Below are 115,343 nucleotides of genomic sequence, written 5' to 3'. Positions count from 1 at the left end.
TTCATCGATTTTGCCATAGCTAGGGCTGACATCGTTTTCCCCGTTCCAGCAGGTCCATAAAAAATAATCTTTGCTTCTATATTTTTATTGCTCTTTATCCCCCAAGAATTTAGCCTTTCAAGTACTTTTTTATCTTGTTGTTTTAAGATATTTTCCAAAAGCTCTTTAGTATTTTGAGGCATGATAATATCATTTATATCTATACTTGGCTCTATAAGCTCAAAAATATCTTGATCTTTTAAAACACTTTCAATTTTAATTTTTTTATTTTGTTTTGGCTCGAAATTTATAATTCTTTGTAAAATTTCATCTGTAATAAAAAAACTCTTAGAAATATCACCAAAGGCATTTAAGTATTCATCATATTCTATTAAATTAAGAAGAGGAGCATTTTCTTGCAATAAACTTTTATTTTTATGCTTTTCTAAATCATTTTCACTGACTAAAGAAAGTAAAGAATTCATCTCTCTAGATACTGAGTTTTCATTACTTAGTGTATATTCTTCTTTAAGAAGAGCTAGAAAAATAATCTGCTCTTTATACTCAAGACTATACTCTTTAAAAATATCTGCTAAAATATTATAAAATTTACTTTTCTTAAGTCTTTCTTTAATATGTTTTTCATAAAGCTTGATTTGTGCTTTAAGTTCATCACTATATGTGCTTGAACGTATAAAACTCAATCTCTCATACAGTTCAACTCGCATAAATTCATCTTTTAAATATTCTAAATACTCTCCATAAGCTTCTTTTTTATCCAAATTTAAACGAGGCTTGGCTTCTAAAAATTCTAAAAAATACTCACTTAAACTCAACTCGCTTTGCAATAAACTAAGAATTAAATTTTGGCTTTTATTGCTTTCTATATTTTTAAAAAAGCCAGAATTTTGATTTATAAAACCTCTTTCAATAAGCCTTTTTAAATCCTCTAAAGTATCTAAATACGAATATTTTTCACTACCAAAAATTCCTGTCAATAAAGTAAAAGCATTGATAGAAGATATGGAAATGACATAATTTTTACAAAGTTCTCTCAAAATCAAAGCTTCATTCTTTGAACACTTTAATTCTTTATAAATTTGACTTTCTTCTATATTTTTAAGACTTAAAAATTCCTTTAGCCTGACCATTTTATTTTCTAAATTCCTTTATCTCATTCTCGTTAAAATCAACACAAATATTTTCATTCAAATAATGATTTTCATAAGGAAGATAGCACAATCTTAAACCCAAATTTGTAATTAAAAAGCTATTATTAAAAAAAACTTGCTCCATATCATCAAAACATTCATCGCAAACAAGATTCAGTTTTTGATGCAAGAGTTCTTTAAATTTCAAATTATCCACATCATAAAGCTCATTTAAACTTAAAAAAACTTTTTTATCCATATCGAAAACAAAATTATTAAGCTCTAAAATTGCGCGATTATCCTTTTCATAAAAATAATACCATTCTTCAAAACTAAGCTTTCCATCTTTTAGTACGATAGGCTTTTGGCGAATTTGTTCAAAACTAACAATGTCGTTATGCATTCTGATCTCATCTTGATGGGCTAAAAAATCAAGACTGCGTTTGATTCTTATATTGTTTTGCTCTTTGATAAGTTCAAGAGTTGTTGTTCCTAGTTTATTTCCTTGAATTTTTTTATTATCAAATACCAGTTCTTTAGAAGAAGAAATTTTATATTTTTTTTCTCCATCCTCCCATGAATTTGCTGTTTGAAACAAAGCTATCTCGATATTTGTATCAAGATCGCTCAGTATTAAAAAACTAGAACTAGTTTGATTAACATCCCTATCAAAAATGGGTACAAAAGGAGCATTATCATAAACTATAGCAAAAACCTGCTTATCTTTTAAGTCATAAAAATAAATTTCACCCTTATAAATTTGCGCACAAACCAAACTCACAAAAAAGCATAACAACAGCCCTATTTTCAAATTTTATCCTTAAAATTCATTAAAACAATTTTTATACGCGAAATTCTATCAACAAAACTGATTTTATTATCACAAACTTCATAGAAAATTTCATAATTTGCACTGTTTAAATTCTGATTGAATCCGCATTGAGTTTTTTGCATATTCTTACCATTCCACAAAGGCTTTGCTTCCAAAATATCTTTTAATATATCTTCATAATAGGCATTTTTAAAAAATTTTTGATTAAATACCATTTTGCTATAGCACACCGAATTTAAACAAATATCCTCTCTGATTTTAAGTTTAAAAAAAGCTTGTCCAAGTTTATAAACTTCTAAATTTAAAGCCTTATTTTCTTTTTTTAAAAAGCCAAAATCGTTGATTTTAATAGTTGGTGTACTAAATACAACCTTCATTTTTTGGCTAGAATAATCTTGATTTTTTAAAGCACAAGCACTAAAAAACAAAATTAAAAAAAAGATAAAAATTTTTCTCAACACTCTTAACCTATTTTAAATTTTTAAAACTAAGATTTAATTCTAAATTAAGCTCTTTAACCATTTTCATCACAGCTTGCAAATCATCAATTTGCTTTGCAACTACACGAATTTCATCTCCTCGTATAGAAGAGCTTACTTTTAGCTTACTATCTTTAATAGCCTTATTGATTTTCTTAGCATTTTCACTATCAATGCTATCATTGGCTTTTAAATTTAAACGAAACATCGCTCCACTTTCGCGCGAAAGCTCTTTAATAGCACTTGAATTAATACCTCTTTTGATAAGTTTTGAAATCACAATATCTTTTAGAACATCAAGCTTTGCCTCACTTGAAGAATGAAGTTTAAAAACACCATCTTTCTCACTGAATTCAATTTCACACTTAATACCTTTTAAATCATAGCGAGAATCAAGCTCTTTTTTTGCCTGCTCAAAAGCATTTTTAAGCTCTTGCTTATCTAAAGCTGCTGAAATATCGAAACTATGTTCACTTGCCATTTTCTATCCATTCTTTTAAATTATCATAAACCATAGACATCAATTTTTCCACCGCTTCTTTGCTTGCCCAAGCCACATGCGGAGTAATGATGAGATTTTCTTTATTTTTGATATTTAAGAGAGGATGATTTTTTATCATAGGTTCACTCTCTAAAACATCAAGTCCTACGCGTATATTTTTTTCATCCATTATTTTTGCCAAATCATTCTCATTAATGATTCCGCCCCTGCCTACATTGACCAAAATCGCATTATCTTTTAAAAGTTTTAACTTCTCATAAGTAAGCAAATTTTTTGTTTTTTCATTTAAAGGAGCGTGAATGCTAACAATATCGCAAGTTCTTAAAAGCTCTTCCAAATTTAAGCATTCAAATTCGGCATTTTGATTGAGCCCGCTTGTTGAATAATAACAAATTTTAGCCCCAAAAGCACTAGAAATTTTAGCCACTTCTTTGCCTATACTGCCCAGTCCTATAATACCGTGCTTTTTTCCTTCCATTGAATTTAAAATTCTACCAAAATCTGTAAAGATAGGGCTATCACACCATTTGCCCTCTTTGCTCCATTTATCATAGTAAGGAATATGATTTAAAAAAGCAAAAATAAATGCAAAAGTATGCTGAACTACGCTCATAGTAGAATATCCAGCAGCATTTTTAACGATAATGCCCTTTTCTTTAGCATATTCAACATCGATATTATTTACACCCGTAGCTGTTTCTAAAATAAGCTTTAAATTAGGGCAAGCATCCATAACTTCTTTATCAATAACAACTTTATTTGTCATAACCACATCCGCATCTTTTAAACGCTCTATGGTTTCTTTTCTATCTGTTAAAGCATAACTTTGAAATTCTCCAAAATGCTTAAAAATACTTAAATCATAATCCCCTAAAGTTGCCGCATCCAAGCATACAATTTTCATTTTTTACCCTTCAATAACATGTCCTACAAATTTAGAATAATTATCAAGTACAAGCCCACCTTTTCTAAAGCCCAAGCCACAACCCTCATAAGCAAAGAAAACACCTGCTTGATAGTATTCATTATCATGTGAGTTAAATTCTACATATTCTTGATAAATGTTTTTATTGTTTCCATAAGGACCCACATTCTCATGTAAAATTTTACCTTCTTTGATTATACTAATATTTGCCCCTTCTCTACCAAAAACAGGTTTTTTCACATAATCTTTTCCCTCTAAAGGAACATCTCGTGTTTCTAAAAGTAATGGATGATTTGGGAAAAGTTCCCATAAAATTTTTAAAATTCCCTTAGATTGAAATAAAAGCGTATAAGCAGGATTTAAAATAATAGCTTTTTGATTTCTCATGATTTGCGTTAAAAGCATGGCTAGTTCGCCCTCTTCTATGGCTATATCTTCCCAAGGAACGAGCTTAAACCAATATTCGTAATTTACACCCTCTTTAAAAATTCCCTCTTCGCTAAATTCTACCTCATCTACAAAAGAAAAATCTGTTTCAAATCCTGCTTCATTTGCAATATGAGCAAGTAATTTTGTAGTGATTTCTTCCTCTTTGCTTCCTGCCACACTTGAAAAAAGAATTTTCCATCCTTGATAATACTCTTCAAAACCTTGAGTATCCTCTTCAAGGGTAATCAATCTTTTAAAATTATCCATCAAGCTTTCATAAATGCTATTAAATTGCTTACTTTCATCCATGCCATTTTGCTTTAAAATCGCCCATTGCAAGATCGCACTTTCAAAAAGAGCAGTGGGGGTATCTGCATTAAATTCTATAAGCTTTATAGGCTTGCCATCAAGTCCACCCGCTAAATCAAAACGGCCATATAAATGCCAATGCACTTCATTTTCCCAACTCATTTTAATAGCATCAACAAGATTAAAAGGAATTCCAAGCTCATCAAAACGATTATTATCTATAACATTTTGTGCTGCAGCTACAAACATATCATAAAGCTCATTGACTGCCTCATAATAAGCATTGGCTTCATTTTCACTTACACATACTAATTTATCACTTATATAATCACTTCCATCTTCATCACTATGCCATGAAAATCCTATGCTTTCTAGATAATCTTTTTGAAGTTTTTCAACCTGCACTACTCTCATTTTTACCCCTTAAGATCCAAAAGAACTTGAACTCGAAGATGCTTTAGATCCACCCCCAAAAAATCCTGATTTTGAAGCACTTGAGGCAGAGCCTGCTGTGCCTGCCTTGTTAAAACTATTAACACTTCTTTGATAAGCACTTTGATTTGAAAAAGCGCCTCGTTGTTGATTGGCAAAATTTTGATTATTAAAGAGCTTAGAGCCTATCCAGCTACCCAAAATTGCACCCGCAGCACTTGCAAGCAAGGTCTCTCCTAAGCTTAATCCTCCACTGCTGATTTGACCGCCCTCTTTAGTCAAATTTGAAGTTCCATTATCAATCTTAGCTGCTTCTTCTTTGATGAGCGCATCCATTTCCTCTTTGCTTAGCACTCTTTCTGTGCCATTGATATCTTTTAAAACAACTCTAGTTTCATCACTTGGAAATTGATCTTTGATTTTATATTGACCTGGGGCGATTTCTTCAATGATAACAAAGGCTCCTTGAGTGTTTGCTGCTTGATTTAAAGTATCACTATTATCATTGCTACTTCCACATCCTACCAAAGCTCCACCTGCAACAGCTGCAAGGCCGCTTATCATACCGATTTGAATAATTTTTTTAATTTTTTTCATAGTCTTGATCCTCAAATGAGATTTAGAATTTATTTTTTGATAAAATTCTAACAAAAAATAATCAATTAAATCTTACAAAAATGAAAATATTTTAAAGAAATAAAATGCAATCTTAATATATATAAAATAAAACTAGGATTTTAAAAAAGGTAATTTTGCAAAGAAATCTTAAATTAAGAAAAAAGCCCTTTCGGGCTTTGGGTTAAAGTCTTGACTCGTAGCGTCTAAGCATATAAAGTCTTTTAAGCATTTTTTTGCGAGCTGAAATTTTTTGTTTTTTACGAATTTCAGTCATAGGCTCAAAAAATCTTCTCGCTCTTACTTCAGTAACAACTAGATTTCTATCTACTTGTTTTTTGAACTTACGATACGCTTCGTCAAAAGACTCGTTAGGATGTACCTTAATTCCTGGCACTATCCTCACCACCTTTCTGTGTAAATTTTTTGTTGTGAATTATGATTATAGAATATTTCTTATTAATCCAAACTTAGAAAGCATTTAAAAATTGTTTTAGTTTTTTGGGCTATAATCGTAATTACTAATTTTTTACGAGGTTTTTCATGGAAAATCACATCACCAACTATACTAAAAAGCGTTATTTTGTATATCTAATTGCAACAATTGTAATATTTTGTTTACCTTTTATTACAATTAATGGCAACCATTTCTTTTTATTGAGCTTTGATCATTCTAAGTTGAATCTATTTTTTATTTCATTTTCAACTCAAGAATTATATCTTATGCCTTTTTTGCTTATTTTTCTTTTTTTATTTATATTTTTTATAACCACTTTAGGAGGAAGAGTTTGGTGTGCTTGGAGCTGTCCTCAAACTATTTTTAGAGTGATTTATAGAGATATTATCCAGACTAAACTTTTAAAAATTCGTAAAAATATTAACAATAAACAAAAAGAATATGAAGGATATTATTTTAAAAAAATCATAGGGGTGATTTTATTTTATTTCATATCTTTAGTCGCTGTAAGTAATTTGCTTTGGTATTTTGTTCCGCCTGAAGATTTTTTTGCTTATATACAAAATCCAGGAGAACACTTACTTTTATTGGGTGTTTTATTTTGCGCAAGTTTGTTTTTAACTTTAGATATTACCTATTTAGCAGAAAAATTTTGTATTTATGTATGTCCTTACGCAAGAGTTCAATCTGTAATGTTTGACCGCGATACCATGCAAGTTATTTATGATGAAAAACGTGGGGGAGTGATTTATGATGGACATACCAAACTTTACAAAAAACCGCCTGAGGGTGAATGTATAGGTTGTGAAGCCTGTGTAAGCATTTGTCCTACTCATATAGATATACGCAAGGGTATGCAACTTGAATGTATCAATTGTTTAGAATGTGCTGATGCCTGTTCTAAAGTGCAAAGCAAATTTAATAGACCAAGTTTGATTAATTGGACCAGTGTAAAGGCCATAGAAACACGCAAAAAAGTAAATTATTTCCGCTTTAGAACCATTGCTTATTTTATTGTTCTTGTGATTGCTTTAATTGCTTTAATGATTATGGGTAGTAAAAAAGAAAATATGCTTTTAAATATCAATCGTAGCAGTGAGCTTTATCAAATTTCGCATACTAATAATGGTTTAGAAATTTCAAATGCTTATACTTTTTTGTTTCAAAATACTGATTCTAAAGCTCATGAATATTATTTTGAAGCTAGCCTAGAAGGCATTGATAATGGCATAGAAATCATTCGTCCAAGTAAAGCTTTTACATTAAAAGCAGGAGAGCAAGCTAAGAAAATTGTTGTAATAAAAGCTACTAAAAAGCTAGCAGATAATGATCAAAAAGATGTGATTTTTCCACTTCACATCAAGGCCTATGCCAAAGATAATGATGAGATTGTCATTTTTAGAGAAAGTATTTTTGTTTATCCTAAAAGCACAATTTTAAAGGGGTATAATGAATCCAAATAAAACACCTTCTAAAAAAGTTTTAGCAAGAAGAGAAAAGATTAAAAATGTTGCTTTTGATCTATTTTTAACCAAGGGTTTTCAAGAAACCAGTTTAAGCGATATTATCAAACTATCGGGCGGTTCGTATTCTAATATTTATGATAGTTTTAATAGCAAAGAAGGTTTATTTTTTGAAATTTTAGATGATGTTTGCAAAAAACATTTTGACCTAATAGCCTCTCAAACTCAAACTATTAAAGATAAAAATTTAAAAGAATTTTTAACCTCTTTTGGACTTACTTTTGTTGATATTTTCAATCAAGTCCAAACCGTCGCCTTTGGCAAAATTATTTTCTCTCAAGTTTATGATAAACATAAGCATGTTAAAAATTGGATTGAAAACAATCAGAAAATTTTCTCCTATAGCGTACTTATAGAACTTTTTAAAAAGCAAGATAGCAGCTATATTTCAAACAATGCCCAAAAACTTGCCATGCTTTTTTGCGCCATGTTAAGAGAACCTTATCATAGTTTAAATGTTTTAGCCGATACTCCTTTAATGAACAAACAAGAACAAAAAGAACATGTGGAATTTATTGTCAATATATTTTTAAAAGGAATTGAAAATAAAACCTCAATTTAATTAAGTAAATATAAAAATTATTAACCAAATTTGAGCTATAATATGTCTTAAATATATTGTAATAAATATTACAATATATTTAAATTAAAAATCTTAAGGCAAAAATCATGAATTTGTTTCAAAAAAATACCCTTTTACTCTTAAGTGCTTTATTTTTATTTTCTGCTTGTAACAAAGAAGAAGCACCTCAAAAACAAACACTCCCTCAATCCGTTAGTACAATGAGTGCTAAAGCTGAAAATTTACCGCTTAACTTTACTTATCCTGCAAAACTTGTTAGTGATTATGATGTTATCATCAAACCTCAAGTAAGCGGTGTTATCGTGGAGAAACTTTTCAAAGCGGGTGATTTAATTAAAAAAGGACAAACACTTTTCATTATCGAACAAGATAAATTTAAAGCAAGTGTAAATTCAGCTTATGGAAAAGCTTTAATGGCTAGAGCAAATTTTGACAATGCCAGCAAAGATTATAACCGTTCAAAAACTCTTTATAATAAAGGAGCAATCTCTCAAAAAGAATATGATAGCGCCTTAGCAAATTTTAACAACACAAAAGCAAATCTCACCAGTGCTAGAGCAGACTTAGAAAATGCACGCATTGATTTAGCTTATACTGAAATTAAAGCTCCTTTTGATGGTATTGTAGGAGATGCTTTGATTAATATAGGAGATTATGTTAGCTCCTCTTCAACTGAACTCGTAAGAATTACAAACCTCAATCCAATCTATGCTGATTTTTACATTTCAGATACGGATAAACTCAATATCGTTCGCAATACTCAAGATGGAAAATGGGATTTAAGCAATATCTATGCAAATTTAAATCTTAATGGAGAAACCGTTCAAGGCAAACTTTATTTTATTGATTCTGTTATAGATGCTAATAGTGGAACAGTAAAAGCCAAAGCTATATTTGACAACAACAACTCAACACTTTTACCAGGTGCTTTTGCAACAATTACTTCAGAAGGTTTTATACAAAAAAATGGCTTTAAAGTGCCTCAAATAGCTGTTAAACAAAATCAAAATGATGTTTATGTTCTTCTTGTTAAAAATGGAAAAGTAGAAAAATCTTCTGTACATATAAGCTACCAAAACAATGAATATGCCATTATTGACAAAGGATTACAAAATGGCGATAAAATCATTTTAGATAACTTTAAAAAAATTCAAGTTGGTAGCGAAGTTAAAGAAATTGGAGCACAATAATGTTTTCTAAATTTTTTATCGAAAGACCTGTTTTTGCTTCAGTTGTTGCAATTATCATTTCTTTAGCTGGAGCTATAGGTCTTACAAATTTACCTATAGAACAATATCCTTCTTTAACCCCTCCTACAGTTAAAGTAAGTGCAACTTACACAGGAGCTGATGCACAAACCATTGCTTCAACAGTTGCAAGTCCTATCGAAGATGCAATCAATGGCGCAGATAATATGATTTACATGGATTCAACTTCAAGTTCTTCAGGAACTATGAGTTTGACTGTTTATTTTGATATCGGTACAGATCCTGATCAAGCCACCATAGATGTTAATAATAGAATTTCAGCCGCAACTGCAAAAATGCCAGATGCAGTTAAAAAACTTGGAGTAACAGTTAGAAAAACTTCCTCAGCAACACTTGCTGCAATTTCTATGTATTCAAGTGATGGCTCAATGAGTGCAGTAGATGTATATAACTATATCACTTTAAATGTTTTAGATGAGTTAAAAAGGGTTCCAGGAGTTGGAGATGCAAACGCTATAGGAAATCGTAATTATTCTTTAAGAATTTGGCTCAAGCCTGATTTATTAAATAAATTTGGAATCACAGCTACTGATGTAATTTCTGCGATTAATGACCAAAATGCCCAATACGCAACTGGTAAAATTGGCGAAGAACCTGTAACCCAAAAATCACCCTATGTTTATTCTATCACCATGCAAGGAAGATTGCAAAGCCCGAGTGAATTTGAAAACATTATTTTAAGAACAAATAATGATGGATCATTTTTAAGACTTAAAGATGTAGCTGATGTGGAAATAGGATCACAACAATACAGCTCACAAGGACGATTAAATGGCAATGATGCAGTTCCAATTATGATCAATCTTCAATCAGGAGCAAATGCACTCAATACAGCAAAACTTGTAGAAGCTAAAATGCAAGAACTTTCAAAAAATTTTCCAAAAGGTTTAACATATAAAATTCCTTACGATACAACAAAATTTGTAATAGAATCAATCAAAGAAGTTGTTAAAACTTTTGTTGAAGCTCTAATTTTAGTTATCATTGTTATGTATATGTTCTTAAAGAATTTCCGTGCAACACTTATTCCTATGATAGCTGTACCTGTTTCATTGTTAGGAACTTTTGCTGGACTTTATGTTTTAGGTTTTAGTATTAACTTGCTCACGCTTTTTGCTTTAATTTTAGCCATAGGGATTGTTGTAGATGATGCGATTATAGTTGTAGAAAATATTGATAGGATTTTACATGAAAATGAGCAAATAAGCGTAAAAGATGCTGCTATCCAAGCGATGCAAGAAGTTAGCTCACCTGTAATTTCAATTGTTCTTGTGCTTTGTGCTGTTTTTATACCTGTGTCTTTTATTTCAGGCTTTGTGGGAGAAATTCAAAAACAATTTGCGCTCACTTTGGCTATATCTGTAACCATATCAGGTTTTGTAGCTCTTACCTTAACACCTTCTTTATGTGCACTCTTTTTGCGACGTAATGAAGGAGAGCCATTTAAATTTGTAAAGAAATTTAATGATTTCTTTGACTGGAGCACTTCTATATTTAGTGCAGGCGTTGCTTATATGCTTAAAAGAACCATTCGTTTTGTTTTGATTTTCTGTATCATGCTCGGAGCAATTTTTTATCTTTATAAACAAGTTCCTGGCTCTTTGGTTCCTGAAGAAGATCAAGGTTTAATGATAGGTATTATCAACCTTCCTTCGGCTTCAGCTCTACATAGAACGATCTCGGAAGTTGACTCTATGAGTCAAGAAATTCTAAAAACCAATGGCGTAAAAGATGCTATGGCTATGATAGGTTTTGATTTATTTACAAGCTCACTTAAAGAAAATGCCGCTGCAATGTTTATAGGGCTTGAAGATTGGAAAGATAGAAATGTAAGCGCTGATGAAATCATCATGGAGCTTAATAAAAAATTTGCCCCTGATCGCAATGCTGCAAGTGTATTTAGAGGATTGCCTCCTATACCTGGGCTAAGTATCACGGGTGGTTTTGAAATGTATGTGCAAAATAAAAGCGGAAAAAGCTACGATCAAATTCAAGAAGATGTAAATAAACTTGTAGCAGCAGCCAATCAAAGAGAGGAATTATATGGGGTTCGAACTACTCTTGATACGAGCTTTCCTCAATATAAACTCATCATTGATAGAGATAAACTAAAGCATTTTAATTTAAATATGCAAGATGTTTTCAGTACAATGAATGCAACCATTGGAACATATTATGTTAATGATTTTACTATGCTAGGTAAAAATTTCCAAGTAAATATCCGCGCAAAAGGTGATTTTAGAAATACACAAGATGCGTTAAAAAATATTTTTGTAAGATCAAATGATGGAAAAATGATACCACTTGATTCTTTCTTAACTTTACAAAGAAGTTCAGGGCCTGATGATGTAAAACGATTCAACCTTTTCCCAGCAGCACAAGTTCAAGGTCAACCCACACCAGGTTATACTTCAGGCCAAGCTATAGAAGCGATTGCTCAAGTAGCAAAAGAAACTTTAGGGGATGATTATTCGATAGCTTGGAGTGGATCAGCTTATCAAGAAGTTTCTAGTAAAGGAACAGCAAGCTATGCTTTTGCTTTAGGCATGGTATTTGTCTTTTTAATCCTAGCTGCCCAATATGAAAGATGGCTTATACCTTTAGCAGTTGTAACAGCTGTGCCTTTTGCGGTATTTGGATCATTTTTATTGGTATATTTAAGAGGATTTAGCAATGATATATATTTTCAAACAGGACTTTTGCTCTTGATTGGACTTTCAGCTAAAAATGCTATCTTAATCGTAGAATTTGCAATGGAAGAGCGCTTTAAAAAAGGTAAAGGAGTTTTTGAAGCAGCTGTTGCAGCAGCAAAACTTCGTTTTCGTCCTATCATAATGACTTCTTTGGCATTTACTTTTGGGGTCTTGCCAATGATTTTCGCAACAGGAGCAGGAAGTGCTTCAAGACACTCTTTAGGAACAGGGCTTATCGGTGGAATGATCGCAGCATCAACTTTAGCGATATTCTTTGTGCCTTTATTTTTCTATCTTTTAGAAAATTTTAATGAATGGCTAGATAAAAAAAGAGGTAAGGTTCATGAATAAAATAATTTCAATTAGCGCTATAGCAAGTTTTACTCTTTTGATTTCAGCTTGCTCTTTAAGTCCAAATTTAAATATTCCCGAAGCAAACTATAGCATTGATAATAAGCTTGGAGCCTTATCCTGGGAAAAAGAAAACAATAGCTCTATCACAAAAAATTGGTGGAAAGAATTTGATGATGAGAAATTAAATCACGTAGTTGATTTAGCTCTTCAGAACAATAATGATTTAAAACTTGCTTTTATTCATATGGAACAAGCTGCTGCTCAATTAGGTATAGATTTTAGCAGTTTGTTGCCAAAATTTGATGGTAGCGCAAGCGGAAGTCGTGCAAAAACACCTACAAATGCTCCAAGCAACCGCACTGGGGGAGTAAGCTATGGCAATGATTTTAAAATGGGACTGGATTTAAGCTATGAAATCGATCTTTGGGGAAGATACCGCGATACTTATCGCGCTTCAAGATCAGGCTTTAAAGCCAGTCAGTATGATTATGAAGCTGCGAGACTTTCTATAGTTTCAAGCGTGGTTCAGACTTATTTTAATTTTGTAAATGCAAATGAAAATGAAAAAGCTTTAAAAGATGCTTATGAATCTGCACAAGAAATTTATCAAATTAATTATGAAAAATTTCAAGTAGGAGCAGTAGGAGAATACGAAATCGCGCAATCAAGAGCAAATTTAGAAAGTACTGCTTTACAATACAATGAAGCAAAATTAAATAAAGAAAACTATCTTAAAGCTTTAAAAATTCTAACTTCAAATGATTTAAACGATATTCTTTATCAAGATCAAGCTTATCAGGTTTTTAAACTCAAAGATTTTGATATACCGAGCGGAATTTCAAGCACTATACTCTTGCAGCGTCCTGATATTGGATCTTCTTTAGAAAAACTTACTCAACAAAATTATCTAGTAGGAGTAGCTCGCACAGCTTTCTTGCCTAATCTTTCTTTAACAGGCTTATTAGGATTTGAAAGCGGGGATTTAAATACACTTGTGGAAGCGGGCTCTAGGACTTGGAGTATAGGTGGGAATTTCGTAATGCCAATTTTCCACTGGGGAGAAATTTATCAAAATGTGAATTTAGCAAAACTCAACAAAGATGAAGCTTTTGTAAATTATCAAAATACCTTAGTTGCAGCTTTTGGAGAAATTCGCTATGCTTTAATTGCAAGAAAGACTATTCGCTTGCAATACAATAACGCACAAGCAAGCGAATTATCCTACAAAAGAATTTACGAAATAAGCAAAGAGCGTTATGATGTGGGCGAAATGTCTTTGCAAGACTATCTACAAGCGCGTCAAGACTGGTTAAATGCTACAGTTGCTTTTAATAATACCAAATATTCTTATGCTAATTCTATAGTCAATGTTATCAAAGCCTTTGGTGGCGGATTTGAACAAGGTGAAAATATCAGCAAAAATATAGAAGAAGAATCAAAAACTTTAGATATGTCCTTTAGAGAGTAAAACTTACTCTCTAAATTAGAGCTTATTTTTAAAAATCTCTATTTAAATCAGAATCACTAACCTCATATGCTTTATAAATAGCTGGTAATAATTTTCTCATCGCATAATCTAAATGATAAAATTGCTTATAAACTTCCTCTGCATTTAAGTCCTTAGCATTGCTAAAGTCAAATACTTCAGTATTGCCAACTTTTGAAATATTCTTATCAAAATAAGAATAAAATTCCGCCCTTTGTTTAAACAATGCGTTTAAATTTTCTACTACTTTTGTTTTATCCATAAGCCATCCTTTCTAATTATTTTGAAAGTTATAGCATTTTTTTGCTAAAAATAAAAAAAATTTACACTTGATTTAATAAAAAATTGATAAAGTTATATTATATTTTCTACTTTAAGGTGGGTTAATGAATTTATTTCAAAATTTGGCTTTAAAATATTCTCATGCTATGATGGAAAAATCTTTGCATAAAAGTTTCAATGTCGAACTTTTGAAAAATCCTCAAGAAAAACAAGCCAAAAAAGATAAAACTTATATGCTTTATGCTCACATACCCTTTTGTCATACCTTTTGTCCTTATTGTAGTTTTCATAAATACTATTATGATGAGGAATTGGCTAAAATTTATTTTGAAAATTTAAGAAAAGAGCTTATGCTTATAAAAGATAAAGGTTTTGATTTTAGCTCAATGTATGTAGGGGGCGGAACAACATTGATTAATGAAAATGAATTACTAAAAACTCTAGAACTTTGTAAAAAACTTTTCAATATCAAAGAAATTTCTTGCGAAAGCGATCCTAATCATATAATTCCTGAAAAACTCTCTATGTTTAAAGGTATAATCGATCGTTTAAGCTGTGGAATTCAAAGTTTTAATGATGAAATTTTAAAAAAAATAGCAAGATATAATAAATTTGGTTCTTCTAAACAATTACAAGAAAAAATTTCAAAAGCTTTGGGAATTTTGCCAATTTTTAGCCTTGATTTAATTTTTAATTTCCCCTCACAAACAGAAGAACAGCTTTTAAATGATTTAAAAATCGCTAAAAATTTAGCTCCTCAACAAATCACAACCTATCCTTTAATGAAATCCAATCTAACCAAAGACAATATAGCCAAAAGTCTTGGTGTTGAAACTAAAGATAATGAATTTAAATACTATCAAATGATACGAAATTTTTTCAAGGATTATCAGCAAAATAATGGCTGGAGTTTTTCTTTAGAAAAAAATCAACTCAACGATGAATATGTAAGCTCTCATCATGAATATCTAGGCATTGGAAGTGGGGCTTTTAGCTTTTTAGATGGGGAGTTACTTATCAATGCTTTTGATTTAAATGATTATGCAAAAATGATACAAGAAAAACAAAATGCCAATATAGCAAAAGCGAGTTTTACACGAAAAGAGATTATCAAATACATATTTTTAACTGAAATGTTTGCAGGGAAAATACAAATTGATAAATTCAATCAAACCCTTAATTGTGATCTTGAAAAAGAACTCTTCAAAGAACTTTTAGGACTTAAAATAAGCAATGCTATCAAAAAAGAAAATGGCGCCTTAATCACAAGTGAATTTGGACAGTATCTCTTTGTGGTCTTAATGAAGGATTTTTACACAGGAATGGATCTTGTGCGCGCGGTATTTAGAGATAGTAAGCGCTTAAAAAATAAAGATTTTATCAATATAATGAAAGAAAATATAAGTTCTATTTAATTTCTTTTTTTGAAATTAAATAGAAATGAAAATTAAAACGGACGAATCACCATCATTAAAACAATGATAATAAACATTAAAGTAGGAAATTCATTATAAATTCTAAAATATCTTCCGCTTTTTTTAGAAGTATCATTCGCCAAAGCTTTTAAGCAAAAATAATTATGTATATGAAAAATGATTAAAAGCGTAGCACAGGTAAGTTTTGCATGCATAAAGCCAGAACCCACCATCAAAACTTCTTTATGAGCATGTAACATTAAACTCCCACTAATAACCGTTGCTATCATCGCTGGATTTTGTATACCAAAATAAAGTCTTCTTTCTTGTATCTTTACAACATCAACAAAACCTTTATTGTTTTTATTTTCTGCATGATATACAAACAAACGAGGCAAATAAAAAAGTCCTGCCATCCAAGAAACAAATGCTAAATAATGCACCCATTTAATCCAAAAATAATACTCATTAATCCATTCTGTCATTTTTTTCCTTTTTTATAAAAATTTCTTTTATTAAGATTAAGGCAACGCTTATGTTTATCATCACATCTGCTACATTAAAAATAGCAAAATGAAACCATTTATGCCAAAAAAACATATCCACTACTCCCCCATGTATAAAACGATCAAGTAAATTCGAACACCCCGCCCCTAGCATCATACCAAAAGCCACTAAATGTTCTCTTAAGAATTGTTTTTGCCACAAAAGGTATATAACAAGCGCCAATATCAAGGCTAAATGTAAGTATTTTAAATAATGCTCTAAAAAACTAAACATAGAAAAAGCAACTCCTGTGTTTAGAGCATAAGTTAAATCCAAATACTCACTTTGCCAACGCAAACCCGATAAAGTTAAAGATTTTACCCACTGATCAAAAGCAAAAACTGCAATAAAAACTAAAATGAAGATCAAGATAGTTTTATATCTTTTAACCATTTAATGCTTTCTTGAAAAATTCAACTACATTTTTCATTTCTTTTTCTAAAATTTTAGCATCTTTAGCTTCTAGTAAAAGTCTGATCAAATTTTCTGTTCCAGAATAGCGAAATAACACATTAATATTTTTATTTTCCAAATCTTGTTTTAATTCCTTCAAACCTTTAATTTTATCCAAATCTTTTTTTTCTGAAATTTTAAGATTGGTTAAAAGTTGTGGATAGGGTTTGATTTGTCCTAAAATAGTACTTGCAGATTTTTTCTTACAAAGCATCAAAGCGCTAAATTGTAAAGCTGCTATAAGACCATCGCCTGTTTTTGCATAATCGCTAAAAATAATATGCCCACTTTGCTCTCCGCCAAAGTTTCCACTCCTAGCTTTTAATTTCTCAAGTACATATTTATCGCCTACATTACAAGTATCGAGCTCTATGCCATGTCCATTTAAAAATTCTTTCAAAGCCCCATTGCTCATGATAGTAGCTACCACACTGGATTTTAATTTGCCCTGTTCTTTTAAGAAAAGAGCTAAAACTCCAAGCAGGCTATCTCCATTTGCTACTTCACCCTTTTCATCTACCACTACCAAACGATCCGCATCTCCATCAAAAGCAAAACCAACATCTGCACGCAAACGCTTTACTTCAGCGGCTAAATTTGAAGGATACAAGGCTCCGCAATTTTCATTGATATTGAGCCCATTAGGTTTATCACTCATTACTATAACTTCAGCTCCCAGTTCTTTAAAAACAGTCGGAGCTACCTTATAAGCCGCTCCATGAGCTACATCTAAAACTACACGCAATGATTTTAGAGTTAAATCCTTAGGGAAGGAATTCTTAATAGAAACAATATATCTTCCTATAACATCATCAATTCTTTTAGCTTGGCCAATTTTCTCCATATCAACTTTAGAGCTTTGGATAAGCTTATCATCATAATAAATTTCTTCAATCTTTTTTTCTATATCTTCGCTAAGCTTATTCCCGTGTGCATCAAAAAATTTAATCCCGTTATCATAATAAGGATTGTGTGAGGCTGAAATCATAATACCCGCATCACAACGCATATCTTCAGTTAAAAATGCAATTGCAGGCGTTGGCATAGGGCCTATTTGTATCACATTATATCCTATAGAAGTAAGACCTGAAACAATAGCATTTTCTATCATATAACCACTTCTTCTTGTATCTTTACCTACTAAAATATTATTTGTAACACTCTTATCTTTAAAATAAATTCCAGCGGCCATAGCAAGACGCATGGCTAAAAAACTATCTAAAAATTCACCCGCTTTTCCACGAACGCCATCTGTCCCAAAAAGTTTCATCATTAAACCTTTCTCAATGAAATTCTAGAAATTATAGCAAAGCTAGGATAAAGAAATTTAAACAAACCCTAAAAAGATTTAGGGTTTGATAAGCCTTATAGTTCAGGCTTTGGAGTTTTTTCTGTAGAAACAGGGAGTTGAGGATAAACCACTGCTGGTTTAGTTCCAGTTAAAGATTTTAAGAAAGTTTCTATACTTTTTGCCTCTTTATCAGAAATTTGAATGCCAAGTTGCACACTACCCATTTCTTTAATTGCATCGGTTAATTTCCATATCGCACCATTGTGGAAATATGGAGCTGTCTCAACTACATTTCTTAAAGTTGGAGTTTTAACCATACCATTTTCATCTCCTTTAAAATCACCCAAATTTGCAAATTTATACTTACCTGCAACCTCAAATGCTTGCATATTTCCACCTAAATTCACACCATTATGACAAGCTACACAACCTTTGTCAATGAAAAGTTTTAAACCTTTTTGCTCCTCTTTAGTTAAAGCTTTTTCATCTCCATTTAAGAAATTATCAAAGCGAGATGGAGTGATTAAAGTTCTTTCAAAATTTGCTATCGCATCAGCAATATTGTCAAAATTTACACCACTTTTGCCATAAATTTTCTTAAATTCTTTAACATATTCAGGTAAAGAAGCGATTTTTTCTACAGCTAATTTTGCTGGAGTTGCCATTTCAGCTTCAGATTCAATAGGTCCTTTGGCCTGATCCGCTAAAGTTCCTGCACGCCCATCCCAAAATTGAGTCGTGTTTAAAACAGCATTATATACAGTTGGGGAATTTAAATGATGAGGGTTTGCAGTCCATTTATGTCCCACTGCTGCACTGATACCATCGGCTCCACCAAGTCCTAGATTGTGACAGGTATTACATGAAATAATTCCACTTTTTGAAAGACGAGGCTCAAAATAAAGTTTTTTACCAAGCTCAACTTTATCAAGAGTAAATTCAGTAGCCTTTACTCCATTTGCTTTCAAAATCTCATCCACGCCTTTTTGATCTTTTGGTAAGGCAACTAAACCTGAATTTTTAGCCTCTTCTATAAGACTTTGAGCATTTAAACTTGAAAAAGCAACTAATGATGCAATCAATAACGATTTGACTTTCATTTACAAACTCCTTTACTTTTAGATATAAACTTAAACTAATATAATATAGTTTTATTGCTTAAATATTTATAAAAATTATTAAATAATATTAATAATTAATTAATACAAAATATATCCTATTTTTTTGATTTATTTATTTTTTTTGCATATAATGCTTCAATTATTTCTTAAGGTTAATAATGGAAAATTTAATCATTTATGCAATTGCTTATCTTTTAGGCTCTATTCCTTTTGGTTTAATTTTAGCCAAGCAATTTGCTCAAATCAATATACAAAATCAAGGCTCAAAAAGTATAGGCGCAACCAATGTATTAAGGGTTGTTAAAGAAAAAGATCCAGCTTTAGCTAAAAAACTTGCAATCGCTACTATTGTTTTAGACTTTGCAAAAGCAACTATACCCTTACTCGTACTTAAATTTTTAAATTATGATTTAAATTTACTTTGGACTGTCGCAGTTTTAACGGTATTTGGACATTGCTTTTCCATCTATCTTTTATTTGAAGGCGGCAAAGGGGTTGCAACTGGAGCGGGTGCTATGATAGTACTTTTACCTTTGGAACTCATAACAGCATTTATAGTTTGGTTTATCGTGGGTAAAATTTTTAAAATTTCATCCTTAGCGTCTTTATTGGCTTTATTAGTTTTTATAGGAAGTTCTTTTATCTTTAATTATGATATGCAAACTATAAAAACGCATGCACCTGTATTTATTATAGCTTTTATAATCATTTATAAACACTTACCCAATATCAAAAGATTGGTTTTTAAAGAAGAATGCAAAGTCATATAAATATCAAAATGCAGTTTAAATGCATTATAGGAATATTAAAATTTGAACGCAAGAAAAAACAAAAGGTTTGTATTTATCTTACAGCTAAAGCAAATGATTTTTTAGATTATGCCAAGGTATCAAAAAGAATCAAAAAATACTATAAAAAAGAACAATTTCTTACCCTAGAAGAATCTTTAGAATTTATTTGTGCGAAATTACATAGAAAATTTCCGCAAATTTACTATATTAAAATCAAAACTTATAAACCTGAAATAATCAAAAATGCAAGAGTTGGTGTAAAATTAAAAAAATTTTATTAAATTTTGTTTAAAGATATCTAAACATTTACTTAAACTATGTTATACTTTTTTAAAAATTTCTTAATGAAGGATATAATGATGAGGATTTTAGTTATAGAGGATGAGATTAGCCTTAATAAAACTATTATAGATAATCTTAATGAATTTGGTTATCAAACTGACTCTTCAGAAAATTTCAAAGACGGTGAATATTTTATCGGTATAAGACACTACGACTTAGTACTTGCAAGCTGGAATTTGCCTGATGGCGATGGTGCAGAACTTGTCAATACAATTAAGCATAAGTCTCCAAGAACTTCTGTGATGATCATGTCTGCAAAAACAGATAAAGATACAGAAATTAAAGCACTCAAAGCTGGAGCAGATGATTTTGTAAAAAAACCTTTAGATTTTGATATTTTATTGGCCAGAATAGAAGCAAGACTTAGACTTGGTGGTACAAATGTAATCAAAATAGAAGATTTAGTTATTGACCCTGATGAAGAGAAAATAACCTATAAAGGCCAAGATATAGAACTTAAAGGAAAGCCTTTTGAAGTTTTAACTCATTTAGCAAGACATTCAGATCAAATTGTATCTAAAGAACAACTTTTAGATGCTATTTGGGAAGAACCTGAACTTGTTACGCCTAATGTAATTGAAGTAGCGATCAATCAAATACGCCAAAAAATGGACAAGCCTTTAAATATCTCTACTATAGAAACTGTTAGACGCAGAGGATATCGCTTCTGTTTTCCTAAAAAATCCTAAGCATTTTGCACCCTTTGGTGCAAAATTTTTATCTTTATATTTATTTTTTATATTTTATTTAAGTTTTGTTATTGTATAAACTAAAAATTATTTTTAAAATTTGAAAGGTGATAATGGCTCTTTTGATTACTAAAGATTGCGTATGTTGTGATGCTTGTAGAGAAGAGTGTCCAGATGAGGCTATTTATGAACATAGTCCTATCTATGTGATTGATGCTGATCTTTGTTCAGAGTGTGTTAATGATTTTTCAGAACCTGCTTGTATAGTGGCATGTCCTTATGAATGTATCATACCTGATCCTGATAATGTTGAAAGCATAGAAGAGTTAAAATTAAAAAATCGTAATAGAGAATTTTAATGGCAAAAAAAACCGCTGTTGTAGACTTAGGATCAAATTCCATTAGAATGGTGGTTTTTGAAAAAACTTCGAGATATAGTTTTTATACTACTTGTGAATACAAACGCAAAGTTAGACTTGGAGAAAATGCTTATAACAATGGCAAAATTCTTCAAGAAGACTCTATGCAAAGGGCTGAAAATGCTCTAGCTTTTTTTAAACAATGTGCACTCAAACACAAATGTAAAAAAATATTCATTATAGGTACTTCAGCTTTAAGAGATGCTCCAAATTCTAAAGATTTTATTAAAAGAATTAAAGATAAGCTAAACTTAAATATTCGATGTATTGATGGAAAAAACGAAAGTTATCTTGGCGGTCTTGCAACCTTAAATTTATTAAGTCCTTTTAAAGATGGCACCACACTTGACATAGGTGGAGGTTCAAGCGAACTTTGTCTTATAAAAAACAATAAAATCATCTCTTGTATTTCATTAGACTTAGGAACGGTTAGATTAAAAGAATTGTTCTATGATAAAGGTAAAGCAGATGCTTTAGATGATTTTATCAAACCCATTTTAGAACAAATCCCTTCTGAATTTTGCAATCAAAATCTCATTGCAATAGGTGGAAGTTTAAGAGCCATTTCAAATTCCATTATGCAAAAAAACTCTTATCCCTTAAAAAATATACATGATTTTAGATATATGCTCGAAGATGAAAAAGAGCATATCTTGAAGATTTTTAACTCTAAAGCAGATGCATTGATTAATTTTGGTATCAAAAAAGATCGTTTTGATACTATTAAAGAGGGTATTTTTATCTTTCTAAAAATAGCAGAAAAACTCAAAGCCAAACAAATCATTACTAGCGGGGTAGGCATTCGCGAGGGTGTGTACTTGCAAGATTTGCTACGCCCTAAACACACTTTTCCTGTAAATTTTAACCCTAGTTTAAAATCTCTACAAGATAGATTTCTTCAAGGAAATATAAACAACAAAACACCTTATTTTTCTATACAAATTTTTAAAGTCTTACAGGGTCTTCATAAAATCCATGAAAAATATCAACAAAGCCTATTAAATGCCGCAAAACTTTGTCATTTGGGTGAATATTTGAATTTTTACTTTGCTAATGAACACTCTGCATATTTTATTTTAAATGGATTAAATTATGGCTTTTCACACCAAGAAAAAGTGTTGATTGCAACTCTTATTAAATTAAATGGCAAGAAGGTAAATCCTTATAATCTTGAGCCCTATAGACAGCTTTTGCCAAACACGCATATCATTTCTTGGTTGAATTTTATTCTTAGCTTAGCTAAAATACTAAGCACAAATGAAAATAAAATCGAAATTGCTTTTGCCAACAATACACTTTATATTTATAGTGAGTCAAAAATTCTTGATCTACCTAAAGATGAACTGAAAAAAATTACCAAACCAGCCACGATAGCCTTAGCTATCAATCAAAAGCCTTAAGATTTTTTATTCTTTTGGCGTTGCTCTATAAGACTTTGGATACGCTTTTTATTCTCTTCAAAGAAAGAATCAAAATTTTTTTCAGATTTTTCTGTAACCTTTGGCTCATAATCTGGAATTTCAATCTCTTCTAATACAATATTAGAATTGCCCACTATCATAGTATAACGCTTGCTTGCGTATTCAAAAACTATCAATTGATTATTTTTATCTAAAAATCTTTGAAATATCATACGAAAATCTCTAGAAACACCCGTATTTTTAAAAGCTAAAGTTCTCTTAAGCCACCAAAGCACTATAAGCAAGACAAATAAAACCAGCATTACTAAAATGTAATTTGTATAATCATAGCCTTCTAAGCTTGTCTTTTTAGAATTTAAAATCGGCTCTTCATTTGTACTTAAATTGCTTTGTTCAGGATTTATACTTTCTTTACCTTGCTGAACCGCTCTTATCCTAACTCCAAATTTATCATTAATAGAGCTTAATTCTAAGGAGATTGGCTCTTTGTTCTGTAGCATGATATATGTATTATTATCTTTAGAACTGATACTGATCTTATCCACAAGTCCTGAATTTAAACTTTTGAGTTCTTCTTTGCTGTATTTTAAATCACTCAAGGTTAAAAGAGTAAGATTTTTTTCTTTTTTCTGAGAAATTTTACCCCCATAAGCACTATCAAAAGATAGCATTAAATCTACTCTATCATTTCTATCGTAAATATTATAACTGATTAATTCTACAGCAAAAAGGGGCAGTGCGAGTATGCTTAATAATAAAACTTTCATTAAATTTCTTTTTTGAAATATTGAAGTACGGTTTTAGAATCTAGAATTTCATTAATTCTAATTGCTAAATTTTTCTCATAAACCATAACCTCGCCTTTGCCAAAAATTCTTTTATTGATATAAAGCTCAACGCTTTCTCCAGCAGGCTTTTCAAGATCAATAACCGAACCTACTTCAAGTTTTAAAAGCTCCGCTACACTCATATTTGTAGTTCCAAGTTCGCTTACAAAATCTACTGTAATATCTAAGATATCTTCATAAGATTGTAAAAGCCCATGATGAATGTTAAACTCTATATCATCGCTCATTATTTGCAATATCCTATTCTAAAATAATGATTTTCAAAGCTATAAGTTAAAGATTCATCTAATATAATAGATGAAAAATCAACCCTACCTAAATACTCTGGTATGCCAAGTTTATACTCATCATCTCCCTTAGCATCATTGAGTAAATTTTTTGCATAGCCTATGATTTGATTGGCGCATTCTTTACTTAAATCACACCAATCATCTTCTTTAAATTTTTCATCACAAACTAAAACATTAGCAATTGTTTGTAGAAATTCTTTTGGAAAAAATAAATAAAAATGATATTCTCTACCACTTTTTTCCATTACAGGAATACTGGCTCCATAAAGTTCACCTACTATATCTTCAGCCTTTTCGATATGAAGTCTTAGGATATGTTCAAAAAAATGTGTTATTGAATATTCAAGAACTTTCAACATAATATCACCTTTATAAAAAACTTAGTTAAAAATTATAGTAAATATAAAATAAAAATATGTTTTAAAAAATTATTTTTCAAAAATTTCTTCTACACCTTTTAAAATTTGATTTACATCATTGCTTGCAAAAAGCTTTACTATATTCGTTCCTACTATCACTCCATCGGCTAGTTTACGCATATTTCTTACATCTGTGTTATTTTTTACCCCAAAACCAACATAAATAGGCAGTTGTGTGAAAGATCGGATTTCTTGTATTTTTTCTTGCAAAAGTTTATTATCCGCACTTTGTCCTCCTGTTATGCCTACACTAGCAAGTAAATAAATAAAACCCTTAGCATTTTTTACAAGTTCTTTAACACGCTCTTTAGGAGTTGTAATGCTTACAAGAGTAATCAAAGCTATGTCATACTTTTGACATTCTTTATACAAAGGCTTACTTTCTTCATAACTTAGCTCAGGAACTATCAAAGCAGAAATTCCCAAAGCCTTGGCTTTTTTAACAAAATTTTCTAAGCCGTAGGAAAAAATTAAATTATAATACACCATAAAAACAAGGGCTTTTTTTGTTTTTATTTTGGCTAAAAGCTCAAATATTTTATGAATGTCTGCGCCTTGTTCTAGGGCAATTTTTGCAGCATTGGCGATGATCTCACCATCAGCAATAGGATCACTATATGCGATTCCTAATTCCAAAACATCGATCGAACTTTCATCCAAACGCTTTAAAAACTCTTCACTAATTTTTAAATTTGGATAGCCTAAAACCATATAAGCTACATTTGCCTTATCCTTGTAAAATTTTGTAAAATCAACCATAAATTGTTCCTTTTTTATATTCTCTAATCGTTTGCATATCTTTATCGCCTCTACCTGATAAATTAACCACTATCACGCTCTTTTTGTTTAATTTAGGACAAAGTTTTTCCAAAAATGCCAAAGCATGAGAACTCTCAATAGCAGGGATAATCCCCTCTTCCTTACAAAGCATTTTTAAAGCCGTCATGCATTCTTCATCGGTAATGGCATAATATTTTGCCCTACCACTTTGAGATAAAAAAGCATGCAAAGGACCAATTCCTGGATAATCAAGTCCCGCAGAAACACTATGCACAGGTAAGATGTTTCCTAATTCATCTTGCAAAACCTTCGTTTTCATACCATGGATAATACCTGTTTTTCCCTTGGTTAAAGTCGCTGCATGATAAGGCGTATCAATGCCAAGCCCCCCTGCTTCAATACCTATAAGTTTAACATTTTCATCTTTGATAAAATCATAAAATATTCCTGCTGCATTGCTTCCACCTCCTACTGCAGCGATGATATAATCTACTTTTTTACCTAATTTTTTAAGTTGACTTTTGCATTCTTTTCCTATAACGCTTTGAAAATGTGTAACCATCTTAGGATAAGGATAAGGTCCTACGGCACTTCCAACCACATAAAAAAGATTTTTAATATCCCCCACCCAAGCTTGGATAGCAGCAGTTGTAGCTTCTTTTAAGGTTTTAAGTCCACTTTGTATAGCATTAACCTTAGCTCCCAAAAGCTCCATTTTATAAACATTTAAAGCTTGTCGTTGTACATCAGTCGCTCCCATGTAAATTTCACACTCAAGTCCTAAAAGTGCTGCAGCAGTAGCAGTTGCTAATCCATGCTGCCCTGCCCCTGTTTCGGCAATGATTTTTTTCTTACCCATTTTTTTTGCTAAAAGTGCTTGCGCTATAGCATTGTTGATTTTATGTGCTCCTGTATGGTTTAAATCTTCACGCTTAAGATAAATTTCATGTCCGTATTTTTTACTTAAATTTCGAGCAAAATAAAGCGGAGTGGGGCGTCCTACATAAGTAGTTAAAAGCTCTTGAAGCTCTTTTTTAAAGGCTTTATCCTGTGCAAATTTTAAAAAAGCATCTTCAAGCTCATTTAAAGCAAACATCGCACTCTCAGGCAAAAACTGCCCACCAAATTCACCATAATACGCCTTTTTCATTTTCTCATCTCCTTTAAAATATACTTGATTTTTTCCACATCTTTTAAATGATTTTCCTTTTCTATCTTTGAATTTAAGTCTATGATTTTTGGTTTTAAACTTAAAGCTTCATTGATATTATGAGTTCCTATGCCTCCTGCTAAGGCAAAATCTTTTTTAAAGTCTTTCAAAAGATCCCAGTTAAAACTTTCCCCATTGCCTCCATGAAATTTTCCCTTAGTATCAAATAAAATTAAATCCGCATAAGTATTTTCTTCCAATTCCAAACAATCCCCTACACTTAAAACCTGCCAAACAAAAACTCCACTTTCTTTTAAGGTTTTAAACTCAAATTCACTGATTTTTCTATGAATTTGTACTCCATCAAGCTTTGCTTGTTTGATTGCTTTTAAAATAAATTCCAAATTTTCATCGACAAAAACCCCCACACTCTTTTTAAATCCCGCATGGATGATATCGCTTAAATTCATTGCTTGCTCTAAACTAAGCTGTCTAGGACTTTTTGCGAAAATAAGCCCCATGAAATCAACATTTAATTCAGTGATTTCCTTGGCATTATTTTCATCCTTAATGCCACAAATTTTAAGCTTTGTCATTTAGACTCCTAAAATACTCCATCACCTTGCCAGAATATATAGCCTCTAAAATAATATCTTTTGCTTTTAAAGGTGTTGAAACTTTGTTGGCTGTATAAAGTGCGAACATAGAATTTAAAACCACGATATCAAATTTAGCCCCTTGTATTTTTCCACTTAAGATATCTTTTAAATCCTTAGCATTTTCATAAGCATTGCCACCCATAATCTCACTATGAAAAGCTCGCTTAAAACCAAATTGTTCGGGTGTAACGCCGTATTCATAAATTTCACCCTCTCTTACTTCAAAAATCTTTGTTTCATCGCAAATACTGATCTCATCCATGCCATCATTGCCACGCACCACCAAAGCTCTTTTTCGTCCTAGTGATCTTAAAACTTCAGCCAAAAGCTTATGCACAGGTGCATGATAATTTCCCATCATTTGATATTTAAGCTTTAAATTAGGATGAAGTAAGGGCCCTAAAACATTAAATACAGTTCTTATGCCAAGCTTTGCCCTAAGCTCTCTTAGCTCACCTACTAAAGGATGAAAATACGGGGCATGAAAAAAGGCTAAATTTTTATTTTGCAAATCATTTAAAGCACATTCTAAATTATCAGGAATTTTTACATCCAAAGCATCTAAAACATCGGTGCTTCCACTTGAACTAGAAATCGCTCTATTCCCATGTTTTGCTACTTTTACTCCTAAAGCTGCTAAAATAAAAGCACTTGCTGTTGAAACATTGATACTTTTAAAATTATCTCCTCCAGTACCACATATATCTATCATATCGCTTTCATCACTAAAGGTTTTAGAATAACGCAAAATTTCACGCACAAGACTGCTTAATGATTTTTGATTGAGGGATTTTTCACTGATTAAAACAAGTAAAGCAGCCGCTTGTAAAGGCTCATAATCCCTACTCATAATAATCTTGCAAATTTCTGAAAAGTCTTCACTTTCTAAATAATGATTTTCACTCATTTTTTGCAAATAAAATCCAAGAGTATGTTTTTTATCCTGAACTGCTTTTTCTTGATTTAAAAAATTAGCAAAAATTTTGATTCCGTATTCGCTAAAATAACTTTCAGGATGAAACTGCACGCCAAAATAAGGTAAAGTTTTATGTTTCATAGCCATGATAACATTATCATCACTCAAAGCTAAAATTTCAAAATCATCGGGCAAATTTTTAACTTCTAAAGAGTGATAACGCATCACACTCACCTCATCTTCAAAATCTTTAAAAATTGTATCTTTATTATAAATTTTAATTAAGGAATTTTTTGCATGCATAGGGTTTTGCAATTTAGCAATTTCGGCCTTAAAACTAAAACCCAAAGCTTGATGTCCTAAGCAAATTCCAAGCGTAGGGATGTTGGGTCGTGATTTAAAAATTTCAAGACACACTCCACTATCTTTTGGGTGTTTTGGACCAGGACTTAAAATGATATAGTTTGGATTTAAAGCTTTGATTTCATCAAGAGTGATTTTATCGTTTCGAACAACTAAAATTTCACCCTTGTATACATTTTCGAGCATGGATTTGATATTGAAAACAAAAGAATCATAATTATCAATCAAAAGTATCATTTTAACTCCTTTTAGCCATTTTTTCAAAACTTACTAATAAAGCTTTACGCTTAGCGCAAATTTCTTCATATTCTTTTTGTGGATCACTTTGTAAAACTATACCCGCTCCACTTGCTATAAAAGCTTTATTTTCTTTAAAAAAAGCCGATCTTATGATAATAGCTAAAACCACATCTTCATTAAAATTTAAAAACCCAACAGCGCCTCCATAAACTCCTCTATCTAAATTTTCAAGCTCATTGATAATTTCTAAAGCTCTAATCTTTGGGGCACCACTTAAAGTTCCTGCTGGAAAAACCGCTCCTATAATATCAAAAATATTGGCTTGCTTATCCATCGTCGCATAAACTTCACTGACTATATGCATGACAAATTTATTTCTTGTTATACTGAAAAGATTTTCAACTCGCGTATTTGTACCGAATTTAGATGCATCATTTCTAGCTAAATCAACAAGCATTTTATGCTCACTCAATTCTTTTTCATCGCTTAAAAGATCTTTTTCTAATTTTAAAATATCTGAATTTTCATCCAAATTTCGAGTACCTGCTATAGGAGCTAAAAAAATTTCTTTGTTTTTTATTTTCAGTAAAAACTCTGGAGAAGAACCCAACACAACCCCATATTGAGTCGGAAAATAAAACATATAAGCACTAGGATTTAACTCACTTAAAGTTTCATAAAATTCAAAACTATCAAAATTATGCTCTATGCAAAGCTGCTTGCTTAAAACCACTTGAAAAATGTCTCCGCTTAAAAGATATTCCTTGGCTTTTTCCACACTTTGGATAAAATCTCTTTTTTCTTCTTGAAAATCCTGCAAGATTTTATATTCGCAAACTTTTTTATCGAAAACAAAATCTTCTTTTAAAAAATCAAAATACTTATTTTCTCCGTATTTAAAAAACATTTTGCTAGTTTTTTCATAAACCAAATAAGCTTTAGCATTGGCAAATAAAAAATTTGGAAAATCATAATTTTTATTTTCATTTGAGGGTAAATTCTCAAACAAAGAAATAAAATTTGCACTAAAAACACCAAAAAATCCAGAATATTTGCAAATTTGCTCTCTTGAAGCATTTTCATAAAATTTCGCCTTTAATTCGCTAAGAGTGATATCCTTAGCATCATAAAAATCACAATCAATACCTATAATAACCCTAGTAGAATCTTCAGCAAAGTAAGAAGAAGGAAATTCTTTTAAAATTTGCCTATAATATAAATTTGCTTTCATTTCAAGCATAATACAACCTTTATAAAAAATAAAATAAAAAAAATATTGAGAAGTTAAAAAAAGAAGCTTAGAAGCGCCAAGAACGAAGAGTGTGTGTTGATACTAAAATTAAAGAATTATTTAAAAAATCGTTTTTATTCATCTTCTACCTTTCAAAAAATTAAGCCTCATTTTTTAAACTATGATGACTTTTATTAATTTTAGAGAAAAAAACATAAAATTATCCTTTAATATTTATTTCATTTTCAAAAAAATAAATCCATGTAACTCTGTGGAAAATATTTTGTCAAAATAAGCCTTGTAAAACATTATAAAAAATTTTAAAACTAAGATAAGCTTGATAAGATAAAATTACTCCTTATTTAATCAACAAACGATATAAATTTAGGAAAAAGTATGAATTTTGCAGATTTGCCTTATATCTTTATAGGTATATTTTCAGGTATTACTTCAGGACTTTTTGGCATAGGTGGGGGAATGATTATCGTGCCCTCAATGTTTGCTTTAGGAGCAAGTGCTCATCATGCTATTGGAATTTCTGTATTACAGATGATCTTTGCGGCCATTTTTGGTTCTTATATTAATTATAAAAAAAAGAATTTAAATCTCAAAGATGGTATTGTTATAGGACTAGGCGGTCTTTTAGGGGCAAGCTTTAGTGGAATTTTATTACAAGCCTTAAGCGATGTAGCTCTTACTGCTATATTTTTAGGAGTAAGTTGTGTATTTTTTATCAAATATGCCTTTGGCATCAAAGAAAGTGTTGTAAAAAGCCATAAAAGCGTATGGGTTAAAAATGGAATTTTATTTATAGCGGGAGCTTTTACGGGAATTTTTGCTATTTCTTTAGGTATAGGCGGAGGGCTTTTAATCGCTCCAATTTTAGCTTATTTCTTAGGCTATGATAGCAAAAAAGTGGTTTCGCTTTCTTTATTTTTTGTTATTTTTGCTTCAATCTCTGGTATCATCTCTTTTGCAAATTCAGGTGTAATTGACGCTGAAGTTATCCACAAAGGTGTTTTAGTAGGTTTTGCTTCTATGATAGGTGTTTTTATAGGTATAAAAATCATAGAAAAAATGCATATTTCAGCTCATAGAAAAATTTTACTTTGCGTATATGCTTTATCCATACTTGCAACCACTCTTTCTCTGCTTAGAAAACTTGGAATTTTAGCATTTTAATCCATTAAAATGCTAAAAAATTTAAAAACATAATTTTTATATTTTTATGTTAAAATATTAAATTTATTTAATGCTTAGGAAAAACTTATGAATGATACGATAAAAATCATTGGCGCAAAGGAAAATAATCTTAAAAATATTCATCTTGAAATTCCAAAAAATAAACTCATTGTTTTTACAGGATTAAGCGGTAGTGGAAAATCAACCCTTGCTTTTGGCACACTCTATGCCGAAGGTCAACGCCGTTATATAGAAAGTTTGAGTGCTTATGCAAGACAATTTTTAGACAAGGTAGGCAAACCCGATGTGGATAAAATCGAAGGTTTAACCCCTGCTATTGCGATTGATCAAAAAACCACTTCTAAAAATCCGCGTTCTACAGTCGGAACCATCACTGAAATTTATGATTATTTAAGACTTTTATATGCAAGAGTGGGGATTCAGCATTGCCATCAATGCGGACAAAAAATCTCATCCATGAGTGCAAGCGATATAGTAGGAGAAATTTTAAAATTTCCAAAAGGAGCTAAAATCATCATCTACGCTCCTTTGGTACGTGAAAAAAAAGGAACTTATGCGGATTTACTTGAAAATTTGCGCAATAAAGGCTATGTAAGAGCGCAAATTGATGGGGTTTTAGTAAGACTTGATGAAGATATAGAACTTTCAAAAACTAAAAAACATACGATAAAACTCGTCATTGATAGACTCGAAATACAAGAAGATCTACTTTCTCGCCTTGCAAGCGATATAGAAAAAGGTTTGGAAGAAAGCTTTGGAGAAATCGAGATAGAAGTCTTAAATCCCGATGAAGTAGGACTTAATAAGCACTATCACTTTAGCGAACACTCCGCTTGCTTTGCTTGTAAAATTTCCTTTGTTCCTCTTGAGCCTTTAAGTTTTTCTTTTAACTCTCCAAAAGGGGCTTGTGAAGCCTGTGATGGACTTGGAATTCGCTATACCCTAGATATGAAAAAAATCATCGATGAAAACCTAAGTCTTGAAAATGGCGCGGTAAAAATAATGTATGGATTTAACAAAAGCTATTATTATAAATTTTTAATTGCTTTTTGCGAGCAAAATGAAATTCCTATTAAACTCCCTTTTGCTGAACTTAGCGAAGAACAAAAACGCCTTGTGCTATACGGAAATGCAAAAACCATTGACTTTTTTTGGAAAAGAAATCGCCTCAAACGCACCTTTGAAGGTGTGGTAAAAATGGCTTATGAAATGCTAAAAGATGAAAAAGACTTAGCAGAATACATGAGTGAAAAAATTTGCAAAGATTGTGCAGGTCATCGTTTAAGACCCGAAAGTTTAGCCGTAAAAGTAGCCTCTAAAGGACTAGGCGAAATTTTAGATATGAGTATAGAAGATAGCACTAGCTTTTTTGCAAATAAGAAAAATTTCTCTTATTTAAGCGAGCAAGAAAGACTTATCTCTGAACCCATATTAAAAGAAATCAACGAAAGACTTTTCTTTTTATATGATGTAGGACTAGGCTATTTATCTTTAGGACGCGATGCAAGGACGATTAGCGGAGGTGAGGCACAAAGAATTCGCATCGCTTCACAAATTGGCAGTGGTTTAAGTGGGGTGATGTATGTTTTAGATGAACCTAGTATCGGACTTCATGAAAGAGATACTGCAAAACTGATTAAAACTTTAAGAAATTTACAACAAAAAGGCAATACTCTAATTGTTGTAGAGCACGATAAAATGACTATAGAAGAAGCTGATTTTATCGTAGATATTGGCCCAAAAGCAGGAAAATTTGGAGGCGAAGTGGTATTTGCTGGAACTTATAAAGAACTTTTAAAAAGCAAAAGTGAAACCGCACTTTATATGAACGGCAAGAAGCAAATTTCACAGCTTCAAAACAGAGAGCAAAAAGAATGGCTAGAACTTAAAAATGTAAATATCAATAATATCAAAGATCTAAGCGTTTCTTTTCCTTTGCAAAATTTAGTCGCGATCACAGGTGTTTCAGGATCTGGAAAAAGCTCTCTCATACTTCAAACCTTACTGCCTTTTGCACAAGAAGAATTAAACCGCGCCAAAAAAGTAAAGAAATTAGGTGGGGTGCAGATTGAAGGGCTTGAAAAACTAGATAAGGTTATTTATCTTGATCAAAGTCCTATAGGACGAACCCCGCGATCAAATCCTGCTACTTATACAGGTGCCATGGATGAAATTCGCAATCTTTTTGCTGCTACCAAAGAAGCTAAAATGCGAGGCTATAAAGCGGGGCGTTTTTCTTTTAATGTTAAGGGTGGAAGATGTGAGAAATGCAGTGGCGATGGAGAGATTAAAATAGAAATGCACTTCTTGCCCGATGTAATGGTGGTTTGCGATACTTGCCATGGCAAACGCTATAATGATGCCACGCTAGAGATTAAATACAAAGGCAAAAATATCAGTGAAATTTTAAATATGAGCGTTTTAGAAGCAAGTGAATTTTTTGCAGCTGTGCCAAAAATCAAACAAAAACTTGATACCTTAGTAAAAGTCGGACTTGATTATCTTACCCTAGGACAAAATGCAACGACTTTAAGTGGGGGTGAAGCGCAAAGGATAAAACTTGCAAAAGAATTAAGCCGCAGTGACACAGGAAAAACGCTTTACATACTTGATGAACCAACCACGGGGCTACATTTTGAAGATGTCAATAAACTCGTTTTAGTTTTACAACACTTAGTCGATCTTAAAAATTCTGTTTTTGTGATAGAACATAATTTAGATGTGATTAAAAATGCTGATTATATCATCGATATGGGTCCAGAAGGCGGAGTAAAGGGTGGAAAAATCATTAGTACAGGAAGCGTGGAAAAAGTCGCAAAAGATCATAAGAAAACAAAATCTTATACAGGATATTATTTGGATTTAGAGCTTAAAAACGCAAAGAGTTAAAATGACACAGGAACAAAAAATATCATTTTTTAAGATTAAAAGATTAAGTATTTATATATTTTTTTGTGCTTTATATAATTTTTTTTACTTTTTTTCTTATGAAAATGTGGGAAGTTTACATTGTGAATTTCTTTGTATCAGCGGTAGATTTTTATGCTTTTTTTCTTGGATTTATATAGTTCTTGCTTTTATTTTTATGGTGGTAAGAATTTATTTTTTATTTTCTTCTAATAAAATTTTAATTTATTTTTTGCTTGCCATTACAAGCCTTGGCTTATCTTTTTTTCTTTTGGAAAATAAAATTTTATTTTTAGGGCTTTTAGCTTTATTTTTCGTTTTTTATTTTTTATTTTCACTCACTCTTGCTTTGCTTTTTAAAGAAGTGAAAATGTCCTTTTATTTTGTGTTTTTATGTATGCTTTTGGCATTTTTATTTTTTGAGAAATTAAGCTTTTTATTTTTCTTTCTTACTTTACATTTTTTAACTTTTGCTTATGCTTTTGATAGGTATGAAACTTTAAAAAAGCTGTATCGAGTTTAATTTTAAAGGAAAAAAATGTCAAATTTAAACTTTCATCAAATGTTTGAAATTCAAAGACAAAATGATTTTAAAAGTATCAAAAAGCTTGCGTGGGTAGTTTTTATAAGTTTTTTACTTTGTGTTTGTTTTCAGTTTTTACCCATTATTCTTGATTTTGCCTATGATTTAAAATTGTTGAAATTTAATTCTAACACTAATATTTTAGCTATGGTTTTTAATGCAATTTTTTTAATTTCTTATTTGATTATGATTTTAAAACTTTATTTTGTAAGTCAAAGTAAGGTTTTATTGATCAGTTTTTTTATAGCTGCATTTACTCAATTTATCGCTTTATTAAGCTTGAATTATCTTATTGCTAGTCCTGTTGTTGATAAGATATTACGTATTTTTCTATATGGCTTTTCTTTTTTATGTCTTGCAATAGCCATTTTTTATACTTTTATATTTTTTAAGACTTTAAAAACTTTATGTGAAAATAAGATTTATTTTAAACTTTGTTTTATTTTCAAAAGTGCGATTTTGATAATTATCTATATACTTATGTTTGTTCTAATTTATAGTGAGCATTCTCTTGCTTTAATTATCGCTTATTTTATGATTTTTTTCTTTGCAGGCTTATTATTTACCATTTATTACGCACTATTTGCTTTCGCGCTTAGTAAAAACCAAAATATCAAATTATCCCAAACTTAAAGCTTATATCCAATGAAAAAGAAAATATTTGAATTTAGTATTTTATTTACCATTTTTATAAGTCTAAGCCAGAGTGCTTTGGTTTTTATTTTTAATCATTATTTAATTATTGATTATAGTGCTTATGAAACACCGCCACAAAGCTTTGAAATGCTAAATTTAGCCGATCAAAAACTTTATCATTTAACGCAAAATTTACGCTTTTTACATTCTATTTTAGCTTTTTTATTAATAATATCATTTTTCTTTGTGCATTTATTTTTCTTTTATATTTCCAGAAAAGAAAAATTTATACCTTATTCCTTTTTTTGTTTTGTGCTTATGGTAATAAGTACTATTGCTAATTTACTTGAAGGTATAGAGCAAAAAGAAAGTATTTTTTGGTATTACAAGGCATTTCTTGATGTTGGTGTTTGTTTAATTTATCTTTTGTTTTTAGATAAATTTTTTCAAAGTCACCTTTTTAAAATCTTTTTTGTATATGCTTGTTTGTGTACAATTTTAACAGAATTTAAATTTATGGATTTTACCACGCCTTTTGTTTTGCCTATTTATCTTTTTATTTTATTGATTTTAATGCGTAAAAAGAGTTTTAATGTTTGATTTTTTATACAATGATATCAATTATTTAGGGTTTTTTATCGTATGTTTTCTTTCAAGCACGCTTTTACCTCTTGCAAGTGAAGCCTTTGTTGTAGCTTTTATAAAACTTGATTTTAATGCTCATTTGGTTTTATTTATAGCTACTTTAGGCAATACCCTAGGAAGCTTAAGCACCTATGCTCTAGCCTATCTTGGCAAAGAAAAAATTTTAGAAAAATATTTTTCCAAATCTTTAAAAAAGCTTGATAAATTCAATGCAAATTTTACTAAATTTGGAAGTCTTTATGCTTTTTTAACCTTTTTACCCTTAATAGGCGATATCTTTGCTTTAGGCCTTGGTTTTGCAAAATACCCTTTCATCAAAGCTTGTTTTTTCATAAGTCTTGGCAAATTAAGCCGCTATATTTTTATAATTTTTATCGCTAATTCTTTATAAAAATCATCAATCTTTAAAGTGAATTTTGGGATAATAATTTAAAACCCACTAAGAAAGACAACCATGAAAACTTTAACTATTATCGATACTTTTGGCTTCTTTTTTCGTCTTTATTATGCACTCAAAGGATTTAAAAATTCTCAAGGGCAAGCCAGTGGAATGATTAGCGGTTTTGCTAATTTTATCTATAGTCTTAAAAACGAATACAAAAGCGATTATATTATTTTTGCACTAGATTCTAAGGGTAAGACATTTCGTAGCGATATTGATCCAAATTATAAAAAAAATCGCACCCCACCCCCACCCGAACTTTTAGAACAAATTCCAATCTGTATAGAAATGATAGAAAAAATGGGCTTTATGAGTGCCTCTTACGAGGGTTATGAGGCAGATGATATCATCGCTTCAGTGGTTAAAACTTGTAAAGATAAAGATATTTTTGTACGCATTATAACACAAGATAAAGATCTTTATCAGCTTATAAAAGATGGTAAAACAAGTATTTATAGCCCTATTTCAAAAAATGACTATGATGAAGAAGCTTGCTTTGAGAAATACGGTGTCAAACCTTATCAAATTAAAGATTTTTTAGCCTTATGTGGAGATAGCTCGGATAATATCCCAGGAGTTAAAGGCATAGGAGCAAAAGGTGCTAAAACATTGCTTGATGAATTTGGGAGTATTGAAGGCATTTATGAAAATTTGACTTTGGTGCGCAATGAAAGAAGTCGTAAATTGCTTCTAGAAGGCAAAGAAAATGCTTTTCTTAGTAAAAAACTTGCTTCTTTGTATGAGGATTTAGAAGTAAGCAACTTGCTAGAAAAAGCTGATTTTCCTCAAGATGAGCCTCTTTTAAAAGTTCTTGAAATTTTAGAGCATTATGAACTCAATGTCTTGCTTAAAAAACTTCGCCAAAACCCTGACAATAGAGATAAAAATTTAGGCTTTAAAGCCACTCTTATCCAAGATGAAGACAAACTCTTTGAAATTTTAAATTCTCTTGAACAAGAAAGTATCATAGCTTTTGATACTGAAACCACAAGCATTGATACCAAAGAAGCAAAAATTGTAGGATTTAGTTTTTGTATGAGTGAAAATGAAGCCTTTTATGTACCTCTTACTCATAATTATTTAGGTGTAAGCAAACAAGTATCATTACAAAGCGCTAAAAAAGCTATAGAGCTTATTTTTAAGCATTTTATCATAGGGCATAATCTTAAATATGATTTTAAAATCATAGAAAATAATTTTAAACTCTCTTTGCCGCAAAAATATGCCGATACTATGATTTTAGCATGGCTTAAAAATCCTTCCTTAAGAGTCAATATGGATGATTTGGCTCTAAGACTTTTTAATTATGAAACCTTACATTTTGAAAGTCTTGTAAAAAAAGGAGAAAATTTTGCAAGCGTAGAACTTGAAAAAGCTTGCAAGTATGCAGCTGAAGATGCTTATATCACTTTAAGATTTTATCTTTATTTTTTAAAAAATCTTGAACCTCATTTGCTTGATCTTGCTAAAAATTATGAATTTGATTTTATTAAAATTATTATAATGATGGAAGAAAATGGCATAAAACTCGATACGCATGCTCTTGAAATTCTCATGAAAAAATTTGAATCTGAAATTAAAATTTTAAGCGAAGAAATCTATGCTTTATGTGAAGATAGATTCAATCTTAATTCCCCAAAACAAGTAGGCGATATACTTTTTGAAAAACTCAAGCTTCCAAGTGGAAAAAAAGGTAAGACAGGGTATTCTACCGATGAAAAAGTCTTAAATGAACTTCTCGATAAACATCCTGCTATTTCTAAAATTTTAGATTATAGAGAACTGGCCAAGCTTTATTCGACTTATTGCGAGCCTTTGTTAAAACTTGCCTTAAAAGATGAAAATTCAAGAATTTATTCGAGCTTTTTACAAACAGGTACTGCTACAGGCCGTCTTTCATCTAAGGATCCCAATTTACAAAATATCCCCGCGCATGGACAATATGCAAAAGATTACAAATCTTGCTTTGTAGCCAAAGAGGGATTTAGTTTTATCAGCCTTGATTATTCTCAAATCGAACTTAGAATGCTAGCGCACTTTAGCGAAGATGAAAAACTTTTAAATGCTTTTAAAAACGATGAGGATATACATGCAAGAACCGCTATAATGATATTTGGCGAGAGTAATTATGAAACAAGAAGTATAGCAAAAAGTATTAATTTTGGCTTGATTTATGGTATGGGTTATAAAACCTTAAGCAAAAATCTAAAAATTGAAGCCAACTTAGCTAAAACCTATATAGAAAAATATTTTGAAAATTTTACTAGCATTAAAAGTTATTTCGAAAAAGTAAAAAATGAAGCCAAGGCTAATGGTTTTATTAGCACCTTAAGCGGACGCAAACGCTATTTTGACTTTGAAAATGCTAAGCCCATGCAAGTGGCTATGTATGAAAGAGAAAGTATAAATTCGATTTTACAAGGATCAGCTGCAGATATTATAAAATTTGCCATGCTAGAAATTGCTAAAATTTTAGATCAAGATAAAAGGCTTATCTTGCAAATTCACGATGAACTTATCTTTGAAGTTAAAGATGAATTATGTGAAAATTTTGTGAAAAAAACTAGTGATATTATGGAAAATATAGTAAAATTAAAGGTAAAATTAAAAACAAGCTCAAGTATCGCCAAAAAATGGGGCGATTTAAAATAATCAAGGAGTGATTTAATGGATCTTTCAACCATATTAGGAATGGTTCTTGCAGTAACTAGTATCTCAGTAGGAGATATACTCGAGGGAGGAAATCCTCTGCATGTTATCCACCTTTCTTCTTTTCTAATCGTTATGCCAACGGCAGCTTTTTGTGCCATGACTTCAACTCATAAAAAAATTGTAAAAGCAGCCTATAAAGAACTTAAAATCGTTTTTAAAGGTTCAGGTGTAAATCTACCTGAAAGAATAGCTCAGCTTATCGAATTCGCAATTATTGCACGCCGAGATGGTCTTTTGGCTTTAGAATCAAGAACAAATGAAATTGAAAATGAATTTTTAAGAAATGCTATGATGATGCTAGTAGATGGAAAAAGTTTTGAAGAAATTCATGAAAGTATGGAAATTCAAACCGAACAACTTGAAGAACACTATAAAGAATGTGCAGAATACTGGATAATCTTTGGTGAAACTTGTCCTACTATGGGACTTGTTGGAGCGGTTTTTGGGTTGATTTTAGCACTGAAACTTCTAGATAATCCTCAAGCAATGGCAGCAGGTATTTCAGGTGCTTTTACGGCTACGGTTACAGGTATTTTCGGTGCATATGCACTTTTTGCTCCTTGGGGAAGAAAGATGAAGGCTAATGGTATGGATCTTGTAAAAGAACAAATTGTTATAACAGAAGCAATTAAGGGTATAGCAGAAGGAGCTAATCCTAGAGACTTAGAAGCAAAACTTTTTAACTTTTTAAGTCATGACGATCCAAGAATTTCACAATTTGATAAAGGTTAATCATGGCTAAAAAACACAAATGTCCAGAATGTCCTGCCGGTGAAAAATGGGCTGTGCCTTATGCAGACTTTCTTAGTTTGCTTTTGGCGCTTTTTATTGCTCTTTGGGCGATATCTAAAACTAATCCTGCTAAAGCAGAAGCACTGAAAACCGAATTTGTAAAAATCTTTGATTATACTGCAACCCAAACCGTGCAACAAGAAACACAAGATACTTATAAATATAAGGGTTCTCAAGAAGAAAAAGAAGATGAATTGAGCAAACTTAAACAAATGGCCGTAAATCAACAAGAAGTTATTAAAAAACTTCAAGCCGCTCTTGATCAATCCGAAAATCAAGAAATACTTAACCTACCTTCCAAGGTTGAATTTGAAAGAGGAAGTGCACAAATAGTATCTGCAGATATTCAAGATTATCTTAAACGCATTGCTCAGCTTATTTCATACTTACCTCCTCAAATAGAAATTGAAATCAGAGGTTATACTGACAATAGTGACTCAGCCTTAAGAAGCTATGATCTAGGCTATACAAGAGCAGAAAATGTTTTAAAATATCTTATAGAAGGCGGAGTTAGCACCAAAAATATAAACCTTAAAAGCTATGGATTAAATAGTCCCATCAATGGAAATCCACAAGCTTTAGAAAACAATAGAGTGCAAATTTATTTTAAAGTAGATATTAAGGATAGTGACGCAAAACAATCAGTGCTTGATCTTATAGAAAAAAGCAAATAATAAAATTTATTTGCTTAGTTATTTTTCTTGACCTGTCCTGCTAAACGACTTTTATTGTTAGTATTGTAAACAAATCCAAGTACCTCTGCTACAGCTTTAAACATTTCTCTAGGAATAAGATCATTAATATCACAAGCCTTATAAAGCTCTCTCGCTAAAGGCGGATTTTCATAAACAACTACATTATTATCATAAGCAACCTGTTTTATACGAAGTGCCAAAAAATCTACTCCTTTAGCCACAACTCTAGGAGCTTGTTCTTTTGTTGTATCATAACGAATCGCTACAGCATAATGCGTCGGGTTTGTAATAACCACATCCGCCCCTGCAACATCTTGAACCATACGGCGGCGTGCTGCTTCCATTTGTAAGCGACGAATCCTCCCTTTTACCTGAGGATCTCCCTCCATTTGCTTGTATTCATCTTTAATTTCTTGCTTGCTCATTCGCAAACCTTTAAAATACTGAAAACGCACCAAAAAAATATCCAAAACAGCAATCACTAAAAATGCTATGATTACAATAGCTGCCAAAATAATAGCCCTATCCCTAAGCCAAATGAGTTGTCCAATGATATTATAACGCTCAACCAAAGGTAATTCTTGCATAAATTTTAAAAGCACTATAAAAGCTACAGTAAATACTACGCCTACCTTAAGCACGATCTTAACACTCTCGACAAGCTTTTTTAAAGAAAATAAATTTTTTAAGCCTTTTAATGGATTGATTTTTCCTAAATTAGGCATTATAGGTTTGGTCGTAAAAATAAAACCAAACTGCATAACATTACCTAAAATACCTGCGATCATAATACTCAAAACTATAGGTGCTAGCAAAATCAAAACTTCAAAAATGCTTTTAATCATAATGGCTTGGATAATACGCAAATCAAATTCAACACCAATAAAACTTTGATAATATCTATATAGATTAGTAATTCTTTCGCCAATAAAACCCATCATAAAAAGTGTAATCACAAAACCAACTATTAAAGTAACAATAGCTGCTGCGTCTTGGGATTTAGGGACATTGCCTTCTTTTCTTGCGTCTTCTATTTTCTTGGACGTGGGTTCTTCAGTTTTTTCTTGATCTTCACCTGCCATAACTAGCCTAAATTTAAGTCTGTAAAATTAGATAAAATTATATAGAAAAATAATGAATTTTAATTAAAACTAAGAGAAGAAATTTTATCAAGAAGAAAAGCCCTTTTTTAAGGGCTTGTTATTATAGTTTATCTTCGTTTTTATCAAGATACTCAGCAACACCTTTAGGGTTAGCTTTCATACCAGCATCACCTTTGTTCCAACCTGCAGGGCAAACTTCACCGTGTTCATTAGTGAAAAGCATAGTATCTACCATTCTAATCATTTCATCAATATTTCTTCCAAGTGGTAAGTCATTAACTACAGCGTGGCGAACTGTTCCATCTGCATCAAGCAAGAAAGAACCACGAAGAGCAACTGCTTCTGCATAAAGTACATCAAAATTTCTAGCAATTTGTTTAGTTAAATCTGCAACAAGTGGGAATTTAACTTGACCAATACCCCCTTGATTTACTGGAGTGTTTTTCCATGCAAAATGTGAAAATTCATTGTCGCCTGAAATTCCGATTACTTCAATACCACGATTTTTAAATTCTTGATATCTTTTATCAAAAGCAATTATTTCTGAAGGACAAACAAAAGTAAAATCTTTTGGATAGAAAAATACTACCGCACCTTTTGGGCCTATATTTTTATAAAGATTAAAATCTTCAACGATTTCGTTATTTCCTAATACTGCTGGAGCAGTAAAGTCTAAAGCTTTTTTTGTAACTATCATGTTTTTCTCCTAATTAATAAATTTTATTGATAGCGAAATTATATCGTTTAAATCCTTTAAAGATTTTTAAATGATAATAAATTTTTGAAAATATTTTTTATAATATTCTATATTATATTATAAATGATAATCAAAATCTAAAAATTATCAAATATATATATTTTTTGATTATCAAAATTATAGTTTTTTAAGAATACTTTGATAAAATGCTTAGTTGAAAAAAGTAAATTTCATATTAATCAAAAAGGAGACAAAATGGCTGTAAAAATTACAGATAGTTGTATTGCTTGTGGTTCTTGTATCGATGAATGCCCAGTTAGTGCTATCGTTGATGATGCTAATAACCCAGAGGGTGAAGATAGATATTATGTCTATGCGGATAAATGTGTTGAATGTGTAGGACACAATGATCAACCAGCTTGTGCAAGCGCATGCCCAACTGATGGCTGTATAGTATGGAGTGAAATTGCTTCAGGGCAACCAAGTCGTGATAATATCGGTAGCGATATGAGAGATGGAACTACCCCAGTTTTTGCATAATTCTACAAAGGCTAGTTAAAAAGCTAGCCTCTTTTTAACTTTTTTTAAACAAATTCAAGTATAATTTTAAGCTTTATAAAAACCAAGGAGTATAATCAAAATGGAAAAAACCCTATCGATTATCAAACCTGATGCCGTAAAAAAAGGTGTTATAGGTAAAATTTTAGATCGTTTCGAAAGTAATGGATTAAGAATTGCTGCTATGAAAAAAGTTCAACTTAGCAAAGAACAAGCTGAAGCTTTTTATGCTGTTCACAAAGAAAGACCTTTTTTTAAAGATTTGGTTGAATTTATGATCAGCGGCCCTGTTGTGGTTTCTGTTTTAGAAGGCGAAGGTGCTGTTCTTAAAAATAGAGATTTAATGGGAGCAACAAACCCAAAAGAAGCACAACCTGGCACCATTAGAGCAGATTTTGCTGAAAGCATTGACGCAAACGCTGTTCATGGAAGCGATAGCTTACAAAATGCAAAAATTGAAATTGAATTTTTCTTTAAATCTAACGAAATTTGCTAATGAAAATAGCCTTTTCTAGGATTAACAATACTAACTATCCTTTTAAACTCAATCTTGAAAATGTTGTTTTTGAAGGAAATTTAGTAAAAGTAAATCCTAAACTTGTTAAAATAAATGCCACAATGCAAGGTTTTGTTTATAGACCTTGTGATAGCTGTGGTGAAGAACTTGAGCTTGAAATAAAAGAAAATTTGGATCTTTTTGCAAGTGATGGTATTTTTAAAGATAATACGAATGAATTAAGCAATACCATTGAATTTTTTGATGGTCATATTGATTTAATAGAAGTTGCAGTTAGTGAGCTTGAAGCTTATTTGAGTGATTATTTTTATTGTAATAATTGCAAAAATAAAAGCTAACAAATTTTAAAAAAGGAGATAAAATGGCAGTACCTAAGAGAAGAGTGAGTAAAACTCGTGCAGCAAAACGCAGAACTCACTATAAAGTAAGTCTTCCTATGCCTATAAAAGACAAAGATGGAAGCTACAAAATGCCTCATCGTGCAAATCCAAATACTAAGGAATACTAAAATCAATGATTGACATTGCTATAGATGCAATGGGCGGAGATTTTGGAGAAAAGCCCATTATAGAAGGCGTTATCGAGGCTTTAAAAGAAAGGCCTTTTAATGCTATCTTAGTGGGAAATCCCAATATTTTAAGACCTCTAATACCTAAAAATTTAGAACAATACATTCAATATGAGAATGCCAATGAAGTTTTCTCTATGAATGAAAATGCAACAGATGCCCTAAAAAGAAAAGAAACTACGATTTATAAAACCATCGAACTTGTCAAAAATGGAAAAGCAAAAGCCGCTGTTTCAGCAGGACATAGTGGTGCAAGTATGTCTTTAGCAACTTTAAGATTAGGCAGACTCAAAGGAGTATTACGGCCCGCAATTGCAACCTTAATGCCAAATACTACAAGTAAAACTTTGTTTTTAGATGTGGGTGCAAATACCGACTGTAAAGCCGAAAATTTATTTCAATTTGCTATAATGGGCGATGCTTATGCAAAAGAAATTATGAAAATTTCAAAACCTCGCCTGGCTTTATTGTCTAATGGCGAAGAAGAGTGTAAAGGCAATGAACTTACTAAAGAGGCTCATCAGCTTATGAAACAAATTCCTAGTTTTGTTGGAAATGCTGAAGGTAGAGATATTTTTAATGGTGAAGTTGATGTCTTAGTTTGTGATGGATTTGATGGCAACGTAATCCTAAAAGCCTGTGAAGGCGTAGCTACAGCAATTATCCACATTTTAAAAAATGAAATCAAGCAATCTTTGATATCAAAAATAGGCGCATTGCTAATGAAACCTTCATTTAAAAGACTTAAAAAACATATTGATTGGCAAGAATATGGTGGCGCCCCACTGCTTGGTGTCAACGGCTGCGTTATTATAAGTCATGGAAAAAGCGATGCTAGAGCAATCAAAAATGCTATTTTTCAGGCTATTAACTTTAGTGAATCAAATATCAATCAAATAATAGAAAAGGAGCTTGAGAAATACAATGCCTAAAGCGAGTTTAAAAAGTATAGCTTCTTATATACCTGAACAAATTTTAAGTAATCACGATCTTGAAAAGATTATTGATACAACAGATGAGTGGATCACAAGACGCACAGGTATAAAAGAAAGACGCATTGCAAGCAAAGATGAAAGCACAAGTGATTTAGGCACCAAAGCAGCTATAAAAGCTATAGAAAGAGCGAATTTAAAACCACAAGATATTGATGCGATACTAGTAGCTACCTTAAGCCCTGATTATTTTACCATGCCTTCAACTGCTTGTAAAATCGCAGCAAATTTAGGACTTAATGGAATCAGTGCCTTTGATATTTCAGCAGCCTGCTCAGGTTTTATCTATCTTTTAGAGCAAGCTAAGGCTCTTGTAGAAAGTGGTTTGAAAAAAAATGTTTTAATCATAGGAGCCGAAAAGGCAAGCTCTATCATGGATTATACCGATAGGAGTATTTGTATACTTTTTGGCGATGGTGCAGGTGCTGGAGTAGTAAGTCTTGATGAGAATAATCCTATAATCGATGTACATACAGCAAGCAATGGAAATTATGGTGATTTACTAATGACAGAACGCTCTCAAGAATCAAAAGAAGCTTCAAGCCTAGCAATGAAAATGAAAGGTAATGAAGTCTTTAAAATAGCGGTGCAAACTTTAAGCAATGATGTCGTTGAAATTTTATCTAAAAATCAAATTTTGCCTGAACAAATTGATCTTTTTATCCCACACCAAGCAAATTTACGCATTATTAAAGCTGTGCAAGAAAGACTGAATTTAAGCGATGAAAAATGCGTTGTAACTGTGCACAAATATGGCAATACCTCAGCTGCTTCTATCCCTATGGCGATGAATGATGCCTATGAAGAGGGTCGTCTTAAAAAAGGGAATTTGATCCTGCTTGATGCTTTTGGCGGTGGTTTTACTTGGGGTTCTGCCTTGCTTAAATTTGGTGGTGAGAATTTCTCCTAAAACCTTAAATTTACATTTTAACACTGTGTAAAATTTACCTTAAAAAAGATTTGAACCAAATCTAATTAAACTTTCTATATCTTAATACTAGATATTTTATTGGATTAAATTTATTTTGAAAATTTACATATTTCTATTTTTACTTTTTTGGGATTTTTTATTTAAAACTTGAGTAAATTTTCTGCCACCTTTGAGTGAATTTTATGCAAAGTGGCAGAAGGATTAGTTTAGTTATATTTTTTAGCAAATTCTTTCATAAATTCACACAGGGTTTTAACCTGATCTAAAGTAACAGCATTATAAATACTTGCGCGAATTCCTCCTAAAATTCTATGACCTTTAAGTCCTAGCATACCCACTTCTTCAGCTTCTTTTACAAATATTGGTTCAAGTTCTGAATTTTTAGCGATATTAAAGCTTACATTCATCAAGGATCTATCTTTTTTATCAGCATGTCCCTTGTAAAATCCTTCACTTGAATCAATACACTCATAAAGCATCGCAGCTTTTTGAGAATTTTTAGCATCGATAGCATCTAGTCCACCTTGATCTAAAAGCCATTTCATTTCAAGATTAAACATATAAATTGCAAAAGTCGGAGGAGTATTAAACAAAGATTGATTTTGTGCATGTATGGAGTATTTTAACATACTTGGCAAGTTTTTATTTTGAGATCTTTCTAGCATATCTTTGCGTATAAAAAGACAGCTGATGCCCGAAATTCCTGCATTTTTTTGTACTCCGCCATAAAAAAGCGCAATATTTGAAAAATCAACTTTTCTTGAGAAAAAATCACTCGAAGCATCCACGATTAAAGGGGCTTTGGTTTTAGGATAGTTTTTAAATTGTGTGCCATAAATAGTATTATTTGAGCAAATATAGGCATAATTGGCATTATCACTAAACTCAACTTGAGGTATATGATCAAACTTACTTTCTTCACTACTAGCAACAACCTTGACATTTACCCCTAAAATTTGAGCTTCTTTTATAGCTTTTTGAGTCCAAACTCCTGTATTTGCATACTCACAAACCCCGCCTAAAGATAAATTCATAGGTATCATAGCAAATTGCAAACTCGCACCACCTTGCAAAAATAAAACCTCATAGTCATCATTTAAACCATAAAGTTCTTTTGCTTTTTGCATTGCTCCAAAATGCACTTCTTCAAATACCTTTGAACGGTGAGAAATTTCCATGATAGAATAGCCCTTGCCCTGATAATCACAAAGCTCATTTTTGGCATATTCTAAAAGCTCCAAAGGTAAAGTAGATGGACCTGCGCTAAAATTAATTTTTCTCATTATTTTTCCTTATAGAATTTTTGCTTCTTTTTGTAAAGTTTGAGAACTCAAAGTGATGATATCTTCACTTTTTAGCTCTTCTAAATTTGCTATTTTACCATTTTTTTTAATGGAAATTAGGTTTTTGCTTTTTTTAAAAAAATTTTCATGCTGAAAAAAAGCATTTTGGAGTTTTTGCAGTTCTAATTCAGCTTTTTGAATTTTGCTTTCTATTATGATTTTTGCTTGCTTAAGCAAAAATGCAAGCTGTTTTTCTTTTACCTCTATCATAGTTTCTAAAGATTTTGCTTTAAAAAATTTGTGTAGATTGCTGAGTAAATTTTCACAATATTCTAATTTACTTTCCCAAAGCTTTGTCAATTTTTCTTCCAAAAGATCAAGTCCTTGTTCTAAATCAAGTCTAGAATAAAGCAAAGTATCAATAGCAGCCGATGGAGTGGGTGCTCTAAAATCAGCTACAAAATCACTGATCACATAATCAATCTCATGACCAATTGCCGAAATAATGGGTGTTTTAGCTTTAAAAATTTCCCTTGCTAAGCCCTCGTCATTAAAACAAAAAAGATCCTCTCTGCTACCACCCCCTCTAGCGATAATGATAACATCTAATCCTATCTCATCAGCTTTTTTTAAAGCTTGAATCAAAGAATAAGCTGCGCCACTTCCTTGCGTAAGTGCGTTAAAAACATAAATTTTAGCTAGAAAATATTCTTTTTGATTGATAAGTTTTAACATATCTTGCAAGGCCGCTGAAGTCTTTGAAGTGATGATTCCGATTTTTTTAGGGAATTGAGGCAAGGTTTTTTTATACTCACTATTAAACAATCCTTCTTTTTGCAAGCGCTCTTTTAATGCTAGAAATTGAGCCTCTAAATCTCCCATTCCCGCTTTTTTCATGCTACTTGCAATAAATTGATAACGCCCACTTTCAGCATACAAACTCACACTTCCAACAAGCTCTAAAAAATCCCCCACCGCTGGTTTAAACCCGACTTTTAAATTAGCTCCTTTAAACATAGCACAAGCTATACTTGATTTTTCATCTTTTAGATCAAAATACCAATGTCCTGATCCGTGCATGGTGATTTTTGAAAGCTCTCCGCTTAAAACAATATCATTAAGATGTGTTTCCAATAAAGCCTTGGCTTTTAAATTTAATTCGCTTACTTTCATGATTTTCCATATATAAAGTATTGCAAAAAGTATCAATTTAACTATATTTTGTATAATAAAGTTACATTTTTTTAAGAATTTTAATCTTTATCTTATAAAAATAGTAAATTTTATAAAAAAGATTATATATAATACTTATATATTTCAAACTTAAAAATTAAAGGATTTTATCATGAAATTAAAAATTTTTTGTTCTGTTTTGATTTTTGGTTTTTCGTTAACTTTTGCTAAAGAACCTAACCGTCCCGAGTGTATTGCCCCAGCTCAACCTGGAGGCGGTTTTGATCTAACATGTAAGCTAATTCAAGTAGGTATGCTTAAAGCTAACATTATTTCAACTCCTATGAGAGTTACCTATATGCCCGGAGGAGTAGGTGTTGTAGCTTATAACACTATGGTTAATAATAGATCTAAAGATGGTAATGTTGTTGTAGCTTTTTCAAGTGGGACATTACTGAATATAGCCACAGGAAAACATGGAAAATATAATGAAAATAATGTCAAATGGCTTGCTTCAGCGGGTGTAGATTACGGAATGATAGCCGTCAAATCAGACTCTCCTTATAAAAATTTAGAAGATCTAATAAATGCCTTGCATAAAGACCCAAATTCTATTAGTATAGGTGCGGGAGGTTCAATAGGAGGACAAGACTGGATGCAAACAGCATTACTTGCAAAAACTATTAATATCGATGTAAAAAAGATACGCTATGTGGCTTTTGAAGGAGGAGGAGATGCTTTAACTTCTCTTTTAGGAAATCATATTGATGTGATTAGCGCAGGCATAGCTGAACTTGTACCTCAAATCGAAACAGGAACTATTAGAGTATTGGCTATCTTTTCCCCAAAGAGACTTCCGGGCACTTTAGCAAATATTCCAACCGCTAAAGAATTGGGTTATGAGGTAGAATGGCCAGTAATTAGAGCTTACTATATGGGGGCAAAAGTTTCAGACGAAGCTTATAATTGGTGGCTTGATGCATTTGATAAATTTCAACAAACCCAAGAATATAAAGATCAATTAAAACAAAGATCTCTATTTGAATTCGATAAAAAAGGTAAAGAGTTAGAAGATTTTGTCAAAAAACAAACTGATCAATACAGAATTTTAGCCAAAGAATTCGATCTTATAAAGTAAAATCATGTCAAGTATAAGAATTGTCGCTGGAATTTTATTGGTTATAAGTTTAATTGGAATTTACATAGGGTGGAATATACATTCAGATTTTAATTATGAGCCCTTAGGACCGCGTCCTTTTCCAGTAGGTACTTTAATTTTAATCGCCCTTTGTTCTATATTTCTTGTTTTTTTCTCTGAAGATACTAAGGTTAAATGGGGTGATTTTATCCTTTGGAAAAAGCTCATCGTTTTAACTTTAGCTTTTTTAATTTATGCGCTTTTTTTTGAGTTTTTAGGCTTTATAATTTGCACAATCTTTTTAATTTTTACAATAACTTTACTTTTTGGGGCAACTTTAATTAAAGCTATTGTTTTTTCTATCTCAAGTAGTATTATTTTATACTATCTCTTTAATACTTTATTGCAAATTACTTTGCCATTTGGTTTTATATTTGATAATTTTTAATTAAAGGAAATTTATGGATACTTGGATGTATTTAATGCAAGGATTTAGCATAGCCTTAGATCCTTATAATATTCTTATAGCCTTAATCGGTTGTTTTATAGGTACTATTGTAGGTATGCTTCCAGGACTTGGACCCATTAATGGAGTAGCCATTTTACTTCCTCTAGCTTTTGCAATGAATTTACCTGCAGAATCCGCAATTATTTTACTTGCAACGGTTTATATGGGTTGTGAATATGGAGGTAGAATTTCTTCCATACTACTTGGAATACCTGGAGATGCAGCAGCTATTATGACAACCTTAGATGGACATCCTTTGGCTAAAAAAGGTCAAGCAGGAAAAGCTCTTAGCATCTCAGCTCTTAGTTCTTTTATTGGTTCATTTATAGCAATTTGCGGTATTATACTTTTTGCTCCACTTATTGCACAATGGTCGTTAAAATTTGGTCCTGCTGAATATTTTGCTCTTATTGTCTTCGGTTTAGCAACTTTAGGAAGTATGTTAGCCCAAAAACCTATAAGATCTTTTCTATCAGCTTTGATAGGACTTTTTTTAACCACTATAGGTATAGATGGAAATACAGGTGTTTATCGCTTTACTTTTGATAGTCCACATTTATATGATGGAATTTCTTTTGTTGTTTTAGTAATGGGACTTTTTTCTGTTAGTGAAATTTTTCTAATGTTAGAGCATACTCAAACAAGTCAAAACATCATCAATAAAACAGGTAAGATTTTGGTAAATATCAAAGAATTCTTCTTTTGCTTTTGGACTATTATAAGATCCTCTATTATAGGATTTTTTGTAGGAGTTTTACCAGGTGCTGGAGCAACTATAGCTAGTGCCATTACTTATATGAGTGAGAAAAAAATAGCCGGTGAAAAGGGTAAATTCGGCCAAGGAGATTTAAAAGGTGTGGCAGCCCCTGAAGCAGCTAATAATGCTTCAGCCTGTGGTTCTTTTATCCCAATGTTAACACTTGGTCTTCCAGGTTCAGGAACAACTGCGGTTATGATGGGCGCATTAACACTTTATAATATTACTCCAGGTCCTACAATGTTTACTGATCAAGTAAATATAGTGTGGGGACTTATAGCTTCCTTGTTATTTGCAAATGTAATTTTACTTTTAATGAATTTGCCCTTGGTAGGAATTTTCGTAAAAATTTTAAGCATACCTATGTGGAGCTTGGCTCCAATTATAGCAATTGTTTCAATTATAGGTGTTTATTCTATCAATAGTACTGATTTTGATATCATTTTAATCTTAATTATTGGTATTTTAGGCTATTTTTTAAGAAAACTTGAATTTCCAATGGCTCCACTTATACTCGGTTTTGTATTAGGAGAACAATTAGAAACCAATCTAAGAAGAGCTTTATCTATCAGCAATGGAGATTTTTCAATACTTTGGAGTGGGATCATAGCTCAAAGTTTACTGATAGGAGCTGTGCTAATTATACTAATACCCCTTTTAATAAAAAAGATAAGAAAGTCTAAATTTTAGACTTTCTTAGCTATAAACATAGAACTTACGCCGAAACTAAAACTTTTAAATTCAAGCATTTCAAAACCTACCTGTTTAAGTTCGGCGATAAATTCCTCTTTACTTAAAAAACCTTCTATAGAATTAGGCAAGTATTCGTATGCACTTTTATTTTTGCTTATCATTCCTCCCAAGCTTGGTAAAATATTTTTAAGATAAAAATCCCTACAAGAGGCTACAAAACCTCCTTTTTCTCTTTTAGTAAATTCTAAAACTACAAAAATTCCATCTTGTTTAAGCACTCTTGAAAATTCTCTCAAGGCTTTTTCTCTCTCCACTACATTGCGTATCCCATAGCTTATACTTACGATATCAACACTTTCACTTTGCAAAGGCAATTCTTGCGCTCCAGCTTCTATAAATTCGATATTTGGGAATTTTTGTTTTGCTATATTTAACATACCCTCACTTGGATCAATACCTTTGATGTGGGCTATATTTTTATTTAATTTTTTCGCACTTTCTTGCCAAATTTCTATCATATCTCCTGTGCCACAAGCCACGTCAACTATGTTTAAATTATCCTTTTGGTAAAGCTTTAAAACTCTTTTACAAGCAAATTTACGCCAACTTACATCAACACCAAAACTCAAAATTCTATTAGCCTTATCATAGGTCGGAGCTATTTCATTAAACATTTTTATGATTTTATCTTGCTTTTGCATTAATATCCTTTATAAATTTTCAATTTCTTACTTGCTTTATGGATTAATTTTCCAAGTTTTTCTTTTTTCTTGGTTAATTTTAAAAGCGTCTTTTTTTCAAGATCGCAAATAAAATATTTATTATATAGTTTGCTCAAAATTTTCAAATTATATAAATTATGAAAATATTCTAAAAAAACTGAGAGTCCTAAAAAATTTTCTTCAAAAGTTTCGATTTCAAAATTTTTCAATAAATTTTTCTTAAACAATACAAGTCTTTTTCTTAACTGCATGGCAATCATTTGCTTAAAAAAATATTTTTCTTGCTCGCTCTTATAGAATGAATCTTCTTTGATAAAAAAATCAAAATCACTCAATAAATTTTGCAATTCTTCGCCACTTAAAAATAAAAGTAGATTTTCACCTAGTTCATTATTTGCCAAAATACAATGAGATTTTTTCACTAAGTCTTTGAATCTAAGAGCTAAATTTTTATTTAACTCCTCATCAAAAATTTCTTCTGTACTCATTAAGATAATGCAAATCTTTCTCGCATAAGAAAAAAATTCACAAAAAACCTCTCTTTGTCGGTTTTCTAAAGCTAAATTCCAATATAATTTTAATTTTCTAAATAGATAAAATAAGGAAATTCTATATCCATCAAAAGCTAAAATAGAACTTGGAAAATCTAGGGTAAAGTTTTGATTTTTTTCTATAATTTTAAAACATTTTTCTATGTCTATCTCTAAATTATTAAAACCATAAAGTATTATATTTTTAGAATCCAAAACTCCACAAAGCTCTCTTTGAATTCTAAATTCTTTAGGCAGTATAAAAAGATTTGCTATCTCTAAAGTCGGAAAAAAAACCTTTAAAACATATAGATTAAGATCTTCATATACATCAATAAAGCTTTTAAAAGAACAAAGTTTAAATTCATAGCGTTTTTTCTTGATGCTTTTTTCTATGAGTTTTTTACGGGCTTTTTCATAATCCTTTTTAGAAATCTTTTCTTCTTGATTTTGCTCTAAAATCGGGTTATTGAGTCGAGTTATTTTATAAAAATTTCCATTTAAATTTTGAAATTTTACATCATAAAAATATGTTATCTTAGTATAGAATGTTTCAATTTCATAAATTTCAAAAACAATTCCATCTTTTTGTAATTTTTCTAAAAGAGTAGCATCAGGAAGTAAAAAAGTCTTCTGAATTTCATAAACCATTAAAATAACCCTTAAATTCTTTGGGTTATTTTAGCTTTATTTTGCTTAATGGCACTTTTTACAAGTGCTAACATGAGCACAAACTGCTAAATGATCGATGATATTTCCCATTTTTTTCTCTAATTTTTCTTGATATTCATCAAGTTCAGCATCTTGAAAACTCATATCTTCGATATTGCCACATTTGTTGCAAATTATATGTATATGTCTTTCTTCATAGATATCATAACAAGTTTTTTGATTTGCTACATTGATTTCTACAACTAAGCCTTGTTCTTGTAAAGTGTTAAGATTTTTATAAACTGTAGCAAGAGAAATGGAAGGGTATTCTTTTTTGATTTCCTCATAAAGCTCTTCGATATTTGGATGTTCATGTCTTTTTAAAATTTTTAAAACACACAATCTTTGTGGGGTTGCCTTCAATTCATGTTTTTTAAGTATTTGTAACAATTCCATTCTTTTATCCTAGTTCTTTTTAACTAGGAATAATAATAAATTTTTTATTAAAAAAAGTTTATATCAAATGATATTTTTTATTAGATAATAAGAAGCTATGAAATTTTAAACATTTTTTTGTTGTTTTGGTTCAAATTTAAAGGATGTTATCGACCCAATTTATTTTTACCCTTTGCACCAAACTATCAATGTCAAGTCTTAAAGCTTTTTCTACTTCATTGGTTTTGCCGTGCTCAATAAAACTATCTTCATATTCAAAAGAAACAATTTTAATTTTTAAATCATTCTCCTGTACAAAGCTCTCTAATAAACTCGCCACACCACCTATCCTTGCATTTTCGCTAAAAACAAACCAAATTTGACTCTGTTTTGCTAACTCTTTTAAAAGTAGTTTATCTAAGGGTTTAGCAAAAATCAAATCAATCAAATTAGCATTTTGCCCCTCATCTTGCAATTTTCTTAAAACCTTCCAAGCCTTACCCACCCCTTGTCCATAACCTAAAAAAGCGATATTGCTTTGATTTTTTACAAGCCATTGCGCCTTTCCAAGTTCTATCTTGGTAGGGTTAAATTCCTCATCTAAAATAAAAGATCCTCTAGGATAACGAAAAGCCAAACATCCCTCATGGGTATAAGCATACTCCATTATATTTTGCATCATTTGTTCATCTCTTGGGGCTAAAAGAGTGAAATTTGGCAAAGGAGCTAAAAAACTAAGATCAAAAACACCTTGATGCGTCTCCCCATCTTCGCCTACTATCCCTGCCCTATCCATAGCAAAAACCACATTTAAATTCATAATCGCACAATCATGGATCACTTGATCATAAGCACGCTGCAAAAAAGTGCTATATATTGCAATAAAAGGTTTAAATCCTTCTTTTGCCATAGCGGCCATAGAAGTTACTGCATGCTGCTCAGCAATAGCCACATCCCAAAAACGATTTGGATATTTTTCTATAAGCTTATCAAGACCTGTTCCACTTGGCATAGCTGCCGTAACCCCAACAATATTTTCATATTTTGAGGCTAAATCAAGCAAATTCTTAGAAAAAATTTCAGTAGCAGATTTTTTAGTATCACTTTTTTTAACACTCTCTCCACTATCTATATCAAAAGCTCCCACCCCGTGCCATTTAGCATGTTTTCCTTCGGCTAAAGCATAGCCTTTACCCTTTATGGTTTGAGCATGTATCACACAAGGCTTTTGCATAGCTTTTGCTTGTTTTAATGCAGAAATAACCTCACTTAAATTATGTCCATCAATAGGTCCTATATATTCAAGACCCAATTCTTCAAATAAGAGTCCTGGGGTTATTAATTTAAAGCTTTCTTCAAAACGCTTAGCCATATAAGTAGCAGAATCAGGTAATGCATCTAACATTTTAGCCACGCGTTTTTTGAAATTTTGATAAAACTGCGTTGCCATGGCTTGAGAGAGGTATTTTGAAATTGCACCTATGGGTTTTGAAATACTCATTTCATTATCATTTAAGATAACTACACAAGGAAATTTAGAATCTCCTAATTCATTCAAGGCCTCATAAGCCATACCTGCACTTAGAGCTCCATCGCCTATCAAAGCTACAGGAGTGCGTTTTTCGCCTTTTAGTGCTATGGCCTTACAGGCTCCTACAGCTAAAGAAATAGAAGTACTTGAGTGTCCTGCTACAAAATAATCGCCATCATTAGGCTTGGTATACCCATTAAGCCCACCAAATTGACGCAAAGACTCAAAAACATTTTCTTTTCCACTTAAAAGCTTATGTGTGTAAGATTGATGGGATACATCAAATATAAGAGGATCTATCCCATTATCAAATACCGTGTGCATAGCTATAGTAAGCTCAACTGCTCCCAAATTGGAGCTTAAATGCCCTCCATTTTTACTTACTACATCAATAATTTTTTCTCTAATGCGAGCCGCTAAATCTTCAAGCTGGGTTAAATTTAGCTTTTCTAACTCTTCTTTAGTATAAGCAAATTGATAATCTTTTTTAATTATTTCATTCATTATTAACCATTTTTTTGATTTTAATAAGACGCGCATTCAAATTGGATTCTATATTGCCACTATCGCTTAAAATGATAACACTACCCTTGCTAATAGCATCATCAAGAGTGATTTTAATATGAGAATTCTCACTAAAATGCTCTTTTAGATAATTATAATCTATAGAATTTACTTTTATTTCAATAGAACCTGCTCCTTTAAGCTCATTGATGAGATCTTTAGCTAAAGCATAAGCAATTTTGCTTGAGTTATTTTCAAGCTCTTTTAAAATAACCTCTTTGGCAATATCTATAGCTGTATCAGCAAGTTCTTTTTCATTTTTTTCAATAAAAGCATTAAGATTTACACAAGCTTCTTCTAACTTTGAAACACTTTTTAAATACTTATCGCGCAAGTCATTTAATTCTTTTTCAAATTCAGCTCTAGCCTGTTCATAACCCTCTTTAGAAAATTTTTCCTTAGCGCTTTCAAGCTCTAAATTTAAGCGGTTATTAAACTCATTTTCTTGACTTTCAATTTGCATTTGAAGCTTAATGATATTGCTTGACATTTCATCTGTTTTTTTAAGCAAATCCTCAACAAAACTAGGTTGAAATGCAGGAGTTTGCACCTCTTGTACTACTTGAGAGGGTGCGGGGGTTTGACTTTCTTCGACAGGACTTTCATCTTTTGAAGATGTAGTTATATTTTCTTCATTTGAAATCTGTGAATGCTGCTTCTCTTCTGCATGGTTATCAAATTCTGAAATTACCTTAAAACGATATCCTTCAACAACATGTTGATCAGAAGTTCCTCCTGAAATAACATTACTACGATTAACCATCACTCACCTACTCTATCATTTCATCAGCATCGCCTGTTTGTACAAGTCCTTGCTCTGCAAGTTTTTGCACCACTTCAACCACTTTTCTTTGAGCATCTTCAACATCTTTAACACGCACCGCACCTAAAAAGCCCATTTCTTCAAGGAAGGCTTCGCTTGCACGCGTAGACATATTGGCTAAGAATTTTTGCTTCAATTCTTCGCTTGCACCCTTTAAACCTATCATTAAATCGCGCTTATCTGCAACTTTTAAAATTTCTCTTATAGCTTGGGTGCTAAGTTTTTGTATATCATCAAAAGTAAACATCAATTCTTTAATCGTTTCAGCCAAACGTTCATCGCTTTGTTCAATGTAAGTAATGGTAGATTTGCTTGCTTTTTGCCCTAAGCGATTAAGTACTTCTGCAACTGCTCTTGGGCCTCCCACTTCAACCTTATAAGAAGTAAGACTTTCGAGTTTGCTTTCAAGTACTGCAGACACTCTTTTAATGATACTTGGAGAAATATCACCTAGATTTGCCATTCTTATAACAACCTCAGCTCTTAACTCATCACTAAAATACTCTAAGGTTTCAGCTGCATGAATTGAATCCATATGAGCTAAAATAAGTGCAATGGTTTGTGGGTGTTCTTTGGTGATGAAGTCAGCAAGTTGTTGAGGTTTAATCTGAGCCAAATAAGCAAAGTTTTGGTTATTCTCCATACTTTTGGTAAGTTTTTCAAGAATTTTATTGGCAATTTCTGGACCAAAAGTACGAAAAAGTATTTCTTTAGCATATTCCAAACCACCGCTTTTAATGTATTGATTAGATTGAAGCAGGGTATAAAATTCTTCCAAAACCGCAGTAGCTACAGCGCGGTCAACATTTTTTGCCGTAGCAATATAGCGTGAAATTTCGGTAATAACATCAATTTCCATATGTGAAAAAACTGAAGTCGTTGCATCCTCGCCAAGTTGTATGAGAAATATCGCTACCTTTTCAGGCATCGATAAATCATCATAAAGCATTTTTTGTTCTTCGCTAAGTTTTATCATCACATATCCTTTTCGCCGAATTCGGTATCATTTTGGATTAAGTTTTGCAAAAGTGCTGCAATTTCTTCGCTTTTATCACTTACTAAGCCTCTTAATTTTTCAAGTAAAACTTCATATTGGATAGAATCCTCATTGAAATTCTCCCCAAAACCAAGCTGCTCTTCAACCTTTTTCCTAGCTGCATTAAATTTCTCTAACGCATCCTCAGCATCATCTAAAACAGCATTTGGACCTTGCTGCACTTCCTCTTGTGCTGCAACATCTTCAAGCATTTTTTGCGTAAATGGAGCAATAACTTTTTTGTAAAAAATAAAAAGCAAAATAGCCGCAATAATATATTTAACCGGTGGGATAAATGGCTCGATAAAACGGCCATAGAAAGTTTTAACCTTGCTTTCCACTCTAATAGACTCACGATGGAAAGGTAAATTCTGCACGACTACACTATCCCCTCTATTAGCACTATAATTAATAGTATTTTTAACTATGCTTTCTACACTTGCAAGCTCTTCTTTACTTAAAGGAACATATTCACTTTTTACATCTCCATTTTCATCCACAACATCTTGATATTTTCCATCTATTGTTACTGCTGCTGAAGTACGCACAACGGTTGCAAATTGTTTTTTTGTATTTGTTATAGTTTTTGAAAGCTCATTGTTTGTAGTAACTTGATTTTTCTTATAGGTATCAATTTGTCCTTTATTATCAAGTCCTTCTACTGGACCTATATTTGAAACCGCACCTGGCACACCTTGAATTTCAGGCTCTTTTCTGCCTGTTCTTTCCTCATTAAGAGTTTGCTCACTTCGAGCTATAGGGTTTGGATCATAAATTTCACTTTGGGATTCTTGCTTAGAAAAGTCAAAATCTATATTGACACTTACCCTTACTTTATCTGTGCCTCCTGCATAAGGAGCTAGGGTTTCTATGATTTTATCTTCTAAAGCTCTTTCTTGATCGCTTTTATATTTAATTTGAGCACGAACCAAATCATCTTCATAAGCCTCTTGCTCATCTAAAGGCACACCACTTTGATCACTAATTCTTACATTTTCTTTAGTTAATTTCGGAATAGCAGCTGAAACTATATTTTTAATCCCATCGATTTGTTTTCTGGTAAGTTTTAATCCCTCGCGTACATTTACAACGACTGAAGCCGTAGGAGGAATTTGTCTTTCGGTAAAAACACTATCTTTTGGAAAAGCTATATGCACTACCGCACTGCGTATAGGCTCTAGGGTTTCAATCGTTCTTGCAAGCTCTCCTTCTATAGCTCTTTGATACTTTACTCTTTGTTCTTCATTTGTAGCTCCAAAAGTTTGCGTATCAAAAGCTTCAAAACCCACGCGACTATCTTTTATCAATCCTTCGCTAGCGATAAACATTCTTTGGCGATATACCTGATCTTGTGGAACTAAAATTTTACTTTCGCTTTCTAGTATATAAGGTACATTATTTTGTTCAAGTTTAGCTACAATAGCTGCAGAAGAACTTGGATCAACATTATCAACTAAAACAGCATAGCCATTATTAGCACTGCCACTTCCACGAAATAGTGCCAAAAATACCAAAAATCCAACAACCACAACGATAGAAGCTGCGATAACTATACGTTGCTTTCGAGTCAAATTTTGATAAAGCTGTCCAATTTGGTGAAGCATATTTTTAAAATCCATTAATTCTCATCCCTTAGTTTAGTGAATTTTACCCATTTTATTCTAAATACCATAAAAATTATCCTTGATTTGAAAAATCAAGACTATTTTAAAATTCCTTCAAATTCTGTAAAAAATCTTTCATTTTCATAAGGCGTTCCTATGGTAATTCTCATAGCATTTAAACCATAACTTTTTAAATTTCTTACTATTATACCCTTTTTAAGCAATTTTTCAGACAAATCTGTGCTATTTTTTTCCTCAAAAAAATAAGTGATAAAATTTGTATAGCTTTCGATAAATTTAATATGATGCTTTTTGGCAAATTCCTTATAAAGCTCCATTTGAGAAAAATTATTTTCCAAAGTTTTTTTAGCAAATTCTTCATCATGTAAAGCCGCAACCGCTGCTTTTAATGCTAAATTGCTTACATTAAAAGGGGCGCGAAGTTTATAAAATGCACTGATAATTTCTGCATTTGCTATACCATAACCTATACGCAACCCACCCAATCCATAAAGTTTAGAAAAAGTTCCTAAATAAAGCACATTTTTAAATTCTTGCACAAGATCACAAGGCTTTAGATACTTATTTTGATCCTTAAAACTTGCAAATTCATTATAAGCTGCATCAATTATCACTAAACAATTCTCATCAATACCGCGTATAAACTCAAACACCTCGTTTGTATCTAAGCACTCGCCCAAAGGATTGTTAGGCAAACATAAGAATATGATCTCAATCTCATCTTTATGTGCTTCATAAAGTGTTTTAAATTCAGATAAATCATGAGTGATACTTTGAGTTTTATAGCATTTTGCACCGCATTGCTTAGCATAAATTTCATACATAGCAAAGCTTACCCCTGCTTGCAAAAAAGCATTTTGAGGGTTAAGTTTAGAATGTATAGCAAATTCAATAACCTGATCGCTGCCCGCACCAATGATGATATTTTCATTTTTTACATTGTATTTTTGTGCTAACTCACCTTTTAGCTCTACCATACTATCATCTGGATAAAGATTTGCTTTAAAAGCATTTTCTTGCAAAACTTTAACCGCTTTAGGTGGAGCACCAAAAGGGTTTTCATTGCTTGCTAATTTTATCACTTCTTTTACGCCATATTCTCTAGCGATAACTTCAATATCCTTGCCCGGCTCATAATTGCTTAAATGATTTAAAAAGTCATTGAATTTCATTCTTTTCTCCTGATAAATAAGATCCAAGCCAAACTACCTCATCTGCGTTTTTCAAAGCGCGTTGAACATTTTCATCATCAATATGCCCTTCAAAATCTATGTAAAAACTGTGTAAAAATTCTTTTGATTTTACAGGACGAGATTCAAGCTTAGTAAGATTGATATTTTCTTTTTTAAATTGCTCCAGTAAAGAACTAAGACCGCCAGGCTTATGTGCAGTGTGAGCTAAAATAGAAGTTTTGCAATTTGGCATTTTTGGATTTTTAATATCACTTAAAATCAAAAATCTTGTACGATTTGCCGCATTATCTTCTATCTTATCAAAAAGTACAGGCACATTGTAAAGCTTTGCAGCTATTTTAGAACAAATTGCAGCCGAGTACTTATCTTGAGAGGCTAAATAAGCAGCATTTGCTGTGGATTTTGAAGGCACAAATTCTATATTGCTTAATTCGTGGCTTTCTAAAAATTTGCGACATTGATTATAACCTTGTGGGTGGGAATAAATGCGTTTTATCTCTTTTAAATTTTCATTAATTCCTACAAAAGAATGATGAATATCCATATAAATTTCACCAAAAATTTTAAGCTCATTATACTTACCTAAGCAATCTAAAGTTACACCTACAGCGCCTTCTGTATTATTTTCTATAGGAACAACGCCGTATTTTGCTTCTTTATTGCTAAGCTCTTTAAAAACATCCTCTATGGTTGCAAGTGCGATATAGCGACTCATAGCACCAAAACGACTTCTTGCTGCTTGATGAGTATAAGTACCTTCAGGTCCCAAATAAGCAACAATTTGAGGCATTTCTAAATTCCTTGAAACAGCAAAAATTTCTTGATAAATTGCCTCTATGGCATTTTGATCCAAAAGTCCTAAATTTGCATTTTTTAAGCGATTGATAATCGCTCTTTCACGTTCAGGACGATAAATCGCTCCACCACTTGTTTGCTTGATCTCTCCTATGCTTTTAACATAGCTCATTCTTTCATTTAAAAGTTCTAAAATTTTATCATCTACCATATCGATTTTATTTCTAAAATCTTCTAAGTTTAAATTTGGCATTTCAAATCCTTTAAAATTTCTAAAACACTAGGATAAACTCCATCAAGCAAATCCGTATCAAGCCCTTTTGTGTCGCTTATCTTTCCGCTTAAAACCAGCAAGGTTTTCATGCCAAGTTCTTTTGCCTTAAGCAAGTCACCCCTAAAATCATCACTAATGATTTTAATATCTTCAAAATCGATTTTTGAATTTTGTCTTCTTATTAAATTTAAAGCTTCTTTATAAAAAACAATGCTAGGCTTACCCACAACCTCATATTCAAAATCAATAGCATTTTTAAGCATAGCCATAATGCTACCTACACCAGGATAAGGCCTACCATCTTTTTTATAAATACTAGTTTCGTGCATAGCTATAAATCTAACTTCTCTTCTAGCCAATTCTATCATAGTGGCAAAATCTTTAAATTTAAAATCATCATAACTAGCCACAAGCACAGCACTAGGATTTACAAAATCGAGCTCAAAACCAAGATTTTCAAGACTTTTTACAAACTCATCTGCACCAAAAGCCGCAACTTTACAAGGTCTTAAAAGGTGTTTTAAAACGCTGAAAGGATCAATATAAGCATTTTCTTTTATAGCCAATCCTTTTTGCTGTAATTTTTCTAAAAAATCAAGTTTTTTTGTATTGTTAGTGATGATAAGATAAGGAAGATTTTTTGCATTTAAAAAATCGATCAGTTCTTTAGCACCATGGATTAAAGATTTATCATGATCAGAAATTAAAGTCCCTTGAACATCTAAAAAAAACATTTTAAGCCTTTAAAAATTTCTCTTCTAAAGCGATTTGATCTTCAAAATTTTCTCTTTGACGGATCAATCTTACCTGTCCTTCTTCAAGGGCTAATTCGCAAACTTTATTACGAGTATTGTAATTACTACTCATGCTAAAACCATAAGCTCCAGTATTTTTAATAACCATTATATCACCACTTTGAGTGCTAGGCAAAGACCTTGCCTTGGCAAAAAAATCTCCACTTTCACAAATTCCACCCACAACATCGCAAGGACTTTCTTCTCCTTGATTATAAGGTAAGATTATTTCATGATAAGCCTCGTATAAACTTGGGCGTATAAGATCATTCATCGCTCCATCTACTACAACAAAACGCTTGGTTTTATTTTGTTTTTCATAAAGCACTGAACAAACAAATTCTCCACTTTTAGCAACTAGATACCTTCCAGGCTCCATTCCTATAGTTAAATCAAGCCCATGAAGTTGTGCTAATATACCTTGTGCATAATCATAAAGATCAGATTCACACTCATCTTTTTCATAAGCCACACCCAAACCACCGCCTATATCAAAAAATTTAAGATCGATTTGCAAGGCTTTTAACTCTCTTACAAGTTTTGCAACAATGGCTGCTGCTTCATGAATGGGAGAAATATCTAAAAGTTGCGAACCTATATGAAAATGCACTCCAACAGGCTCTAAAAAAGATGAATTTTTTGCATAAAGATACATTTTTCTTGCTATATCAATTTCAACACCAAATTTATTTTCATTTAATCCTGTAGAAATATAAGGATGAGTTTTTGCATTAACATTTGGATTAACACGAATACTGATTCTTGCCTTTAGATTAAGTTCTTTAGCCACACTTTCTAAAAGCATCATTTCAGCTTCGCTTTCAAGGTTAATATATAAAATATCATATTCTAAAGCTTGTCTTAACTCTTCTTTGGTTTTTCCTACTCCACTAAAAATAATCTTATAAGCTTTTGCTCCTGCTTTTAAGGCACGCTTTACCTCGCCTATACTTACACAATCAAATCCACTATCTAAATTTGCAAGCATTTGCAACAAACTTAAATTTGAATTGGCTTTTACAGCGTAAAAAATTTGAGATTTTCTTGCCTTAAAAGCCTCTTTGAGATTTAAAAAACGCTCTTTAATAAAATCAAAATCATAAATATAAAAAGGGGTTTGAAATTCATCTTTGAGTTTTTTATAATCCATTTTTCGCCTTTATTTTTAATTTTACTATATTAAAGCTTAATTTATCGGTGCTTGTAAAACATAAAACCACCTAAAAAAATTAACAAAATAATAGGCATAACAATACCTAATTCGCTTAAAATCACACCATTTTCACTTAATCTTGATAACAAAAATAACATACCCCAAGTAAGCAAAGTAGCTACAAAAGCTACAAAAGCTACAAAAGCTAAATTAAAAAATCTTGCAATAACTGGGAAAAAATAATACATAATAAGCATTAAAAAGGGTGCAAAAAACGGCATAAATACAAGCTTATAAAGACTAATTTTAAGCGATTCTATGCTGATATTTTGTGTTTTAAAAAGCTCTAAGCTCTCCAGTATATCTAAGATAGAATAATCACTATCACTAGCTACCCCTTCGATGATCTTAGGCTTAAAACCTTCAAGAGTATTAAGCTCTTTAAATTCGCTGATATTTAACCCCTTATTGCCAAGCTCATATTCTTTAGGAAGTAGGGTTAAATTTCCTTCTTTTAAAATCCAATTTTTCTTTTCAAAAATACCGCTCTTAGCTTCGATCAAAGAACTTAAATTTAAATCCTTAATATTAAAAATCTTAATATTTTGTGCGGTACTTTGTCCATTATTAACCTTAGAAATATAAATAAATTCGTTATTAAATTTTAAAAAAACTTCACCGCTTTGTTTTAGCATGGTGCCATTTTTTAGAATATTTCTTTTATAATCATTTGCATAAGCAAAAGGAGTAAAATTTAACCCCACATACACAAAACAAAAAAATAAAGCCCACAAAAAAGGAAATATTATGACCAAATTTTTACTCAGCCCTAAAGCATAAAGGCTTACAAATTCATTAGCCCTTATCATAGAAACCAAAGAAAGCACCAAAGCAAAGATCAAAGAAACGGGCAAGACATAAGTAACAGCAGAAAAAGCCAAAAAAATCACATAAAGCAAGCTAAGATTTGCTGCATCGGGTAAATCATTGAAATTTAAAAGCAAATCAATACCACAATAAAAACCCAGTAAAGACAGAAAGATAATAAAAAAATTCTTAAGATAAATTCCTGAAATAAAACGAAAAAATATCCACATCTTAAGCCTTTAAGCTATACTTTGAAGATATGGCTGATAAATCATCATTGCGGATAAGCTCAAGTAAAGCTTTTTTAGAATGCTCTAAAACCTTACTTAAAATTAACTCTTCTTCGGCCCTAAATTTACCTAAAACATGAGAAATAACATTCTCACCCTTACCCACTCCTATGCGCACTCTTTCATAATCACTTCCGCATAGATTATCTATGCTTTTAAGTCCATTATGTCCTCCGCTAGAACCGCCTCTTTTAAAACGCAAAGCGCCTAAATTGATATCGATATCATCATGAATAACTATGATTCTTTCACATTTATAAAAATCATTTACTGCTTTTACACTTAATCCAGAATTATTCATATAAGTATGAGGTTTAAGAAGTAAAGAAGAGCCCATTTTGAAAAGCTCTCCTTTGAATTTTGAGTTTGTGAGATTTGTGAAATTGCCTTCTTTTAAAAGCAAGTCAATAAGCATAAAGCCGACATTATGGCGAGTATCTTCATACTCTTTGCCTATATTGCCAAGCCCTACGACTAAGATCATCTAGCTTTTTCTACGCCCACTACCGCTACTCTATCAGCATCTATCATAGTTACACCTTCAGGCACTACAACATCACGAACAAGTAAAGCATCACCCACATCAAGCTTACTTACATCAAGCTCGAAGAAATTAGGTAAATTTTCTGCTGCGCATTTTACTTTCAATCTTCTTTTTGATTGGATTAAAACACCTTTATTTTTAAGTCCGATAGCTGTTCCTGTAATTTTAACTGGAACCATATATTTAGAAATAACGCCTTTTTGTGCAACTTTCAAATCCACATGTTTAAGTTCTGCAGTCACAGGATCTTTTTGATAATCCACTACAACAACATTTAAAGTTTGTGAACCTACTTTTACATCAAAAGCTAAAGTTGTTTTTTTGCGAACTTCTTTGATAAAATCATTTACTTTGAAAGCAGCATTGATGTTTTCTAATCCTTTTCCATAGATGTTTGCGATTAGATAACCATCTCTTTTTAAAGCTTTAGCCGCTTTTCTACCGATACTCTCTCTAACGATACCTTCTAACATCTTTTTCCTTTCTTAAAAAATAAGCTTATAATTGTATCTAATCTTGGCTTAGTTAAAAGTAAATTTATGGTAGTTTTTTTATTTACTTTGTTTTGGTTATAATTGCCGCGCAAAAAATATTAAGGAGCGCATAATGAATACCAATATCGCGTGGTTTATGGTTATTTTTGGTGGGCTTATAGAATGTTTTTGGGTAGGCGGACTTAAGTATTCTACAGAGCTTTGGCAATACATACTTACTATCATTGGGGTTTGTATCTCTTTTACTCTATTTTTAAAAGCATGTGAAAAGCTTGAAGTAAGTATTGCTTATAGTGTTTTTGTAGGTATTGGGACTGTCGGAGTGGTTTTAAATGAAATATTTCTTTTTGATATCGAAGTTTCGGTGGCTAAAATTGTTTTAATTGCTATTTTACTTTTAAGCATTATAGGACTTAAATTAATCAGCAAGGAGGCTAAATAATGGAATGGATCTTTTTATTTTTAGCTACTATTTTTGAAATTATAGGCGTGATAGTAATGAAACAACTTGTCATTACTAAAAATAAATTTTATCTTTTAGCCTTAGCTGCTTGTTTTACTTTATCATTTAGCTTTTTAAGCCTTGGTATGCAAAATATCGCTATGAGCGTAGCTTATTCTATATGGACAGGGGCTGGCACTGCAGGTGGAGTTATAGTAGGTGTGCTTTTTTACAAAGAAAGCAAAAGCTTTTTAAAACTTTTTTTAATAGCACTTATCATCGCCTGTACAGTGGGCTTAAAAATTCTTTCATAGGATTAAAAATGAAAATATATATTAGCGGCATAGATACAGATGTTGGCAAGACTTATTTGAGTGCTAGAATTTGTAAGGAATTGGGTTTTGATTATTTTAAACTCATTCAAGCAGGGGTGCCAAAAGATAGTGATGAAGTGGCTAATTTCAGCCCTAAAACTAAGATTTTTAAAGAGGGTGTGTGTTTACAAACTCCTGCTTCACCACATAAAGCAAGAATTTTAGAAAAACTAAACTACAAAGCCTTTGATATACAAATTCCACAAAGCAATAAGCTCATCATAGAGCTTGCAGGTGGGCTTTTTTCGCCTATTGATGATGAAAAAACCATGATTGATTATATGAGCGAATTTAAACACCCCACCCTTTTAGTAGCAAAAGACTATCTAGGAAGTATCAATCATACGCTTTTAAGCATAGAAGCTTTAAAACAAAGAGGTATTGAAATCCTTGCTTTGATTTTAAAGAGTGAAGATCATTTTAGCAAGGATTTTATCAGCAAATACACACAAATTCCTATCGTAGAATTTGACGATAGGGTTTGCAAAAATCTCTCAAAAATCCTGAAAAATTTGCTCTAAAGTATCCACCACAAAAGAAATTTGTTCCTTGGTGATGATGTAAGGGGGCATAAAATAAATCGTATTTGCCAAAGGTCTTAAAAGCAAACCTTTTTCTAAGGCCTTCCTAAATACAAAAAGTCCTACGCGTTTATACTTGGTGCTTAAAATATCAAAAGCACTGATCATCCCGCAAGTTCTAAAATTACCCAAAAAGTCAAATTTTTCAAGTCTTGAAAATTCTTTTTTGATAAACTCGCTTAAAATTTGATTTTTTTCTAAAATATTTTCATCCTCAAAGATATCTAAAACCGCATTTGCTGCCGCACAAGCTAAGGTATTTCCCGTATAGCTATGAGAATGTAAAAAAGCCTTTTGGCTTTCATAAGTATCATAAAAAGCATTATAAATTTCATCTCTTGTAAGCACTACAGAAAGTGGCATAAATCCACCCGTTATCCCTTTTGAAAGGCAGATAAAATCGGGGCTTTCTTTACACTGATGCAAAGCAAATAAACTCCCTGTGCGCCCAAAACCCACAGCAATTTCATCAAAAATCACTTGCACTCCAAATTGATGGCAAAGCTTTATAGCCTCATCAATAAATCCTGCTTCATACATATGCATATTTCCCGCACATTGCACCAAGGGTTCAAGTATAAAAGCACAAATTTCACTTGCATTCTTTTCTAAAATATCTTTTAGAATTTCAAGCTCTTTGGTACAATCTTTACTTTGTGGCACAGGCGTGCTTAAACACTCTAAAAGTAAAGGCTTATAAGTATCTTTATAAAGTGCTACATCTCCTACACTTAAGGCTCCTAAGGTTTCACCATGATAAGAATTGCTTAAAGATAAAAATTTACTTTTTTTCACTCCCTTATTTAAATGATAATGAAAACTCATCTTAAGCGCAACTTCAATAGCGCTTGAGCCATTATCTGCATAAAAACATTTATTAAAATTCCTGCCTACTTTTTCACAAAGCCTTGCAGAAAGCTTAATGATGGGCTCATGCGTAAAACCTGCTAAGATCACATGTTCTAGCTCATCAACTTGTTTTTTAATGGCATTTGCAATTTTTTCATTACAATGCCCAAAAAGATTTACCCACCACGAGCTCACACAGTCCATATAAGCCTTATCATCAAAATCATAAAGCCACACTCCTTTAGCTCTTTTTATAGGAATGAGTGGCAAATTTTCATGATCTTTCATTTGCGTACAAGGGTGCCAAATATGCTCTAAATCGAGCTTTTTTAAAATTTCGTTTTGCATTATAACTTCTTTTTTAAATATATTTTGGCAAAATAATACTTTAAATTTCTGAATTTTAGGAAAAAAATGAAGCTTGAAAAAATTTTGCAAGATCTAGAGCAAAATCACAATCTAAGAACTCTAACGCCTTTAAAACATGAAAATAAATTTGTTTATAAACAAGATCAAAAACTTTTAAATTTAGCAGGAAATGATTATCTTTATTTGGCGTCTTCTAAAGAGTTAAAAGCTGAGTTTTTAAACACCCTAAAAGAACAAGATTTGTTTTTTTCAGGCTCAAGTTCAAGAAGTTTGAGTGGAAATTTTACAATTTATGAAGAATTAGAAAGCTTTTTAAAATCCAAATTTAAAGAAAAAGAAATCTTACATTTTAACAGCGGTTATCATCTTAATATCTCTTGCATAGCTGCACTTGCAAGCATTCCAAATACACTTTTTTTAGCAGATAAATTCATCCATGCAAGTATGATTGATGGACTAAAACTTGGCGGAGCAAAATTTTTTCGCTTTCATCATAACGATATGAATCATTTAGAAAATTTAATTCAAAAACATTATGATCATTATGAAAACATCATCATTTTAAGCGAAGCATTATTTAGTATGGATGGTGATTTTTCTGATTTTAATACACTCATCGCCCTTAAAGAAAAATACCCCAAAATCAAACTTTATATCGATGAAGCGCACAGCGTGGGTTGCTTTGATGAAGAGGGCTTGGGACTTGTTAAAGCTTTAAATTTGCAAGAAAAGGTTGATTTTATAGTTTTTACCTTTGGCAAGGCTCTTGCTTCTATGGGTGCTTGTATGATTTGTAATAATCTTTACAAAAGCTTTTTTATCAACAAGGCTAGAGCTTTTATTTATTCTACAGCATTGCCTCCTATCAATATAGCTTGGACAAAATTTATTTTTGAAAAAATGAGCGAACTAAAAGAAAAAAGAGAAAAACTACAAATCATAGGCAATTTTTTTAAAAATCAACTCATAGAAAAAAGTCATCAAATTTTAGGCGATGCTTACATCATCTCCTTGATTTTAGGAGAAAATCAAAAGGCTATAGAATTAGCAAAAAAACTTGAAATAAATGGCATTTTTGCACCCGCTATAAAAGAACCTACGGTGCCTAAAAATACAGCTAGAATTCGTTTTTCTTTACATGCAGGACTTAGTAAAGAAGATTTAAAGAAAGTGGTAGAACTTTTATGAAAATAAGCAATTTAATTCAAAATGAAAACTCACAAGAACTTATCTTAGTATTTGGCGGTTTTGCTTCACATCCTAGCCATTTTGCACATTTAAAAAGCGATAAAAATGTAGTTTTGGTTTATGATTATGAAAATTTAGACTTTAAATTTGATTTAAAGTCTTTTTCTAAAATCACTCTCATAGCTTTTTCTATGGGAGTTTGCGTGGCAAGTAGAGTTTTAAAAAATATAGAGTTTTCGCAAAAAATAGCTATCAATGGTACTCCTTTTGGTATAGATAAATTAAAAGGAATTCATCCTGCAATTTTTGCTAAGCAAATTAAAAAATTTGATCTTACAGCTTTTAAAAAATCTTTATTTAAAGAGCGCGAAAATGAAGCAAAAGATTTTATCTTTAAAGATGAAAAAGATTTAAAAACCGAGCTTGAAAAACTTTTCGAATTTGCCTTAAAAGAGCGTAATGAAAGCTTTATTTGGGATAAAATTTACTCAAGCAATCATGATGAAATTTTTCCTCAAAATGCTTTAAAAAATACTTTTTCAAAGCTTATTTTTTTAGATGAGCCGCATTTTGCTTTTTTTCATTTTAAAACTTGGGATGAAATTTGAATTTTTTAAAAGCAAAAGATTATCAAAAACACGCAAAAGTGCAAGATTTAATGGGTTTAAAACTTTGTGAAATTTTAAAAAATTTAGAAATTTCGCATTTTAAAAAAGTGTTTGAATTTGGTTGTGGCAGGGGCGAATTTAGCGACAAACTTTCAAAAATTATCACTTTTGATGAGTATCTAAAAAATGATATTTTGGATTATCCTGATAATCTTAATGTAGAAATTTTTGATATGAATACCCTAGCTACACAGAATTTAAGCAAGCAAAAATTTGATCTTATCACTTCTAATGCAAGTTTGCAATGGCTTGATTTAAAGCAGGTTTTGCCCACGCTAGCAAATATGCTAAATAAAAAAGGAATTTTACTTCTTTCTACTTTTGGAGAAATGAATTTAAAAGAGATCAAACAAAGCACAAGCTTGGGTTTAAAATATTTTAGCACAAAAGAACTTGAACAAATTTTCAAACCCTATTTTTCCGATATTAAAATCACAGAAGAAATTGTAAATTTGGAATTTCAAAACGCTTTAGAAGTTTTTAAGCATTTGAAATTAAGCGGAGTAAATTCTTTGGGATTTTATCGCTTAAACAAGCAATTCTTAAAAGAATTTGAAGAAAAATTTCAAAATAAACTCACTTATCATCCTATTTTTATTTTATGCAAAAAAGATACAAAATAAAATTTCTTATGTTATAATACAAAAAATCAAGATTATCCACAAAGGAAAGTGCAATGAAAAAGCTTGTTTTATTTTTTATAGTGTTGTTTTTATCTTTAAATTTAAATGCACAAAATTTAAGTGTTTTCGTAGCTTCTTCGGCTTCAAAAGCTATGGAAGAAGTCAAAAATGAATTTTTAAAATCACACCCTAATGATAATATAGATCTTGTTTTTGGTGCTTCAGGAAAGTATTATCAACTTTTGAAACAAGGGAGGGAATTTGATCTATTTTTTTCAGCCGATACAAAATACGCGCAAGCAATTTATGAGGATCAAAACGCTTTAGATAAACCAAAAGTTTATGTTTTAGGTATCTTAGCCCTATATAGCTTAGATGAAAGCTTACTTGAAGGTGGGATAGAAAAGCTAAAAGATAAAGCAAATAAAATTCATCACCTAAGCCTTGCAAATCCAAAAGTTGCTCCTTATGGAGTAGCTGCTAAAGAAGTGCTTGAAAATTTAAATTTAGACAAACTCTTTGAAGATAAAATTGTTTTAGGTGAAAATATCTCCGTGCCTGTTTTACATGTCGATAGCAATAATGCGGATTTGGGTATTGTGGCTTATTCTCTAGTATCTTCTATCAATCATCCTAAAGGCAAAGCTATTTTAATCGATCAAAAATACTTCACCCCTTTAAAACAAAGTTATGTCATCACAAAATATGCTAAGGATAAAAAATTAGCCTTTGAATTTAGCGAATTTATCAGCTCACAAAAAGCAAAAGAAATCTTTAAAAAATACGGATTTGACACACCTTGAATATCTTAAATGGTAAGATTATAGAGCTTTTAAATGAAGGTGAGATTGTCATCGTTAAGATCAGTATTAAAGAGCAAATTTTTAAAGTTTTAATGCTTGATCTTCATTCCTTGCAAGATCTTAAAATAGGTACAAAAATTCAAGTACTTTTCAAAGAACACGAACTTGGCTTGGCCTTGCCTCATTCTATTTTAAGTGTGGAAAATTCATTTCTAGCAAGGATTAAAAGTATCAAAAAAGGCAAAATTCTATATCATATCTTTTTTGATTTTGAGGGTGATGAAATTTCTAGCATTATCACCAAAGAAAAAGCCTTGGAACTCAAACTCGAAGAAGGACAAGAATGGCTTTGCTTTGTCAAGGAAAATGATATCATTTTAAAGGCTGTTTATGGATAATGATTTTTTACAAACCCTTTATCTTACCTTTAAACTTGCATTTATCACCACCTTTATACTCTTTTTCATCGGAGTATTTTTAGCCTATCTTTTAAGCTTTGTGAAATTTCCTTTTAAAAGTTTGGTACAAACCTTTGTGGCCTTGCCTTTGGTTTTACCTCCAAGTGTTTTGGGCTTTTATCTACTCATAAGCTTTTCACAAAACAGCTTTTTAGGACAATTTTTAAAAGAATATTTTAATCTTTCTTTGGTTTTTAGCTTTGAAGGTTTGGTTTTTGCTTCTTTGATTTTTTCCCTGCCCTTTATGGTAAATCCTTTACAAAGTGCTTTTTCATCGATCAATCAAAACCTACTTGATGCTTCTTATACTCTAGGAAAGGGTAAAATTTACACACTTTTTAGAGTGATTTTACCCAATTCTAAAGTAGGAATTTTTAGTGCTTGTGCGATGAGTTTTGCACACACCATCGGTGAATTTGGAGTGGTGATGATGATAGGTGGACATAAAAAAGGTGAAACTTTAGTCGCAAGTATTGCTATTTATGATGAGCTTGAAGTTTTAAACTATACTTTAGCACATCAATACGCTTTTACTTTATTTGCGATTTCTTTTACCATACTCTTAAGTCTTTATTTTGTAAATAAAAAAATCGCTTTATAGGCCACTTTTATGATAAAAATCGATATAAAACTTCCCATCAACACAGCAAAAGGCAAGAAGCAACTAGAATTAAACACTTATTTAAAAGCAAATGAAATCACTGCTATTTTTGGGGAAAGCGGTGCGGGAAAAACAACTCTACTTAAAATCATTGCAGGAATTATAAAACCTGAATTTGGACGCATAGAAGTAGAAGATGAACTCTGGCTTGATACCCAAAAAAATATCAATTTATCTATACAAAAAAGAAAAATCGGCTTTGTTTTTCAAGATTACGCTCTTTTTCCAAATATGAGCGTAAAAGAAAACATTTCTTATGCTGCGACTTCAAAACAAAAAGCAGAAGAGCTTTTAAGCTTAATGAATTTAGAAAATTTAGCCAAAATTTATCCCAAAAATTTAAGTGGTGGACAAGCACAAAGAGTGGCTTTAGCAAGAGCTTTGGCAAGAGAGCCACAAATTTTACTTTTAGATGAACCTTTGAGTGCATTGGACTTTAAAATGCGATCTTTTTTACAAGATGAACTTGTGAAAATTTTACAACATTTTAAAATCACGACTTTATTAGTTAGTCATGATTTGGCTGAAATTTACAAATTAAGCCATAGAATTTTAGAGCTTAGTGATGGAAAAATCATCAAAGATGCGAGAACAAATGAATTTTTTACCTCATCAAATTTAAGTGCGAAATTGCGCTTGAGCGCGACTTTACTTGAGATGAAAAAAAGTGATATTTTAGTTATTTTTACTTTGCTTTTAAATCAAGATATCGTTAAAATCACACTTAGCGAAGAGGAATTTTTAAAATCTTATCAAGATGTAAAAATCGGCGATACGCTTTTGCTATCCATAAAAGCCTTTAACCCTATCATCGTAGGAAAACTTGATAAATAAGAGCAAAAATTTAATTTTTTAATGAGTACTTTAAGTGTACGCAAATCATACATTTTACGAAATACTCACTAGCCATCATTTTTAACTTTTTTTACAAGTTCATCTAAATATTTTTCTAAAATTTTTTCTCTTTTATATAAATCTTCAAATTTATCAATATTTAAATTTAGCGCGAAAGCCTTATATTTATTTTCATCTTTTAAATACACAAAACCTACAATCCAAGCAATTTTTTGCTCATCATTAAAACCTGTTTTTCCAAAAAGCTCTAAATTTTCCATATTTTTTAAATAAATCATTTCCTTAACACTATTCATTGCTTCTTGAGAAAAAGGTAAGCTATTTTGTGAAAGTCTAAAAAGCAAAATTGCTTGTTCTTTAGCGCTTATTTTTAGTGAGTTGTCAAGCCAAAAAGTATCGATCTTGGAAATTTTAGCATTACCATAATGAAGCTTGTTTAAATATTCTTGCATAGTTTTGATACCAATTCTTCTTGCCACTTCTTTAAAAGCAAGAACATTAGAATATTTTATAGCTGAACTTAAATTCATATCTTGCGCCCAAGAAGATAAAAATACTTTTTCACCTCTATAGTGATAAAAAATTTCTTTTTTAGTTTTTATCACACCACTATCAAGTGCAATTAGAGCATTAAAAATTTTAAAAGTGGAAGCGGGAGAGAAAGTCTCCATAGCCCTTGAAAAGTCGTTACTCGCCCAAGTTTTTCCATCATAAAAAACAAAAGTGCCGCTTATATTATACTCTTTAAACCAATTATTTAATATCTTATCTTGCCCAAACACTAAATTTAAGAAAAGTAAAAATAAAGTTATTTTTTTCATAAAATATCTTTCTATTTAAATAATTTTAAACAAAATACTTTTTAAAGCTTTATTTTATTTAAATATCCTTTAACATGAACTGAAATTTTCTAAAATTGTAACCATTAAAGCAATCCATCGATTAAATATAACTTACTTTATCATTCATTTACTATTTATGAAAAATTATATGCTAGTTTTTTGCTTATTATTTTATAGCTAAAAATTGAGGTATGCAAAATGAGAAAAAGTATGATTAGTTTTTTGGAAAAAAAGGCCAAAAATGAAAAAATAACCATGGTAAGTGCGTATGATTATCATAGTGCAAGAATTTTAGACAATAGCGATATAGATATTATATTGGTTGGAGATTCATTAGCCATGACGGTACTTGGTATGCAAGATACTTTAAGTGTTACTATGGATGAAATGTTGATTTTTACCAAAGCTGTTTCTCGCGGAGCTAAAAAGTCTTTCGTACTTGCTGATATGCCTTTTATGTCTTATCAAAGTTCAGATCGTGACGCTATCTTAAATGCCTCAAGATTTATCAAAGAAAGCCACGCAAATGGGGTAAAAGTGGAAGGGGGTATAGAAATCGCAAGTAAGATTAAATTGATTTCCCAATCAGGAATACCCGTCGTTGCTCACCTAGGACTAACCCCACAAGCTGTAAATATGCTAGGTGGCTATAGGGTTCAAGGTAAAGATTTACAATCGGCCCAAAAAATCATAGATGATGCAAAAGCTGTGCAAGATTCGGGTGCTTGTATGTTGGTTTTAGAATGTGTGCCTGTAAAATTAGCACAAAAAATAAGCTCTATTTTAGAAATTCCAACAATCGGCATAGGTTCAGGTAAATACTGCGATGGACAAGTTTTAGTTTATCACGATCTTTTGGGTTTAAATAAAGATTTTAAAGCAAAATTTGTAAAGCATTTTGATAAAATTGACCCTCAAGTAGGAGTTGAAAAATATAGAGATGAAGTTAAAAGCGGTATTTTTCCTTCTCAAGAGCACAGCTTTGATTATTTAGATGATGAATTATTAGATAAATTATACTAAGGATACAAATATGCAAGTCATTACTTCTGTCAAAGAAGCAAAACAAATTGTAAAAGATTGGAAATCACATCAACTTAGCATAGGCTATGTTCCAACCATGGGTTTTTTACACGATGGGCATTTAAGTTTAGTCAAACATGCCAAAACACAAGATAAGGTTATAGTAAGTATCTTTGTAAATCCTATGCAATTTGGGCCTAATGAAGATTTTTCTAGTTATCCAAGAGATTTAGAACGCGACATTAAAATGTGTCAAGATAATGGCGTTGATATGGTTTTTATCCCCGATGCAACTCAAATGTATCTTAAGAATTTTAGCACCTATGTAGATATGAATACGATCACTGATAAACTTTGTGGGGCTAAAAGACCGGGGCATTTTAGAGGCGTTTGCACGGTTTTAACTAAATTTTTTAATATCCTAAACCCTGATATAGTCTATATGGGGCAAAAAGACGCGCAGCAATGCGTAGTCGTTAGGCATATGGTTGATGATTTAAATTTTGATTTAAAAATTCAAATTTGTCCTATCATTAGAGAAGAAGATGGCTTAGCTAAAAGCTCTAGAAATGTATATCTTAGCGAAAAAGAAAGAAAAGCATCACTAGCTATATCTCAAAGCATTTTTTTAGCTGAAAAATTAGTCCAAGAAGGAGAAAAAGATAGTTCTAAAATTATCCAAGCTATGAAAGATATTTTAGAAAAAGAAAAACTAATCAAAATCGATTATATAGAATTAGTCGATTTTAACACCATGGAAAATATCGAAAATATCACTGATAATGTTTTAGGAGCGGTGGCTGCTTTTGTTGGAAAAACAAGACTCATTGATAATTTTTTAGTACAAGGATTAAAATGAATATCACTTTACTCAAATCAAAAATACATCGCGCAAGCGTAACAGAAGCTAGGCTTGATTATGTAGGAAGTATAAGTATAGATGAAAAATTATTGCAAGCGAGTGGAATTTTAGAATATGAAAAAGTCCAAGTAGTCAATGTCAATAATGGCGCTAGATTTGAAACCTATACCATAGCCACGCAAGAAGAAGGGGTTGTATGCCTAAATGGCGCTGCGGCTCGTCTTGCTGAAGTAGGAGATAAAATTATCATCATGTCTTATGCTGATTTTAATGAAGAAGAAGCAAAAACATTTAAACCAAAAGTTGTCTTTGTAGATGAAAATAACACTGCTACAAAAATAACAAATTATGAAAAACACGGAGCTATTTTCTAATATCTAACTATTTTTGTAATTTTTTCTATCTTAGATAAATAAAAAATGATTTTTATATCTTTTAATTTATTATTTTTGCTTATCTTAACTTCTAATTTTTACAAAGCACATCTTTTTTCATCAAAAAATTTTTTAAATTTTGCCCCTCTTTAATAACCTTGTTTTCCCTTATAAGTTCAAAACCATTTTTTAAGAAAAAATCTTTAGCACTTAAGGATGCGAAAGTGTAAATTTCATTATGCAAATAAGTTTTTAAAATGAAATCAAGTAAATTTTGCGCTAAACCTTGTCTAACAAATTCAGGATGAGTAAAAAGCAAATCAAGCAATTTCTGCTCTTTTTTAACACTTATAAAACTTGCGATTTTTCCTCTTTTTTCATAGACAAAGATCTCATCATATTTAAATTTTTCTTCCCATTGTTGTCTATCAATTTTAATCCAAGCACGAATTTGATCTTTTGTATAATCCTTAGCGCAAAGTGTTTTTACACTTTGCTCAAAAAGCGACAAACAAGCATTTAAATCTTTAATATCAGCTTTTCTTAGCAAGAACTTTTCTTAATGCCAAGCTGGCTAGGGCTAAACCAAAAGATGCGGTCACACCCATGAAAGATCCAAGATCTTTACAATGCGCTTCCTCATCTGAAAAAACCACATCAAAATTTCCTTTAAAACCTGATTTTCTAAGCTCGTAACGAAATTTTTTTGCTAAAGCATCTCCGTGGGTTTTAAATATACTTGTAGTTTTTATACGCGTAGGATCAAGCTTTCTAGCCCCACCCGTAGAAGAGATAAAAATTTGACGCTTAAAATCGATCAAATTAGCAAGTGCTACTTTTGCAGGAATATCATCAATCGCATCGACGATTAAATCAAATTCACTTAAATCAAAATTTGCTAAAAATTCATTGTCTATTTTACTTACTATACCCTTAGCATTATAAATTCTAGCAAAAACCTTAGCCTTTTCTTCGCCTAAATTTTCACTATGAATTTGGCGGTTTTGATTGGTGATTTCAAATTTATCCGCATCGATTAAAGTAAGATTTTGAAAACCGCTACGATAAAGTGCGTCAACGCACATCCCGCCTACTCCACCAAGTCCACATACAAGCACTTTGGTTTGTGAAATTTTATCGAAATTTCCCTCACTTACTAGCCATTTTATACGCGTAAATCTATCATTCATTATTTGCCTTTAACCATTTTTTAACTTTTTTCATTTTGTCATAAGCACTTAAATCAAGCATTATAGGAGTTATAGTCACATAACCTTTTTTTAATAAAGCTATATCGCTATCTTTCTCATCTTCAAAATCCAAATTTGCTGCTGCTAGCCAATAATACTCCACTCCGCGTGGATTGATATTTGAATGCGCCTCAAAATTATACACTCGCTTGCCTGCTTTACAAATTTTAATGCCTTTTATATTAGATTTTGCTGGAAAATTAATATTTAAAAATTCTTTTTTTCCTAAAGGAAAGTCTTTATCAAAAATATTTTGAACGATTTTTTTAGTAGCTTTTAAAGCATTTTTAAAATCAAGCTCTTTTTCACTTTTCTTATAAAATTGCGAAAGAGCTATAGCAGGAATTCCTTGTAAAACTGCTTCCATAGCACCCGCGCAAGTACCTGAATATGTGATATCTTCACCCACATTTGCACCCTTGTTAATCCCACTTATTACAAGATCAGGCAAACGCGTTTTATAAAGCGCATGAAGAGCAAGATAAACACAATCTGCAGGAGTTCCATCATCGAGCTTGTAAAATCTTTTTCCTACTTTGATAAAACGCAAAGGTTTTGTAAGAGTTATGGAATGCGAACAAGCTGATTTTTCAGTAGCAGGTGCAACTATGGTAATTTTTGCTTTAAATTCTTTTTTTAACATTTTAATGAGTTTTTTAAGCCCTTTGCTTTCAAAACCATCATCATTGGTAATAAGAATTTCTTTCATTACTCTTCCTTACAAAAGATAAATTTGGATTGTAGCATATTTTTTTAAAAGCTTTGTAATATTAATTTTTGATTTTAAAATATTAATTTTATGCTATTTTTAATTATATTTTTATTTAATATTTATTAATATTATTACATAATAAATTGTAAAAAATTGGGAGGGTGGAGCATGTTTGACTTTTTTAAACCAAAAGCAAAAGCTATAAAATTTCCCAAAGACGAAATTTTACCTAGATACTACAAGATGAGAACTTGGAGTTTAAGTGGGGTTTTTATAGGATATATGGGGTATTATCTTGTACGCAATAATATCACTCTTGCAACCCCATTTATACAAAATCAACTCGAACTTAGCAAATCAGACATTGGGACAATCACAGGTTCCATGCTTATAGCTTATGGAATTAGCAAAGGTGCTATGAGTGTACTTAGCGACAAGGCTGATCCTAAAAAATATATGGCTTTAGGGCTCATTTTATGTGCTCTTATAAATGTTTTATTGGGTTTTTCAAATTCTTTTTATGCTTATGTAGGCTTTGTCATCGCACTTGGAGTGTTTCAAGGTATGGGTGTTGGTCCTTCTTTTATCACTTTAGCAAATTGGTATCCTAAAAAAGAGCGGGGAATTTATACAGCTAATTGGAATATCTCGCACAATTTAGGAGGAGGTATAATCGCTCCTATAGTATCACTTTCTGGATTTGCTTTAGCAGCATTTTTAGGCGTAAGCTTGGCGGATTTTAATGAAACGCATTGGCATATCAATCATTTTTATGTTCCTGCTCTTTGTGCAATTTTAATCAGTCTTTATGTGCTTTATGTAGTCAAAGGAAGTCCTAAAAATGAAGGTTTGGTTGATATTAGCGAAATCAACGAAATGAGAGGTATTAAAACCGAAGAAATTAAAGCTGTAGAAAGTCCAAATTTAAGCAGTCTTGAAATTTTTTATCATTATATCCTTAAAAATAAAAATGCTTGGTATGTAGCTTGGATGGATACCTTTGTTTATATGGTACGTTTTGGGCTTATTTCTTGGCTTCCTATCTATCTTCTTGAAACAAAAGGCTTTAATAAAGAACAAATAGGTATTGCCTTTTGGCTTTTTGAATGGGCTGCTATACCTTCTACTTTACTTGCAGGATATATTTCAGATAAAATTTTTAAAGGCTATAGAATGCCTCCTGCTATAGGTGCTATGGTGATTATTTTCTTTATGATTATTGGATATTTTACTTCAAATAATCTTTATATGGTTATTTTCTTTGCAGCTATGGCGGGGTGTTTAGTCTATATACCACAATTTTTAGCAAGTATGCAAACTATGGAAGTCGTTCCTGCTTTTGCAGTAGGATCTTGTGTAGGACTTCATGGCTTTATGAGTTATGTAGTCGGCGCTTCACTTGGGACGAAGGCTATTGGTTGGGCTGTGGATTATTATGGCAGTTGGAATGCTGGACTTATAATGCTTCTAAGCGCTTGTATACTTTGTATACTTTGCTCTATCTTGTGTCATTTTGGTGCTAAGAAAAAATACGCATAAAAAACCGTGATCAATTTACGGTTTTTAATCATTTTTATACATTTTTGCGAGTGCAAAATTTTAATGAAAGATTAAAAGTCACATTAATATAACAAAATACATTAAAATATTATGTTAATATATCAAAACCTAAAAACAAGGAGGATATATGCAAAAAATAAAATTAAGCCTAATGTTTTTGATTGTAACAATCATTTTTTTCAGCTTGTTCTTCAAAAGAACAACAAATCAATCCTTTAGGAAGATCTTATGGTAAATTTAACGATAACGATCCTTTAAAACTTGGTTCAAAACCTACACCCCCTGTCAAACAAAAAACACCAAGCTTGGTAGAAGGTAAAAAATTTCCCGCCATACCACTTGTCCCACCTGTAATCACTCCTAATACCTTTAAAGGAGATAATGCCGTCAAAGGTCCATTGCCAAGGCTAAAATCTCCAAACGAATTTGCTTCAAATGCTTTATATGAAAACACAGGTATGGTAAGTGATTTTGTCACTATTATGAATCCTAATGGAGCATCTTTAACAATCTGGGCTTTAAATCCTGGCAATTGGATATGGGGATATAGTTTATTTGCTAGTAGACCTTTTGGAGATGCAAGAGCTTGGCAGCTTATTGATTTTCCAAACAATACAGTAATGATTAAAAATGCAAAAACATTTACTTGCTTAAACGCCTATAGAAATGGCATCGTTCATTATCCTTGTGATCAAACAAATTTTGCGCAGTTTTGGAGACTTTATCCGATGACTAATGGAGCTTATCAAATTCAAAATTTTGCCACCCAACAATGTATACAAACACCTGTTTCAAATGTAATGGAAGAATTTAATTTGAGCTTTTATAATATTTATTTAACCGATTGTTTGAAAGAAAAAGAAAAGAATTTGGATAGACAGTGGTATATAGGCGCTCCTATTTAATTTTTTCGCTATGAAAGGAAGATAATGAAAAAAATAGTATTTTTGATTTTAAGTTTTAATGTATTATTTGCCGCTTTAGAAAATTACAACACCGGAACTTGGAATTTGCAAGGCTCATCAGCTGCAACTGAAAGCAAATGGAATGTTAGTATAAGACAACTCATAACCGGTGCAAATCCTATGGATGTTTTAGTCGTTCAATAAGCGGGGGTTTTACCTAGTGCAGCTATGATGACTCCTAGACAGGTGCAACCCGTGGGCGTGGGTATTCCTATACATGAATACATATGGAATTTAGGCTCTGTATCAAGACCTAGCTCTGTTTATATATATTATTCTAGAGTGGATGTAGGAGCAAATCGTGTGAATTTAGCTATCGTTAGCAGAGTGCAAGGGGATGAAGTTTTTGTTTTACCTCCCCCAACAGTTGCTTCAAGACCTATTATAGGTATACGCATAGGCAATGATGCTTTTTTCAACATACACGCTCTAGTAAGTGGGGGAAATGACGCAGGAGCCATTGTCGCTGCTGTGGATATGTTTTTTAGAAATAGACCTGATATTAATTGGATGATTTTAGGCGATTTTAATAGAGAATCAGGCGCCTTAGTAACCTTGCTAGATCCTGACTTAAGAGCGCGCACTCGCGTAGTTGTTCCGCCTTCTTCTACGCAAACAAGTGGAAGAATGATTGATTATGCAATCACTGGAAATTCCAACACTGCAGCTTTATACAACCCACCACCGATAGTTGCGATTTTAGCTTTAGCAGGATTAAGAACCTTTTTGGCTTCAGATCATTTTCCTGTAAATTTTAGAAGACCTTAGGAGTTTAACATGAAAAAAATTTTATTTTATTTTTTGCCCTTTTAAGCTTTTTAAAAGCAGAGCCTAGCTTGGATGAATTAGCAGACTTTACTCCTATGTTTACTTAAGATCTTTAGAGACAGGAATTTCTTTAAGTCCTTTTAGAAAAACTTCAAAAAGGTTAGAAGATCAAAATTGGTTTTTAAAAGAGATTGTAGCAAATGATGAGTTAAAAGCTAGGGATATACACGCAAAAGATTTGCCTTTTGGCTATGTTCAGTTTATAAGCCCTAAGGGTGGTGATATATGCCTAGCTGTTTTAAGTGAAAAAAGTTTTGGCACCAAATCTTGCAAACAAGATTTGCAAGATGGAACAATGCAGACTATTTTTTCTATCATACCAATGACAAATGGTTCTATACAAATTAGATCTTTAACCAATGGTGGCAATCAATGCATGAGTACTTTTCCTGACTCTAGCATCGCCATAGAAAATCGCTTTGGTTTAGGAGAATGCCTTTTGGATCGTTCTATCGTAACTGTATTAAGCAAACTTTTCTTTTTCTCCCCTGCTATAGTCGAAGCAAGCGCGATTTACTAACACTTTTCTAATAAAACCAAGCTTTCGCAGCTTGGTTTACAATAAGTTTTATATGTTAGAATACACTTTTTATTTCTAGCAATTTTAAAAATCTTAGTAAAAATTTGACCACTCACTAAAAAAGCTAAAACAATGCTTTATAAATCTTTAATTTAACTCAAGGATTTAACAAAATCAAACTCACCGCCATTACAACCATTCCTAAAACAAGTCCATAAAGGCTATCGTGGGCTTTATCATAAGTCTTTGCCGCAGGCAATAACTCATCAAAAGAGATAAACACCATAATCCCAGCCACCACAGCAAAGGTGATGGCTAAAGTAAGCTCATTCATGATAGGCAAGATCAAAAACGCTCCCACAATCGCTCCCATAGGTTCAGCTATACCCGAAAGTGCAGAGTAAATAAAGGCTTTTTTCTTATCTTTTGTAGCATGATAAATCGGTAAAGAAACTGCCATTCCTTCAGGGATATTGTGTATAGCTACAGCCACAGCGATAGCCACACCAAAGCTAAGATTATCAAGGCTTGAGATAAAAGTCGCAAAACCCTCAGGAAAATTATGTATCGCTATGGCAAGTGCAGTAAATATACCCGTTCTTTTCAATGCCTTTACATTGATCTTTTTTAAAGATTCACCTGCATGAAAAGCGGGTGCTTTTTCATTTTTTTGAGGCAAGGGGCAAATCTTAAGCTCACTTAGATCTTCTTTAGGATCGTGAGGGTTGACATCTTCAGGGATAAATTTATCAATGATAGCCGATAAAAAAATTCCACCAAAAAAACACAAAAGTGCTAAAAGCTCTCCATAACCTGAATGATAATATTTTTTAAAATCTGTAAAAGCAGAGGGTAAAATTTCCATAAAAGAAATATATATCATCACTCCAGCAGAAAAACCAAGGCCAAAAGAAAGAATTCTAAGATTGTCATTTCTGCTAAAAAATGCTATCACAGAACCAATAGCGGTTGAAAGTCCGGCAAGGATGGTCAAAGCCATCGCTACTAAAATTTGTTCTAATGTAAATTCCATGAAAAGCATTATAGCAAAAATCAGTAAATAAATTTTATTTAATAATAATTTTTATTATTTATATAAATTCAAAACAATAAAAACTAACAAATGCTAAGAAAAATTTAGATATTATTTTACTTTAAAAATTGTATAGAGAGTGAAAATGAAAAATCTTTTAATATGCGCCTTAGAACCTTCGGCAAACCTACATTTAAAAGAAGTTTTAAAAGCTTATAAAGAAGAATTTGGCGAATTTAAACTTTATGGAATTTATGATGAAAATTTATGCAAAGAATTTGCCCTAAATTCTACGCCACTTTATAGCTCGCATGAATTTAGCGCCATGGGTTTTGTAGAAATTTTACCTTTGATTTTTAAAGCAAAAAAAGCGATTAAAGAATTAGTCAATTTGACTTTAAATCAAACAATAGACGCGGTTTTATGTATCGACTCTCCCGCTTTTAATATCCCTTTTGCTAAAGCTTTAAAAAAAGCAAATTCAAAAACAAAAAGAATTTATTATATCTTGCCTCAAGTTTGGGCTTGGAAAAAAGGGCGCATTCCTATTATAGAAAGCCATTTTGATGTTTTAGCCTCTATCTTGCCTTTTGATGAACAATTTTTTAGCAAAAGTATATATGTAGGACATCCTCTTTTGGATGAAATTAAAGATTTTAAAAATGAAAACGATATTAAAATTTTACTTAACAAAAGTGAAAGTGAAAAGACTATAGCGTTTTTACCAGGCTCAAGACGCAGTGAAATCAAGCGTTTAATGCCTGTTTTTAGAGAATTATCATGCAAATTTAAAGGAGAAAAAATCCTTTGCGTACCACCTTTCAATCTCAAAAGTTTAGAAATTTATGGCGACATAAAGGATTTTAAAATACAAAGCAATACACCCCAAGTGCTTAAAAAAGCTGATTTTGCTTTTATTTGTAGTGGAACTGCTACCCTAGAAGCAGCTTTGGTAGGAACTCCTTTTGTGCTTGCTTATAAAGCAAAGACTATTGATATATTTATCGCAAGACTTTTTGTAAAATTAAAACACATTGGGCTTGCAAATATTTTTTGTGATTTTGCTGGAAAAGAAGCTTTAAATCCTGAATTTTTACAAGAACAAGTCAATGTTTTAAATTTACATGAAGCTTATAATAAATATGATTATAAGGCATTTTTTGATAAAGTACATTTTCTAAAAGAATATTTAAAATTTGGAAGTGCGAAAAATCTCGCTAAAATATTAAATCAATAACAATTAAGGATATATAATGCAAAAAGAACCGATGAGCCAATTTGGCTATGATAAATTAAGCGCTGAATTAAAAGATTTAAAAGATAACCAACGCCCTGCTGTTGTGATAGAAATCGACACCGCAAGAAGTCATGGGGATTTAAAAGAAAATGCAGAATACCATGCCGCAAGAGAAAAACAAGCCTTGATAGAAAGTCGTATCGCAGAACTTAGTGATTTAATCGCAAGAGCACAGATCATCGATCCTTCAAGCTATGAACATGATAGCGTTAAATTTGGATCTTCTGTGGTGATTATGGATTTAGATACTGAAAAAGAAAGCAAATATACCCTAGTAGGTATTTGTGAGGGAAATTTGGATAAGGGTTATATTTCTATTGCTTCACCTATTGCAAAGGCTATGCTTGGTAAAAAAGAGGGAGATGAATTTAAAGTGCGTTTACCAAAAGGAGAAAGCGAATTTGAAATTATCTCTATCAACTATGAACCTTTAAAATTTTAAGGATAGAAAATTTTACTACAAAATGGAGCGATTTTAATCGCAGATGCTCATGAAAATGATAAAAGAAGAGGCTTTTGGGAATTTTTACAAGCTTTAAAAAGGAGTGAAATTACCACACCTCAACTCATTTTAATGGGAGATATTTTTGACTTACTTATAGGTGAAATCTCTGCTACGCATGAATTTGCGAAACCCTATATTAAACTTCTTGAAGAACTCGCTTTAAAAATGGAAATTATTTATCTTGAAGGAAATCATGATTTTAATCTCGCTCGTTTTTTTCAAAGGGTTAAAATTTTTAGCCTACAAGAACAACCCTTAAAACTTAATTTGCATACAAGTAAAGGTAAAAATACTGATTTTAAAAATTCTTTTATCACTCTAGCTCATGGGGATATTTTTTTATCTCCACCTTTGCAATTTGCTCTTAAAAGCTTAAGAAATCATTACTTGCTAGTATTTTTAAATTTTTTAAATCAAATAAGTTTCAATTCTATCTCAAATAAAATTCTTCAAAATCAAAACAAAAAAAACCTTTTTTATCAAATAAAAGATTTTGAAAATTTAGCGAAAAAAAGATATGAAAAATATGAAAATTTAGGATTTTGGGTATGTGAAGGACACTATCATCAAAATCATCAAATCAACAAAGAAAACATTAAATATCTTAACTTAGCTAGTTTTGCATATGAGAGAAGTTTTTTTGTAGTAGAATATCAGCAAGAAATCAAATTTCGAGAACAGAAATTGAGGGGTCAAAATGTTTGATGAAAATATCGTGAAAACGGGTTCAAATGAAATGGAGCTTGTCGATTTCCGTATCTTTAAGCAAGGACACGATAAAGTCTATGAGGGAATTTATGGGGTAAATGTCTCTAAGGTTAGAGAAATTATCAAAATTCCAAGCCTCACAGAACTTCCTGGTGTGCCTGATTATATCGAAGGAATTTTCGATCTTCGAGGCGTAGTTATACCGGTAGTAAATCTTGCTAAATGGATGCAAATCACCGAGCCAGAAAGCACTATGCTAAAACCTAGAGTTATTATCACTGAATTTAGTAATATTCTTATAGGCTTTATAGTGCATGAAGCTAAAAGAATTCGCCGTATCAATTGGAAAGATATAGAACCAGCTACTTTCTCTACAGGTTCAGGTGCCTTAGATAAAGGAAAAATTACAGGTGTCACTCGTATAGAAAATGATGAAGTTCTTTTAATACTTGATTTGGAAAGTGTTGTTGAAGATTTAGGAATTTACTCTCCTAAAACCGATATAGATTTTAGTAAAATTGAAAAATTCAGCGGATCAGCACTTATTTTAGATGATAGTATGACAGCTAGAAAACGCGTTAAAGAAATGATGCAACAAATGGGCTTCCAAGTTGTTGAAGCTAAGGACGGCGTAGAAGGCATAAACAAATTAGAAGAATTAAGCCAAGTTTATGGTGAAAGTTTAAACGATACTTTAAAAATTATAGTAAGCGATGTCGAAATGCCACAAATGGATGGTTTCCACTTTGCTGCACGCATTAAAGAAGATCCAAGATTTAAAGATATTCCTATAGTCTTTAACTCATCTTTATCAAATGAATTTATGAATGAGAAAGGTGTTCAAGAAGCTGGTGGAGAAGGCTATCTTGTCAAATTTAACGCTAGCGATTTCTTCAATGAAATTGCAAAGGTTATTAAAAAACATCAATCTCAAGAACAGGGGTAAAATATGGAAGATATGCAAGAAATACTTGAAGACTTTTTGGTTGAAGCTTTTGAGCTTGTTGAGCAAATCGACCATGATTTAGTAGAGCTTGAATCAAATCCAGAAGATTTAGAATTATTAAATAGAATTTTCCGTGTTGCACATACGGTTAAAGGATCATCAAGCTTCTTAAATTTTGATATTTTAACAAAGTTAACTCACCACATGGAGGATGTTTTAAACAAAGCAAGACATGGCGAGTTAAAAATAACTCCAGATATCACGGATGTGGTTTTAGAGTCTATTGATAGAATGAAAACTTTACTTAATTCCATTCGTGATAATGGCAACGATACTGCTATTGGTATGGATATAGAACCAATTTGCGCAAGATTAACAGCTATTTCAGAGGGAGAGTCTCCTGTTGTGGCAACAGATTCAAATGAAAAATCTACTCCACAAGCAGAACTAGAAGCACCAAAACAAAAAATAGCTACTCCAGAACCTGAAGTAGATGTTAATCAATTAAGCGATTCTGAAGTTGAAGCTGAAATAGAAAGACTTTTAAAAGTTAGAAAAGCTGAAGATCAAGCTCGTCGCGCACAAAAGAAACAAACAACAAATGCGGCACCTAAACCAACTAACAATACAGCAAATAAACCTACGGAAAGTGGAGAGAAAAAAGTTCCTGCTTCAGGTAGTAATGCTAGCAGTATGGATCAAACCATACGCGTGGAGGTAAAAAGATTAGATCACTTAATGAATCTAATTGGGGAGCTTGTTTTAGGCAAAAACCGTTTGCTTAAAATTTACGATGATGTTGAAGAGCGTTATGAAGGAGAAAAATTCCTTGAAGAACTTAATCAGGTTGTAAGTCAATTAAGTATTATTACAACTGATGTTCAGCTTGCTGTGATGAAAACCAGAATGCAACCTATAGCAAAAGTTTTCAATAAATTCCCAAGAGTTGTTCGTGATTTAAGTCGTGAATTAGGAAAGCAAATAGAACTTGAAATTACAGGTGAAGAAACTGAACTTGATAAATCTATCGTAGAGGAAATTGGCGATCCTATCATGCATATGATTAGAAATTCATGTGATCATGGTGTTGAGGATCCAGCAACGCGTGCTGCTAGTGGAAAGCCTGAAAAAGGTATCGTGCAACTTAAAGCTTACAATGAAGGAAACCATATAGTTGTAGAAATTACCGATGATGGTAAGGGACTTGATGCAAATGGCCTAAAAGCTAAAGCTATAGAAAAGAATTTGATTACCGAAAGAGAAGCGGATCAAATGACAGATAAAGAAGCTTTTGCTTTGATTTTCAAACCAGGTTTTTCAACTGCGACAAAAGTTACGAATGTTTCAGGTCGTGGCGTTGGAATGGATGTTGTTAAAACCAATATTGAAAAACTCAATGGCGTGATTGAAATCGATAGCGAATTAGGCAAAGGAAGCTCCTTTAAGCTTAAAATTCCTCTTACCTTGGCTATTATCCAATCTTTACTTGTTGGAACTCAAGAAGAATACTATGCAATTCCTCTTGCAAGCGTTCTTGAAACAGTTAGGGTACCAATTGACGATATTTACACTATTGAAGGCAAAAATGTATTGCGCCTTAGAGATGAAGTACTTTCTCTTGTAAGACTTTCTGATGTCTTTGGAGTTAAACAAGTGCTTGAAAGTGGAGATCAAACCTATGTTGTAGTTATTGGTGTAGCAGAAAGTAAACTGGGTATTATTGTTGATACTCTTATAGGACAAGAAGAAATTGTTATTAAATCTATGGGTGATTATTTGCAAAATATCCAAGGTATAGCAGGTGCTACTATCCGTGGTGACGGTAGAGTAACACTTATCATAGATGTAGGCGCTATGATGGATATGGCAAAAGAAATAAAAGTTGACATCAAAGCTCAGATTGAATCAAGTGCTAAAAAACCAAAAGAAAAACCAAGTGATTACAAGGTCTTAATCGTTGATGATTCTAAAATGGATAGAACTTTAATGCAAAAAGCTTTAGAACCGCTAGGAGTTAGTCTTATTGAAGCTACCAATGGCGTTGAAGCATTAAATATTATAAAATCGGGCGATCATGATATTGATGCGATATTAATTGATATCGAGATGCCAAGAATGGATGGTTATACCTTAGCGGGTGAAATTAGAAAATATTCTAAATATCGCAATTTACCGCTCATTGCAGTTACTTCAAGAACAAGCAAAACTGATCGTCTAAGAGGTGTTGAAGTAGGTATGACGGAATACATTACCAAACCTTATTCTCCAGAATATTTGGAAAATGTGGTTAGAAAAAATTTGAAACTAGGATAAGAATATGAGTAATGAAAAATTAGAGCAAATTTTGCAAAAACAGCAAACTCAGATGGCTGGTCCTGATGTCGATCAAAGAGAAGATGATATCATCCAACTTGTTGGCTTTGTAGTTGGAGATGAGGAATATGCGATTCCAATTCTTAATATACAAGAAATCATCAAACCTATAGAATATACTAGAGTTCCTAGTGTACCTGATTATGTTCTAGGGGTTTTTAATATGCGTGGTAATGTTATGCCGCTCATTGATCTAGCTCAACGCTTTCATTTAGGAAGTTCTAAAATGACACCTCAAACAAGATATATTGTTTTAAGAGGTGAGACAAATGGAACTGGAGTTGGAGGAAATGCTGGTTTTGTTATAGATAGATTAACTGAAGCAATTAAAATTCACAGAAACAGAATCGATCCACCACCTGAAACTTTAGTTAAAGACAAAGGTATGATTTATGGTATAGGAAAAAGAGATGAAAATATCTTAACTATACTCAAAGTAGAAGCTTTGCTTAAGCGCGAATTTTAATGATTAAACTTTGTGTTTTTGACTTTGATGCTACTTTAATGGATGGTGAAACTATTGATATATTAGCTAAGGCTTACGGCAAAGAAAAAGAAGTGGTGGATATCACTCATCGCGCTATGGCGGGTGAACTTGATTTTTTTGAAAGTCTGCAAGAGCGTGTCAGTTTTCTAAAGGGAATGCCTTATGATCTTGTTCTTAAAATAGGACAAGATCTTCCATTGATGAATGGAGCTTATGAGCTTATTGAATTTTTAAATTCTAAAAATATTTTTGTTGTTATTTTTAGTGGGGGTTTTCATGAAGGTATTGATCCTGCTATGAAAAAACTAAAAGTAAATTTAGGCTTTGCAAATTATCTACATCATAAAAATAATACTTTATCAGGACTAGTGGGCGGAGAAATGATGTTTTCAAATTCAAAGGGTTTAATGCTGCAACACCTCAAGAACTTTTTAAATTTGCAAACTCATGAAGTCATGTGTGTGGGCGATGGAGCAAACGATATCGCTATGTTTAATGAAAGCGGTTTAAAAGTCGCATTTTGTGCTAAAGAAATTTTGCGATCAAAAGCAGATATTTGCGTAGACAATAAAGACTTGAAAGAAATAATAAAGGTAATATAAGATGAAAAAATTTTCTCTTTGGTGTGATTTTATAGAAAATAGTTTTTTAGATAATGATTTTTTGAATTTGCTATCTCGCGGTGTCAATGGAGCAACTTCAAATCCCGCTATTTTTAAAAATGCTATTTTAAATTCGCCTATCTACAAAGAAAAAATAGCCAAATTAAAAGGAAAAAAGGCAAAAGAAATTTATGAAGAACTTGCTATTGCTGACATACAAAAAGCAGCAGACAAGCTTGCTCCTTTATATCACACGGGAAATGATGGTTTTATAAGTCTTGAAATCGATCCGAGATTTTATGATAATACAAGCTTAAGTTTGGGCGAAGCAAAAAAACTTTATAGTGCCATTGGTAAAGACAATGTGATGATTAAAGTTCCAGCAACCAATGCTTCTTATGAAGTAATGTATGAATTGATGAAAAATGGCATCAGCGTAAATGCTACTTTAATTTTTTCTTTAGAGCAAAGCCAAAAATGCTTTGAAGCTTTAAATGCAGGTTTGATTGAATTTAGAAAAAACAATATAGCCTTGCAAGGAAAAAATACTCACTTAAGAACTCCGCAAGCTGTTATAAGCATCTTTGTAAGTCGTTTTGATAGACTTTTAAATTCTAAAGCAAAAGAACAAAATCGTATAGGAATTTTAAATGCAAATTTAGCCTATAATAATATCATCTCCAAAAACGAACCCAATATCCGAGCCTTATTTGCAAGCACGGGTGTAAAAGGCGATGATTTACCAAAAGATTATTATATCAAAGAACTTCTTTTTAAAAATAGTATAAATACTGCCCCACTAGATGCTATCAATGCATTTAAAACCGAAATTGAATTTAAAAAACCTTTAATGAATTTTGAAATTTACACACAACTTAATGCTATCATTTCACAAAATGAAAGAGAAAAAGCTTGTGATGAATTACTAAAAGATGGTTTAGAGCAATTTTGCATAGCTTTTGAAGAAATTTTACAAGCGCTAAACTAGCGAATTTTTTTAAACTTCTTGCGATGAAGTTTTATTATTTTTGATGAGATATTTTCAAAAAATATCTCATCAACCACAACATCTGCGACACTTCTAGCCCAAAGCTCATCAAATTTTTGTCCGTGCTTGTTTGCAGAACTTGAATAAAAACAACCCATTTTTTCTAAGAATTGTGCGTGTTTGCAATCTTTGACAATTCTTACTGCTTGATTGTTTGGATAAATAAAAGTTGTTTTTTTGGCACGACGCACCCAATTTTTAAATTGATTTGGAACTCTTACGATTTTTTTTAACTCGTCAAATTTTGCAGAAGTGATCAAGCAGGGCTGATCTTTAGCCCTGCCTTTTAAAGCATTGATTTCTTCTAAATTTTTACTTAAAAATCCTGCTGTAGTATCTGTTTGCGCTAGATAAATCAAGCTTTTAAATACTCCTGCAGGCTTTTAACTTCTAAATAACTTTGATTTTGTATCGCTTTAATCGATTTTGCACCCGCAAGAGCTGAACGCAAATTTGTAAAATAAGGGATTTTAAAACGGATAATATTTTCACGAATTTTTTTCGTATCCCCTGCAAAAGTATGACTATCACTTGTATTTATCACTAGCTGAATTTCTCCATTTTTCAGCTTGTCTTCCACATTTGGACGCCCTTCTGAAATTTTATGTACAAGCTCACACTCAAAACCATTTTCTACAATTTCTTTACAAGTTCCACTTGTAGCCATTAGTTTAAAACCTAATTTAGAGTATTCACTCGCAAGTTTTTTAGCATACTTTTTATCTTTTTCTTTTAAAGAAATGAAAACCACTCCACTTTCTGGCAAATGATTAAAAGATGAAATTTGACTTTTCGCGTAAGAATTAGCAAAATCCTTACTTATGCCCATAACCTCACCTGTTGATCTCATCTCAGGTCCTAGCTCTAAATCACTTCCACTAAGCTTAGCAAAAGGAAATACCGCTTCTTTTACGCTGATATATTTTGAAAGCTTAGGACGCAAAATCGCATTGTCAAAATTCACCACACCAAAAGCATCATAAAATTTTAAAGCTTCTTTTAAATTCCCCTGCCACATTACGCGTGTTGCAACTTTTGCCAAAGGTATACCTGTAGCTTTACTTACAAAAGGTACGGTACGACTTGCTCTAGGATTTACTTCTATCATATAAAGTTCGTTATTGTAAATTGCAAATTGTATATTTAAAAGTCCTACAACACCTAAATTTAAAGCAATATCTGCAGTTTTTTGTACGATTTGTTCTTGCATTTTTTCATCAATATTGCAAGGTGGCAAAGAACATGCGCTATCACCTGAATGAATTCCTGCTTCTTCAATATGCTCCATAATTCCTGCTACATAAACATCTTTACCATCACTGATAGCATCAACATCGATTTCAGTCGCATTATCTAAATACTGATCGATCAAAACAGGACTTTTATCGCTTACATCCACAGCTTCTTGCATATAAAGTCTAAGTTCACTCTCATCATTAACCACGCGCATAGCTCTTCCGCCTAAAACATAACTTGGTCTTACAAGCACAGGATAACCTATCTCGCTCGCTTTTAAAACCGCTTCTTCTACGCTTGTAGCGGTAGAATTTTTAGGTTGATTGATACCAAGTTTTGTAATAAATTCAGCAAATTTCTTTCTATCTTCTGCCATATCGATCACTCTTGCGCTTGTGCCTATGATTTTAGCTCCAAAAGCACTCAAGCGTTTAGCAAATTTAAGAGGAGTTTGACCACCAAAATGTACTATAACCCCATCTGGTTTTTCGCGCTCAATCACACCACGCAAATGCTCAAAATCAATAGGTTCAAAATACAAAATATCACTCGTATCATAATCTGTAGAAACGGTTTCTGGATTGCAATTATGCATAATAGTTTTTACGCCCAAATCCTTTAATGCAAAAGAAGCATGCACACAAGCATAGTCAAATTCTATACCTTGTCCTATACGATTTGGCCCACCACCTATAATCATCACTTTTTTTTCTTTTTTATCTCTTGCTTCATTTTTACTTTGGGTAAGTTCGCTTACATTGATACTAGAATAAAGATAAGGAGTTAAAGCTTCAAATTCCCCTGCACAAGTATCTACTTCGCTAAATTCTGCTATGATTTTTTGCTTCATTCTTGCATAATAGATATCATTTTGACTTAATTCTAAATTATCTTTTAGATTCACAAGCAAGGCGATCATCTTGTCTGAAAAACCCATAGTTTTTGCTTTTCTTAAAAGGGTTTTGTTATGCAAGATATCCATATCAATTTGCTCTTCAAAATCTACAATTTCTTTAATTTGGGATAAAAACCAAGGATCGATTTTACAAAGCTCATAAAGCTCTTTTACATCAAAACCCTCTCTAAAAGCTTGCGCTACATAAAGCAAACGCTTTTCATTAGCGTTGCGAATTTTAAAGATAAGATCGTTTTTATCTTCAAATTTCACTCTATCAAAACCACTTAAATTTCTTTCCAAAGAACAAAGTGCTTTTTGTATACTTTCTTTAAAAGTTCGGCCAATCGCCATTACCTCACCCACGCTTTTCATCGCTGTGCCTAAAGTTGTATTGGCTCCTGGGAATTTCTCAAAAGTAAAACGAGGAATTTTTGTAACAATATAATCAATCACAGGTTCAAAACTAGCAGGAGTGCCGGTAATATCATTTTTTATCTCATCCAAGCTAAATCCAATCGCCAAAAGTGTTGCAACCTTTGCTATAGGATAACCCGTTGCTTTAGAAGCTAGAGCGCTTGATCTTGAAACCCTTGGGTTCATTTCAATAACTATCATTCTACCATTTGTTGGATTGACAGCAAATTGCACATTTGATCCGCCCGTATCCACGCCTATTTCACGCAAAATGGCAAAAGAGGCATTACGCATAACTTGGTATTCTTTATCAGTTAAAGTAAGAGCAGGTGCAACCGTGATACTATCTCCTGTATGCACTCCCATAGGATCGAGGTTTTCTATACTACACACGATAATGCAATTATCATTTTTATCGCGGATAACCTCCATTTCATACTCTTTCCATCCAAGCAAACTTTCTTCGATAAGAATTTCATGGATTGGCGAAAGTGCTAAGGCAGCATTAGCGAGTTCTTTAAATTCATCCATATTATAAACCACACCGCTTCCCGCACCACCTAAGGTATAAGAAGCACGGATCATCAAAGGAAAGCCGATTTCATCTACAGCTTTTAAAGCTTCATCATAATTATACGCATACATAGATTTTGGTAAATCCATGCCGATTTTTTTCATACATTCTTTAAAAACTTGACGATCTTCGCCTTTTTTAATCGCTTCAGGGTTTGCACCCAAAAACTTCACATCACCTAAAAGTCCGCTTTCATAAACTTCCATAGCTACATTTAGAGCCACTTGTCCACCCATGGTTGGCAAAATGGCATCGATTTTCTCTTTTTTAATAATACTTAAAATACTTTCCTTGGTTACAGGCTCTATATAAGTAGCATCAGCAAATTCAGGATCAGTCATAATAGTCGCTGGGTTAGAATTGATTAAAACTACGTGATACCCTTGTTCTTTTAAAGTTTTTGCTGCTTGAGTTCCTGAATAATCAAATTCACAAGCTTGACCTATAACGATAGGACCACTTCCTATAAGTAAAATATTTTTAATATCTGTTCGTTTTGGCATGAATTTTCCTAAGAGCATAAATTTGGGCTGATTATAACAAATTTTAGTTTTACAAACTTTGAAATTCTGTTATAATTTTAAAAAAATAGGCAAGAAAGAAATACTCATGAAAAAAATTAAAATTTCAGTTTTTTTAATATTTTTTTGTCAATTTTCCGTTTTAGCAAATAATTTACCCCAAAATATAAAAGAAAATTTAGGCATTAATCAATTCTTGGACGAGAGTTTAAAAGAAATTTTAAATCAGCCCTTAAAGGAAAAATTTGCTCTTACTCCAAAGGGGGAATATTTTTTTCGAGAGTAATTTAAGTCTTTTTCAAAAACAATACTTAGAAAATAATGCCACCGCATGTGCTTATTTAGGAAGAGAATTTGCAGCAAACACGAGACTTCCTTTGGATTTAAACAAAGCTTTATTGCTTTTCCAAAAAGCTTGTAAACTTGGGAGATTGGACTCTTGTGTGAGAATCAACAATATAAAATTTAAATTACTGAAAAAGCTAGATGAAGAAACTTATCAAAGCAATTTAAAATATTTTTTAGATCAAAACTCAAGTTTTGCTTTATTAGAACATATCGCTACGCTTAGTAAAAAAGATATAAAATCAGCAATTATACTAGCCAAAAAAAGCTGCGAGCAAGGGCATGATGCTATTTGTACAGGACTTTCTTATATGTATGCATGGCGGACAAGGGGTAGAAAAAGACTTAATCAAAGCTAAAGAATTAAGCTCTAAAGCTTGTGAAAAAGATACAAAGTTGTGCTTTGCGCAAGGCTGGGTTGAATTATTTAATCAAAATGATATTTTAGCCCAAAAACTTTTTTATAAATCTTGTCAGGCCGGATATTATACTGATTGTAATATGGCAGTTGATAAAAATTCCAAAGATCAAGCTATGCAATTATATCTTATTAAAATCACACAAAAAAATAGTCAAAATCAATGTCAAAACTCAAGCAATAAACAATCTTTTGCTTGCCATAAAGCATCTGCTCTTTCTAAAGAAATTTTAAAAATCCAATTGAAAAAAATTTCTGAAAAACTGCTTTTTACAATTTTAATTTAAATTCATGAACAAAAATAGCAAAAAGTATAAAAACTCCACCTAAAATTTGCAAAAACGAAATACTTTGAGCCAAAAACAAAGACCCAAAAAGCATAGCAAACAAAGGCTCACTAAGTTCTATAAGCTGGACTGAATTTGACTTTGCAAGACTTAAGGCTCTAGTAGTGCAGTAAAATCCCCCTATAGTAGGCAAAAACGCCAAAGCTAAAAGCAAAATAAGACTTTCTAAAGAAAAATTAAGATTTAAATTTGCTCCAAATAAAGGAATACTCAAATACAAGCTTCCTATAAAAAGCAAAGCACAAAGAGGAACTAACCCAAAACCCAGTTTTAATTTTCTAGTAAAAAATAAAAATAAAGCATAGCCAATCCCTGCTAAAATAGCATTTACAAGGCCTTTTAAATGAGTAAAATTTTCCAAAGTCCCACCTTCAGCCAAAAAAATCATCCAAAGTCCCAAAAGCGCAAAAACCATAGCCAAAAGCTCATTTAAATGAAAAAAGCGTTTAACATCCAATGCTTCACAAATAAAAGTGATAATCATCCCCACACCAAAAAGCACAAAAACTACATTAGCCACACTCATACTCGTGTAAGCAGCACTCTCAAAATGATAAAGCATAAAAAATCCAAAAAAAGCAAGAAGCAAAAGTGTGAAAATTTTCTGCTTGATAAAAGCCAACAAAGTGGTCAATTTTCTCATATAAATTAACATCACAAACAAAATCACACTAGCCACAAAGCACTTATAAAAAGCTACTTCTGAACTCATAAAACCTTTTTTAAAAAGAAAAACACTAAAAATTCCAACAAAAGCGTTAAATATTGCAGCTAAAAAAGCGAAAAAGAAAGCTTGAAACTTAGGATTTTTTAGCATATTTTAAGCTCCTTTTTAATTATTTTTTTCCATAGAGAGGAAGCTTGATTTGAAGAGCTAAAAATACCTCCCATATTAGAGTTTAAAAGTCTGTATTCTTCATTTTTACATAAAATATTATGAGCTTTATCTAAATTCCAAAAAGGAATATTTGCAAACAAATGGTGGATTAAATGATAATTTTCTTTATGTAAGCCAGTAAAAAATAATTCAATTTTATTGCCAAATCTATTCCAAGATTTTTCTATTTCTCTTTTATTTTTTATAATAGGAAAGTGTTCTGCCATCTCTATAAAATGTCCTACCATAGGAAAACTTGTAAGTAAAGGCACAAACCAATACATTAATAAAATATCAAGAACATTAACATAAAAACAAATACCAAAAATAACAATCCAAAATAAAATAAGATATTTAATTTCTTTATCCTTAAAATCACCCAAGCTATTTTTTATAAGATAAGAAATAAAATCAAAAGTCTTACTCAAAAACAAGGGTAAGATAAGGTGCCTAAAAATAAATTCTTTTAAAGAATAAGAAGCGAAAAGCTTTGATTGTATATAAAAATCATAATCAGGATCTTTATTTTCAATTCCTAAAAAACCATGATGTTTAATAACATGGCTTTGTCTGTATTTTTTAAAAGTTTGAAAAATAAGATATCCGCTTGGATATTTACCTAAAAAATCATTTAATTTTCTATTTTTTGCCAATATTCTATGGGCTGACTCATGTAAAATAGTCGCTAAAGCCCTTTGTCTCGTGCCAATAAATAAAACTGCAAATAAATACATAAAAATGTTTTGCATAAAACAAGAAATGACTATTATCAAAGTAATTTGTAAATAATCCCATAATACAGCAAAAATTCCATGATAGTTATCAAGTTTATAAAGTACTTTAAGTTCTTTTAAAATAGTATTTTCAAATAGCATTTTTAATCCTAAAAATTATTCATTGTTTTAATTGTATTTTGTTTTAAATTAAACAAGACTGAAACAGTCTTGTTTTTTTATTTTTAACCCAGCCAAAAAAGATCGCTGAATTCGTTAAAATTCATTTGTTCTAAGCTCTTTTGATCTTCGCAAATTTTCATGATTTTTTCGCATTGTTTTGGACTTAAACGCGTAGCAAGATTGGCTTTAAATTTGGCGATTAAAAGAGGAATTCCTTCGCTTCTGCGTCTTTTGTGTCCTATAGGATACTCAACTTCGACTTTTTTTGTACTTGTGCCATCTTTAAAGAAAACTTGCACGGCATTAGCTATGCTTCTTTTATCGCTTTCTAAATACTCTTTTGTATAGCGATCATCCGCTTCTACTTGCATTTTAGCCCTTAAAGCATCAATTCTTTCATCGCTTGCAACACTATCTTCATAATCGTCTGCATTCAAACGCCCAAATATAAGTGGCACAGCAACCATATATTGGATACAATGATCCCTATCAGCAGGGTTTGCAAGTTCGCCTACTTTATTGATAATGCGATGTCCTGATTCTTGAGTTGTGATGATGATTTTTTCTATTTGATCCAAACGATCTTTTACCTCATCATGTAAAGCTAAAGCTGCTTCTACTGCAGTTTGTGCATGAAATTCAGCTGGGAAAGAAATTTTAAACAAAACATTTTCCATTACATAAGAACCAAATTCTTGAGGAATGGTAAGTTTTTGTCCTTTCATTTTCACATCTTCATAACCCCAAAATTTAGCGCTTAAAGCCGAAGGATAACCCATCTCTCCTGTTTTAGCTTTTAAAGCAAGATCCACACCTCTACTTGAAGCATCACCTGCTGCCCAGCTTTTTCTACTGCCTGTATTTGGTGCATGGCGATAAGTTCTTAAAGCTCCACCATCGATAAAGGCATGAGAAATAGCATTGCGAATTTCTTCAAAATCACAACCCAAAAGCTTTGCAGCTACTGCAGTACTCGCTATTCTTACAAGTAAAACATGATCCATTCCTACTTTATTAAAACAGTTTTCAAGCGCCAAAACTCCTTGAATTTCATGAGCTTTAATCATGGCTTTTAGGACACATTTTACTTTTAAAGGCTCTTTTCCTTCGCTGATATTTTTACGACTTGCATAATCAGCCACTGCCCAAATCGCGCCTAAATTATCGCTTGGATGCCCCCATTCAGCCGCAAGCCATGTATCATTAAAATCAAGCCATCTTACCATAGCACCCACATTAAATGCCGCACGAATCGGCTCTAATTGATAAGATGTTCCAAACACTTTTGCACCCAAAGGTCTAAATTCGGCTCCTTCAACACTTGGCCCTAAGAGCTTGGTGCAAGCAGGATATTTAAGCGCTAAAAGCCCACAACCTATAGTATCCATCAAACAATATCTAGCCGTTTCTAAAGCCAAATCACTTGTGATTTCAAATTCATCAGCGTATTTTGCAATTTTTGTTAAAAGTTCATCAAATTCAGGGCGTTTTGCCTCTAAAATTCCCATATCACTCATTTTTTCTCCTTATCTGTCTTGAATTTTTGCAAATTTTCTTGGTTCAACGCCTATGTATTCACTACTTGGGCGTATAAGTTTATTGTTTGCTCTTTGCTCTTTGATATGCGCACACCAACCACTTACGCGACTCATAAAAAAATCGGCGTAAAATACTCAGTTGGAATTCCCATAAAATGATAAGCTGATGCACTATAAAAATCTGCATTAGGTGGCAAACTTGGGCGTTTTTCTTTCATCAAAGCTTCTATGGCTTCACTGATTTTAAAAAGTAAATCATCACCTCCTAAATGCTTACTCCAAACCTTAATAAGCGCATTTCTAGGATCGCCTCCAAGCCCATAAACACGGTGACCAAAACCCATTAAAAGCTCTTTATTTTCTAATTTTTTATTCACACCCTCAATGGCATCCTCAACACTTTTAAAACTTTCTATTAAGTGCATCGCTGCTTCATTTGCTCCTCCATGCAAAGGCCCTCTTAAAGCTCCAATAGCCGCAGCAACTGCGCTAAAAATATCACTTTTTGTTGAAGCACAAATTCTAGCTGTAAAGGTTGAAGCATTAAATTCATGCTCTGCATAAAGGATTAATGAGCATTGCATAGCCTTGATAAAATCTTCTTTTGGAGCTTCAAGTTTTAATTTTTCCAAAAAATATCCCGCTATATTTGTTTGATTGGAATCAAAATCAATTTCTTTACCAAAATTCACATAATGATGCCAGTAACAAAGTACACTCGGCAAAATTCCTAAAAGTCTGATGATTTTTTCATCTTGATCACTAAAATCCTCATTTTCGCCTTCTAAAGCTCCTAGTGCTGCAACAGCTGCTTGCATCAAATTCATAGGATGAACTTCCTTAGGTATAGCCCTTAAAACGCTTTTTAAATTCTCACTCAAAGCTCTTTGAGCGATAATTTTTGTTTTATAATTTTCTAATTCTTTTGCGTTTGGCAATTCCCCAAATTGGAGCAAATAAGCTATTTCTTCAAATTCTGCATTTTGTGCTAATTCTTCTATGCTATAACCATAATAATTTAGTCCGTTTCCAAGCCCGCAAGTACAAATTGCACTTTGTCCTGCGATAACTCCTGCTAATCCACCCGTTTTTTTAGCTGCTTCACTTATACTCATTTTGCACCTCTTTTAAATAATTCGTCTAATTTTTGCTCATAAGAATAATAATCTAACATTTCATAAAGCTCTTCTCTAGTTTGCATAATTTCAAGCACATCTTTTTGATGTCCGTTTTTCAATATGCTTTCATAAACTTGAACTGCAGCTTTATTCATCGCACGATTTGCACTTAAAGGATAAAGCACCATAGATACTCCTGCTCTATTTAATTCTTCTTTAGTAAAATAAGGAGTTTTTCCAAATTCTGTGATATTTGCAAGAATTGGAACTTTTACATTTTTAACAAATTCTTCATATTCTTCTAAACTTGTAATAGCTTCAGCAAAAACCATTTCAGCTCCAGCCTCAACATATGCCAATGCCCTTTCAATGGCTTTTTGTTGACCCTCGATTGCATGCGCATCTGTTCTTGCCATAATCACAAAATCAGGATCGATTTTTGCATCTACTGCTGCTTTAATACGATCACACATCTCTTCAGTGCTTACTAATTCCTTATTAGGACGATGTCCGCACCTTTTTTGAGCCACTTGATCTTCAATATGAGTTGCTGCTGCACCCGCACGAATCAATTCTTTTATCGTTCTTGCAATATTAAAAGCGCCTCCAAAACCCGTATCTGCATCAACTAATAAAGGCGTATCCACTCTAGAGCAAATGCGTCTTACATCAATGCATACTTCTTCAAGTGCGATAATCCCCAAATCAGGCAAGCCATAACTCGCGCTTGCCACGCCACTTCCCGAAAGATATAAAGCTTTGTGTCCTATTTTAGTAGCTTGTAAAGCACTATAAGCATTGACAGCTCCTACTATGGTCAAAGGTTTGCTTGTCTTTACTAATTCTTTAAATTTTTTTCCTGCACTCATTATTTTTCTCCTTTATTTTTTGGGTATCCTAAAGCATTAATAGCTTTTTCGCAAGCTTTTAAAACATTACTATCCTCTATAGTAGCTGGAACATTTAAGGTTGAACCATCAGCCATTTCTCTTAAATTTTTACGCAAAATTTTTCCACTTCTTGTCTTAGGTAAAGCACTAACAACTGTGGCAATTTTAAACGAAGCTACGGCTCCAATTTCTTGACGCACCAAAGCTACAACTCCTTCAACTATACCCCTATGATCTCGCTCTATACCCTCTTTTAAAACGATAAAGCCCATAGGTATTTCACCTTTAAGCTCATCATTTACACCTATAACCGCACATTCTGCAACATCAGGATGTTTTGCTATAATCTCTTCCATTTCTCCAGTTGAAAGTCTATGGCCTGCAACATTGATGATTCCATCCATTCTTCCTAAAACATACACATAGCCATCTTTGTCGATATAGCCTGTGTCTCCTGTTAGATAATAGCCTGGAAATTGATCTAAATATCCCCTACGATATCTTTCATCATTCTCCCAAATTCCCATTAAACAAGCTGGAGGTAAAGGAAGTTTTAGGCACAAAATTCCTTTTTTTCCTGCTCCAAGCTCTTGACCTTTTTCATCTAAAACCTTAAGATTAAATCCTGGCATAGGTTTTGTAGGACTTCCTGCTTTAACAACTTGCGCTTCCAAGCTCAAAGGATTAGCTGCGATCGCCCAACCTGTTTCAGTTTGCCACCAATTATCAATCACAGGTTTTTTTGTAAGCTTTTCTATCCATTTAAGCGTATCGCTATCGCATCTTTCACCTGCTACAAAAATAGATCTTAAGCTATCAAGATTAAATTTTTTAATCCATTCTCCTTTAGGATCTTCTTTTTTAATCGCCCTAAAAGCAGTTGGAGCTGAAAAAAGCACATTCACTTTATATTCTTCAATAATTCTCCAAAATACTGAAGGATTAGGTGTTCTTACAGGTTTTCCCTCATAAACTATAGTTGTACATCCATTCATCAAAGGTGCATAAACTATATAAGAATGTCCCACAACCCAACCTACATCAGAAGCGGTAAAAAAGACATCTCCTGCTTTAGCATTATAAATATTATCCATCGACCATTTCATAGCCACAGAATGACCTCCATTAGAGCGGATTACTCCTTTTGGAGAACCTGTGGTGCCTGAAGTATAAAGTATATAAAGCGGATCAGTAGCTAAAACAGGTACAGGATCTACCCCGCGAGTTTTTTCCTCTTCAAGCTCCCAATCAATATCCCTCCAAGGAAGCATATTTGCTCTATATTGTGGGCGTTGCCAAATCAAACAAGTCGTAGGCTTATGAGTACATTTTTTAATAGCCTCATCTAAAATAGGTTTATACTCGATAATGCTACTTACTTCTATCCCGCAACTTGCACTAATAATCATTCTAGGTTTAGCATCTTCTATCCTCGTAGCAAGTTCATGTGCTACAAAGCCTCCAAATACAACACTATGAATAGCTCCAAGCCTAGCACAAGCAAGCATGGCTATAAGTGCTTCAGGTATCATTGGCATATAAATAACAACGCGATCCCCTTTAACCACGCCCTTATTTGCTAAAATTCCGGCTACTTTTGCAACACGATCACGAAGTTGCTTATAAGTATATTTTTTCTTTGTATCCGTAACAGGAGAATCATAAATCAGTGCTAATTGATCGCCCCTGCCATTGTGTACATGTAAATCAAGTGCATTATAACAAGTATTCATACACCCGCCAACAAACCATCTGTAATGCCCATCGCTATCATCAAGCACCCTATCCCATTCATTATACCAATGCACTTTTTTAGCTGCTTCAGCCCAAAATGCTTCAGGATTTTGAAGAGATTCTCGATAAGTCTGCTCATAAACAATACCCATAATCCATCCTTTCTTGATAAGTTGAATTTGCATTATAGAGTTTTTGTTTGAAAAATAAAATGCCAATTTTTTGGTTTAATTGTGTGATTTTGTAGCTAAAAAAATAAATTTTGTATATTTTTTGAACAAAATTTTAATTTTTGTATATATATTTACCTATATTTTTAATAATTAGAAAATATAAAAAATAATGAAAAAATATGTTTGTATCAAAAAGTAACAAAAATAATTTTTAAGAGTGAGACAATGTTAAATTCTAAAGATAGAACACAAGTAATTTTGGAAAAATCAGGCTTAAGTTTGAGCAAATTTGCAACAATTTTGGGCAAAGATCGTAGAACACTTGCTAAATTTATAGAAAATGACACAGTAAAAGAACTCGATACCAAAAGTAAAGAAAAAATTTGTGAATTTTTTCGCTATCCTTTTAAAATATGGGAAAGCAATGAAAACGAATTTTATACACTCTTAAATCAAATAGAAAATAATGAAATTCGCATCATTGACGAAGGATACATCGGAGGATTAAAATATATTTTTGAAAATGAAAATGAAGGTTCACTTATATTACACCCTGCTTTTCCAAATCCCGCTTATAGGGATTTTATCGTGCCTTTAGTATATCAAAATAACGACAGCGAAGAGGCTAGAATATATCGCATAAAAAGGGGTGAAAAAATGAGAGCACATTCTTTTAATGCAAGCGAGTGGTATTCTATCAAGTCTTTACTTGAATTTTGTTTTTCGCCTATAGGAAATTTTTATACAAAAGAACAAAAAATTCAAATTTTAGAACTCATGATTAATACCTTTAAAGATAATCTTAACAAATCTTTATATTTCTTTGATTCTTATGATAAAAAAATTTATGGGCTTGATGTGTTTTATCTTTCTATCAATGCTAAAGAAAATACAATGTTTTTTAAAGCCCCTTTGGAAATGCTATTAGTCGAGATTAAAAACTCAACCCTAGTTCATAAAATTCACGAGCATTATACCCATGCAAAAAAATGTCCTGCGCATATTTTAACTCAAGATGCATGTTTTATCATGGAAATTTTATTACAATGTTTAAAAGACAATTTAGACATTAAAGAAAGCTGTGATATCCTAGATAAAAAAAGCCCATATGGAAATTTATTTAAAAAGAGTCTAAGTGTTGATTTATAAACTATCGATTATATAAAGATAGGCAGGGATATTGATATTAGCATAAGGTTTTACTTCAACACTTTGATACATATCCTCATCTTTGATTGCACTTACAATACCCACTGGAACATCTGAAAAAAAGATATTGTCAAGGCCACTTGTTAAAATCTCATCTCCTATATTAATTTTTGCCCATTTGGGTATAAATTTAACCTTAAGTTTATCATCTTCGCCTTGGATAAGGCCAGGAATTTTATTTTTACCTACATATACAGAAAAAACACATTGTTCATCGCCCTGTAAAAGTGCCATAGCTCTGCCATCTTTATTGATCGCAATGCCTATAGTGTATCCTTGATGAATCAAACCTTTATTTTTATTAGGAGATACTTTGGCAAAATCAAGCCACAATCTTTTATAATCATTTAATTTTACATAAGAAATAACTCTTACTAAAGAAACTTGAGGTAAGTATCTTGTTGAATTTTTATCCTCTAAAATACGATTTAATTGGTTTGCAAAGCTTGTAGTTAATACAGCTGCGTATTCTAGCTCTTGATTTCTTGCTTTTAATTGTTCAATTTGATCTACTTGATCAAAATACTTGGAAAAAAATTCGGTGATAGTATCCTTAATTCCATAAAATTTTTCTAACACCGTATCATTTACCAAAAGAACATTTTTTTTTACCAAGCCCCCATAGTAAAAAGATATAAAAACTAAAAAAAATAAAACAAGGACAAAGATAAGCTTATTCTTCATTCGTCAATTGTTGCAATAGTGAAATTTCCTCCAAAGCTTTACCCGTTCCCTTGGCCACGGCTAAAAGTGGTTCATCAGCAATATATACTGGCAAGCGAACAATTTCACTTAAATATTTATCAAGTCCACGAATCAATGCTCCACCACCTGTTAAGACAACACCATTTTCTACTATATCACTTGCAAGATCAGGTGGCATCATTTCAAGTACCATTTTTAAAGCATCTGCTATTTCTTTTAAATATTCCCTCATCGCCTCTCTAACATCTTCACTTGTAAGCTCGATACGACTTAAAAGTCCACTCACTTGATCACGCCCCTTTACAACCATAGAAAGTTCTTTTGGAAGCTGGATAGCTGAACCGATAGCGATCTTAATCTCCTCGCCCGTTCTTTCGCCAATGATAAGATTGTATTTTTCTTTGACATAATTTACTATACTTGTATCAAGCTTATCACCTGCAGTACGAATAGACTTTGAAATAACAAGCCCACCTAGTGAAATCACACCAATTTCAGTTGTTCCACCCCCTATATCTACAACTAAATTTCCTTTAGGTTCTTGTATAGGTAAATTTGCCCCAATAGCTGCTGCCATAGGTTCTTCTATCAAAAATACTTCTCTTGCACCTGCACTTAAGGCACTTTCTCTAACAGCCTTTCTTTCAACTTGAGTTAAGCCATAAGGGACTGAAATGATGATTCTAGGTCTTAAAAAACTTTTTCTGCGGTGAGTTTTTTCTATAAAGTAACGAATCATTTTTTCTGTCATATCAAAATCAGCAATAACTCCATCTTTCATCGGGCGAATAGCTTCGATATTTCCTGGGGTTTTACCAACCATATCTTTAGCTTCTTTTCCTACAGCTAAAATTTTAGCCCTAGAACCATACTTTTCTCTCTCTACAGCCACAACAGAAGGCTCATTGATAACTATGCCCTTATCTTTTACCAAAACAAGAGTATTAGCAGTTCCTAAGTCTATACCCATATCGCTTGAAAAAAATCCTATAAGTTGATCTAAAATCATTTTTATCCCTTTTTTAGCTTATTTTCTTTTTGATTAATAACGCTTTTGCACCATCTCTTACCACTTCTTTGGTGATAACGATATCATAATTTTTATATTCTGGTAACTCAAACATCAAATCCACCATTATTTCTTCTATAATACTTCTAAGTCCTCTAGCGCCCGTTTTTCGTTCTAAGGCTAATTTTGCAATTTCTCTTAAAGCATCATCTTCAAATTTCAAATTGACGCCATCAATAGCAAAAAGTTTTTGATATTGCTTTACGATAGCATTTTTTGGCTCGGTCAAAATTCTTACCATATCATCTTCATTAAGCTCGTTTAAAGAAGTTATAACATGTAAGCGCCCTATAAGTTCAGGTATAAGGCCAAAATGCACTAAATCATCAGGCTCTATCTTTTCAAGCAAGGCTTTGCTATTTTCTTTTTCATTATCGAAAAAGCCTACGACCTTATCGCCTAATTTTCTCTTAAGTATAGTTTCTAAGCCATCAAATGCACCACCACAAACAAATAAAATATTTGAAGTATCAATTTGAATAAAATCTTGATTAGGATGTTTTCTTCCTCCTTTAGGCGGAATATTAACCAAGCTTCCTTCTATAATCTTAAGCAAAGCTTGCTGCACGCCTTCTCCACTCACATCACGAGTGATAGAGCGATTTTCACTCATTCTAGCTATTTTATCAATCTCATCGATAAAAACTATACCTTTTTGAGCTCTTTGCACATCTCCATCAGCAGCTTGCAAAAGACGGGTTAAAATATTTTCTACATCCTCACCCACATAACCTGCTTCGGTTAAAGAAGTCGCATCGCAAATGGCTATAGGTACATCCAAAAATTTAGCTAAAGTTTGAGCAAGTAAGGTTTTTCCGCTACCTGTAGGACCTATAAGAAGGATATTGGATTTAAAAAGCTCCACATCATCATCTTGAAGTTCAGATTTGAAAAGTCTTTTATAATGATTATAAACCCCTACACTAAAAACTTTTTTAGCCCTATCTTGCCCTATGACATAGCGATCCAAATAAGCTTTTAATTCTTTTGGAGTAATATCTTTAAAATCAACGCCATGTTCATGTTTTGGCTCTTTAAATTCTTTTTCTTCCCCATAGATAATACTATAAGCCCCCTCAACACAATATTCACAAATAAAAGCATCATCATTTTCATTTGCTAAAATTCTTCTTTGTGGATTCTCCACTTCATTGCAAAAACTACATTTTCTAGGCATTATTTTTACCTCTATATACAGGGATTCCGCGTTTTGTTTCTAATATAAATTTACACATTTTATTAACATTTTCACTTTCATTATTTTCTAATAATTTTTGAGCATTTTCTTTTAAATCCCCCTGTCTAAACAAGAATTTAAAAGCTTTACTAAGCCTATCTACTTCATCCTTATCAAAACGACGACGAATTCCTACTAAATTCAAACTTCTAATACTTGCACGATTTCCTTCAGCTAAACAAAAAGGTACTATATCTTGCGAAAGCGCACTCGCGCCTGCTATCATACAACCCTCACCCACTTTAACAAATTGATGAATAGGAGTAAGACCACCCACAACGGTAAAATCTCCTAGTTCTACATGCCCTGCTAAGGTTGCATTGTTGGCTAAAATAATATTATCCCCTAAAAGGCAATCATGCGCGATATGACAATACGCCATTATAAAAGCGTTATTTCCTATGCGAGTAAAACCATCGCCTTTAGCTGTACCCGAATTTATCGTAGCAAATTCTCTAATAGTAGAATTTTGCCCTATAATCACTCCGCTTTTTTGTTCGTCCTTATAAGATATATCTTGAGGAATATCACCTACTATAGCATATGAAAACACACGAGAATGATCACCTATGGTAGTATCTGAAAGTATTCTCGCCCCTTGTTTGATAACAGCCCCATTGCCTATCTTAGCCTCTTTGCTTACATATGCATAAGCCTCAATAACAACATCATCACCTAAAATAGCTCCATCTTCTATTACAGCACTAGGATGAATTTTTTTCACTGATTCTCTCTTATTTGTCTACTATCATAGCTTTAAGTTCTGCTTCTGCAACCAAATTTCCATCTACAAAAGCTTGACCCTTAAAAATCCACATATTGCCACGATTTTTAACTACTTGCATTTCATAATCAAGTCTATCTCCAGGGCGAACAGGATTTCTAAATTTAGCTCCATCAATACCTGTAAAATATACAACCTTACTTTTTGGATCTACCTTAGCATCCATGCTTTCAAAAGCCAAAACCCCACCCGTTTGCGCCATACCTTCTAAAATCAAAACTCCAGGATAAATAGGATGACCTGGGAAATGTCCCATAAAAACATGATCGCTTATGCTGATATTTTTATATCCTCGAACAACTTCTCCAATTTTTAACTCTGTGATTTTATCAACAAGCAAAAAAGGATAACGGTGAGGTAAAATTTCTTGAATTTTCATTACATCTATCATTAAATCGGCCTTAAAAACAATTAAAAAACATAATTATATAAAAAAATCATTAAAAATTATGTTAATCCAATCAATTTTAGTCAAAATTTTAAGTGATTTTAAAATATTTTAAATCTATATTCTTTTTATAACTTCCTTAACATCATAGTAAATTTCACTCTTTGCTATAATCTCATATCTTGTAGGTAAAATTTTTTCAAGCACTATAACAGGACTAAGATCATAAGCTCCAAAATGTTTATTTCGCCATTTAATTTCTTCTTCTATTTTTAAAGGATATTTTAAAAAATCTTCAAAATTTTTCCATTTGTTTTTAAAATCAGAATTAAATCGCCAAAATTCTATAAAGCTGATTTCATCTTTCGTGCTTTTATAAATTCCATTCTTTAAATTTTCATTTAAATTTTTCTCATCTAAACTAAATCTTGCATAATGATTTTTAAAATGAGAATAAAATAAAATATGGCTCTTAACGGCTTTTTTATCAAGCTTTATTAAAGCACTTAAAAGTCGGTAGTTTAAGAATTTTTGTCTTATAATTTCAAATTTTATACCCTTTTTTTCTAATAAATTAACTTTTTTATAAAGAGCTATTCTAGCTTCTATGCTTGCGGGTAAAATTTGAGCATTAATAGGCGACATTAATTCATCAATAAAGTTTTTATCTTGCTTTTGCTTTTTAAGCCCATAAATACAACCGCAATAATTTTGATGATAAAGCATTTCTTTTTTTGCTAAAGCAAATTGCCTTTGAGTGCCTCCATTTTTACGAAAATCAGGAGCTAAAAATTCCACCCCATAAGGCTCACACTCTTTTTGTAAAGCATTTTTTAATTGTTCTAAATCCTTCTTAGGACTTGTTAAAAGTGTTGTTGTAAGCTTTTTTTCTCCCATTTTAGCTGCAAATTCTACACTTGAACCCATTCTTAGATCAAAACAAATTTCACATCTTGCACCTTTTTCTGGTTCATCTTCGTAACCCTTCACAGCTTGTAGCCATTTTTCATACTCATACTCGCCCTTATAAAGTTTGATACCGAGCTTATCGCAAGATCTTTTTACATCCAAAAATCTTAATTCATATTCGCTTAAAGGATGGATATTAGGATCGTAAAAATACCCTATAATTTTTTCTTTAGGGTATTCTTTTCTAAGCTCTTCTATAAAATAATGACTGTCTACACTACAACAAATATGCACCAACATTAAAGACTTTCAAGAACTTTTAGTGCGTGATCTTTTACACGAACATTGCTATAAATTTGAGCGATTTTTCCCGCTTCATCGATAACAAAAGTCGATCTTATAATACCTTCGTATTCTTTACCATAGTTTTTCTTAAGCCCCCAAGCTCCATAAGCTTTTGCCACTTCTTTTTCGCTATCACTTAATAATATGTGCTTTAAATTAAATTTAGCAATAAATTTATCATGACTTGCCACACCATCAGGACTTACACCGATAATCACTGCATTTTTATCACAAAACTTATCATAACTCGCACTAAAATCGCACGCTTCTGTGGTGCAACCTGGAGTATTATCCTTAGGATAAAAATACAAAATCACTTTTTTACCAATAAAATCCTTAAGAGCGATTTTCACTCCATCTTGATTTAAAAGTTCAAATTGTGGTGCTTCATCCCCTACTTTTAAAATACTCATTTATTTGCCTTTGCTTTAATGGCCTCTACACTTTCTCCACCAAAACCTATGTCATAACTTTCGATATCTTCTAGCATCACCACTACTCTTTCTTTGCTTTTGTTGTATTTTGTGCTTAAAAGCTCAGTTATATCGGCTATCAACTCAGCTTTTTGCTCCTTGCTTAAAGCTGGCTTTGCTAATTTAATATTTACAATTGGCATTTTTTCTCCTTTGATTTTTATAATTATTTCAAACTTTAATAAATAAATTTTTAAATTTACACTAAATTCTATAAAAAATTTAATTCAGTTTTTCACAATCTTGACTTAAAAATCGTGGTATTAAATTTCTCATTCTTATTTTAATCATCAGAAAAAAGCCATATCCTTAATAAAATCGACTCAATAAATTCTAAAAGTTTGATTTTATTTTTTATTAAAATCCTTCATAAATGTTTAAATTTATACTTTATATATCAAGCTATCATTAATTTACTTTTGCTAAAATTAAAAGTTTTTTAACAAAAATATGACTATTAAGGCTAAAAATGATCTCAGCAGATAAAATTTGGATGGATGGAAAATTAGTTGATTTTAAAGATGCAACCTTGCACTTTTTAACCCATTCTTTACATTATGGTAATGCTGTTTTTGAAGGAACAAGAACTTATAAAACAGATAAAGGCTTAGCGATTTTCAGACTTGAAGATCATACTAAAAGGCTTTTAGAATCCGCTAAAATTACTCTTTTAAACTGCCCTTTTTCTCAAAAAGAGCTTGAAAAAGCACAAATTGAACTTTTAAAAGTAAATGATTTTAAAAACAATGTCTATATTCGCCCTGTGATTTTCTTAGGAGATGGAGTAATGGGACTTTATCATGTAAAAGCCCCTGTACGCGTTGGCATCGCTGCTTGGGAATGGGGTGCTTATTTGGGTGAAGAAGGTTTAGAAAAGGGTATTAAAGTAAAAATTTCATCCTTTGTAAGAAATAGTGTAAAATCTTGCATGGGCAAAGCAAAAGCGAGCGCAAACTATCTTAACTCTCAAATTGCAAAATTTGAAGCTATTGAAGCAGGATATGAAGAAGCTTTGATGCTTGATGAAGAGGGTTTTATAGCAGAAGGTACGGGAGAGTGCTTCTTTATCGTAAAAGATGGAGTTTTAATCACTCCACCTAATGATTTTTCTTTAAAAAGCATCACTCAAGATACAGTGCTTAAAATCGCTCATGATCTTGGTATCACTGTGCTTCGCCAAAGAATTTCAAGAGATGAAGTTTATACTGCTGATGAAGCATTTTTTACTGGAACTGCTGCAGAAATCACCCCTATTAATAATGTTGATGCAAGAATTATAGGCAGTGGTATAAGAGGTTCTATTACTAAAAAACTTCAAGATGCTTATTTTGATGTAGTTTATGGACGCAATGAAAAATACGCATCTATGCTAACTTATATTTAAAGATAAAGGAAATAAATGCCAGCTGATTTGAATGATTATTTCAATAAAAAAAATGGAAATTTTAATAACAATAACAACCGACAAAATTTCAATTTCAAAGCTCCTGAATTTAATTTCAAGGGTTTTGGAAAATTTTCTCCTTTTGTTTATGGTGTAATTATTATTGTTTTGTTTTTAATTATCGCAAAACCTTTTATGGTGATAAATTCTGGAGAAATGGGGATTAAATCCACTACAGGTAGATACGATCCAAATCCTTTAGAGCCAGGACTCCATTTTTTTATACCTTTTATACAAAAAATAACTACAATTGATACGAGAGTAAGACAAATCAATTATGCTTCTATAGAAGGAAGTAATGAGAATTTAACTTCAGGTTCAGGTGTAATTAATAAAAACAGCATTTCTGTGCTTGATTCACGCGGCTTGCCTGTTTCTATTGATGTAACAGTTCAATACCGCTTAAATCCTTTACAAGTTCCTCAAACTATAGCAACTTGGAGTTTAAATTGGGAAAATAAAATCATAGATCCTGTGGTGCGTGATGTGGTTCGAAGTGTTGTAGGAAAATATACTGCTGAAGAGTTGCCAACAAATCGTAATGCAATCGCAACTCAAATCGAAGAAGGGATAAGAAAAACCATAGAAGCACAACCTAATGAGCCAGTGGAACTTCGTGCGGTTCAACTTAGAGAAATTATATTGCCTTTGAAAGTAAAAGAGCAAATTGAACGCGTGCAAATTGCAAAACAAGAAGCAGAAAGAACTAAATATGAGGTAGAAAGAGCAAATCAAGAAGCTTTAAAAAAAGCTGCTTTGGCTGAAGGGGAAGCAAATGCAACTATCATCAGTGCTAAAGGTAAAGCAATGGCTGTAAAAATAGAAGCAGATGCGCAAGCTTATTCTAATAAAGAAATTGCGAATAGTTTAAATACTCCTTTGCTTAACTTAAAACAAATTGAAACCCAAAAAGAATTTAATGAAGCCTTGAAAGTCAATCAAGATGCTAAAATTTTCTTAACTCCTGGTGGAGCAGTACCAAATATTTGGGTGGATACTAAGGATGCTAAAAAACAAAGTTCTACTAACATGAACTAGGATATATAAAGTGGAAAGACTAAAAGAAATTGTGCATTTTTACACTACTCACTTATATTTAGTGGATTATATGCTGATTTTATTTGTCTTTTTCCTCTTTACTTGCGTTCTACTCTTGTGTATCTTTTTACGCCACAAACCTGTGGCGGCTCTTTTGATCATCGCACTTAATATAATTATTTGTTTTTTGATTTATACATATGGATATAAATTCATAGATAGCGAAGTAAGGAGCAGAAAAACAACCATTGTAGAACAAAAATTCATCCAAAGCTCTGAAGCTTTAATTATTGATTTTAATATCACAAATACTTCTAAAAACGACTTTAAACAATGTAAAGTGATTGCTAGAATTTTCAAGGATAAATTACCCGAAGATAATCTCATCAATGAATATAAAAATCAACTCATTCCCTTTAGGCAAAAAAGCAGGGAAATTTTTAATCTGAAAAAAAATACAACTCAATTTCAAAGAATTGCTTTTGAAAATTTTAACTATGAAAATAACTATACCATACGCTTAGTTTCGGAGTGTTTTTAATGCATTTTACAATTTTTCATATTATAGTTTTTATCATTTTACTTATTTGCTTTGCCTTGATTTGTATTTTAATCTTTCTAAAAGTCAAACAAAAAGAAATGGCTTTGATTTCTTATACCATAGCTACTATTTTTACCGCACTTTTGATATATTCTATTTTTCTGACAATCAATCAATTCACCACTCAAGCCGATCTTAGCAAACTAACCTACACAAGAGATCTAAGACATGAAAGCGTTATAGTAAGTGGAAAAGTTCAAAATCTTACCAAATTTGAAATCAAAAAATGCTATTTGATACTTAGCATATTAAACCAACAACAAGTAGGAGGTGAAATTTTCAATGATAAAAATATCCGTAACGCTAAAATGCAAAATACAAGTGTTTCTTATACTATAGAAATCATAGACACACTCCCGGGTAATACCTATAAAGAATTTAGAGCTAGCGTTCCTTTTCCTCCAACTTTTAATAATCCTGAATTTTATCACACCTTAAAATGTATTTGATATTATTAAATAGTTTTAAAACATCTATAAAAAATAATTTTATATTAATTTTATTTTTTTTGATATGCTAGCGAACTTTATTTTTAGTAAAAAATTTATGTGAGGTTTTTCATGTTTAGACTATCGAGCGTTAGTTCAAAACTCTTATTATCAGTTGCTATTAGTGTTATTGTAGCTATAGCTCTTATGATTACTATTGTTTCTTTTCAAGTTGCTTCATATTCAGAAAAAGAAGCCAAAGATACTATTTTATTATCTTCAGAAAGATATGTGAATTATATACAAGGTATTTTAAATGAAGAAGTCACACTAACCAAAGGAGTTGCTACATCGTTAAATGAAATGTTTCAAAATAATGATCATATAGATATCGATTTAATTGAAAGTCTTATAAAAAATACTTTTGATAGTAGTCACTATGCAGCATATACATTTCTCTATTTAAAAGATACTACTGTATTAAGTGATATGCAGAATGTAGATAAAAAATATATTAGCCCAGATGGAAAAACTTTTTCTATGATATTTTTTGATCAAATAGTAGAAAAATCTGGTGGAATAACTACTATTTCAACTCCAAACAATTTCTCTCAATTAAATCTAATACAAAATATCGAACAAAATGCAAAATATGGAGATAAAGACTCTGTTTTTGTAGGTTCTCCTAGAAAACTTAATTATCATAATAATGAATTTTTAGGTATAAATTTCGGTATGCCTATTTTTAACAATAAGGGCAAATTTATTGGAGTTATAGGATATACTATAGATTTACTAGAAATTTCCGAGACTATGTTGGATCCAAAATTCGACTTTTTTGAAGGGGATCTAAGATTCTTAATGAACGATCAGGGTATTATTGCTATTCATAAAAATAAAAATGCAATTTTAAAAACTTTATTTGATATTAACAAAGATCAATCTGCTCAATTAATTGTTGAGGCAGTTAAAAACCATAAATATGAAATCTTAGATAATTATATTGCCTCAACAGGAGATCTTAGTTATGCTAGTATCTCTTCATTTAGCACTTTAGGTAATTCTAGTCATTGGAGTGTAATTGTAACAGCTCCTAAAAAATCAGTTTTAGCCCCTTTATATGAACTACAATATATTATTATTAGTGTTGCTATAATAGCACTAATTGCTATTTTGGCTGTTGTGTACTTTTTTATAAGAAAAATCATAGGCTCTAGAATTCCTCTTATACTTAAGTCTTTGGAAAATTTCTTTCGCTTTTTAAATCATGAAAAAATAGAAGTTCAGACAATTGAAATTAAAACTAATGATGAATTAGGCAAAATGGGTAAAGCTATCAACGAAAACATCCTTGCTACTAAACAAGGTTTAGAACAAGATGCTAAAGCAGT

The 115,343-nt window shown here is 31.8% G+C and carries 119 protein-coding genes and 5 pseudogenes (1 of these 124 running past the window's edge); 63 read left to right on the top strand and 61 right to left on the bottom strand.

Annotated elements, in window-relative coordinates; all coding sequences use genetic code 11:
* From BGS43_RS08810 to rpsU, 8 genes are all read right to left on the bottom strand, one after another.
* Positions 1-1,130, bottom strand: the 5' portion of a protein-coding gene (locus BGS43_RS08810; RefSeq protein ID WP_096569461.1) for an ATP-binding protein. Its footprint begins 583 nt before the window's first position; the window shows 1,130 of its 1,713 coding nt (coding positions 1-1,130); it begins with the start codon at positions 1,128-1,130; its stop codon lies off the left edge, out of view.
* Between the two features lies 1 nt (position 1,131).
* Positions 1,132-1,941, bottom strand: coding sequence for a hypothetical protein (locus BGS43_RS08805; RefSeq protein ID WP_096569458.1), 810 nt, complete (start codon positions 1,939-1,941; stop codon positions 1,132-1,134).
* A complete protein-coding gene (locus BGS43_RS08800; protein ID WP_002780699.1) occupies positions 1,938-2,420 on the bottom strand; it encodes a hypothetical protein in 483 nt (160 codons plus the stop codon). The genes BGS43_RS08805 and BGS43_RS08800 overlap by 4 nt, the downstream gene beginning before the upstream one ends.
* Positions 2,421-2,430: 10 nt before the next feature.
* Positions 2,431-2,922 (bottom strand): YajQ family cyclic di-GMP-binding protein, encoded by a 492-nt coding sequence (locus tag BGS43_RS08795; protein WP_002778301.1) that lies wholly within the window; start codon positions 2,920-2,922, stop codon positions 2,431-2,433.
* The gene (locus BGS43_RS08790) at positions 2,912-3,847 is read right to left on the bottom strand and encodes a D-2-hydroxyacid dehydrogenase (RefSeq protein WP_002789675.1); all 936 of its coding nucleotides are present in this window, start codon (positions 3,845-3,847) and stop codon (positions 2,912-2,914) included. Before BGS43_RS08790 ends, BGS43_RS08795 begins: the two co-directional genes overlap by 11 nt.
* A 3-nt stretch (positions 3,848-3,850) precedes the next feature.
* Complete coding sequence (locus BGS43_RS08785; RefSeq protein ID WP_025398718.1) at positions 3,851-5,020, bottom strand: glutathionylspermidine synthase family protein; 1,170 nt, start codon at positions 5,018-5,020, stop codon at positions 3,851-3,853.
* A gap of 9 nt (positions 5,021-5,029) precedes the next feature.
* The gene (locus BGS43_RS08780; protein WP_002783166.1) at positions 5,030-5,635 is read right to left on the bottom strand and encodes a UPF0323 family lipoprotein; all 606 of its coding nucleotides are present in this window, start codon (positions 5,633-5,635) and stop codon (positions 5,030-5,032) included.
* A 202-nt stretch (positions 5,636-5,837) separates the two neighbouring features.
* The gene (gene rpsU, locus BGS43_RS08775) at positions 5,838-6,050 is read right to left on the bottom strand and encodes a 30S ribosomal protein S21 (protein ID WP_002780697.1); all 213 of its coding nucleotides are present in this window, start codon (positions 6,048-6,050) and stop codon (positions 5,838-5,840) included.
* Between the two features lie 146 nt (positions 6,051-6,196).
* Between rpsU and ccoG the strand changes: the two genes are divergently transcribed.
* From ccoG to cmeC, 5 genes are all read left to right on the top strand, one after another.
* Positions 6,197-7,573, top strand: coding sequence for a cytochrome c oxidase accessory protein CcoG (ccoG, locus tag BGS43_RS08770; protein ID WP_032686040.1), 1,377 nt, complete (start codon positions 6,197-6,199; stop codon positions 7,571-7,573).
* Positions 7,560-8,195 carry a multidrug efflux system transcriptional regulator CmeR gene (cmeR, locus tag BGS43_RS08765; protein WP_021033770.1) on the top strand — a complete coding sequence of 212 codons (636 nt, stop codon included), beginning with the start codon at positions 7,560-7,562 and terminating at the stop codon, positions 8,193-8,195. Before ccoG ends, cmeR begins: the two co-directional genes overlap by 14 nt.
* Before the next feature lie 107 nt (positions 8,196-8,302).
* Complete coding sequence (locus tag BGS43_RS08760; RefSeq protein ID WP_002787523.1) at positions 8,303-9,406, top strand: efflux RND transporter periplasmic adaptor subunit; 1,104 nt, start codon at positions 8,303-8,305, stop codon at positions 9,404-9,406.
* A complete protein-coding gene (gene cmeB, locus BGS43_RS08755) occupies positions 9,406-12,528 on the top strand; it encodes a multidrug efflux RND transporter permease subunit CmeB (protein WP_096569455.1) in 3,123 nt (1,040 codons plus the stop codon). The genes BGS43_RS08760 and cmeB overlap by 1 nt, the downstream gene beginning before the upstream one ends.
* Positions 12,521-13,999, top strand: a complete 1,479-nt coding sequence (gene cmeC, locus BGS43_RS08750; protein ID WP_057037109.1) for a multidrug efflux transporter outer membrane subunit CmeC — start codon at positions 12,521-12,523, stop codon at positions 13,997-13,999. Before cmeB ends, cmeC begins: the two co-directional genes overlap by 8 nt.
* Positions 14,000-14,027: 28 nt before the next feature.
* On the opposite strand, the gene cmeU is transcribed toward cmeC, so the two are convergent.
* Positions 14,028-14,279, bottom strand: coding sequence for a CmeU family protein (gene cmeU / locus BGS43_RS08745; protein WP_002778275.1), 252 nt, complete (start codon positions 14,277-14,279; stop codon positions 14,028-14,030).
* A gap of 124 nt (positions 14,280-14,403) precedes the next feature.
* Here cmeU and BGS43_RS08740 point away from each other — a divergent pair, with 124 nt between their 5' ends.
* A complete protein-coding gene (locus tag BGS43_RS08740) occupies positions 14,404-15,714 on the top strand; it encodes a coproporphyrinogen III oxidase family protein (RefSeq protein ID WP_002795435.1) in 1,311 nt (436 codons plus the stop codon).
* Positions 15,715-15,746: 32 nt separating this feature from the next.
* Here the strand turns inward: BGS43_RS08740 and hemJ are convergent, their stop codons facing one another.
* The 4 genes from hemJ to BGS43_RS08720 form a co-directional block, all read right to left on the bottom strand.
* Positions 15,747-16,199: a protoporphyrinogen oxidase HemJ gene (hemJ, locus tag BGS43_RS08735; protein WP_002824748.1), complete on the bottom strand. Its 453-nt coding sequence runs from the start codon at positions 16,197-16,199 to the stop codon at positions 15,747-15,749.
* Positions 16,183-16,653, bottom strand: coding sequence for a signal peptidase II (gene lspA, locus BGS43_RS08730; RefSeq protein ID WP_002778269.1), 471 nt, complete (start codon positions 16,651-16,653; stop codon positions 16,183-16,185). The genes hemJ and lspA overlap by 17 nt, the downstream gene beginning before the upstream one ends.
* Positions 16,646-17,983, bottom strand: coding sequence for a phosphoglucosamine mutase (gene glmM, locus BGS43_RS08725; protein WP_002824746.1), 1,338 nt, complete (start codon positions 17,981-17,983; stop codon positions 16,646-16,648). Before glmM ends, lspA begins: the two co-directional genes overlap by 8 nt.
* A gap of 95 nt (positions 17,984-18,078) precedes the next feature.
* Positions 18,079-19,104 carry a cytochrome-c peroxidase gene (locus BGS43_RS08720; protein WP_002778252.1) on the bottom strand — a complete coding sequence of 342 codons (1,026 nt, stop codon included), beginning with the start codon at positions 19,102-19,104 and terminating at the stop codon, positions 18,079-18,081.
* A 179-nt stretch (positions 19,105-19,283) separates the two neighbouring features.
* Here BGS43_RS08720 and plsY point away from each other — a divergent pair, with 179 nt between their 5' ends.
* From plsY to BGS43_RS08695, 5 genes are all read left to right on the top strand, one after another.
* The gene (gene plsY / locus BGS43_RS08715) at positions 19,284-19,895 is read left to right on the top strand and encodes a glycerol-3-phosphate 1-O-acyltransferase PlsY (RefSeq protein ID WP_002778250.1); all 612 of its coding nucleotides are present in this window, start codon (positions 19,284-19,286) and stop codon (positions 19,893-19,895) included.
* Positions 19,880-20,197 carry a dihydroneopterin aldolase gene (locus tag BGS43_RS08710; RefSeq protein WP_096569452.1) on the top strand — a complete coding sequence of 106 codons (318 nt, stop codon included), beginning with the start codon at positions 19,880-19,882 and terminating at the stop codon, positions 20,195-20,197. Before plsY ends, BGS43_RS08710 begins: the two co-directional genes overlap by 16 nt.
* Positions 20,198-20,275: 78 nt before the next feature.
* Positions 20,276-20,947 (top strand): homeostatic response regulator transcription factor HsrA, encoded by a 672-nt coding sequence (gene hsrA / locus BGS43_RS08705; RefSeq protein ID WP_002824741.1) that lies wholly within the window; start codon positions 20,276-20,278, stop codon positions 20,945-20,947.
* A gap of 113 nt (positions 20,948-21,060) precedes the next feature.
* Positions 21,061-21,306: a YfhL family 4Fe-4S dicluster ferredoxin gene (locus tag BGS43_RS08700; RefSeq protein ID WP_002778244.1), complete on the top strand. Its 246-nt coding sequence runs from the start codon at positions 21,061-21,063 to the stop codon at positions 21,304-21,306.
* Positions 21,306-22,766 (top strand): Ppx/GppA phosphatase family protein, encoded by a 1,461-nt coding sequence (locus BGS43_RS08695; protein WP_002791342.1) that lies wholly within the window; start codon positions 21,306-21,308, stop codon positions 22,764-22,766. The genes BGS43_RS08700 and BGS43_RS08695 overlap by 1 nt, the downstream gene beginning before the upstream one ends.
* On the opposite strand, the gene BGS43_RS08690 is transcribed toward BGS43_RS08695, so the two are convergent.
* From BGS43_RS08690 to BGS43_RS08655, 8 genes are all read right to left on the bottom strand, one after another.
* Positions 22,763-23,554 (bottom strand): hypothetical protein, encoded by a 792-nt coding sequence (locus BGS43_RS08690; RefSeq protein WP_025398713.1) that lies wholly within the window; start codon positions 23,552-23,554, stop codon positions 22,763-22,765. The genes BGS43_RS08695 and BGS43_RS08690 overlap by 4 nt on opposite strands.
* Positions 23,554-23,862: a flagellar motor switch protein FliN gene (gene fliN / locus BGS43_RS08685; RefSeq protein WP_002824739.1), complete on the bottom strand. Its 309-nt coding sequence runs from the start codon at positions 23,860-23,862 to the stop codon at positions 23,554-23,556. The genes BGS43_RS08690 and fliN overlap by 1 nt, the downstream gene beginning before the upstream one ends.
* Complete coding sequence (locus BGS43_RS08680; RefSeq protein ID WP_002824737.1) at positions 23,862-24,284, bottom strand: hypothetical protein; 423 nt, start codon at positions 24,282-24,284, stop codon at positions 23,862-23,864. Before BGS43_RS08680 ends, fliN begins: the two co-directional genes overlap by 1 nt.
* 69 nt (positions 24,285-24,353) lie before the next feature.
* Positions 24,354-25,103, bottom strand: coding sequence for a tryptophan synthase subunit alpha (gene trpA / locus BGS43_RS08675; protein WP_002778239.1), 750 nt, complete (start codon positions 25,101-25,103; stop codon positions 24,354-24,356).
* The gene (trpB, locus tag BGS43_RS08670) at positions 25,096-26,274 is read right to left on the bottom strand and encodes a tryptophan synthase subunit beta (RefSeq protein ID WP_025398711.1); all 1,179 of its coding nucleotides are present in this window, start codon (positions 26,272-26,274) and stop codon (positions 25,096-25,098) included. The genes trpA and trpB overlap by 8 nt, the downstream gene beginning before the upstream one ends.
* Positions 26,271-26,870 (bottom strand): phosphoribosylanthranilate isomerase, encoded by a 600-nt coding sequence (locus BGS43_RS08665; protein ID WP_025398710.1) that lies wholly within the window; start codon positions 26,868-26,870, stop codon positions 26,271-26,273. The genes trpB and BGS43_RS08665 overlap by 4 nt, the downstream gene beginning before the upstream one ends.
* Entirely contained in the window at positions 26,857-28,449 is a 1,593-nt protein-coding gene (gene trpD, locus BGS43_RS08660; RefSeq protein ID WP_002787520.1) for an anthranilate phosphoribosyltransferase, read from the bottom strand. The genes BGS43_RS08665 and trpD overlap by 14 nt, the downstream gene beginning before the upstream one ends.
* Before the next feature lies 1 nt (position 28,450).
* Positions 28,451-29,692 (bottom strand): anthranilate synthase component I family protein, encoded by a 1,242-nt coding sequence (locus BGS43_RS08655; RefSeq protein WP_002778232.1) that lies wholly within the window; start codon positions 29,690-29,692, stop codon positions 28,451-28,453.
* A gap of 387 nt (positions 29,693-30,079) precedes the next feature.
* Here BGS43_RS08655 and BGS43_RS08650 point away from each other — a divergent pair, with 387 nt between their 5' ends.
* From BGS43_RS08650 to motB, 9 genes are all read left to right on the top strand, one after another.
* Positions 30,080-30,865, top strand: coding sequence for a sulfite exporter TauE/SafE family protein (locus BGS43_RS08650; RefSeq protein ID WP_002787518.1), 786 nt, complete (start codon positions 30,080-30,082; stop codon positions 30,863-30,865).
* A gap of 87 nt (positions 30,866-30,952) precedes the next feature.
* Positions 30,953-33,775 (top strand): excinuclease ABC subunit UvrA, encoded by a 2,823-nt coding sequence (gene uvrA, locus BGS43_RS08645; protein WP_096569449.1) that lies wholly within the window; start codon positions 30,953-30,955, stop codon positions 33,773-33,775.
* Between the two features lies 1 nt (position 33,776).
* Positions 33,777-34,316, top strand: coding sequence for a hypothetical protein (locus tag BGS43_RS08640; RefSeq protein WP_002824732.1), 540 nt, complete (start codon positions 33,777-33,779; stop codon positions 34,314-34,316).
* Positions 34,317-34,331: 15 nt separating this feature from the next.
* Positions 34,332-35,009: a hypothetical protein gene (locus tag BGS43_RS08635; RefSeq protein ID WP_096569446.1), complete on the top strand. Its 678-nt coding sequence runs from the start codon at positions 34,332-34,334 to the stop codon at positions 35,007-35,009.
* A 12-nt stretch (positions 35,010-35,021) separates the two neighbouring features.
* Complete coding sequence (locus BGS43_RS08630) at positions 35,022-35,612, top strand: hypothetical protein (RefSeq protein ID WP_002824730.1); 591 nt, start codon at positions 35,022-35,024, stop codon at positions 35,610-35,612.
* Positions 35,605-36,048 carry a YqaA family protein gene (locus tag BGS43_RS08625; protein WP_057040453.1) on the top strand — a complete coding sequence of 148 codons (444 nt, stop codon included), beginning with the start codon at positions 35,605-35,607 and terminating at the stop codon, positions 36,046-36,048. Before BGS43_RS08630 ends, BGS43_RS08625 begins: the two co-directional genes overlap by 8 nt.
* Positions 36,049-36,111: 63 nt before the next feature.
* Entirely contained in the window at positions 36,112-38,751 is a 2,640-nt protein-coding gene (polA, locus tag BGS43_RS08620) for a DNA polymerase I (protein WP_025398708.1), read from the top strand.
* Positions 38,752-38,766: 15 nt separating this feature from the next.
* A complete protein-coding gene (gene motA / locus BGS43_RS08615) occupies positions 38,767-39,543 on the top strand; it encodes a flagellar motor stator protein MotA (RefSeq protein ID WP_002778220.1) in 777 nt (258 codons plus the stop codon).
* Positions 39,544-39,545: 2 nt separating this feature from the next.
* On the top strand, positions 39,546-40,277 hold the full coding sequence (gene motB / locus BGS43_RS08610) for a flagellar motor protein MotB (protein ID WP_025398707.1): 732 nt from the start codon (positions 39,546-39,548) through the stop codon (positions 40,275-40,277).
* 14 nt (positions 40,278-40,291) lie between these two features.
* On the opposite strand, the gene flhB is transcribed toward motB, so the two are convergent.
* Entirely contained in the window at positions 40,292-41,380 is a 1,089-nt protein-coding gene (gene flhB / locus BGS43_RS08605; RefSeq protein WP_002778215.1) for a flagellar biosynthesis protein FlhB, read from the bottom strand.
* Positions 41,381-41,501: 121 nt separating this feature from the next.
* Entirely contained in the window at positions 41,502-42,098 is a 597-nt protein-coding gene (locus tag BGS43_RS08600) for a peroxiredoxin (RefSeq protein WP_002778213.1), read from the bottom strand.
* Between the two features lie 255 nt (positions 42,099-42,353).
* Here BGS43_RS08600 and BGS43_RS08595 point away from each other — a divergent pair, with 255 nt between their 5' ends.
* The 6 genes from BGS43_RS08595 (at position 42,354) to BGS43_RS08570 (ending at position 45,643) form a co-directional block, all read left to right on the top strand.
* Positions 42,354-42,638 (top strand): DUF362 domain-containing protein, encoded by a 285-nt coding sequence (locus BGS43_RS08595; RefSeq protein WP_002778210.1) that lies wholly within the window; start codon positions 42,354-42,356, stop codon positions 42,636-42,638.
* Positions 42,639-42,738: 100 nt separating this feature from the next.
* Positions 42,739-43,152 (top strand): nucleoside-diphosphate kinase, encoded by a 414-nt coding sequence (ndk, locus tag BGS43_RS08590; RefSeq protein ID WP_096569443.1) that lies wholly within the window; start codon positions 42,739-42,741, stop codon positions 43,150-43,152.
* The gene (locus tag BGS43_RS08585; RefSeq protein WP_002778207.1) at positions 43,152-43,511 is read left to right on the top strand and encodes a hypothetical protein; all 360 of its coding nucleotides are present in this window, start codon (positions 43,152-43,154) and stop codon (positions 43,509-43,511) included. The genes ndk and BGS43_RS08585 overlap by 1 nt, the downstream gene beginning before the upstream one ends.
* A 23-nt stretch (positions 43,512-43,534) precedes the next feature.
* Positions 43,535-43,681, top strand: a complete 147-nt coding sequence (gene rpmF / locus BGS43_RS08580; protein ID WP_002778205.1) for a 50S ribosomal protein L32 — start codon at positions 43,535-43,537, stop codon at positions 43,679-43,681.
* 5 nt (positions 43,682-43,686) lie between these two features.
* Positions 43,687-44,673 (top strand): phosphate acyltransferase PlsX, encoded by a 987-nt coding sequence (gene plsX / locus BGS43_RS08575; RefSeq protein ID WP_002786211.1) that lies wholly within the window; start codon positions 43,687-43,689, stop codon positions 44,671-44,673.
* Positions 44,666-45,643, top strand: a complete 978-nt coding sequence (locus BGS43_RS08570) for a beta-ketoacyl-ACP synthase III (RefSeq protein ID WP_002778202.1) — start codon at positions 44,666-44,668, stop codon at positions 45,641-45,643. Before plsX ends, BGS43_RS08570 begins: the two co-directional genes overlap by 8 nt.
* A 227-nt stretch (positions 45,644-45,870) precedes the next feature.
* Here the strand turns inward: BGS43_RS08570 and serC are convergent, their stop codons facing one another.
* Both serC and xseA read right to left on the bottom strand, forming a co-directional pair.
* Positions 45,871-46,947: a phosphoserine transaminase gene (gene serC, locus BGS43_RS08565; protein WP_096569441.1), complete on the bottom strand. Its 1,077-nt coding sequence runs from the start codon at positions 46,945-46,947 to the stop codon at positions 45,871-45,873.
* A gap of 9 nt (positions 46,948-46,956) precedes the next feature.
* Positions 46,957-48,120 carry an exodeoxyribonuclease VII large subunit gene (gene xseA / locus BGS43_RS08560; protein WP_096569437.1) on the bottom strand — a complete coding sequence of 388 codons (1,164 nt, stop codon included), beginning with the start codon at positions 48,118-48,120 and terminating at the stop codon, positions 46,957-46,959.
* A 172-nt stretch (positions 48,121-48,292) separates the two neighbouring features.
* On the opposite strand from xseA, the gene BGS43_RS08555 reads away from it, so the two are divergent.
* Genes BGS43_RS08555 through BGS43_RS08545 form a run of 3 tightly spaced genes read left to right on the top strand, consistent with a single transcriptional unit; the run spans position 48,293 to position 51,213 of the window.
* Entirely contained in the window at positions 48,293-49,258 is a 966-nt protein-coding gene (locus BGS43_RS08555; protein WP_002787974.1) for a Bug family tripartite tricarboxylate transporter substrate binding protein, read from the top strand.
* A 4-nt stretch (positions 49,259-49,262) separates the two neighbouring features.
* Entirely contained in the window at positions 49,263-49,706 is a 444-nt protein-coding gene (locus BGS43_RS08550; RefSeq protein WP_002778194.1) for a tripartite tricarboxylate transporter TctB family protein, read from the top strand.
* A gap of 13 nt (positions 49,707-49,719) precedes the next feature.
* Positions 49,720-51,213, top strand: a complete 1,494-nt coding sequence (locus BGS43_RS08545) for a tripartite tricarboxylate transporter permease (RefSeq protein WP_002778191.1) — start codon at positions 49,720-49,722, stop codon at positions 51,211-51,213.
* Here BGS43_RS08545 and ubiE read toward each other — a convergent pair.
* The 14 genes from ubiE to BGS43_RS08475 form a co-directional block, all read right to left on the bottom strand.
* Complete coding sequence (gene ubiE, locus BGS43_RS08540; RefSeq protein WP_002778189.1) at positions 51,210-51,917, bottom strand: bifunctional demethylmenaquinone methyltransferase/2-methoxy-6-polyprenyl-1,4-benzoquinol methylase UbiE; 708 nt, start codon at positions 51,915-51,917, stop codon at positions 51,210-51,212. The genes BGS43_RS08545 and ubiE overlap by 4 nt on opposite strands.
* Positions 51,917-53,119, bottom strand: coding sequence for a hypothetical protein (locus BGS43_RS08535; protein WP_002796789.1), 1,203 nt, complete (start codon positions 53,117-53,119; stop codon positions 51,917-51,919). Before BGS43_RS08535 ends, ubiE begins: the two co-directional genes overlap by 1 nt.
* A 45-nt stretch (positions 53,120-53,164) precedes the next feature.
* Positions 53,165-53,575 (bottom strand): peroxide-responsive transcriptional repressor PerR, encoded by a 411-nt coding sequence (gene perR / locus BGS43_RS08530; RefSeq protein ID WP_002778185.1) that lies wholly within the window; start codon positions 53,573-53,575, stop codon positions 53,165-53,167.
* A gap of 136 nt (positions 53,576-53,711) precedes the next feature.
* Positions 53,712-55,589 carry a 1-deoxy-D-xylulose-5-phosphate synthase gene (gene dxs / locus BGS43_RS08525; RefSeq protein WP_096569434.1) on the bottom strand — a complete coding sequence of 626 codons (1,878 nt, stop codon included), beginning with the start codon at positions 55,587-55,589 and terminating at the stop codon, positions 53,712-53,714.
* Complete coding sequence (gene fliH, locus BGS43_RS08520) at positions 55,582-56,412, bottom strand: flagellar assembly protein FliH (RefSeq protein ID WP_002791316.1); 831 nt, start codon at positions 56,410-56,412, stop codon at positions 55,582-55,584. Before fliH ends, dxs begins: the two co-directional genes overlap by 8 nt.
* A 7-nt stretch (positions 56,413-56,419) precedes the next feature.
* The gene (gene fliG, locus BGS43_RS08515; protein WP_002778179.1) at positions 56,420-57,448 is read right to left on the bottom strand and encodes a flagellar motor switch protein FliG; all 1,029 of its coding nucleotides are present in this window, start codon (positions 57,446-57,448) and stop codon (positions 56,420-56,422) included.
* On the bottom strand, positions 57,448-59,127 hold the full coding sequence (gene fliF, locus BGS43_RS08510; protein WP_096569431.1) for a flagellar basal-body MS-ring/collar protein FliF: 1,680 nt from the start codon (positions 59,125-59,127) through the stop codon (positions 57,448-57,450). Before fliF ends, fliG begins: the two co-directional genes overlap by 1 nt.
* An 83-nt stretch (positions 59,128-59,210) precedes the next feature.
* Positions 59,211-60,305 (bottom strand): histidinol-phosphate transaminase, encoded by a 1,095-nt coding sequence (gene hisC, locus BGS43_RS08505; protein ID WP_002778170.1) that lies wholly within the window; start codon positions 60,303-60,305, stop codon positions 59,211-59,213.
* A complete protein-coding gene (gene pheA / locus BGS43_RS08500) occupies positions 60,292-61,374 on the bottom strand; it encodes a prephenate dehydratase (RefSeq protein WP_002778168.1) in 1,083 nt (360 codons plus the stop codon). Before pheA ends, hisC begins: the two co-directional genes overlap by 14 nt.
* A complete protein-coding gene (locus BGS43_RS08495; RefSeq protein WP_052795520.1) occupies positions 61,362-62,129 on the bottom strand; it encodes an HAD-IIA family hydrolase in 768 nt (255 codons plus the stop codon). The genes pheA and BGS43_RS08495 overlap by 13 nt, the downstream gene beginning before the upstream one ends.
* A 1-nt stretch (position 62,130) precedes the next feature.
* Positions 62,131-63,339, bottom strand: coding sequence for a diaminopimelate decarboxylase (gene lysA, locus BGS43_RS08490; RefSeq protein ID WP_025398700.1), 1,209 nt, complete (start codon positions 63,337-63,339; stop codon positions 62,131-62,133).
* Positions 63,340-63,380: 41 nt separating this feature from the next.
* Positions 63,381-64,439, bottom strand: coding sequence for an LptF/LptG family permease (locus BGS43_RS08485; protein ID WP_002824701.1), 1,059 nt, complete (start codon positions 64,437-64,439; stop codon positions 63,381-63,383).
* A 1-nt stretch (position 64,440) separates the two neighbouring features.
* Positions 64,441-64,983: an aminoacyl-tRNA hydrolase gene (gene pth, locus BGS43_RS08480; protein ID WP_025398698.1), complete on the bottom strand. Its 543-nt coding sequence runs from the start codon at positions 64,981-64,983 to the stop codon at positions 64,441-64,443.
* The gene (locus tag BGS43_RS08475; protein ID WP_002824697.1) at positions 64,980-65,516 is read right to left on the bottom strand and encodes a 50S ribosomal protein L25/general stress protein Ctc; all 537 of its coding nucleotides are present in this window, start codon (positions 65,514-65,516) and stop codon (positions 64,980-64,982) included. The genes pth and BGS43_RS08475 overlap by 4 nt, the downstream gene beginning before the upstream one ends.
* A gap of 133 nt (positions 65,517-65,649) precedes the next feature.
* Between BGS43_RS08475 and BGS43_RS08470 the strand changes: the two genes are divergently transcribed.
* Genes BGS43_RS08470 through bioD form a run of 3 tightly spaced genes read left to right on the top strand, consistent with a single transcriptional unit; the run spans position 65,650 to position 66,874 of the window.
* Positions 65,650-65,979 (top strand): DMT family transporter, encoded by a 330-nt coding sequence (locus BGS43_RS08470; protein WP_002824695.1) that lies wholly within the window; start codon positions 65,650-65,652, stop codon positions 65,977-65,979.
* On the top strand, positions 65,979-66,293 hold the full coding sequence (locus BGS43_RS08465; RefSeq protein WP_044600955.1) for a DMT family transporter: 315 nt from the start codon (positions 65,979-65,981) through the stop codon (positions 66,291-66,293). The genes BGS43_RS08470 and BGS43_RS08465 overlap by 1 nt, the downstream gene beginning before the upstream one ends.
* An 8-nt stretch (positions 66,294-66,301) precedes the next feature.
* Positions 66,302-66,874, top strand: a complete 573-nt coding sequence (gene bioD, locus BGS43_RS08460; RefSeq protein WP_002824691.1) for a dethiobiotin synthase — start codon at positions 66,302-66,304, stop codon at positions 66,872-66,874.
* On the opposite strand, the gene BGS43_RS08455 is transcribed toward bioD, so the two are convergent.
* Positions 66,848-68,131 (bottom strand): adenosylmethionine--8-amino-7-oxononanoate transaminase, encoded by a 1,284-nt coding sequence (locus BGS43_RS08455; RefSeq protein ID WP_096569486.1) that lies wholly within the window; start codon positions 68,129-68,131, stop codon positions 66,848-66,850. The genes bioD and BGS43_RS08455 overlap by 27 nt on opposite strands.
* Before the next feature lie 66 nt (positions 68,132-68,197).
* Between BGS43_RS08455 and BGS43_RS08450 the strand changes: the two genes are divergently transcribed.
* The 7 genes from BGS43_RS08450 to BGS43_RS08420 are packed head-to-tail and all read left to right on the top strand — an operon-like array spanning position 68,198 to position 73,387.
* A complete protein-coding gene (locus BGS43_RS08450) occupies positions 68,198-69,340 on the top strand; it encodes an aminotransferase class I/II-fold pyridoxal phosphate-dependent enzyme (protein WP_096569428.1) in 1,143 nt (380 codons plus the stop codon).
* On the top strand, positions 69,337-69,948 hold the full coding sequence (locus tag BGS43_RS08445) for a pimeloyl-ACP methyl esterase BioG family protein (protein ID WP_096569424.1): 612 nt from the start codon (positions 69,337-69,339) through the stop codon (positions 69,946-69,948). The genes BGS43_RS08450 and BGS43_RS08445 overlap by 4 nt, the downstream gene beginning before the upstream one ends.
* A complete protein-coding gene (gene bioC / locus BGS43_RS08440) occupies positions 69,945-70,631 on the top strand; it encodes a malonyl-ACP O-methyltransferase BioC (RefSeq protein ID WP_002926968.1) in 687 nt (228 codons plus the stop codon). Before BGS43_RS08445 ends, bioC begins: the two co-directional genes overlap by 4 nt.
* A 53-nt stretch (positions 70,632-70,684) precedes the next feature.
* Entirely contained in the window at positions 70,685-71,434 is a 750-nt protein-coding gene (modA, locus tag BGS43_RS08435; RefSeq protein WP_032586584.1) for a molybdate ABC transporter substrate-binding protein, read from the top strand.
* A complete protein-coding gene (locus tag BGS43_RS08430) occupies positions 71,431-71,832 on the top strand; it encodes a TOBE domain-containing protein (protein WP_002824685.1) in 402 nt (133 codons plus the stop codon). Before modA ends, BGS43_RS08430 begins: the two co-directional genes overlap by 4 nt.
* Positions 71,825-72,493 carry a molybdate ABC transporter permease subunit gene (gene modB / locus BGS43_RS08425; protein WP_025398691.1) on the top strand — a complete coding sequence of 223 codons (669 nt, stop codon included), beginning with the start codon at positions 71,825-71,827 and terminating at the stop codon, positions 72,491-72,493. Before BGS43_RS08430 ends, modB begins: the two co-directional genes overlap by 8 nt.
* Positions 72,494-72,502: 9 nt before the next feature.
* Complete coding sequence (locus BGS43_RS08420) at positions 72,503-73,387, top strand: sulfate/molybdate ABC transporter ATP-binding protein (RefSeq protein ID WP_096569420.1); 885 nt, start codon at positions 72,503-72,505, stop codon at positions 73,385-73,387.
* Between the two features lie 68 nt (positions 73,388-73,455).
* Here the strand turns inward: BGS43_RS08420 and blaOXA are convergent, their stop codons facing one another.
* Positions 73,456-74,229, bottom strand: coding sequence for an OXA-61 family class D beta-lactamase (gene blaOXA / locus BGS43_RS08415; RefSeq protein WP_052790051.1), 774 nt, complete (start codon positions 74,227-74,229; stop codon positions 73,456-73,458).
* A 219-nt stretch (positions 74,230-74,448) separates the two neighbouring features.
* Here blaOXA and panB point away from each other — a divergent pair, with 219 nt between their 5' ends.
* Genes panB through panD form a run of 3 tightly spaced genes read left to right on the top strand, consistent with a single transcriptional unit; the run spans position 74,449 to position 76,509 of the window.
* Positions 74,449-75,273, top strand: coding sequence for a 3-methyl-2-oxobutanoate hydroxymethyltransferase (gene panB, locus BGS43_RS08410; RefSeq protein ID WP_072229927.1), 825 nt, complete (start codon positions 74,449-74,451; stop codon positions 75,271-75,273).
* A gap of 10 nt (positions 75,274-75,283) precedes the next feature.
* Complete coding sequence (gene panC / locus BGS43_RS08405; RefSeq protein ID WP_057044534.1) at positions 75,284-76,132, top strand: pantoate--beta-alanine ligase; 849 nt, start codon at positions 75,284-75,286, stop codon at positions 76,130-76,132.
* Entirely contained in the window at positions 76,129-76,509 is a 381-nt protein-coding gene (gene panD, locus BGS43_RS08400) for an aspartate 1-decarboxylase (protein WP_020973829.1), read from the top strand. The genes panC and panD overlap by 4 nt, the downstream gene beginning before the upstream one ends.
* A gap of 91 nt (positions 76,510-76,600) precedes the next feature.
* Here the strand turns inward: panD and BGS43_RS08395 are convergent, their stop codons facing one another.
* Genes BGS43_RS08395 through surE form a run of 3 tightly spaced genes read right to left on the bottom strand, consistent with a single transcriptional unit; the run spans position 76,601 to position 78,468 of the window.
* Complete coding sequence (locus BGS43_RS08395; RefSeq protein ID WP_025398688.1) at positions 76,601-77,059, bottom strand: GNAT family N-acetyltransferase; 459 nt, start codon at positions 77,057-77,059, stop codon at positions 76,601-76,603.
* On the bottom strand, positions 77,043-77,702 hold the full coding sequence (locus BGS43_RS08390) for a tRNA threonylcarbamoyladenosine dehydratase (protein WP_072219711.1): 660 nt from the start codon (positions 77,700-77,702) through the stop codon (positions 77,043-77,045). The genes BGS43_RS08395 and BGS43_RS08390 overlap by 17 nt, the downstream gene beginning before the upstream one ends.
* Positions 77,692-78,468 (bottom strand): 5'/3'-nucleotidase SurE, encoded by a 777-nt coding sequence (gene surE, locus BGS43_RS08385; protein ID WP_096569417.1) that lies wholly within the window; start codon positions 78,466-78,468, stop codon positions 77,692-77,694. Before surE ends, BGS43_RS08390 begins: the two co-directional genes overlap by 11 nt.
* Before the next feature lie 171 nt (positions 78,469-78,639).
* Here surE and BGS43_RS08380 point away from each other — a divergent pair, with 171 nt between their 5' ends.
* From BGS43_RS08380 to cdtC, 4 genes and pseudogenes are all read left to right on the top strand, one after another.
* Entirely contained in the window at positions 78,640-80,010 is a 1,371-nt protein-coding gene (locus BGS43_RS08380) for an MFS transporter (protein ID WP_096569414.1), read from the top strand.
* 148 nt (positions 80,011-80,158) lie between these two features.
* Positions 80,159-80,936: pseudogene (gene cdtA, locus BGS43_RS08375) on the top strand (cytolethal distending toxin subunit Cc-CdtA).
* Between the two features lie 24 nt (positions 80,937-80,960).
* A pseudogene (gene cdtB, locus BGS43_RS08370) lies at positions 80,961-81,764 on the top strand (cytolethal distending toxin nuclease subunit Cc-CdtB).
* 23 nt (positions 81,765-81,787) lie between these two features.
* Positions 81,788-82,344, top strand: a pseudogene (gene cdtC / locus BGS43_RS08365) (cytolethal distending toxin subunit Cc-CdtC).
* Between the two features lie 157 nt (positions 82,345-82,501).
* On the opposite strand, the gene zupT reads toward cdtC, so the two are convergent.
* A complete protein-coding gene (gene zupT, locus BGS43_RS08360; RefSeq protein ID WP_096569411.1) occupies positions 82,502-83,377 on the bottom strand; it encodes a zinc transporter ZupT in 876 nt (291 codons plus the stop codon).
* A 145-nt stretch (positions 83,378-83,522) separates the two neighbouring features.
* Between zupT and lpxB the strand changes: the two genes are divergently transcribed.
* Genes lpxB through BGS43_RS08320 form a run of 8 tightly spaced genes read left to right on the top strand, consistent with a single transcriptional unit; the run spans position 83,523 to position 91,283 of the window.
* Entirely contained in the window at positions 83,523-84,614 is a 1,092-nt protein-coding gene (gene lpxB / locus BGS43_RS08355) for a lipid-A-disaccharide synthase (protein WP_096569408.1), read from the top strand.
* A gap of 16 nt (positions 84,615-84,630) precedes the next feature.
* Positions 84,631-85,116, top strand: a complete 486-nt coding sequence (greA, locus tag BGS43_RS08350) for a transcription elongation factor GreA (RefSeq protein WP_002778078.1) — start codon at positions 84,631-84,633, stop codon at positions 85,114-85,116.
* Between the two features lie 9 nt (positions 85,117-85,125).
* Positions 85,126-85,884 carry a UDP-2,3-diacylglucosamine diphosphatase gene (locus BGS43_RS08345; protein WP_324186071.1) on the top strand — a complete coding sequence of 253 codons (759 nt, stop codon included), beginning with the start codon at positions 85,126-85,128 and terminating at the stop codon, positions 85,882-85,884.
* On the top strand, positions 85,877-86,833 hold the full coding sequence (locus BGS43_RS08340) for a chemotaxis protein (protein WP_002826358.1): 957 nt from the start codon (positions 85,877-85,879) through the stop codon (positions 86,831-86,833). Before BGS43_RS08345 ends, BGS43_RS08340 begins: the two co-directional genes overlap by 8 nt.
* A gap of 3 nt (positions 86,834-86,836) precedes the next feature.
* Positions 86,837-89,146, top strand: coding sequence for a hybrid sensor histidine kinase/response regulator (locus tag BGS43_RS08335; RefSeq protein WP_096569405.1), 2,310 nt, complete (start codon positions 86,837-86,839; stop codon positions 89,144-89,146).
* Between the two features lie 4 nt (positions 89,147-89,150).
* The gene (locus BGS43_RS08330; protein WP_002826355.1) at positions 89,151-89,672 is read left to right on the top strand and encodes a chemotaxis protein CheW; all 522 of its coding nucleotides are present in this window, start codon (positions 89,151-89,153) and stop codon (positions 89,670-89,672) included.
* The gene (serB, locus tag BGS43_RS08325) at positions 89,672-90,295 is read left to right on the top strand and encodes a phosphoserine phosphatase SerB (protein ID WP_025398683.1); all 624 of its coding nucleotides are present in this window, start codon (positions 89,672-89,674) and stop codon (positions 90,293-90,295) included. Before BGS43_RS08330 ends, serB begins: the two co-directional genes overlap by 1 nt.
* A 1-nt stretch (position 90,296) precedes the next feature.
* Positions 90,297-91,283 carry a transaldolase gene (locus BGS43_RS08320; RefSeq protein WP_025398682.1) on the top strand — a complete coding sequence of 329 codons (987 nt, stop codon included), beginning with the start codon at positions 90,297-90,299 and terminating at the stop codon, positions 91,281-91,283.
* Here the strand turns inward: BGS43_RS08320 and BGS43_RS08315 are convergent.
* On the bottom strand, positions 91,280-91,702 hold the full coding sequence (locus tag BGS43_RS08315; protein ID WP_002826351.1) for a hypothetical protein: 423 nt from the start codon (positions 91,700-91,702) through the stop codon (positions 91,280-91,282). The genes BGS43_RS08320 and BGS43_RS08315 overlap by 4 nt on opposite strands.
* Positions 91,699-94,968 (bottom strand): carbamoyl-phosphate synthase large subunit, encoded by a 3,270-nt coding sequence (gene carB / locus BGS43_RS08310; RefSeq protein WP_025398681.1) that lies wholly within the window; start codon positions 94,966-94,968, stop codon positions 91,699-91,701. Before carB ends, BGS43_RS08315 begins: the two co-directional genes overlap by 4 nt.
* Positions 94,969-95,074: 106 nt before the next feature.
* Between carB and BGS43_RS08305 the strand changes: the two genes are divergently transcribed.
* The 3 genes and pseudogenes from BGS43_RS08305 (at position 95,075) to BGS43_RS10175 (ending at position 96,036) form a co-directional block, all read left to right on the top strand.
* On the top strand, positions 95,075-95,272 hold the full coding sequence (locus tag BGS43_RS08305; protein WP_002790313.1) for a hypothetical protein: 198 nt from the start codon (positions 95,075-95,077) through the stop codon (positions 95,270-95,272).
* Between the two features lie 91 nt (positions 95,273-95,363).
* Positions 95,364-95,664, top strand: a pseudogene (locus BGS43_RS09685) (hypothetical protein); the annotation flags it as partial.
* Positions 95,647-96,036 (top strand): hypothetical protein, encoded by a 390-nt coding sequence (locus BGS43_RS10175; RefSeq protein WP_096569483.1) that lies wholly within the window; start codon positions 95,647-95,649, stop codon positions 96,034-96,036. The pseudogene BGS43_RS09685 and the gene BGS43_RS10175, both read left to right, overlap by 18 nt.
* On the opposite strand, the gene BGS43_RS08295 is transcribed toward BGS43_RS10175, so the two are convergent.
* From BGS43_RS08295 to BGS43_RS08270, 6 genes and pseudogenes are all read right to left on the bottom strand, one after another.
* Positions 96,020-96,913, bottom strand: a complete 894-nt coding sequence (locus BGS43_RS08295) for a DMT family transporter (RefSeq protein ID WP_002790315.1) — start codon at positions 96,911-96,913, stop codon at positions 96,020-96,022. The two genes, BGS43_RS10175 and BGS43_RS08295, sit on opposite strands and share 17 nt — an antisense overlap.
* Positions 96,907-97,848: a fatty acid desaturase family protein gene (locus BGS43_RS08290; protein ID WP_096569402.1), complete on the bottom strand. Its 942-nt coding sequence runs from the start codon at positions 97,846-97,848 to the stop codon at positions 96,907-96,909. Before BGS43_RS08290 ends, BGS43_RS08295 begins: the two co-directional genes overlap by 7 nt.
* An 83-nt stretch (positions 97,849-97,931) precedes the next feature.
* On the bottom strand, positions 97,932-99,386 hold the full coding sequence (gene prpD / locus BGS43_RS08285; RefSeq protein ID WP_025398678.1) for a 2-methylcitrate dehydratase: 1,455 nt from the start codon (positions 99,384-99,386) through the stop codon (positions 97,932-97,934).
* Positions 99,387-99,395: 9 nt separating this feature from the next.
* Positions 99,396-100,522 (bottom strand): annotated as a pseudogene (locus tag BGS43_RS08280) (citrate/2-methylcitrate synthase).
* Positions 100,519-101,394, bottom strand: a complete 876-nt coding sequence (gene prpB, locus BGS43_RS08275; RefSeq protein WP_002778052.1) for a methylisocitrate lyase — start codon at positions 101,392-101,394, stop codon at positions 100,519-100,521. Before prpB ends, BGS43_RS08280 begins: the two are co-directional and overlap by 4 nt.
* Positions 101,394-103,301, bottom strand: coding sequence for a propionyl-CoA synthetase (locus BGS43_RS08270; protein ID WP_096569399.1), 1,908 nt, complete (start codon positions 103,299-103,301; stop codon positions 101,394-101,396). Before BGS43_RS08270 ends, prpB begins: the two co-directional genes overlap by 1 nt.
* A gap of 246 nt (positions 103,302-103,547) precedes the next feature.
* Between BGS43_RS08270 and BGS43_RS08265 the strand changes: the two genes are divergently transcribed.
* Entirely contained in the window at positions 103,548-104,471 is a 924-nt protein-coding gene (locus tag BGS43_RS08265; protein ID WP_002782477.1) for a hypothetical protein, read from the top strand.
* On the opposite strand, the gene mreC is transcribed toward BGS43_RS08265, so the two are convergent.
* From mreC to BGS43_RS08225, 8 genes are all read right to left on the bottom strand, one after another.
* Positions 104,466-105,215: a rod shape-determining protein MreC gene (gene mreC, locus BGS43_RS08260; protein ID WP_057032460.1), complete on the bottom strand. Its 750-nt coding sequence runs from the start codon at positions 105,213-105,215 to the stop codon at positions 104,466-104,468. The genes BGS43_RS08265 and mreC overlap by 6 nt on opposite strands.
* A complete protein-coding gene (locus tag BGS43_RS08255) occupies positions 105,205-106,245 on the bottom strand; it encodes a rod shape-determining protein (protein ID WP_002782475.1) in 1,041 nt (346 codons plus the stop codon). The genes mreC and BGS43_RS08255 overlap by 11 nt, the downstream gene beginning before the upstream one ends.
* A 13-nt stretch (positions 106,246-106,258) precedes the next feature.
* A complete protein-coding gene (gene clpX / locus BGS43_RS08250; protein ID WP_002826344.1) occupies positions 106,259-107,482 on the bottom strand; it encodes an ATP-dependent Clp protease ATP-binding subunit ClpX in 1,224 nt (407 codons plus the stop codon).
* Complete coding sequence (gene lpxA / locus BGS43_RS08245) at positions 107,475-108,266, bottom strand: acyl-ACP--UDP-N-acetylglucosamine O-acyltransferase (protein ID WP_002826343.1); 792 nt, start codon at positions 108,264-108,266, stop codon at positions 107,475-107,477. The genes clpX and lpxA overlap by 8 nt, the downstream gene beginning before the upstream one ends.
* 10 nt (positions 108,267-108,276) lie before the next feature.
* Positions 108,277-108,717: a 3-hydroxyacyl-ACP dehydratase FabZ gene (fabZ, locus tag BGS43_RS08240; protein ID WP_002826342.1), complete on the bottom strand. Its 441-nt coding sequence runs from the start codon at positions 108,715-108,717 to the stop codon at positions 108,277-108,279.
* A 114-nt stretch (positions 108,718-108,831) separates the two neighbouring features.
* Positions 108,832-109,923: an epoxyqueuosine reductase QueH gene (locus BGS43_RS08235; protein WP_025398676.1), complete on the bottom strand. Its 1,092-nt coding sequence runs from the start codon at positions 109,921-109,923 to the stop codon at positions 108,832-108,834.
* Entirely contained in the window at positions 109,923-110,381 is a 459-nt protein-coding gene (bcp, locus tag BGS43_RS08230) for a thioredoxin-dependent thiol peroxidase (protein WP_002794098.1), read from the bottom strand. The genes BGS43_RS08235 and bcp overlap by 1 nt, the downstream gene beginning before the upstream one ends.
* The gene (locus BGS43_RS08225) at positions 110,378-110,584 is read right to left on the bottom strand and encodes a tautomerase family protein (RefSeq protein WP_002778034.1); all 207 of its coding nucleotides are present in this window, start codon (positions 110,582-110,584) and stop codon (positions 110,378-110,380) included. Before BGS43_RS08225 ends, bcp begins: the two co-directional genes overlap by 4 nt.
* 326 nt (positions 110,585-110,910) lie before the next feature.
* Between BGS43_RS08225 and ilvE the strand changes: the two genes are divergently transcribed.
* The 5 genes from ilvE to BGS43_RS08200 all read left to right on the top strand — a co-directional run.
* Positions 110,911-111,825 carry a branched-chain-amino-acid transaminase gene (gene ilvE, locus BGS43_RS08220; protein ID WP_057044812.1) on the top strand — a complete coding sequence of 305 codons (915 nt, stop codon included), beginning with the start codon at positions 110,911-110,913 and terminating at the stop codon, positions 111,823-111,825.
* 15 nt (positions 111,826-111,840) lie between these two features.
* Positions 111,841-112,923 carry a prohibitin family protein gene (locus BGS43_RS08215; protein ID WP_002790323.1) on the top strand — a complete coding sequence of 361 codons (1,083 nt, stop codon included), beginning with the start codon at positions 111,841-111,843 and terminating at the stop codon, positions 112,921-112,923.
* A gap of 10 nt (positions 112,924-112,933) precedes the next feature.
* Positions 112,934-113,464 (top strand): DUF2393 family protein, encoded by a 531-nt coding sequence (locus BGS43_RS08210; RefSeq protein WP_002790325.1) that lies wholly within the window; start codon positions 112,934-112,936, stop codon positions 113,462-113,464.
* Positions 113,464-113,973 (top strand): DUF2393 family protein, encoded by a 510-nt coding sequence (locus tag BGS43_RS08205; RefSeq protein WP_002826340.1) that lies wholly within the window; start codon positions 113,464-113,466, stop codon positions 113,971-113,973. The genes BGS43_RS08210 and BGS43_RS08205 overlap by 1 nt, the downstream gene beginning before the upstream one ends.
* Positions 113,974-114,084: 111 nt before the next feature.
* The coding region (locus tag BGS43_RS08200; protein WP_180753344.1) for a cache domain-containing protein at positions 114,085-115,343 on the top strand (1,259 nt) is incomplete at its 3' end.

The sequence above is a fragment of the Campylobacter sp. 110 genome (genome assembly GCF_002383965.1).
Taxonomy (GTDB): Bacteria; Campylobacterota; Campylobacteria; order Campylobacterales; family Campylobacteraceae; genus Campylobacter_D; species Campylobacter_D coli.
This window is presented reverse-complemented; position numbering and strand designations above follow the sequence as displayed.

Excerpts from the sequence above, each read along its gene's own strand:
- BGS43_RS08795 (WP_002778301.1), bottom strand. The coding sequence starts at position 2,922 with ATGGCAAGTGAACATAGTTTCGATATTTCAGCAGCTTTAGATAAGCAA.
- BGS43_RS08790 (WP_002789675.1), bottom strand. The coding sequence starts at position 3,847 with ATGAAAATTGTATGCTTGGATGCGGCAACTTTAGGGGATTATGATTTA.
- BGS43_RS08785 (WP_025398718.1), bottom strand. The coding sequence starts at position 5,020 with ATGAGAGTAGTGCAGGTTGAAAAACTTCAAAAAGATTATCTAGAAAGC.
- BGS43_RS08780 (WP_002783166.1), bottom strand. The coding sequence starts at position 5,635 with ATGAAAAAAATTAAAAAAATTATTCAAATCGGTATGATAAGCGGCCTT.
- ccoG (WP_032686040.1), top strand. The coding sequence starts at position 6,197 with ATGGAAAATCACATCACCAACTATACTAAAAAGCGTTATTTTGTATAT.
- cmeR (WP_021033770.1), top strand. The coding sequence starts at position 7,560 with ATGAATCCAAATAAAACACCTTCTAAAAAAGTTTTAGCAAGAAGAGAA.
- BGS43_RS08760 (WP_002787523.1), top strand. The coding sequence starts at position 8,303 with ATGAATTTGTTTCAAAAAAATACCCTTTTACTCTTAAGTGCTTTATTT.
- cmeB (WP_096569455.1), top strand. The coding sequence starts at position 9,406 with ATGTTTTCTAAATTTTTTATCGAAAGACCTGTTTTTGCTTCAGTTGTT.
- cmeC (WP_057037109.1), top strand. The coding sequence starts at position 12,521 with ATGAATAAAATAATTTCAATTAGCGCTATAGCAAGTTTTACTCTTTTG.
- cmeU (WP_002778275.1), bottom strand. The coding sequence starts at position 14,279 with ATGGATAAAACAAAAGTAGTAGAAAATTTAAACGCATTGTTTAAACAA.
- BGS43_RS08740 (WP_002795435.1), top strand. The coding sequence starts at position 14,404 with ATGAATTTATTTCAAAATTTGGCTTTAAAATATTCTCATGCTATGATG.
- hemJ (WP_002824748.1), bottom strand. The coding sequence starts at position 16,199 with ATGACAGAATGGATTAATGAGTATTATTTTTGGATTAAATGGGTGCAT.
- lspA (WP_002778269.1), bottom strand. The coding sequence starts at position 16,653 with ATGGTTAAAAGATATAAAACTATCTTGATCTTCATTTTAGTTTTTATT.
- glmM (WP_002824746.1), bottom strand. The coding sequence starts at position 17,983 with ATGAAACTTTTTGGGACAGATGGCGTTCGTGGAAAAGCGGGTGAATTT.
- BGS43_RS08720 (WP_002778252.1), bottom strand. The coding sequence starts at position 19,104 with ATGAAAGTCAAATCGTTATTGATTGCATCATTAGTTGCTTTTTCAAGT.
- plsY (WP_002778250.1), top strand. The coding sequence starts at position 19,284 with ATGGAAAATTTAATCATTTATGCAATTGCTTATCTTTTAGGCTCTATT.
- BGS43_RS08710 (WP_096569452.1), top strand. The coding sequence starts at position 19,880 with ATGCAAAGTCATATAAATATCAAAATGCAGTTTAAATGCATTATAGGA.
- hsrA (WP_002824741.1), top strand. The coding sequence starts at position 20,276 with ATGAGGATTTTAGTTATAGAGGATGAGATTAGCCTTAATAAAACTATT.
- BGS43_RS08700 (WP_002778244.1), top strand. The coding sequence starts at position 21,061 with ATGGCTCTTTTGATTACTAAAGATTGCGTATGTTGTGATGCTTGTAGA.
- BGS43_RS08695 (WP_002791342.1), top strand. The coding sequence starts at position 21,306 with ATGGCAAAAAAAACCGCTGTTGTAGACTTAGGATCAAATTCCATTAGA.
- BGS43_RS08690 (WP_025398713.1), bottom strand. The coding sequence starts at position 23,554 with ATGAAAGTTTTATTATTAAGCATACTCGCACTGCCCCTTTTTGCTGTA.
- fliN (WP_002824739.1), bottom strand. The coding sequence starts at position 23,862 with ATGAGCGATGATATAGAGTTTAACATTCATCATGGGCTTTTACAATCT.
- BGS43_RS08680 (WP_002824737.1), bottom strand. The coding sequence starts at position 24,284 with ATGTTGAAAGTTCTTGAATATTCAATAACACATTTTTTTGAACATATC.
- trpA (WP_002778239.1), bottom strand. The coding sequence starts at position 25,103 with ATGGTTGATTTTACAAAATTTTACAAGGATAAGGCAAATGTAGCTTAT.
- trpB (WP_025398711.1), bottom strand. The coding sequence starts at position 26,274 with ATGAAAAAGGCGTATTATGGTGAATTTGGTGGGCAGTTTTTGCCTGAG.
- BGS43_RS08665 (WP_025398710.1), bottom strand. The coding sequence starts at position 26,870 with ATGACAAAGCTTAAAATTTGTGGCATTAAGGATGAAAATAATGCCAAG.
- trpD (WP_002787520.1), bottom strand. The coding sequence starts at position 28,449 with ATGATACTTTTGATTGATAATTATGATTCTTTTGTTTTCAATATCAAA.
- BGS43_RS08655 (WP_002778232.1), bottom strand. The coding sequence starts at position 29,692 with ATGCTTGAAATGAAAGCAAATTTATATTATAGGCAAATTTTAAAAGAA.
- BGS43_RS08650 (WP_002787518.1), top strand. The coding sequence starts at position 30,080 with ATGAATTTTGCAGATTTGCCTTATATCTTTATAGGTATATTTTCAGGT.
- uvrA (WP_096569449.1), top strand. The coding sequence starts at position 30,953 with ATGAATGATACGATAAAAATCATTGGCGCAAAGGAAAATAATCTTAAA.
- BGS43_RS08640 (WP_002824732.1), top strand. The coding sequence starts at position 33,777 with ATGACACAGGAACAAAAAATATCATTTTTTAAGATTAAAAGATTAAGT.
- BGS43_RS08635 (WP_096569446.1), top strand. The coding sequence starts at position 34,332 with ATGTCAAATTTAAACTTTCATCAAATGTTTGAAATTCAAAGACAAAAT.
- BGS43_RS08630 (WP_002824730.1), top strand. The coding sequence starts at position 35,022 with ATGAAAAAGAAAATATTTGAATTTAGTATTTTATTTACCATTTTTATA.
- BGS43_RS08625 (WP_057040453.1), top strand. The coding sequence starts at position 35,605 with ATGTTTGATTTTTTATACAATGATATCAATTATTTAGGGTTTTTTATC.
- polA (WP_025398708.1), top strand. The coding sequence starts at position 36,112 with ATGAAAACTTTAACTATTATCGATACTTTTGGCTTCTTTTTTCGTCTT.
- motA (WP_002778220.1), top strand. The coding sequence starts at position 38,767 with ATGGATCTTTCAACCATATTAGGAATGGTTCTTGCAGTAACTAGTATC.
- motB (WP_025398707.1), top strand. The coding sequence starts at position 39,546 with ATGGCTAAAAAACACAAATGTCCAGAATGTCCTGCCGGTGAAAAATGG.
- flhB (WP_002778215.1), bottom strand. The coding sequence starts at position 41,380 with ATGGCAGGTGAAGATCAAGAAAAAACTGAAGAACCCACGTCCAAGAAA.
- BGS43_RS08600 (WP_002778213.1), bottom strand. The coding sequence starts at position 42,098 with ATGATAGTTACAAAAAAAGCTTTAGACTTTACTGCTCCAGCAGTATTA.
- BGS43_RS08595 (WP_002778210.1), top strand. The coding sequence starts at position 42,354 with ATGGCTGTAAAAATTACAGATAGTTGTATTGCTTGTGGTTCTTGTATC.
- ndk (WP_096569443.1), top strand. The coding sequence starts at position 42,739 with ATGGAAAAAACCCTATCGATTATCAAACCTGATGCCGTAAAAAAAGGT.
- BGS43_RS08585 (WP_002778207.1), top strand. The coding sequence starts at position 43,152 with ATGAAAATAGCCTTTTCTAGGATTAACAATACTAACTATCCTTTTAAA.
- rpmF (WP_002778205.1), top strand. The coding sequence starts at position 43,535 with ATGGCAGTACCTAAGAGAAGAGTGAGTAAAACTCGTGCAGCAAAACGC.
- plsX (WP_002786211.1), top strand. The coding sequence starts at position 43,687 with ATGATTGACATTGCTATAGATGCAATGGGCGGAGATTTTGGAGAAAAG.
- BGS43_RS08570 (WP_002778202.1), top strand. The coding sequence starts at position 44,666 with ATGCCTAAAGCGAGTTTAAAAAGTATAGCTTCTTATATACCTGAACAA.
- serC (WP_096569441.1), bottom strand. The coding sequence starts at position 46,947 with ATGAGAAAAATTAATTTTAGCGCAGGTCCATCTACTTTACCTTTGGAG.
- xseA (WP_096569437.1), bottom strand. The coding sequence starts at position 48,120 with ATGAAAGTAAGCGAATTAAATTTAAAAGCCAAGGCTTTATTGGAAACA.
- BGS43_RS08555 (WP_002787974.1), top strand. The coding sequence starts at position 48,293 with ATGAAATTAAAAATTTTTTGTTCTGTTTTGATTTTTGGTTTTTCGTTA.
- BGS43_RS08550 (WP_002778194.1), top strand. The coding sequence starts at position 49,263 with ATGTCAAGTATAAGAATTGTCGCTGGAATTTTATTGGTTATAAGTTTA.
- BGS43_RS08545 (WP_002778191.1), top strand. The coding sequence starts at position 49,720 with ATGGATACTTGGATGTATTTAATGCAAGGATTTAGCATAGCCTTAGAT.
- ubiE (WP_002778189.1), bottom strand. The coding sequence starts at position 51,917 with ATGCAAAAGCAAGATAAAATCATAAAAATGTTTAATGAAATAGCTCCG.
- BGS43_RS08535 (WP_002796789.1), bottom strand. The coding sequence starts at position 53,119 with ATGGTTTATGAAATTCAGAAGACTTTTTTACTTCCTGATGCTACTCTT.
- perR (WP_002778185.1), bottom strand. The coding sequence starts at position 53,575 with ATGGAATTGTTACAAATACTTAAAAAACATGAATTGAAGGCAACCCCA.
- dxs (WP_096569434.1), bottom strand. The coding sequence starts at position 55,589 with ATGAATGAAATAATTAAAAAAGATTATCAATTTGCTTATACTAAAGAA.
- fliH (WP_002791316.1), bottom strand. The coding sequence starts at position 56,412 with ATGGTTAATCGTAGTAATGTTATTTCAGGAGGAACTTCTGATCAACAT.
- fliG (WP_002778179.1), bottom strand. The coding sequence starts at position 57,448 with ATGATAAAACTTAGCGAAGAACAAAAAATGCTTTATGATGATTTATCG.
- fliF (WP_096569431.1), bottom strand. The coding sequence starts at position 59,127 with ATGGATTTTAAAAATATGCTTCACCAAATTGGACAGCTTTATCAAAAT.
- hisC (WP_002778170.1), bottom strand. The coding sequence starts at position 60,305 with ATGAAATTCAATGACTTTTTAAATCATTTAAGCAATTATGAGCCGGGC.
- pheA (WP_002778168.1), bottom strand. The coding sequence starts at position 61,374 with ATGCCAAATTTAAACTTAGAAGATTTTAGAAATAAAATCGATATGGTA.
- BGS43_RS08495 (WP_052795520.1), bottom strand. The coding sequence starts at position 62,129 with ATGTTTTTTTTAGATGTTCAAGGGACTTTAATTTCTGATCATGATAAA.
- lysA (WP_025398700.1), bottom strand. The coding sequence starts at position 63,339 with ATGGATTATAAAAAACTCAAAGATGAATTTCAAACCCCTTTTTATATT.
- BGS43_RS08485 (WP_002824701.1), bottom strand. The coding sequence starts at position 64,439 with ATGTGGATATTTTTTCGTTTTATTTCAGGAATTTATCTTAAGAATTTT.
- pth (WP_025398698.1), bottom strand. The coding sequence starts at position 64,983 with ATGATCTTAGTCGTAGGGCTTGGCAATATAGGCAAAGAGTATGAAGAT.
- BGS43_RS08475 (WP_002824697.1), bottom strand. The coding sequence starts at position 65,516 with ATGTTAGAAGGTATCGTTAGAGAGAGTATCGGTAGAAAAGCGGCTAAA.
- BGS43_RS08470 (WP_002824695.1), top strand. The coding sequence starts at position 65,650 with ATGAATACCAATATCGCGTGGTTTATGGTTATTTTTGGTGGGCTTATA.
- BGS43_RS08465 (WP_044600955.1), top strand. The coding sequence starts at position 65,979 with ATGGAATGGATCTTTTTATTTTTAGCTACTATTTTTGAAATTATAGGC.
- bioD (WP_002824691.1), top strand. The coding sequence starts at position 66,302 with ATGAAAATATATATTAGCGGCATAGATACAGATGTTGGCAAGACTTAT.
- BGS43_RS08455 (WP_096569486.1), bottom strand. The coding sequence starts at position 68,131 with ATGCAAAACGAAATTTTAAAAAAGCTCGATTTAGAGCATATTTGGCAC.
- BGS43_RS08450 (WP_096569428.1), top strand. The coding sequence starts at position 68,198 with ATGAAGCTTGAAAAAATTTTGCAAGATCTAGAGCAAAATCACAATCTA.
- BGS43_RS08445 (WP_096569424.1), top strand. The coding sequence starts at position 69,337 with ATGAAAATAAGCAATTTAATTCAAAATGAAAACTCACAAGAACTTATC.
- modA (WP_032586584.1), top strand. The coding sequence starts at position 70,685 with ATGAAAAAGCTTGTTTTATTTTTTATAGTGTTGTTTTTATCTTTAAAT.
- modB (WP_025398691.1), top strand. The coding sequence starts at position 71,825 with ATGGATAATGATTTTTTACAAACCCTTTATCTTACCTTTAAACTTGCA.
- BGS43_RS08420 (WP_096569420.1), top strand. The coding sequence starts at position 72,503 with ATGATAAAAATCGATATAAAACTTCCCATCAACACAGCAAAAGGCAAG.
- blaOXA (WP_052790051.1), bottom strand. The coding sequence starts at position 74,229 with ATGAAAAAAATAACTTTATTTTTACTTTTCTTAAATTTAGTGTTTGGG.
- panB (WP_072229927.1), top strand. The coding sequence starts at position 74,449 with ATGAGAAAAAGTATGATTAGTTTTTTGGAAAAAAAGGCCAAAAATGAA.
- panC (WP_057044534.1), top strand. The coding sequence starts at position 75,284 with ATGCAAGTCATTACTTCTGTCAAAGAAGCAAAACAAATTGTAAAAGAT.
- panD (WP_020973829.1), top strand. The coding sequence starts at position 76,129 with ATGAATATCACTTTACTCAAATCAAAAATACATCGCGCAAGCGTAACA.
- surE (WP_096569417.1), bottom strand. The coding sequence starts at position 78,468 with ATGAAAGAAATTCTTATTACCAATGATGATGGTTTTGAAAGCAAAGGG.
- BGS43_RS08380 (WP_096569414.1), top strand. The coding sequence starts at position 78,640 with ATGTTTGACTTTTTTAAACCAAAAGCAAAAGCTATAAAATTTCCCAAA.
- zupT (WP_096569411.1), bottom strand. The coding sequence starts at position 83,377 with ATGGAATTTACATTAGAACAAATTTTAGTAGCGATGGCTTTGACCATC.
- lpxB (WP_096569408.1), top strand. The coding sequence starts at position 83,523 with ATGAAAAATCTTTTAATATGCGCCTTAGAACCTTCGGCAAACCTACAT.
- greA (WP_002778078.1), top strand. The coding sequence starts at position 84,631 with ATGCAAAAAGAACCGATGAGCCAATTTGGCTATGATAAATTAAGCGCT.
- BGS43_RS08340 (WP_002826358.1), top strand. The coding sequence starts at position 85,877 with ATGTTTGATGAAAATATCGTGAAAACGGGTTCAAATGAAATGGAGCTT.
- BGS43_RS08335 (WP_096569405.1), top strand. The coding sequence starts at position 86,837 with ATGGAAGATATGCAAGAAATACTTGAAGACTTTTTGGTTGAAGCTTTT.
- BGS43_RS08330 (WP_002826355.1), top strand. The coding sequence starts at position 89,151 with ATGAGTAATGAAAAATTAGAGCAAATTTTGCAAAAACAGCAAACTCAG.
- serB (WP_025398683.1), top strand. The coding sequence starts at position 89,672 with ATGATTAAACTTTGTGTTTTTGACTTTGATGCTACTTTAATGGATGGT.
- BGS43_RS08320 (WP_025398682.1), top strand. The coding sequence starts at position 90,297 with ATGAAAAAATTTTCTCTTTGGTGTGATTTTATAGAAAATAGTTTTTTA.
- carB (WP_025398681.1), bottom strand. The coding sequence starts at position 94,968 with ATGCCAAAACGAACAGATATTAAAAATATTTTACTTATAGGAAGTGGT.
- BGS43_RS08305 (WP_002790313.1), top strand. The coding sequence starts at position 95,075 with ATGAAAAAAATTAAAATTTCAGTTTTTTTAATATTTTTTTGTCAATTT.
- BGS43_RS10175 (WP_096569483.1), top strand. The coding sequence starts at position 95,647 with ATGCATGGCGGACAAGGGGTAGAAAAAGACTTAATCAAAGCTAAAGAA.
- BGS43_RS08295 (WP_002790315.1), bottom strand. The coding sequence starts at position 96,913 with ATGCTAAAAAATCCTAAGTTTCAAGCTTTCTTTTTCGCTTTTTTAGCT.
- BGS43_RS08290 (WP_096569402.1), bottom strand. The coding sequence starts at position 97,848 with ATGCTATTTGAAAATACTATTTTAAAAGAACTTAAAGTACTTTATAAA.
- prpD (WP_025398678.1), bottom strand. The coding sequence starts at position 99,386 with ATGAGTGATATGGGAATTTTAGAGGCAAAACGCCCTGAATTTGATGAA.
- prpB (WP_002778052.1), bottom strand. The coding sequence starts at position 101,394 with ATGAGTGCAGGAAAAAAATTTAAAGAATTAGTAAAGACAAGCAAACCT.
- BGS43_RS08270 (WP_096569399.1), bottom strand. The coding sequence starts at position 103,301 with ATGGGTATTGTTTATGAGCAGACTTATCGAGAATCTCTTCAAAATCCT.
- BGS43_RS08265 (WP_002782477.1), top strand. The coding sequence starts at position 103,548 with ATGTTAAATTCTAAAGATAGAACACAAGTAATTTTGGAAAAATCAGGC.
- mreC (WP_057032460.1), bottom strand. The coding sequence starts at position 105,215 with ATGAAGAATAAGCTTATCTTTGTCCTTGTTTTATTTTTTTTAGTTTTT.
- BGS43_RS08255 (WP_002782475.1), bottom strand. The coding sequence starts at position 106,245 with ATGATTTTAGATCAACTTATAGGATTTTTTTCAAGCGATATGGGTATA.
- clpX (WP_002826344.1), bottom strand. The coding sequence starts at position 107,482 with ATGCCTAGAAAATGTAGTTTTTGCAATGAAGTGGAGAATCCACAAAGA.
- fabZ (WP_002826342.1), bottom strand. The coding sequence starts at position 108,717 with ATGATAGATGTAATGAAAATTCAAGAAATTTTACCTCACCGTTATCCT.
- BGS43_RS08235 (WP_025398676.1), bottom strand. The coding sequence starts at position 109,923 with ATGTTGGTGCATATTTGTTGTAGTGTAGACAGTCATTATTTTATAGAA.
- bcp (WP_002794098.1), bottom strand. The coding sequence starts at position 110,381 with ATGAGTATTTTAAAAGTAGGGGATGAAGCACCACAATTTGAACTTTTA.
- BGS43_RS08225 (WP_002778034.1), bottom strand. The coding sequence starts at position 110,584 with ATGCCAATTGTAAATATTAAATTAGCAAAGCCAGCTTTAAGCAAGGAG.
- ilvE (WP_057044812.1), top strand. The coding sequence starts at position 110,911 with ATGATCTCAGCAGATAAAATTTGGATGGATGGAAAATTAGTTGATTTT.
- BGS43_RS08215 (WP_002790323.1), top strand. The coding sequence starts at position 111,841 with ATGCCAGCTGATTTGAATGATTATTTCAATAAAAAAAATGGAAATTTT.
- BGS43_RS08205 (WP_002826340.1), top strand. The coding sequence starts at position 113,464 with ATGCATTTTACAATTTTTCATATTATAGTTTTTATCATTTTACTTATT.